Raw genomic sequence first — 115,343 nt, forward strand, 5'->3', positions numbered from 1 at the left:
CGATGAAGGCCGGGTGGTGCTCTACGTGACTCACCGCATGGAAGAGGKGTTCGAGATGTGTGATGCGGTCACCATCTTCCGCGATGGCAAGCACATCCGTACCCACGAGGATATGTCGGCGCTCAATCACGACCTGCTGGTGAGCGAAATGGTCGGTCGAGACATCGACGATGTTTACGGCTACCGGGCGCGTGAACAGGGTGACGTGGTCTTGAACGTGGAGGGAATTCAGGGGCGTGGTTTAAAAGCCCCGGTAAGTTTCTCCGTTAAGCGCGGTGAGGTGTTCGGACTGTTTGGTTTGGTGGGCGCCGGGCGTAGCGAGCTGCTGCGACTAGTGTGTGGGGTCGAGTCCCCTAAAGCCGGCAGCGTAACCTTTAACGGTGAGTCACGACGCTTTAAAAGCCCCGGCGAGGCGATCCGCGCCGGGATTGCCATGTGCCCGGAGGATCGTAAGTCTCAGGGGATTTTTCCGGTGGCCAGCGTGGCCGACAATCTCAATATCAGCTGTCGGCGCTTTTTTAAACGTTGGGGCGTTTTCCGCCACCCCGGTCGCGAACGGCGCAATGCCGAAGCCTATATCCAGCAACTCAGCGTTAAAACACCCGGCCCACGAACGCCCATAGGCAAACTCTCAGGGGGTAACCAGCAAAAGGTGATTCTGGCCCGCTGGCTCGCCGAAGAGATTGACCTGTTCGTGATGGACGAGCCGACCCGAGGGATCGACGTAGGCGCACGGCGAGATATTTACTCGCTGCTCTACGACCTGGCCGAACAGGGCAAAAGCGTGGTGGTGATCTCCAGCGACCTGGCGGAAGTCAGCTCCATCTGTGACCGCATCGCCGTGATGCGCGACGGTGAGCTGGTGGAGGTGCTGCCGCGGGAGTCGGCCACGCCGGAACGTCTACTGGGGCTGGCGCTACCTGCCTAAGTCAGTTTTTTACACGCTATTGGCTCTTAAAAGAAGAAGCTCAGGACAAACACCATGACAACTAACAACGCAACCCAAGGTGAGACGACACCTGCCCGCCCAGCGGGGCGCCAGGGGCTGATCAAACCGCTGCGCACGCTGCTGGATACCTCGGGACTGATCGCGATTTTCTTGCTGCTGTTTGTGGCATTAGCCGTCCTCATCCCCGATTTTCTGACCGGCCGCAATATGGTCGGGCTACTGCTTTCGATTACCCTGATCGGTAGTTTGGCCACCACCATGATGCTGGTACTGGCTCTGGGGGAGGTGGATCTTTCGGTGGCCTCCACGGTGGCCTTCGCGGGGGTGGTCGCAGCGGTGGTGACCTCCAGTACCGGTAGCGTGTTTATCGGCGTGATTGGAGGCATTGTCGCCGGGGGCGCGGTGGGTGCCTTTAACGGCCTGGTGATTGCCAAATTCGGTATTAACTCGCTGATTGCCACCCTGGCCGCGATGGAGTTTGTGCGCGGTCTGGCCTATATCACCTCCGGCGGCGACGCGGTGATGATTACCGTGCCGGGCTTCTTTGACCTGGGCAGCGCCTCCTTCCTCGGCCTAACCCTGCCAGTATGGACGATGCTGGCCTGTTTCGTGATCTTTGGCGTGATACTCAATATGACTGCCTTTGGGCGCAACGTTTTGGCTACCGGCGGTAACTCGGAAGCCGCCGCACTGGCCGGGGTTAATGTCCGTCGCCTCAAGATTATTGTTTTTGGCCTCCAGGGCGTAGTGGCAGGTGTCGTGGGTGTACTGCTGGCGTCGCGCATGGGGCTGGGCGACCCCAATACCTCCATGGGCCTGGAACTGGCGGTAATTTCTGCCTGTGTACTGGGTGGCGTGGCGCTATCCGGCGGCGTGGCCACGATTACCGGCGTGGTGGTCGGGGTGCTGATTATGGGCTGCGTGCAGAACGCTATGGGGCTGCTTAACGTACCTWCCTTTTACCAATACCTGGTGCGCGGCGCGATTCTACTGCTAGCAGTGATGTTTGACCGCTGGAAACACACTCGCCGTCAGCGGGCCTAACACTACATCTCGATGCCTTTTTCACCATGAACTTTTTCACCGATTTTTTCCGGAGAGACCTCTATGTCTGATCGCAAGCCGCCCCTACGCTCTGCCCAATGGTTCGGCACCGCCGATAAGAACGGTTTTATGTACCGCAGTTGGATGAAAAACCAGGGCATCCCCGACCATGAGTTTCAGGGCAAGCCAATTATCGGTATCTGCAATACCTGGTCGGAGCTGACCCCCTGCAATGCGCATTTTCGTAAGTTGGCGGAGCACGTGAAGCAGGGCGTACTGGAAGCGGGGGGCTATCCGGTAGAGTTCCCGGTGTTCTCCAACGGTGAATCCAACCTGCGCCCCACCGCCATGTTTACCCGCAATCTGGCGAGCATGGACGTGGAAGAGGCGATTCGTGGTAATCCCATCGATGCGGTGGTGCTGCTGGTGGGCTGCGACAAAACCACTCCGGCGCTTTTGATGGGCGCGGCGAGCTGCGATATTCCCACCATCGTGGTCACCGGCGGACCAATGCTCAACGGCAAGCACAAGGGCAAGGACATTGGTTCCGGCACCGTGGTGTGGAAGCTCTCCGAGCAGGTCAAAGCCGGTGAGATATCGTTGCACGACTTTATGGCCGCCGAAGCGGGCATGTCCCGCTCCGCCGGTACCTGCAACACCATGGGCACCGCCTCCACCATGGCCTGCATGGCCGAGTCGCTGGGCACCTCGCTGCCGCACAATGCAGCGATTCCGGCGGTCGATTCTCGCCGCTACGTGCTGGCGCACCTCTCCGGCAATCGGATTGTCGAGATGGTCAACGAAGATCTGCGGCTATCTAAAATACTCACCAAGCAAGCCTTCGATAACGCCATTCGTACCAACGCCGCCATCGGTGGCTCCACCAACGCGGTGATCCACCTCAAGGCCATTGCCGGGCGGATCGGTGTCGATCTGACCCTGGACGACTGGAGTCGGGTAGGGCGCGGTACCCCCACGGTGGTGGATTTGCAGCCTTCGGGGCGGTTTCTGATGGAAGAGTTCTACTACGCCGGTGGGCTACCTGCAGTGCTCAGGCGCCTGGGCGAGGCCGACCGGCTGCCGTTCAAGGATGCCTTAACCGTCAACGGCAAAACCCTCTGGGAAAACGTCCAAGACGCCCCGTTGTATAACGACGAAGTGATCCGGCCGCTGGATAATCCGCTCACCACGGATGGCGGCATATGCGTGGTGCGCGGTAACCTGGCGCCCAACGGCGCGGTGCTCAAACCCTCAGCAGCGACGGCGGAACTGATGCAGCACCGCGGCCGTGCAGTGGTGTTTGAAGACTTCGACGACTACAAGGCGCGCATCAATGACCCTGACCTGGACGTGGAAGCCAACGATATTCTGGTGATGAAGCACTGCGGTCCACGCGGCTATCACGGTATGGCGGAAGTGGGCAATATGGGCTTGCCGCCCAAGATCCTCGCCCAGGGCATCACCGATATGGTACGTATTTCTGATGCCCGCATGAGCGGCACTGCCTACGGCACCGTGGTGCTGCACGTTGCCCCGGAAGCCGCCGCCGGTGGCCCACTGGCCGCGGTGCGTAACGGTGACTGGATTGAACTTGACTGCGAAAGCGGCCGACTGCATTTGGAAATCAGCGATGAAGAGCTGGCTTCGCGACTGGCTGAGAGCGACCCCACCGCCGCCTCAACGCTGATCGCCAGCCAGGGCGGCTACCGTCAGTTGTACATCGAGCGAGTACTCCAAGCCGACGAAGGCTGCGACTTCGACTTTCTGGTGGGTTGCCGCGGGTCTGACGTGCCGCGTCATTCGCACTGATTAACTGTAAAGGAGTCGCGATGGCCGCCAGACTGGCCGACAAGCATATTCTAGTGACCGGGGCCGCCACCGGCATTGGCCGTGCCGTTGCCGAAGCCTGTGTCCGCGAAGGTGCCAAGGTTGCCTTGCTGGATAGGGAGGGCGATAGCGTCGAACGGCTGGCAGCCCAGTTGCGTGGTGAAGGTCACCATGTGCAGAGGCTGGTCGCCGATATTGCCGAACGTACGGCGGTGGAAGCCGCCGTGGCGCAGGCTCGCAAGCTCTTCGGCCCCTTAACCACCCTAGTCAATAACGCAGGAATGAATGTTTTCCATGAGCCACTTGCCATGCCGGACGAGGCCTGGCAGCGCTGCTTATCGGTGGATTTGGAAGGCGCCTGGCACTGTAGCCGGGCGGTGCTGCCCGATATGCTGAAGCAGGGCGGAGGCGCCATTATTAATATTGCCTCCACCCATAGCTTCTCGATTATTCCCGGCTGTTTTCCCTACCCGGTCGCCAAGCACGGCTTGATCGGTTTGACCCGAGCACTCGGTATCGAATATGCCTCCCGCGGCGTGCGGGTCAATGCCATTGCGCCGGGCTATATCGCCACCCCGGCGGTAGAAGCGCATTGGCAAACTTTCGACAATCCTGTCGCAGCGAAAGCCCGCATCGAAGCACTGCTGCCTCCAGGGCGGTTAGGGAAACCCGAGGAAGTGGCCATGACGGCGGTCTTTCTAGCCTCAGATGAAGCGCCCTTTATCAACGCAAGCTGCTTAACGATTGATGGTGGGCGCAGCGTGGTCTATCACGACTGACGATTGTTATGCCCGTTGAGTGTTTGCAAGGAGGGGGGGTATGGTGAGAAGGGAGTTTAGAGGCTATTCATAAGTTTAAAGGTTAGTATTCGGTTTTTCTTCAGAGAGTTCAATCTCTTGAGTAGATTTTCTTGGCAAAAAAATACCCTTTATACAATCTGGATTAATGATGGCAAGTTGAATATGGTTTTCAGAGAAAAATCTTGCACCATCGTACAGTGGATCGCCTTCGATAAAAGCGGCCCTAACAGAATCAAAGGGTTCGCCCTGTTCCTTGGCCAAGGCACATGCATAACGAATCACAGCACAATCAAGCTCACGGGCTTTAAAATCAAAATCTGTTTTTCCAAACGATCTATTCTCAGGCAGTGGTGTACCTTCTGCCTCTAAATCATCTTTTAGCTGCTGATAAGCTTCTTTAAGAAAATCATTATATTTTTGGTCAAGCAAATCCAGGCAGTTGCCGAGCTCAATTACTGCGCCCAGTACAAAGGGATCTTTAACATTAGAAGCAGCCCGCTGGCTATCTTGAAGGGCATACTGATGCGCTCTTTCAAGATTATTTTCCCAAAAGTAAACGCCATTGCCCAGCCAATCATACTTATTATTACTGTGTTTGAATTCAGATTTTTGGTTCAGGATACTGATGGCAATATCTTTATCTAACCCATGAAAACCATAGACAATTGTCGGTTTTGATGAATACATTAGGTCTTAACGTGTGCCGTATGGTTGCCTTTAGACTTAGATGGACTGAAAAAACGCTTATCAAGACGCCCTTGTGAATCAAGGATGTGCGCATCTTTAAGCAATTTCATTCTTTGCTCATGAGTGCGGTTCTGCCCAGCTGCCTTAACTTTTTGTGTCAATTGATGAATAGACATAAAATACCCCCTTGTACATTTTCATGCTAATCGACCTTTTGGCTACAGGCAAGTAGCCGATCCGGACTTAGCCTGGCTATCTAACAGCGTCTCGCCATCGGTGGCATTTAGCGCCATGGCGATGCCGCCCATGCAGGTCATGTCGCGATCCCAGGCGCAGCTTTCGATGCGCGTGGTGCCCATCAGCTCGGCCACCAGGGCTTCGTTAAGGGTGCTGTGCATGGCGGCCTGCATGGCGTCAAAGCCGCGCACGCCGGAACCGGTAATCAACACCAGATCAGGGTTGAACAGTGCCAGCACATTGGCGATACCGACCCCCAGTGCGCGGCCCGCCTCGGCGTAGATTTCCTGGGCCACGGAGTCACCTTGTAACGCCAGCTGGGTTAGCGCCTGCATTTGCTGTTCGGAGGGGTGCGCGCTGTCGCCGGGGGGAAGCGCTAAATGGTCGGCGGCGGCGCGATAGAGTGCGTAGTCGCTGGCGTAGGCTTCGATACAGCCGCGTCGCCCGCAGGCGCACAGGGCGCCGTCGGGCTGATATTTGCTATGTCCAAACTCGGCCGCGGAGCCATTGGCACCCAGAAAGGGCACGCCGTTAATCAACACCGACATACCGATACCGTAACCCAGCATAATGACCACCAAGTTGGGACAGTCGGCATAATCGGGCTGTGCCGCCAGCACGCTAGCGATGCAGTTGGCATCGTTTTCTAACAGTACGCTACAGTGAAAACGTTCTGCTAAACGCGCCGATATCGGGGCGTTACGAAAGCTTAAAGCGGGTGACCAGATAATCGTACCGCTTTGCGACGACACCACGCCCTGCACCGCCAAACAGATTCCCGCCAAGCGTTGAAAACCCTTTAGCTGCAGTGCGCAGACAGCGCTGATCTTTTCTTCAAGCAGTGCTTCCAAGTCGTCGGCGCTCAACGCCAAGGTGGTCACTGCGTGGTGCTCGCTATGGCGTACTTGACCTGAAAAATCACCCACCACCAGCTGGATCTCATTGATCGACAGCTTGATACACACTACGCAAGCGGCATTCGGGTCGAGTTCGATCAAGGTTTTTGGTCGACCCCGTCCGGTAGGGCGGGGCGCTTCGGGTGGTCGTTCACTGATCAAACCCTGCTGGAGTAGCTCTGCGCTGATCGAGGTGACGGTGGCAGAGCTAATGCCGTTGAGTGTGCCTAGATCGATGCGAGCAACCGGCCCTTGGTCACGCAGGGTGCGGATCACCGCCAAGGTATTGTCGAGGCGGCTGGTATCAGTCGACGGAAGGGCCATAGGGTCGCCGTTAGGGTTGGTGGAGAAAATTGCAGTGATTCAAACTATCTAGCTAGCGCCCTCATCGTGGGGCGTTAGTGCGATTGTCAAAATACGACTTAAGTTGCATATGCAGATATTTATTTTAGCACCTAAAGTAAATAAAGCATCACGCTAAAGCAATCGATGTTGATAAGCCTCCAACACAATAACAACAGACATTATCAGGTGGCCCCATGCTGTTATCAGCGCGCAAACTGTGCCGCTCGTTTGGCGAAAACCAAGTGTTATTTGACGTTGATCTCGACCTGCAGGCGGGGGAGGTACACGCTCTGCTAGGCGAGAACGGCGCCGGTAAATCGACCCTGGTCAAAATCCTTGCTGGGTATCTTCGTCCTACTTCGGGCGACGTCTTAGTAGACGGCCAAAATAAGCAATACCGCTCCAGCGGAGAAGCAGAGGCCGACGGCGTGGTCATGATCCACCAGGAACTGGCGCTGGCGGAACAGCTCAGCGTGGAGGAGAACATCTTCTTGGGCCGCGAACTGCGCCGTGGGCTGTTTCTGGATCGGCGTGCCATGCGCGAACATAGCCGGGCGGCGCTGGCAGAGCTTGAAACTGACGTTGACCCACGCGCTAGAGTGAAAGACTTAAGCACCTCTGATCAACAAATGGTCGAGATCGCCAAGGCCATCACCCGCGATGTGCGTGTGCTGATTATGGATGAGCCCACCGCCACCCTGACCGAAAACGAAGTGACAGTGCTGTTCGCGCTTATCGCTCGCCTGCGTGAGCGAGGCGTGGCGATTCTGTATATCTCCCATAAGCTGCGTGAAATCGAGCAGATCGCTGATCGCGTGACGGTACTGCGCGACGGCCACTTGGTGGATAGCGGCCCGATGGCCGGGCGCAGCAAAGAGGAGCTGGCGCGGCTGATGGTGGGCCGGGAAATCACTGAAATGTACCCACCGCGTACACAGCTGGCGGAGGATGCGCCGGCGGTACTGGAAGCGCGGGACTTCGTAGTGCCCGGTGCCGTGAAGCAGGCCAGCTTTACCCTACGGCGGGGCGAAGTGTTGGGATTTGGCGGCATTGTGGGCGCCGGACGCACTGCGCTGATCGAAGCGGTGCTGGGCCTACGCGGCAAAAGTGCAGGCCAAGTGCTGCGCAACGGCCAGCCGGTGGTGCTGCGCCACCTGCGTGATGCGGTGCATCAGCGGATTGCCTATTTGACTGAGGATCGTAAAGGCAAAGGCCTGGTGCTCAATATGGATTTGCGTTCCAACGTTACGCTGCTCAATTTGCGCGCTCACTGTCACCCTTTGATCGACCGCCGCCGCGAGGAGCAAGCCTTCCAGCAGGCCATCCAGCGCTTTGATATCCGCCTGCGAACGGCCGCGCGCACTGCCGCGGAGCTCTCCGGGGGCAACCAGCAGAAGCTGTTGCTCGCCAAGGTAATGTCCATCGACCCCGAAGTCGTGATTATCAACGAGCCGACCCGGGGCATTGATGTGGGTACCAAGCACCAGATCTACCACTTTATCCATGAATTAACCGAAGCAGGCTGCTCGGTCATCTTGATCTCTTCTGAGATGGGCGAGTTGATCGGGCTTTCTCACCGCGTGGCGGTAATGTGCGCAGGCGTACTTACCGGGGTGCTTGAAGGTGAGGATATTAATGAACAAGAAATTATGCAGTACGCATCCGGCATTAAGGGAGTAGAGGTCGATGAGCAGCGTCATGGCTAATAACAAAACGACTAATAAAGCGGCTAACAAAATGATCAAGCAAAAAGGCTTCGCCATAGACCTGAAAACCTGGGGGCCTTTTGTAGCGTTGGTGGTGTTAGCGCTGCTGGGTGTGCTGATTAATCCGGCTTTTCTAGGGCTGGATAATCTCTCCAACATGCTTACCCGCAGTGCCTTTATCGGCATTATTGCTATTGGCGCTACCTTTGTAATTACCGCCGGCGGGTTGGATCTTTCGGTAGGGGCAATGGCGGCCTTTATTGCCGGGGTGATGATTATTCTGATGAACAGCCTGGTCGAGCAGTTCGGTGCCGGTGTCACCACCGTGCTACTGGGTGTCGGTGCCTCGCTGCTGCTGGGGCTGTGCGCCGGCTTTATCAACGGCATGGTGACCACCAAAGGCAAGATCGAAGCCTTTATCGTCACCCTTGGCACTATGGGAATTTACCGCTCGTTGGTCACTTATCTCGCCGATGGCGGCACCCTGACACTGGACTGGGCGGTGCGCGATATCTATCGCCCGGTGTATTACGGCAGCTTCCTGGGCATCACCATTCCGGTGTGGGTATTTCTGTTTGTCGCCATTATTGGCTACATCCTGCTCAACTACACGCGCTTTGGGCGCTACTGCTTTGCCATCGGCTCCAATGAACAAGTCGCCGAATACAGCGCCATTCATGTGGATCGTATCAAGACCATGACCTACATGCTGCAAGGCGTGTGCGTGGCTTTGGCGACGATTATCTATGTGCCTCGGCTGGGCTCTGCTTCAGGGGCTACCGGGGTGCTCTGGGAGCTGGAGGCAATTGCCGCGGTGATCATCGGCGGCACCATGCTTAAGGGCGGCCATGGTCGCATCTGGGGCACTGTGGTGGGCGCCATTATGCTCACCATGATCGGCAATATTCTCAATTTGACCGACGCCATCTCTAATTATCTCAACGGTACGGTGCAGGGGATCATCATCATTGTGGCGGTCTACCTGCAGCGTGCCTCGTGGAGAAAAGCAGCGCCTTAAGGCACTGAAACGAATGTAAAAACCAAAAAAACGTTCGCAACATCAACCCTTAGCAGCTCGCAACACAGCAAGTAAAAACAGCAAAACAATTACAAACACGAAAGGAGCATCACTATGCGAACCATCAAGACAGCAGTGAAGGCCTGCGTCACTACTGCAGCACTCACTTCAGCAATAGGGCTCTCCGGCGCCGCCGTTGCCCAGGAGTACACCATCGGTGTCTCCATTCCCGCCGCCACCCATGGTTGGACGGGGGGCGTTAACTACCACGCCGAAGAAGCCAAAAAACGCCTTGAGGCGCTCTATCCCGATATAGAGATCACCATCTCAACCGCGGGCACAGCAGGTGAGCAGGCCAATGATCTGGAAGACCTGGTATCGCTACGCAACATCGACGCGCTGGTGGTGCTGCCGTTTGAATCTGGCCCGCTGACCGATCCGGTGCGCCGGGTTAAAGAGTCCGGGGTGTTCGTCACCGTGGTAGATCGAGGACTGACGGAAGAGGGGATCCAGGATCTCTATGTAGCGGGGAATAACCATGAACTAGGCCGCGTTTCCGGCGAGTACATCCGCGAGCGCCTTGATGATGAAGGCGACATTGTGGTGCTGCGCGGTATTCCCACGGTGATCGATGATGAGCGGGTGCAAGGCTTCCAAGAGGCGATTGAAGGCTCCGAGGKCAACATCCTCGATATGCAGCACGCCAACTGGAATCGCGATGATGGCTTTGAAGTGATGCAGGACTACCTGTCGCGCTTCGACAATATCGACGCCGTCTGGGCCCAGGATGACGATATCGCCCTGGGCGTCATCGAAGCGGTGCGCCAGGCGGATCGCGAAGATGAGCTGTTTATCGTCGGCGGCGCGGGTATGAAGGACATCATCAAGCGGGTCATGGACGGCGATGAGCTGGTGCCGGTAGGCSYGCTTTAYCCGCCCGCCATGATCGCCACGGCGATGGATCTTACCGTGCAACACTTCGTCTCCAACGGCCCTGTGTTGGGTGAGTACATTCTGGGCTCGCCGCTGATCACCCAAGAGAACGCCGAGCAGTACTACTTCCCCGACTCTCCGTTCTAAACACGGTCTGATCGCGTACTGATAGCGCGTACTGATAGATAGGCGCGGGTAAAAAGCATTCCTCCCACCCGCGCTTATCTACGCAATTAATCAACGCTTTATTGAGAGAGTCCTATGAAAACAATCAAAGGGCCAGCGCTCTTTCTCGCCCAATTTGCCGGTGATGAAGCCCCGTTTAACACGCTTGAAAGCATTGCCGCCTGGGCGGCGGGGCTAGGCTATCAGGGCGTGCAGATTCCCAGTTGGGATGCGCGCATGATCGATCTAAGACGCGCCGCCGAGAGCCGCACCTACTGCGATGAGATCAAAGGCATCCTGGCCGAGCACGGCTTAACGCTCACCGAGCTTTCTACCCACTTGCAGGGCCAACTGGTCGCCGTGCACCCAGCTTATGACGAGATGTTTGATGGCTTTGCAGCACCGGAGGTGCGCGGTAATCCCAAAGCACGCCAAGCGTGGGCCGTTGAGCAGCTAATGTTGGCTGCCAAGGCATCGCAAAATCTTGGCCTAACTGACCACGGCACTTTTTCCGGATCCCTGGCGTGGCCGTTTATCTACCCTTGGCCCCAGCGCCCTGCGGGCTTGATCGACACTGCGTTTGACGAGCTGGCCAAACGCTGGCGCCCGATTCTGGATGCTTTTGACGAAGCCGGGGTAAATCTCTGCTACGAAATCCACCCCGGCGAAGACCTCCACGACGGCATCACCTTCGAGATGTTCCTTGAGCGGGTCGGCAACCACCCGCGCTGCCACATTCTTTACGACCCCAGCCACCTGATTCTGCAGCAGCTCGACTACCGCGGCTTTCTGGATGTGTACCGCGAGCATATTCAGATGTTCCACGTTAAGGACGCCGAGTTTAACCCCAGCCCCAAGCAGGGCGTTTATTCCGGCTATCAGTCATGGACAGAGCGTGCTGGCCGCTTCCGCTCCCTGGGCGATGGCCAAATCGACTTTAAGTCGATCTTCTCGTGGATGGCGGCCAACGACTACCACGGCTGGGCGGTGTTGGAGTGGGAGTGCTGCCTGAAGCACCCGGAAGTTGGTGCCCGTGAAGGCGCGACCTTTATTCGTGACCACATTATTGAAGTCACCGAACGGGCATTCGACGACTTCGCCGACGGTGGCTCTGATGAGGCAGCCAATCGGCGCATCTTAGGTCTTTAGCGATTTGGGCCTCCACTAGACGACAGGACAAAGCGATATGAGCAATCAACAAGACACGCCGCGTCGGCTGCGGTTGGGCATGGTGGGCGGCGGCCAGGGCGCTTTTATTGGCGGCGTGCACCGCATCGCCGCCCGGCTGGATGACCACTACGAGCTAGTGGCCGGGGCCTTTGCTTCTGACCCCGAGCGCAGCCGAGACGCCGCGGCGGAACTACACGTCGCCGATGATCGCGCCTACCCCGACTACCAAGCCATGGCCGAAGCGGAGCGCAAGCGCTCGGATGGTATCGACGTGGTCGCCATTGTGACCCCCAACCATGTGCACTTCGACGTAGCGCGCACCTTTCTTGAAGCGGGCTTTCATGTGATCTGCGATAAGCCGATGACGATCACCCTGGAAGAGGCGCAAACCCTTGCCGAGCTGGTGGAACGGACGGGATTGTTCTTCGGCTTGACCCATAACTACTCCGGCTACTCGCTGGTACGCCAGGCGCGAGAGATGGTCGCCAGCGGTGAGCTGGGCGAGCTTCGCGTCGTTCAGGTGGAGTACCCGCAAGATTGGCTCTCCACCCGCCTGGAAGAGAGCGGCGTCAAGCAAGCCGAGTGGCGCACCGACCCCAAACGCAGCGGCCCGGCGGGCTGTTTGGGCGATATCGGCACTCACGCCTACCACTTGGCGCGTTATGTCACGGGGTTGCAACTGGAATCACTCGCCGCCGATATGCACACCTTTGTGGAAGGCCGTGCGCTGGATGACAACGTGCATATGCTGCTGCGCTTTAAGGGCGGTGCCCGCGGCATGCTGTGGTCGAGTCAGGTCGCGCCGGGTAACGAAAACGGTCTACAGCTTCGCGTTTATGGAAGCCTTGGTGGCCTTACTTGGCGCCAGGAAACCCCCAACCAGTTACTGCACTCACCGATAGGAGAGCCCACGCGCATCTTAACTCGCAATGGCCCAGGTTTAGGTACAGCTGCGATGGCAGCAGCGCGCATTCCCGCGGGGCATCCGGAAGGTTATCTCGAGGCCTTTGCACAGCTTTATCGCGATTTCGCGGTGCAAATTCACGCCCGCCAACACGGTGGCAGCCTTGAAGCGCTGGCCGCGCCCACGCCGGGTGTGGCCGACGGCGTTGACGGCCTGAGCTTTATCACCCGCGCGCTGGCTTCGTCCGCTGCCGGCGGGCGGTGGGTGGATGTCTAGAGCACGCTAAAACACGCAAAAGAGAGAGGTGAGAAACCCTATGAATCAGCACTCAGCGCGCTATGTAAGCCTTGAACAGCGTGTGGTCTTTATTACCGGCGGTGGCAGCGGCATCGGCGCCGCGCTTACCCGTGCCTTTCATCATCAGGGCGCACGGGTGGTGTTTGTCGATATTAACGACGCCGCCAGTGAGGCGCTGGTCGATGAGCTCCGCGCCGATACCGGCGAGGCGCCGTTGTATTACCACTGCGATATTCGCGACGTGGCTAGCCTGCAGCGGGTTATTGCCGAGACCGGCCAAAACGTCGGGCCTATTCATACGCTGGTCAACAATGCCGCCAGCGACGACCGCCACGACTGGCGGGAGGTGGATGTGGCCTATTGGGATGAGCGAATGTCGCTCAACCTGCGGCCGATGTTTTTTGCCGCCCAGGCGGCAGCTGAACAGATGATTGAGGCGGGCGGTGGCTCGATTATTAATTTTGGCTCGGTCAGCGTGCAGATGGCGCTGGGTGGATTACCCGCTTATGTCACCGCCAAAGCGGCGGCGCACGGCCTGACCCGCAGCCTAGCCCGGGAGCTGGGTGAGCACAATATCCGCGTTAATACCTTGGTGCCCGGTTCGGTGATAACCGAACGCCAGCTCGAAAAGTGGATTAGCCCTGAGGATGAAGTCGCCATTCAACAACGCCAGTGCCTAAAAATGCGTCTTGAAGCCCAGCATATCGCCCCCGCCGTGCTGTTTTTAGCCAGTTCTGAAAGCCAGGCGATTACCGGCCAGGAGTTGGCGGTGGATGCCGGCTGGGCATGAGCCCGCTAACGTTGAAATAATATTAGGAGAACATTATGCAGGTAGCTAACAATGACAACGTGTCCTGTTCACGTCCGCGTTCCTTAGCGCTAGCCATTGCCGTTACTGCTGCTTTGAGTTCAGGCGCAGCGGCGGCTGAGACCACGGTGACAGTATTAAGAATTGAGAGCAGCAGCGCTGAAAAGGACTACTACAACGAAGTGGTTGCCGAGTTCGAGTCGCAGCACCCTGAGGTTAATGTCGAGTTTGAATATCTTGCCAACGAGGCCTATAAAACGCGCCTGCCCACCATGCTGCAGTCCAGCCAGCGCCCGGATATCTATTACACCTGGGGCGGCGAAGGGCTGCGCGATCAGGTGGATGCGGGGTTTGTCCGCGACTTAACCGAGCCGATGCGCGATGGCTGGCAGGATATTTACCCTGAGTCCGCAGTGCGCGCCTTTACCCTGGATGATCGTGTCTATGGCGCGCCGCTCTACGCCACAGTGGTGGGTATCTGGGCGAACACCGCGCTAACGGAGCAAGCGGGGGTCGATGTAGAAGCGATTAAGACCTGGGCGGATTTTGAAAACGCCGTGGTGGCGCTGCGGGAAGAGGGCATAACCCCGCTGGTGGTCGGTGGTCAGGATGGCTGGCCGCTGCACTTCTATTGGGGCTCTTTAGTCACCCGCCTAGCCGGTGGCGAGGGCATCGAAGCGGCCAAAAGCGGTGACAACGGTGGCTTTAACGGCGAACCCTTTGTACGTGCTGGTGAAATGCTGCAGTCGTTGGTTGAGCTTGACCCTTTTCAGTCCGGCTTTATGGCCACTTCCTACGAGCGTGCCAGCGGCATGTTTGGCGATGGCGAGGCCGCCTTCCACGTAATGGGCGACTGGGATTATCTTCCTTCCAAGCAGCGCTCAGTCAGTGGTGAGGGTGTACCGGATGACGACTTGCAGTTTATTCCTTTTCCAGAGGTCGAAGGTGGAGAGGGCAACGCACAGAGTTTTGGCGGCATGAACGGTTTTGCAGTCACCCGCGACGCGCCCGACGAAGCGGTTCAATTCCTGCGCTTTTTACTCAATGCGGAGAACCAGCGTAAAGCGGCGGCGACGGGGATCTTTGTGCCGGTCGCCGAGGGCTCGGCCGAAGCGCTTGAAACTCCTTATGCCCGCCGGGTTGCAGAAATTCTTGATGAGTCCGAGTTCCATCAAGTGTTCCTGGATCAAGCGCTGGGCACCTCCGTTGGTGCGACCATCAATGACATTAGTGGCGATCTGGCCCAAGACGTTATCACTCCGGAAGAGGCCGCCGCCCAAGTTGATGAAGCCTGGCAGTTTAGATGATCTCCCCGCTAAAAGAGCACGCGCGTTTTCGCTCGTGCTCATCGATTTTCTGCCTCGGAGTTTGCCATGACCACGCTTGACCGAACCGCCGTGCCGCGGAGAGGGAATGCTGACCGGGTGAAGAAAGGCTTGGTGAGCGGTAAATTCACCGCGCTATTAATCCTGCTTCCACCGGCGTTAATCCTTTTTTCGCTGTTCGTCATTCTGCCGCTAGCGGATGCCGTCTATTACAGCGGTTTCTCCTGGAATGGCTACGGTGCGCCCAGTGACTTTGTCGGCTCGCAAAATTATCAGCGCCTGCTGGATCACTCGGTGTTTCATACCGCGCTGTGGAATACCGCCAAACTGATACTGGTATCGCTGCTGATCCAGATGCCACTGGCGCTGGGGCTGGCGCTGCTGGTGTACCGTAAAACGCCCACCAACACTCTGTTTAGGCTGGTGTTTTTCCTTCCCTATATCCTGGCCGAAGTGGCCGCTGGGCTTATCTGGAGCTTTGTTTTCGACGGTGACTACGGCATTACCAGCTCGCTGCTGCATGCCATGGGTCAGGAGTCGGTGTATGTGTTGGCCGATCACCAATGGGCGTTTCCAGCGATTATGACTGTGATCGTTTGGAAGTACTTTGGCTTCCATATGATGATCTACATTGCTGCCCTGCAGGGCGTGCCCAAGGATCTTGTCGAGGCCGCCAAGCTGGAAGGGGCAAAACCAAGACAAGTCGCACTCTTTGTACAAATCCCGCTGATTAAGCATGCCATCGTGGTGAGTGGTTTCTTTGCCATTATCGGCTCGCTACAGATCTTCGACATTATTATCCCGATGACCAACGGTGGCCCGTCCAACTCGACCCATACCATCGTTACCTACCTATATAGCTTCGGTCTCTCACGACTCAATATTGGCTTTGGTAGCGCCGCTGCGGTGGTGCTGTTTGTGCTCGCTATTGGGATCGCCTTCTTCTACCAACGCACTACGGCCAAGGGGAGTAAGGCATGAAAAGTATCACTACCCGTAACACGCTGCGCGTGATCGTCCTGATTGTGGTGGCAAGTGTTGTTATTGGCCCGCTGTTAGCGGCGTTCTTCGGTGGCTTTAAGGGCAATTCTGAGCTGCGCACCAATCCGCTGTGGCTGCCCGATAGTTGGGATGCGGGCAATTACATCGGCATCTTGCTGGATGGCAACTTCTGGCGCTACTTGGGTAACTCGTTTTTCATCTCGTTAATGACGGTGTTCTTAACCCTGGTGGTGGGGGCCGCTGCTGCTTACGTGTTTTCGCAGATCCGCTTCTTCGGCGCCAAGATGATTCTCTCCTATCTGCTGCTCGGCCTGATGTTTCCCTTTGCGGCGGCCATTCTGCCGCTGTTTATCAAGGTGCGGGATTTGGGCCTGCTGGATACCTATTGGGCGGTGATCCTGCCCCAGACGGCGTTTGGTTTGTCGCTAGCCATCCTGCTGTTTAAGGCCTTCTTTGACCAACTGCCCAAAGAGCTTTTTGAAGCCGCTTACGTCGATGGGTGCAGCTATTTACGCTTCTTCTGGTCGTTCACGCTGCCGCTCTCGACCCCCATTCTGGCCACGGTGGGCGTGTTTGTGTTTGTGCAGAGCTGGAACAACTTCCTACTGCCGTTAGTGGTGCTCAACGACCGCTCTATCTACACCTGGCCACTGGGCATGATGCAGTTCCAAGGGGAGTACCTTACTCAGTGGAACATGATTCTAGCCTTCGTGACTTTGACCATCATTCCGGCGGTTATTTTCTTTCTCGCCGCCCAGAAGTACATCGTGGCTGGCCTGACCGGCGGCTCGGTTAAGGGAWAAAGGAGGATCCATAATGAACGATGTTATTCATAACCCGATTCTGACCGGGTTCAATCCTGACCCCTCTATTTGTCGAGTAGGCGACGACTACTACTTAGCCACATCGACCTTTGAGTGGTACCCCGGCGTTCAGATCCACCACTCCCGCGACCTGGCTAACTGGGCGCTGGTCACACGGCCCTTGAACCGTGCCAGCCAGTTGGACATGCGCGGTAATCCGGACTCCTGTGGAATCTGGGCGCCCTGCTTAAGCTACGCCGACGGGCTGTTCTGGCTGGTCTATACCGACATGAAGCGTTATGAGGGGAACTTCAAGGATGGACATAATTACGTGGTGACAGCGCCGCGTATCGAGGGGCCCTGGAGCGATCCGGTCTACCTGAATTCAAGTGGCTTTGACCCTTCACTGTTTCACGATACCGATGGCCGCAAGTGGCTGATCAATCTGCAGTGGGATTATCGCCAGCGGGAAGGGCGGGATCGCTTCGGCGGCATTGTGCTGCAAGAGTACGATCTTGAGCAACGCCGCTTAGTGGGCGCCATTACGACTATCTTCACGGGCACCGAGCTGAAGCTGACGGAAGGGCCGCATCTTTACCGGCGTAATGGCTGGTACTACCTGCTGGTGGCGGAAGGCGGCACGGGCTACCAGCACGCGGTCACCATGGCGCGCTCTAAAACGCTGACAGGCCCTTACCAGTTACATCCCAACAATCCACTTCTGACGAGTCAACATGATCCTGAAAACCCGCTACAGCGTGCGGGCCATGCGGATTTGGTCGATAGCCCTGAAGGCCATAGCTCTGAAGGTAATAGCTACCTGGTGCATTTATGTGGCCGCCCCTTACCGGGTACCCGGCTTTCACCGCTGGGGCGCGAGACCGCTATTCAGCGGGTGGAGTGGGGGGCTGATGGTTGGCTACGGCTCGCCAATGGAGGCAATACCCCGGCGTTAAAGGTCGCCGTGAGTGGCGTTACACAAAAGCCCCCTGCGCAGGAGGAGCACTACGATTTTGAAACAGACACGCTGCCCGCTGCGTTTCAGTGGCTGCGCACCCCCTACCCTGAACGGCTCTTTTCGCTTACCGAGCGGCCCGGCTACTTGCGCCTATTTGGCCGTGAGTCGGTCGGTTCCTGGTTTGAGCAGGCGTTAGTGGCCCGGCGCCAGGACAGCATTTACTGCAGTGCCGAAACGACGCTTGAATTTGAACCCGAGGATATTCAGCAGTTTGCCGGGCTGATCGCCTACTACAACCGTTTCAAATTCCATTATCTGGCGGTGACCCTGAATGACACAGGCGACAAGGTGCTGAGCATTATCAGTTGCCTGGATGATTGGCCTAACGGGAATCTGGAGATAGCTGATGCGAGCGTGCGCCTTGCCCCTGGCACCACGATTCGGCTCGGGCTGGATATTCACGCCCGGGAGTTGCGCTTTCGCTATGCCCAAGGTGGCGAGGAGTGGCAGCCGATTGGGCCCGCTTTAGACGCTGGCCTGCTCTCCGACGAAGGCAGCGGTCGCGCCCACGGCTACTTCACCGGCAACTTCCTGGGCATGGCTGCCCACGACATTAGCGGCCGCGGCACCCCCGCCGATTTCCAGGCGTTCTGTTATCGCCGCGCCCCTCTTTCAGAGACGAGATAAGCTCATGGCTGAAGTAACACTACGCAATATCGAAAAGACGTTTTATGGCAAAACCACGGTAATCCCAGACTTAAATCTGCATATCGAAGATGGCTCTTTTACCGTGCTTGTCGGGCCTTCCGGCTGCGGCAAGTCCACACTGCTGCGCATGATCGCAGGCCTTGAAACCGTGACCCAGGGAACGATCACTATCGGCGGGGAGGATGTCACCACCGCCGAACCTAGCGACCGGGATATTGCCATGGTCTTTCAGTCTTACGCGCTTTATCCGCACATGACGGTCGCCCGCAATATCGACTTTGGTATGCGTCTGGCAAAGGTGCCCGCCAAAGAGCGCGAGGCTAAAGTTGCCGAGGCAGCACGCCTGCTCAATTTAGAGGATCTGCTGGAGCGTAAACCCGCCGAGTTATCCGGTGGGCAGCGCCAGCGGGTGGCGATAGGGCGCGCCATTGTGCGCAGCCCCGGTGTGTTTCTGTTCGACGAGCCGCTCTCGAACCTGGATGCCTCGTTACGTAATCGCATGCGGGTCGAACTGGCCGAACTCCATCAACGACTCGAAACCACCATGGTGTATGTCACCCACGACCAGGTCGAAGCGATGACCCTGGCCGACTGCATCGTGGTAATGAACGCCGGGCAGATTGAGCAAATGGGCAAGCCCATGGCGCTTTACCAGCGCCCTGAAACACTGTTTGTCGCTGGTTTTATTGGCTCGCCGAAAATGAACTTAATCGAAGGGCCGCTAGCGGCGGCCTATGGCGCCACCACCCTAGGAATCCGGCCCGAGCATCTAGAGGTAAGCCGTGATCAGGGTGAGTGGAAAGGGCGTGTGCGGTTCATCGAGAAGCTCGGCGCTGACGCCTTTGCCTATGTGGACAGCGAGCAGGCCGGCCCGCTCACCGTGCGTCTCTCCGGCGATGTCGAACTGAGTAATGGCGACACGCTGTTCATTACTCCGCAACAGACCCAGCTTCACGCGTTCGATGCCGGCGGACAGCGGCTGCCTGACGACGCGGTTCAACAACGCTCAACCAGTCGCGAGAGCACGCTACACCATTAGCTACTACCAATTTTTCAGCCATCAATAGGCACAAAAACGCTCAATAACAAAGCCAAGGAGCTAGACAATGACACAACAAAGAACGCTAAGCCGCTCATCGTATATTCTGGTGATTTGCTGTATTGCCGCCATCGGCGGTTTCCTGTTCGGCTTCGACAGTGGCGTGATCAACGGCACGGTGGATGGCCTACAGGCCTCTTTTAACTCTGATAGTGCGGGCACGGGGTTCAATGTCGCCTCGATGCTGCTGGGCTGCGCGATCGGGGCTTTCTTTGCCGGTCGCCTGGCGGATCGCTTTGGCCGTCGCACGCTACTGATCGTGGCGGCGGTGTTCTTCCTGATTAGTGCCTGGGGCTCAGGCGTTGCCGGTAGTTCTATGGAGTTTGTGTTGTATCGCATCCTCGGTGGGCTTGCCGTAGGCGCCGCCAGCGTGATGACCCCGGCTTATATCAGTGAAGTAGCGCCGTCTGCTTACCGTGGGCGACTAGCTACCATTCAGCAGGTGGCGATTATCTCTGGCCTGTTTATGGCCTTTCTGAGTAATTACGTCTTGGCCTATGTGGCGGGCTCGGCCATGTCAGAGCTATGGTTTGGCTTCGCAACCTGGCGCTGGATGTTCTGGATTGAATTGATACCGGCTTCTGTTTTCCTGGTGGCATTGTTGTTTATTCCTGAAAGCCCGCGCTATCTGATCAGCACCGGTAAGCAGGGTGAAGCCCGCCGTGTGCTTGGGTTAGTGATGCCGGAGCGCGATGTGAGCACTAAAATCGATGAAATTAACACCACCCTGGATCAGGATCACAAGCCACGGTTAAGCGATGTGATGAATCGCACCACTGGCAAGCTGCACGGAATCGTTTGGGTAGGGATTGGCCTGGCGGTTTTCCAACAGTTGGTGGGCATTAACGTCGTTTTCTACTACGGCGCGGTGCTATGGCAGTCGGTGGGTTTCTCCGAAGGCGATGCGCTGCTGATCAACGTGATCTCGGGCGCCGTGAGTATTGGCGCTTGCCTACTGGCGATTGCGCTGATCGACAAAATTGGCCGCAAACCGCTGCTTTGGGGTGGTTCGGTGGGCATGGCGGCGACGCTGGCGTGTCTTTCCTATGCGTTCTCTACGGCGTCGATGGTGGATGGCAGCCTACAACTATCCAGTGATATGGGCGTATTTGCGCTGCTATGCGCCAACCTCTATGTGCTGTTCTTCAACGCCTCTTGGGGGCCGGTGATGTGGGTCATGCTGGGTGAGATGTTCCCCAATCAGATGCGTGGTTCGGGGCTGGCGATTGCTGGTCTTTTCCAGTGGCTGGCCMACTTCGGTATCACCATGACCTTCCCGATTATGCTGGCGTCTATCGGGCTGTTCGGCGCCTACGGTTTCTATGCGATCAGTGCCGTTGCCTCTGTCTTTTTCGTTATTTACTTCGTCAAAGAGACGCGCGGAAAAGAGTTGGAAGCGATGGCCTACGAGTAACTCTGCTAGATTGCCCCGATTGCCTGTTCAATCGGGGATCATGTGCCTATTTTAAACAGTACAAGGCTGGTTTTTATTAATAAAATCAAAAGGTTGGTTTCTGTTTTAAACATATAAGAAGTTGTTTAATAATGGTTTTTATTTACTGATGCCATGAGGTGGCATGGTGGCTGCAATGGATGGGTTGAGAGCGTAACAGGAAGGACGACCTGACGCTCTTACACGTTAAACCCAGTGCGATGCTCGCACAGATGTTTAAGTAGCAACGTTTGATAGGAGCAGTATCATGATGAAGACGGAATCTCTCAAGAAACTTGGCATCCTAGGTGTATCATTTGGCCTAATGGCCAGCCCACTTGCTTTTGCTCAAGTGGACAGCAGCGACGAGTACGAACCGACCCCGCAGGAAGAAACGACGCAGGATGATCAAGGCACCGACAACAGCTACGACACTGAGCAAGATAAAGGTTCGGATGTAGGTACTGAGTACGAAGAGGAAGAGCAAGAATTCACTTACGAAGAAGAGGAAGAGGAGCAAGAAGTCCCCGCCACTGATGAAGAGGAGGATGACTCCGGGTGGTAATTGCAACTTTTTAAGGACTCACTTTTCTCGGGCTCATGGATGAGCCAACAGATGCCTCGCCAACTGCGGGGCATCTTTGTGTGTGGCCGTTAACACTGTCAACCCAAGCGGGCGATATCATTTCACGCTAAAGTGTTAAGCACCTTTACGCTTAACCATTGACTACGGTGCTCACAAGGATGTCTCAATGCCCCTGAAATGGATGCCCCTGAAATGGACAGACAAGCCCTATCTGCCCAAGGCCGAAGGCCGCATAGAGGCGATAGATTTAGCCCGTGGCCTCGCCATTGGCTTAATGATTATAAGCCACGCGGTCAGTGGATTGGTGGGTATTCGCAATGTGCCTGACTGGGGCATGGTGCCTGTTCATTTCCTGACTAAATTCTCCTCGTCGCTATTTATTATGGTGTTTGGCATTGCGCTGGCGGTGGCGTTTCTCTCCCATACCCAAAGTGATGACTGGCCGAAGCGACGCTTAAAGCTGTGGTTACGCGCCGTGGAGGTGTGGTTCTGGTACAAAGCGCTGCTCGTTATTGAAATGCTGCCGTTCTATCCGCCCAGCGAAATTGTCGATGCCCTGCTCTACGGCCGTTTCGCAATTTGGGTCGAAATTTTAGGCTTCTACGCCATTGCCCTGTTGTGGGTGCCGCTGATTCTGCCCCTGTGGGCGCGGGCGCCGCTGTGGAGCCGACTCGCCACGATTGGTGTGTTAATTGCGCTGACCGTTTGGCTGCAGAGCCTCACTTTCGGGGGTAATGATATTCTGAAAGCCTTGCTGGTAGATCACGAAGATCATTACACCTGGGGGCAGATAAGCCGCGCGCCAATGATTCTAGTGGGCCTTTTGATCGGTGAAGCATTGCTACGCTGCTACTTTGAGCCCGCCACTCGCCGACGCTTAGTGCTCACGCTGTTGGGAGTGGGTGCGCTAATGGTGGCTGGGTTTTATGCGTTGGCGTTTGCCAGTGGCGATGTCCACGCGGCAATGCTGGCGATTGCCAATAATGCGGGTAAACATCCGCCAGGGCTGCAGTTTATGTTGTTTAGCTTAGGCGGTGCGCTGGTGCTGTTAGCGCTCGCGCTTGCTGGCGGCGCTAAAGCGGCAAAGGTTTTAATGCCGCTGACAATTGTTGGCTCTAACGCCCTCATGGCGTTTATTTTCCATATTGTGATGATCTTTCTAGTGCTGCGCTTTCTGTGGGAAGGCGAGGGGATGTATAGCTATCCACAGGCACTCGGCGTGGGCGGGTTGTTGATACTTGGCGCCGCGGGGTGGATTTGGTTGACCCGCTGGATGGCTAGACACCGCTAATCACTACTCATATTTCTGGAGCTTACGATTTGCGACACTGGATTCAACGTGGACTGGTTGCCATAACGCTGTTCATAGCGCTGCCTGTCCATGCAGAGAACTACGATACAAATTGGTACTATGAGGTAGATAAACAGAGCACCTGGCAGGGAGACTTAACCGCACGTCTACAGGCTATCGAGGGTGTGTTTGAGGGCGAATTGGGCGTTTATGTGCAGAACCTTGCCAGTGGCGAAGCCTACTCCTGGCGCGCCGACGATCCTTGGTACTTAGCCTCGCTGATTAAAATACCGGTGGCGGCACAGGTGCTCGCCGCGCGCCAGGCGGGCACGCTGACGCTGGATGAGCGGTTAACGCTTGCACGGAGTGACTTTGTCGATGGCGCAGGGCCTACCAACTGGCACGACCCCGGTACGCCTATCTCGATCCGTTACTTAATGGAGCAGATGATTACCGTCAGCGATAACACCGCTTCCGATATGTTGATTGATCGCGTGGGACTTGATGCGGTGAACCAACGCGCCCGAACCATGATCGCGGCCAGCGGCGGCAACCCCGATGAGATTGGCCCTATCTCTAAATTAGKGGGAGTACGCCAGGGGGTTTACGGAGAGCTGCACCCGGATGCACGCGCGCTTGGGGGCATGGATTTTATCGCCCTGCGCCAGCATCCGGTCAGCCAGCGTGGGCAAGCGTTAGCTCGGGCGTTGGGAGTCAGTACAGAGTCTTTCACGCAGCCGGATTACGATCACGCTTTCGATGCTTACGAAGCCACCGGTGAAAACGTAGGCACTCTAAGCGCCTTTGGCGACCTGCTCGCCAGTTTGCACCACGTTCAACAAGGACGTGCCATGGACGATTTAGATGCCGAGCAGCGGCAAACGTTATTGGCGCTAATGCAGCGAACCCGTTCCGGCAAACAGCGTCTTAAGGCAGGCCTGGGAAGCGGTATAAGCTTCGCCCATAAAACCGGGACCCAGCAGCGCCGCAGTTGCGATGCGGGCATTGCCGAGAGCGACAACGTTAATACTGCAACAGAAGGGCCGTGGGTAATTGTCAGCTGTACTCGCGGGCCTTTGGCGGTAAGTGCCCACGAGCGAGCCTTGGCCAGCGTGGGTGAAGCGTTGCGCTATAGCGGTGCTCTCGGTAAGCCGTGATAAACTATTGCCCTTTTAAAAGTGACACACCAGAAAGAACATCACACTCGTCAGGAGAAAATTATGACACGCGCCAGCGCCCGCCACATTTTGGTAAGCAGTGAAGAGCAGTGCTTAGCACTGAAAGAAGAAATTCAAAATGGCCGCGACTTTGCCGAAGTTGCTAAAGAGCATTCAAGCTGCCCCTCCAGCCGTCAGGGTGGCGACCTAGGCAGCTTTGGCCCCGGTCAAATGGTGCCCGAGTTCGACAAAGTCGTCTTCAATGACGAAGTAGGCCAAGTCCACGGCCCGGTAAAAACCCAGTTTGGTTACCATCTACTGGAAGTTACCGAACGCTCTTAACTTTTCCTAACAAAACGCTCTTAATTCTGCCTAAGAAGGCCGTCAAGCGTCGCGGTTGTTAGACCGCGGCGTGAGGAGTACGCCTTGAACGACCCGATTATTACCATTAACGGCCTGAATAAAACCTACGAAGGTGGCTTTCAGGCGTTAACCCATGTTGATTTAACGATTCAGCGCGGCGAGATATTTGCTCTGCTTGGCCCCAACGGGGCGGGCAAAACCACGCTCATTAGTGTGGTATGCGGTTTGGTCAATCCCACCGCTGGCCATGTGCTGGTAGATGGTTTCGACAATATTACCCACTACCGCCAGGCCCGGGAGCTTATTGGTTTAGTGCCTCAAGAGCTAACCAATGAAGCGTTTGAAACTGTCTGGAATACCGTTAGTTTCAGCCGTGGCTTGTTTGGCAAAGCCCCTAACCCAGCGCATATCGAAAAAGTGCTCAAGTCGTTAACGCTTTGGGATAAGCGCAACAATCGCTTAATGACGCTCTCGGGCGGTATGAAGCGGCGCGTGCTGATCGCCAAAGCGCTCTCCCACGAACCGCGCATTCTGTTTCTTGATGAGCCCACCGCTGGGGTTGATGTAGAACTGCGCCGCGAGATGTGGGAGGTAGTGCGTCAGCTGCGCGATAACGGTGTCACCATTATCTTGACCACCCACTACATCGAAGAAGCCGAAGAGATGGCTGATCGCATCGGCGTTATCAATCGTGGTGAGCTGGTGCTGGTGGAAGAGAAAGCCGCCCTGATGAGTAAGCTGGGCAGTAAACAGCTGACGCTTAATCTGCACAGCCCGTTAACCGAGATGCCCGCCACACTGCAGCGCTTTGAGCTTAGTCTTGCGGCGGAGGGGTATGAGTTGATTTATACCTACGACGGCAGCCAGGAGGAAGACGGCCACGCGATTTCAGAACTGTTAACTGTCTTAGAGCGGGAAGGTATCACCTTTAAAGACCTGAATACCCGGCAGAGTTCGCTTGAAGATATTTTTGTCGACCTGGTTAACCCAAAGGAGCGTGCATGAACCTTCACCCTGTTCGCGCTATCTACATGGCGGAGATGGCCCGCACGCGCCGCACGTTGCTGCAAAGCATCGTCTCGCCGGTGATCTCCACATCACTCTATTTTGTGGTGTTTGGTGCCGCGATCGGCTCACGCATCAGCGAGGTCAACGGCGTTAGTTACGGCGCTTTTATTGTACCGGGTCTGATTATGTTGATGCTGTTGACCCAAAGCGTCTCAAACGCCTCTTTCGGCATCTTTTTTCCCAAGTTTTCCGGGAGTATTTACGAGCTGCTTTCGGCGCCTATCTCGCATTTAGAGATTGTCATTGGCTACGTAGGCGCGGCGGCCTCGAAATCGATTCTGCTGGGGGTAATTATTTTGGCGACCTCGGGCTTGTTTGTACCGTTGGAAATCGCCCACCCGTTTTGGATGTTGTTCTTTCTGGTGCTGACGGCTGTCACCTTTAGCCTGCTGGGTTTTATCATCGGCATTTGGGCCGATGGCTTTGACCGCCTGCAGCTGGTGCCGCTGTTAGTGATCACCCCGCTGACCTTTTTGGGTGGCAGCTTCTACTCCATTGATATGCTGCCGCCGTTTTGGCAAACCATTACCCTGGCAAACCCCGTGGTGTATCTGGTGAGCGGCTTTCGCTGGAGCTTTTACGGCATCAGCGACGTTAGCCTGGCCGCAAGCGTGGGCATGATTGCGCTATTTCTCGTAGCTTGCCTGGGTACTATCGGCTGGATTTTCCGTACCGGATATCGTCTTAAACCCTGATTGCCATCCAGCTTGCTATTCACTCCTCACTCTTCMCCATGGAGCGCTAGTAGACCCTTATGCCGTTACTGCAAAGTATTGTGCACCGCCTTGACCCGACGCTTGACGGTGAGCGTTTGACCCTCACCGCCGCCCCCCAGTCAGAACAGGCTAATACCAGCGACGACTCGGTAATGGCGAGCTTGGTGGGTGCGCTCAACGACACCTACAATACCAAGCCCAAAGGCTGGGGGCGCTTTGCCGAAGAGGGCGAGCAGGCCGGGCCGTTGGCTGTGTGGCTACGTGACTATCTTGCCGGTGAGCAGAGCTTTGTTGAGCTGTCAGTGGCACTGGCCGAACGGCTCGCCAAACAGCTTCAAGAGCAGCTGTCAGTGAGTGGTTACTTAGTGATCAGCCACCAGCGTCAGGGCGATACCGAAACGCTGTTGATGGCTTTGGTGCACCAGCGGGAAGGGATCGGTATTAACGATGATCACCACGCGGTGCCCGCTGCCCAGCTTAATACCAGCCAGCTTACCCTGGCGGCGCGGATTAACCTCACCCAGTGGCAAAGCGATGCCCCGAATGCGCAGTACGTTTCGTTTCTCAAAGATCGCGGCGGTAAAAAACTCGCTGAGGGCTTGGTCGCGCTGCTGGGGATGGAAGAGGGTGTCGATGCCCCGGCTGAAACCCGCACGTTGCTGAAAGCGTTTAGCGACTACGTCGAGAAAGAGGATTATGACGACGAGGTGAGTCGTGAAAAAACCGATACGTTGGTGGATTACGCCAACGAGCAACTGCGCCGTGGCGAGCCGATGACCCTGGAAGAACTTTCCGGGTTGGTTAACGAGCAGCAGCCGAAAGCATTTTACGAGCATATTCGCAACGCCGATTACGGGCTCTCGCCGGAGATTCCTCCAGATAAACGCACTTTAAGCCAGTTCCGCCGCTTTACCGGGCGCGCCGGTGGCGTCTCCATCAGTTTTGMCTCCCACCTGCTGGGCTCAAGCATTGAGTACGATGCCGCCCAGGATCGCCTGATTATCAAGCAAGTACCCAAGCAGTTAAGAGAGCAGCTTACCAAGAAGGATTGAGGTAAGGACGACGCTGTAGCTACCTAGGAGCCCCCTATGCTAAACGCCATTAGTGATTTTTTTCAGCGCACGCTGGCACAACCCGAACAGCGCGAAAACCAAACGTTGACCCTGGAGCTGGCTACCGCGGCATTGTTGTGTGAAATTGTTCGCGCTGACTACGATACCACCGACGAAGAGCTTACCGCCCTGCGTATTATGCTTACTGAGCGCTATCGGCTAAGTGCAAGCGATGTGGAAGAGCTGATGACACTGGCCCAGGCGGAGGTGGATGAAGCCGTCGATCACTACCAGTTCGTAAGCCTTATTAAAGAGCACTATGATTACGACCAGCGCTGTGGATTGGTCGCGCAGATGTGGCAGTTGGCCTGGGCCGACGGCAATGTCGACCCCCTAGAGGAGCATCGTATTCGCCGTTTGGCGGACTTMCTCTATGTTAGCCACAGCGACTTTATCCGTACCAAACTGCAAGTAGAGGAGCGCAATAACCACGATGCATAACCGCAACGAAGACTCGAATTTAATGGACCTAATTAGCTCGATAGAGCACATGGAGCAGGATGCTTCTCGAGTTAGCGTTGACGATGTCGTTCATGCCGTGGGGCGCCGCTCTTTTGGGCCGCTGCTGCTGGTGGCTGGGTTAATTACGCTCACCCCCATTATTGGTGATATACCCGGCATGCCAACGTTAATGGCCGCGCTGGTGCTGCTGGTTTCCGTGCAGCTGCTGGCAGGGAGTGAAGCGTTCTGGTTGCCTAGATGGCTGCTTAAGCGTTCGCTTTCCCGGCAAAAGTTCGATAAAGGCATTCAGTTGATGAAAAAGCCAGCCCGCTGGATTGATGGGCTGTTGCGGGTACGCTTACCGTGGCTAACGGGCTATATCGGTATCCGCGTGACGGCTATCGTTTGCCTGCTGATTGCCTTAGCCATGCCGCCTATGGAGTTTATCCCCTTTTCGGCCAACGGTGCGGGGCTGGCGCTTACGCTGCTAGGGTTAGGCTTGGTCGCCCGCGATGGGGTCGCACTATTGCTGGGGTTTGCGCTGTTCGGCGCCACCTGTGCTTTCATCACGATGAGCTTGATATAACAAAAGGAAAGTCGCCATGACAGACACTTCGCCACCCACTCCACCCACGCCACCGGAACAACAGGGAAACTGGGAACGGCGTATAGAAACGGCGCTGTGGAACTCGCGATTTTTGGTGATGCTGGCGGTCGTTCCCAGCCTACTGGGATCGTTAATGCTGTTTATCGTCGGCACCGTCGATATTTTTAAGGTGGTCATCGACGTAATGAGTTACTACCTACTGGGCGGCACCCAGAATATCCACGACAGCCTGGTGCCCGATATCATTATTGCGGTGGATATCTATCTGATTGCCATCGTACTGCTGATTTTCGGCTTGGGTGTTTACCGGTTATTTGTTTCCCGCATTGATCAAGCCGAAGAGAGCAATTTGCGTCATCCTTTTAATGTTGCCTCGCTAGACCAACTGAAAGATAAAATCGCCCGAGTGGTAATTTTGGCGGTGATTATTGAGTTTTTCCGCGCGGTGGTCGATATCCGCTTTGCCACGCCCCTGGAAGCCATCTATTTAGCGCTTTCAGTCTTAGCGCTGGCGGCGGCCCTCTACTTGATGAGCCTTGGCCACAAAGGCGAGTAAGGCACGTAAAAGCGCAGAACTAGTCACCATTCTCTGCTAATAAATCGGCCACCAGGCTATTTAACTGCTGTTGAAACTGCCCGCCCGGCGAGGGKGGGGTCGGGTCTGAGGTGATCACTACGGTCATCTCCCGGTCCGGAATAACAAACAGTGCCTGGCCGCCATAGCCGCGCCCGTAGTAAGCATCTTCCCCTGCCAGTTGAGTGATAAACCACCCGTAGCCGTAACCGTCGCCTGTCCAGCGTGATGTGCCCCGCGGTTGCCATGACGCTTCGACCCAGCCTTCCGGCAGAACCCGCTCGCCATTGCCGGCTTCATCAAATACGGTGCCATCATTACGGTACAGTTCGCCCACTTCAATCAGCGCCCGCGGGGATAGCTGCATATCATTACCACCAAAGTAGATGCCTTGGGGGTCGCGTAACCAAGGGCGGATGGTGATATTGAGCGGATCGCCCAGTAGCCTCTGAGCAAGTGCGTGGGTCGTCTCGCCGCTGGCATGGGTGAGCGCGGCGGAAAGCAGATGGCTGGTGCCGGTGGAGTAGAGCATTCGTCCACCTGGCTCATCCACGAACGGGCGCGTCATAGCATCGTTCACCCAGTTAGCGCTGGCCACCCAGGCACTGTAATTGCCGCCAGATGTCCGCTCTAGCCCCGCCTGTAAGGCGAGTAGATGCGCCACGGTGATCTCGTTAACGCGCGGGTCGGTGCCACTCGGTAAGTGATCGCCAAATAGCGCCACCATGGGCTGATCAGCAGATTCGACAATCCCTGCTTCAATTGCCGCGCCGGTAATGGCCGCCAGCACGGTTTTGGACAGTGATTTAATGTTGGCAGGTGAGGCCACCCCCGGCCCACCCTGGTGCAGCTCGTGGATAATCTCGCCATCGTAGGCCACTACCACGCTGTGCACGCGGTTTAGCTGGCTGGTTTGCTGATCTAATGCCTTTAATGCACTCGCAGAGGGTGCATTTGCAGCTGCATCAGAGGTAGAGAACAACGACGTAACAGCAAACGAAACAAGTAAAGCAGTGGCGCGCATCGCAACACCCTCAGTATAAGTGGCAAAGGTTCGAGGTTTAGACGTAGAAGAGGTTCCACAACCGAGAGCCGCTAGAAGTAAGATCAGGTAGTACTTTCCGAGTCTGGAACCATGCTTCTGTGAATTAAAAGATCATATTTGGTCTTTTATAATCTTTTTTAGTGTATATTGGATTATAAATGAGCCATTATTTAGAGGTTTTCTATGGCCCTAACTCACGCTCTACTTGCTCCTGGCGAACTGTCTCAGCAGGTCGGTGCCAATGCACGAGAAGCACGACTGGCGAAGAATCTTTCCCGTAAAACCTTGGCGCAGATGGCGGGTGTTTCCGAGTCCACCATTAAACGATTCGAAGCCAGTGGGCAAATAACTCTCGATGGTCTAGTGCTCATTGCCACAGCGCTGGGCGCCACACGCCAAATTGCCGAGCTATTCAAGCAGGAGCACCCCATCTCACTTGAAGAGATCAAGCAGACAGGGCGTACCCGGGGTCGAAAATGAAGCGTATCAACAGCGTAGAGGTGCTGTTAGCAGGCAGTCCTGKGGGGGAGCTGGTCGCTAGCCGACAGGGCATCTACTTTGCCTATCACCCCCATTGGGTGGCGGAAGGCTTCAATTTGTCGCCTCTGAACATGGATTTTACTACCCAACCACAGAAGGCGCCGGATGCACTCCTTTTTGCTGGTCTACCAGGAGCATTTGCTGACTCGCTGCCTGATGGCTGGGGAATGCTGCTCATGGATCGCTATTTCCTTGCCGAGCATGGAAAAGACCGGAGAGATATTTCTCCTCTTGATCGGCTGGCTTATATGGCCGACAGGGGAATGGGGGCATTGGAGTATCGTCCCGTTATTGAGCGTACCGCTGACGAAGATAATATTGACCTAGCCCAACTCTATCAGGCAGCAAACGCTGTTTACGAAGGTGAAGCCGTGGCCACTCTTGATGCTCTGCGTCTGGCCGGAGGTTCCCCGGCAGGTGCCCGACCCAAGGTGATCGTTGCATTATCTTCTGATGGTAAGCAGTGCAGTACAGCTTTTCAGGAACTTCCTGCGGGTTATCAACATTGGCTAGTGAAATTCCGTGCGCCAACCGAGCATCGCGACACCGGCGCCATCGAATACGCCTACTCGATGTTGGCAGAGCGTGCTGGGGTGCAAATGGCCGCGAGCAAGCTGATTGAGATCAACTCCTCAGCGGAAACCGAGCGATTCTTTGCTACTCAGCGTTTTGATCGTAACGGTAATCGCAAAATCCATATGATGACCGCTAGCGGCATTCTTTATGCCGATTACAGCGCCCCATCGCTGGACTATTCAGATCTACTCAAAGCAACCAACGCTTTCACCCGCCACGCAGAAGACGTTGAACGCATGGCGAGGTTGATGGTGTTCAACGCCCTTACCCACAATCACGATGACCACGCTAAGAACTTCGCTTTTTTGTATGACCAAGGTCGATGGACACTAGCTCCGGCTTATGACCTGACTTATGCCCCTGTCCGGGGCTACGCAGATGAGCATACAACATCTTTCAGTGGGGTTGGCCTGGCTACACGTAAAAAGCTCAAACAGGTTTGTGCCCCTTTCAGGTACTTAACTCCTGAACTCTATATTGAGCAAACCCTTGATGCTCTTTCCGAATGGTCGTCCCTTTGCCGTGAATTAGAAATCGATGCCAAGCAGCAGAAAATGATTCAGCGAGCATTCGACGAGAACCGCCAGCGTCTCGGATAACGCTATCAATGCGGCCACGCTAATACAGCCACTTTCCAAGAGGGAAATGCCGCGACATTACGCAAAAACAGAAAAAGCCTGCTAGGATGGTAGTGTTGATTCATGGGCAAGCAAGCCTTTGATTTCCCTGAAACGCAATAAGCAAGGAGTGCCCTATGCGTAATATTATCTACATTATTGGTCTGATCGTGGTTGTGCTGTTCATTCTTTCGATGCTCGGCCTGCGCTAATATCTAGGCACTGGCTTCAAAAAACACGCCAATAAAAACCGCCCGAAGCGTTCGCTTGCGGGCGGTTTTTTATGAGCCTCTGTTATGGGCTTTTTTGGATCGGCTATTGTGTTCAGCAGTGCTTGGCAACAGCAGGTGTTAGGCGCAATCAGCAGCCCCCTGGCCAAACATATCAAACATTATTTCGCGGCCAAGGCGAGTCAATACAAAGCGGCCATACTCATTGAAGGTGGCGGCTTCACTGGCTTCCATTACTTGTTGACAGGTTGCCCAAGTGGGCGCTGCTGCACTCAGCGTGAGCAATTCACGACGGGCTAAACCGCGCTGGGGCAAGGTAATGGTTTCGAGCACATGGCCATTATCGTAGAGCAGCTCAGCGGCAATCGATAAGCACTGGCGAAGGCTGCGTTGAACATTCGCGGCTGTTGATAGCCCACTAGATGCTTTGGATGAGGGCTCTTGCGTGAGTTCTGAAGTCATAAGTCCCGGAGTCATAGCATGTTCTCCTGCGGTCAGCACCAAATCGGGCTTGTTGCAGTGCATTATAAACCAAGGTCAATGTTAGACCAAGGTCTATAATTCAGAGCGGATCTTCTAATATCGAGCTCATCAACGCTAAGCCAATGTGCTACGCTCGCTGTTACGTATTTTAGTGAGTTAATAAGTCATGCAGATCAGTGTATTCGGAACCGGTTATGTCGGCCTTGTTGCAGGCGCTTGTTTAGCCGATGTCGGCCATCAAGTCMCCTGTATGGATGTTAACGCTGAGCGGATTGATCAGCTTAATGGTGGAGAAGTGCCGATTTTTGAGCCTGGGCTAAGCACCATCGTTGCCCACAACGTCGCGGCGGGCCGGTTACGCTTTACCACCGATGCTGCCCAAGCGGTAGCGGATGGCGAGCTGCTGTTTATCGCCGTGGGAACGCCGCCTGATGAAGATGGCAGTGCCGACCTACGCTATGTGCTAGAGGTAGCGCGTACGATCGGCCAGCATATGGATAGCTATAAGCTGGTGATTGATAAATCTACCGTGCCCGTGGGCACCGCCGAAAAAGTCCATGCGGTTATCAGCGATGTACTCGAACAGCGTGGTACATCACTCGCGTTTGACGTCTGTTCGAACCCTGAGTTTATGAAAGAAGGGGCTGCGATCGAAGACTTTACCCGCGGTGCGCGGATTATCGTCGGCACCGAAAGCGAGCGTGTGAAAGCGCATATGCAAGAGTGCTACGCCCCCTACAATCGCAACCACGAAAAACTGATGTTTATGAGCGTACGGGCCGCCGAACTGACCAAATACGCCGCCAATGCCATGCTCGCCACCAAAATCAGCTTTATGAACGAAATCTCTAATCTCGCCGAACGGCTTGAAGTGGATGTGGAAGACGTGCGGCGAGGAATCGGCAGTGACCCGCGCATTGGCTACCACTTTATTTACCCAGGCTGTGGCTACGGCGGCTCCTGCTTTCCCAAAGACGTTCAGGCACTAGAGCGCGCCGCGCGCCAGTTAGGTTATACCCCGGAACTGCTCAGTGCTGTTGAAGCGGTTAATTTACGCCAAAAGCAAACGCTGTTCACAAAACTGCAAGATAACTTAGGCAATCTAAGTGGCAAGACCATTGCCGTGTGGGGGCTAGCCTTTAAGCCCAACACCGACGATATGCGTGAAGCCCCAAGCCGCACATTGATGGAAGCGCTTTGGCAAGCGGGTGCTAAGGTGCAAGCCTTTGATCCCGAAGCCATGGCGGAATGCCGCCGTATCTATGGCGAACGGGATGACTTAATGCTCGCCGGTGATCGCATTCAGGCAGTCAAAGGCGCCGATGCGTTGGTTATCTGCACCGAGTGGAAAGAGTTTCGCAGCGTCGATTTCGCTTGGTTAGCCGACCAACTGGCGGAAAAAGTCGTTATCGATGGGCGTAATTTGTACACGCCAATGGCTGTTGAAGAGGCAGGTTTGCGTTACATAGGGGTGGGGAGAAAGAGCAACTAGAAAGACCCACTAAAAGATGAACTTATTATCGTCATTTTTCTGAGTAATGGGTGTATCTATTACGTTTAGTTACTTGAAGTAACGTCTTAATACGAAAAGATGAAGAAGAAAATTTAAGTTATTCTTCACCTAGCCGAGGTTTTAAGGTAATTGTATTAAAGAAAAGTGCTACGCATCGCTTAATGAAGGAACGCTAATTGAAAGCAGCAAGCGTAGCTAAATGTATTCAAAAAAGGCATTGGTCTTATGGCTGCTATTACATCACTAGGCATCGGTTCTGGCTTGGATCTGAATGGCTTGCTGGAGCAATTAAAAACGGCAGAACAAGCAAAGCTTGAGCCTATTGCGGCACAGCTCCAATCTGAAGATACGAAAATATCTGCCTATGGTAAGTTGCAAAGCGCGCTTGAGCAGTTTCAAAGCTCAGCCGAAGCACTCAATGATGGGGCGTCATTCGAGAGCTTAACAACCAATGTAGAAGGCAGTGCCGTTGGCGCTGTTAGCAGCAATGAGGCCCAGCCAGGTCAGTACGAAGTGCAGGTCGGCCAGTTAGCTACAGCCAGTAGCCTAGTAACAGAGCGTTTGGAAACAGCAGATGAAAGCATAGTGACTGGGGAGCAGTCATTAACCTTTACTCTTGCTGACGGAGCTATGGATCCCATTACCATTGCCGATGGCAGTTCCCTCGAAGATATGCGTGATGCTATCAATCAACAGAGTGATGGCCGCTTAAGCGCCTCTATTATCAACGACGGTGAAGGGTATCGTCTTGCAGTAAATTCAACGGAAACGGGTGCGGACGCGAGTATTGAAAGCACAAACTTTTCAGACATTCTTGCGGGCGATGTACAAACGACTGATGCCCAGGTAGTTCAAGCGGGGCAGGATGCAGAGTTTAACGTCAATGGAATCGATATTGTTAGCCCTACCAATCAAGTGGAAGGCGCTATTCAAGGCATTACCTTAAACCTTGCTGAGGCTGGTGCGACGAGCACTGTAAGCGTTGAGCAGGATGATGAGGCTATCCGCGAGCAGATCACGGCCTTTGTTGATGACTTCAACACGCTCAAGGACACCATTACCAGTTTGACAGCGTTTGACGAAGAGACTGGTCAGTCGGCGGGGTTGAACGCCGATGCCGCGACCCGCGCGGTTGAACGAGAGCTTCGTCAAACAATTAGCAGTGTTGTCGGCGGCGATGGCTTTAGCGTGTTGTCGGATATAGGTATTTCACTTCAAGTGGATGGCAAGCTGGAGATTGACGAAGATAAGTTAGATAGCATTGTTGCTAATCAGCCGGATCAGCTAGCCAATTTTTTTGCAGGCGATAGCGAAGAGGGTGGCATGGCAGGGCAAATAGCCTCATCGCTGGAAAGCTTGGTGGGAACAGGTGGCCGCCTTGAAAGTGCCGTTGATTCGTCTGAAAGGCGCTTTGCTTCGTTAGAAGACCGCTATGCGACAACGGAAAGCCGTATCGAGCAAACCGTTGAGCGTTATCGCACACAGTTTCAAGCGATGGACAGCATGGTAGCGCAAATGAACTCAACCAGTGCTTATCTGACCCAGCAGTTTGCAGTGCTTGATCAGCAAGGTTAAGTTAGGCTGATAAGCTAGCTAAATTAATAGTTTACAAGATGCCCGGCACAGTGTGTTGGGCATTTTTCTTTGCAATGCTTTAAAAACAGCTTAAAAAAGGCATTAACTCTAAAGTTTGCTCCTCCGCAGCCGATAGATTACCTAGACACCTTTCTCTACTTCTTATAAGGAATGAACCCCATGGCATCGATCACAGCACTCGGTGTAGGTTCTGGATTAGATCTTTCAGGTTTGGTGGATCAGCTAAAAGCGGCCGAACAGCAAAAGCTTGTGCCTATTCTAGAGCAGAAAAGTGCTCAGCAAACCAAAATTTCAGCTTATGGGCGCCTTGAATCAGCGATGGATCGCGTGCAAACCTCTATTGCTGCGTTGAACGATGCCGCTACATTTAAGCAGCAAAAAAGCACCGTGACGGGCGATGGCGTATTGGCGACCGCAGGCGAAACCGCTAATGCCGGGCGCTATGAAGTAACCGTTACCCAACTGGCTCGCGCAGGCAGCGCTGCTTCCAACAGCGTAGCGCTAGACCAAGAGGTAACAGCAGCCGATGCGACGCTAACGCTTAACTTTGGTGCTGGCGGAACACAAACAAGCTACGACGTTGCTATTTCAGCGGGCAGTACGCTGGCGGATGTTCGTGACCAGATCAATGCGGATAAAGAGGCTGGCGTAACCGCTTCTATCGTTAATGATGGCACTGGGTACCGCTTAGCGCTGAGCTCAAAAGAGACGGGCCAAGATGCTTCACTGGAGGGCTTCTCAGGCTTAGCGTCGCTGACCATGGATGCAGCCACCCAGCGTTCAGGTCAGGACGCTGAGCTGAATGTTAATGGCATTACTATCACCAGTAAAACCAACCGCGTTGAAGAGGCCATCCAAGGCGTAACGCTTGATCTCACAGAGGCCTCTGGAGACCCCGTTACGCTGGTGATTGAGCGTGATGATGCGTCGCTAAGAGAAGCCATTGACGAGTTCGTTAAAAACTATAACGAAATGAAATCCACCGTTGGCCGAATGACCGCATACAACGGCGAAGGCGAAACGTCTGGCGAGCTAGTGGGTGACCGCACCGTGCGCACCATTGAAGACCGCCTACGCCGGGATATTACTGACAACCTCGGCACCGGCGATATTTCACGCCTTTCACAACTGGGCATAGCCATTGATGAGAAGGGGCGATTAAAGGTCGACGAGGATAAGTTGGACGATGCAGTAGCCAACAACCCAGAGGGGCTATCTGCCTTCTTTGCGGGCGAAACCGAAGAAGGCGGCTTTGCTGGGCGCTTAAACGCCACGCTTGAAGGCATTACGGCAGAAAACGGCATCATTCAAAGCTCAGTGACTAGTGCTGAGCAGCGGGTTGACAGCCTGGACGAGCGTAAGCTTCGTATGGAGGCTAGTATCGAGCGCAGCACAGAGCGTTACCGTAAGCAGTTTGGGCAATTGGATGGTTTGATCGCCCAAATGAACTCTATGAGCAGCTACCTCTCCCAGCAGTTCAGTATGCTGGGCAACATGCAGAACAACAATTAAGAAAGTAGTTCAGAGTGCAGTTGAAATAGTTACAGTAAGTTACATAAAGAAGCGTAATTTTTCTAAAGAATTTGGCGGGCCTGCCGTTAATTAACATAACGGCGACGCAAGCGCCGCTAAGCAGGCCAATAGGCCAGTTAATCTTCGAGGAGCACTCACATGTCTGTAATCAACACYAACATTACKGCCCTGATYGGCCAGAAYAACCTGTCYAACTCTCAGTCTATGCTKGCCAAAGCGCAAGAGCGTYTGTCYTCTGGCCTGCGCATYAACAGCGCYTCTGACGAYGCTGCTGGYCAAGCCATCGCCAACAARATGACWGCCCARATCAAAGGYATGGATCAGGCTAGCCGTAATGCTAGCGACGGTATYTCYCTGGTACAGACCATGGAAGGCGGCCTTGACCAAATCAACGACAACCTGCAGCGTATTCGTGAGCTAGCGGTACAGGGTGCCAACGACACCAACGCCAAAGAAGACCGTGCTGCAATTACTACCGAGATCAACGAACGTTTAGCAGAGATTGAACGTGTATCGGGCAGCAACAACTTTAACGGCACTAATCTGCTAAACGTTGCAAGTGGCGCTGGCGCGACTCTTAATATTCAGGTTGGTTCCAACACTGAAGCTGAAGATGTTATTAGTGTTAATAGGCTTGATGCCACGGTTAGCGGACTTGGTTTAGAAGACACTGTATCTGGTGCTACAGCAGTGACCGCTGGCGAATTTACAGTTGCAGATGCTTCAGGTGCAGGTGCCACTCACGAAGAGTTCAAGACTTTAGTTGATGCGGTTGATAGAGCAACTGAGTCGCTGGATACCAGTCGTGCAACCTTGGGTGCTACTCTGAACCGTTTCGACTCGGTGATCGATAACCTGGCGACGACGTCTACCAACCTTTCTGAAGCTCGTTCACGTATCGAAGATGCCGACTACGCAGTAGAAGTGTCTAACATGACGCGTGCGAATATTCTCCAACAGGCGGGTACTTCTATGCTGGCACAGGCTAACCAGACGCCGCAGTCTGTATTGTCTCTMCTGGGCTAATCCTTTAGCCAGTAATGTCAAAAGAAAGTAACGACGGGGCCAGTAGGCCCCGTTTTTATTTAAGGCAGATATCCAAAATTCGATGTTAATAAGCAGTTGTCGCATCAATCAGATGAGTTACAGTAGTTTACATAAAAAAGAACGGTTTTTTCTAAAGAAGTTGGTGGGGAGGCCGTTAATTATAATAACGGCAACGCAAGTGCCGCTAAGCAGGCCACAAGGCCAGTTAAATTTCGAGGAGCACTCACATGTCTGTAATCAACACCAACATTACGGCCCTGATTGGCCAGAACAACCTGTCTAACTCTCAGTCTATGCTGGCCAAAGCGCAAGAGCGTTTGTCTTCTGGCCTGCGCATTAACAGCGCCTCTGACGACGCTGCTGGCCAAGCCATCGCCAACAAAATGACTGCCCAAATCAAAGGTATGGATCAGGCTAGCCGTAATGCTAGCGACGGTATCTCTCTGGTACAGACCATGGAAGGCGGTCTTGATCAAATCAACGACAACCTGCAGCGTATTCGTGAGCTAGCGGTACAGGGCGCCAACGACACCAACGCTACAGAAGACCGTGATGCGATCGTTACCGAGATCAACGAGCGCCTAGCTGAAATTGATCGCGTAGCTGGCAGCAACAACTTTAACGGTACTAACCTGCTAAACGTAGCAAGTGGTGCCGGCGCTACCCTTAATATTCAGGTTGGCTCCAATACTGAAGCTGAGGACGTTATTAGCGTTTCTAGACTTGATGCCACAGTTGATGGCCTGGATCTAGATACCGCCAGCGGCGGTGTAATTGCTGATGCGGGTAACGGAATGGAGTTTACGCTCCAAAGTGGTGGTAGTGTTGCACATACTGACTTCAAGGCTTTAGTAGATGCAGTTGATACTGCCACTGAAGCGCTAGACACCAATCGTGCGACTCTTGGTGCTACGCTTAACCGTTTTGACTCAGTGATCGATAATCTGGCGACCACTTCTACCAACCTTTCTGAAGCCCGCTCGCGCATCGAAGATGCGGACTATGCGGTGGAAGTGTCTAACATGACACGCGCCAACATCCTTCAGCAGGCCGGTACCTCCATGCTGGCACAGGCTAATCAGACGCCACAGTCTGTATTGTCTCTGCTGGGCTAATACCTTAGTCGGTATGATGCAAGAGAAAGTATCGCGGGGCCAAMAGGCCCCGTTTTTTTGCCTGTAGACTCAGTAATTACATTGTAGTTAAGTCATGAAAAAATAGAAATTGTTAGCCATCGATAATTAAGCCCCTTTTTCTTGCTTGCCCCACCTTTAAGTTAGTGCTGATCGAGAGAACACCTACCTAAATACTGGCGGATTCGCGCCTTTGCTCACTGCCCTAGCACAGTAAGCTAGGCACATTGCCATTTTTCCTGTGAGCCGCTTCATGGTTAAGCAAACTCAAGCATCCGCTACTCAAAAACGCAGGCCCCGCATACTTTGGGCCAATCCCTTTTGCTTGTTGGATACCTCCAGCGGCGCCAGCATGACCGTGCGTCAAATGTTGCTGCAACTGGTGTCTCGTGGTTATGACGTTCAAGTGCTGGGCGCGACCGTATTCGATAACCCAAAGGGAATGGGGCGGCTTAAAGAAAAATTCTCTGACCTGAGCGCTCATCTACACCAATTGATAGAAGCTGAAGATGGCGCGCTCACGCATAAGTTGGTGGTGAGTTATAGTCACAATCGAAATCATTTGACGACGCATGAAGAAGGGCTTTGGTATAGTCAGTACCTCTACATGCTGGATTCTTTTAAGCCGGATGTTGTGTGGTTCTACGGCGGCCAAACGCTTGACATGCTAATTGCCGATGAGGCACGAGATCGCGGTATACCTGTTGCTTTCTMCCTAGCGAACGGCAACTATAAATCACCACGCTGGTGTCGTGATGTGGATCTGATTCTCACCGATAGCCAAGCTACGGCTGATATGTACCGCAAAAAGGTTGGTTATACCGCCAATCCGGTAGGCAAGTTTATCGCTCCAGAAAACTTCATTGCCGAACACCATGAACGTAAGCGACTATTGTTTGTTAACCCTAGTTGGCAAAAGGGCGCGAGCGTATTTGTGCAACTGGCCGAAAAGCTGGAGCGAGAAAGACCCGATATTGAGCTTGAAGTGGTAGAAGCCCGGGCTGACTGGCCCGCCGTGCTGCGTGAAACCACTCGTCGAATGGGGGAGCAGCGTATCGCGTTAAGTAATGTTGTAGTGACCCCCAACACCAGCGATATGCGCGGCCCTTACAGTCGAGCTCGTGTGGTTGTTGCGCCTAGCCTATGGTGGGAAAGCTCTGGGCGTATGCTGGCCGAGGCGATGCTCAACGGTATTCCAGCGCTAATCACCAACCGCGGTGGCATGCCCGAAATGATTGGCGATGCTGGCCTCTCTTATGATTTTCCGGATGAGTGCTATAAAGAGCCCTACCAACATCTGCTCAGCGATGACGAGCTTCAACCGTTAGTGGATGCAGTCATCAGTCTATTCGACGATGAAGATATGTATCAGGATTTGGTGGCGCGCGCTTGGCAAGTGGGGAAAGAGAAGCACCATCTCGACCGCGCCACGGAGCGGCTAATTACTGCTTTAACTCCGCTGGTAAACTTGCGCGCTGGAAATAAAGACTTTGCCATTATTCAGAAGAAACGCCATCGTCAGCGCTTAGCCTATCTGGCAACTAAACCTGAATTCAAGGTTGATAACTCACTTAAAGAGTTGGTTGGTGCTATCTCTGGAGCCAAGCAGGGCAACGAACCACAAGTTAACCGTTTGTGGCTTACCGATGATTTTACCTGGCAAATAAAAGGTAAAATCATGGTACTCGACAACCGCGCTAGCTTGATCAAAAGCGGCCTTGCTGACCAAATGGCGGCGACGGAAGCCTTTGGTATTGTCGCCTTTGACCCCGCCAGTGAAATAAAGGAGGCCAAGCAATACGAAGGTAGTGAGTATATACAGTTATTTCAGCACGCACTGCTAGGAGATGGAAAGCCGAAAACGCTGTACGCCTGTGTAGCCCCTGAAATGACCAGTATTCTTTCACCGCTACCGCTCGAAAAACTTCCCAAGCGGCACCATCTAGGCGCCAAGCCTTTGGCAGAGCTGCCCATTACTACCGTGGCGTTGGATAGTATCGACGGATTGGGCAATCTTGACTGGCTGATTCTCGATGAGCTAAGCGATACTATGCTTGTGCTCGAGCATGGCAAAAAAACGCTCGCCAATACACTGTTAATTCAGGCGCGTGTCGCGTTTCAACTGACTCATGAAAAACAGCCCAATTTGGCAGAGCTACAGCATTGGGCGAGTCGCAATGGCTTCCGCTTTTACCGCTTTCATAATATTAGCCACTACAGTCATTTGCCAGAAAAGCTAAGCGCCCAAACAGCCTGCGCCACAGAGCAAGAGAGCGGCGATGTGCTCTTTCTACCCAGTCACGAACGCATGGCTACCCTAAGCGAGAAAGAAAGGATGAAGCTCGCCTTTATTCTCAGTTCAGGCTTCGCAGCACATGATGTTGCTTTTGAGTTGATAGCCGATGTTAGCCAGGAAAAAGCGCTGGAATTTTTAGAGGCACAGGAGCTGCTTCCACCTGCGATTGAGAAAGATAATAATGAATTAAATTCAAAATTCGCTGCAAATGAAACCGCCTTCTTGGGGCAAGATGATAATCTTTTTGCATTGCTTGATTGAAGCTTTTAAGGGAACAAATTTCTATGTTTGCTTATGAAAAATTTGATGTTTATGACGAAATTGTTTCCAGCCTACCGGATGGCCACTCATTAACTTATTCTCCACTTATAAGGGAAAGTTTTCAGTTTTGCCTTCAAGAGATAAGCCGAAAAAATATGGCCATCACGAAAGGAAGGCTAACGCTGGTTGGCGTAGGGTCTAGTAGCTACCCAGAGAAAAGAAAAATAAAGATAGTTGGTTATTTTTTTGATGAGGATTTTTTGAAACATATAATTGAAGGGTTTGAGGAAAAGGGAGTTGAGGCAAAAAAACTAGAGCTTCTGTCGCCGCAGTTTAAAAGGGAGTTGAGTAATAAGCAAAAAGAGGAAGTAGATTTTTTTGATTCCAAGTTGAAAGAGAATTTTGGTGTTAGTATTCGAGCTAATATGGAAGAAAGGTTTTATCTTTTAAACGGAATGGTGGCTAAATACTATCAGTTGCTGAAGAATTCAGAAGTTGATGCTCTTGTTGTTAGAGTTTATTATGGTTTGTATTATTTTCCTATTATTCTTGCTTGTAAGATGTTGGGTATTACTGTTATCGACGTTCAGCATGGGATTAATGGTTTCAAACATCCATGTTACTCAAAGTTTAAGAGAAATGAAGTTTGCAGTCCGTTACTGCCAGATGTGTTCTGGACGTGGAGCGGCATGGCAACCAAGATGCTGTTGAATGATAGTGCTTTGGCTGACTCTTGCTTAATCGTTGAAGGTGGTAACCCGGTCTTTAAAGAGGCTGAGGAAGCTGATGCATCTGGCACAGCGCTAGTGTCAGAGAAGGGGAATCGAATTCTCTATACGCATCAGCCTCAGTCAAAAGGTATTCCTGTGCCGGTTGATGAGATAAAAAAAGTTTATCGCATTAAAGGCCAGAAGGTCGTTATCAGGCCGCATCCACTGCATTTGGATGAGGCTAAAAAAGTGCTGGCGCTGTTAAAGAAAGCGGGAGTGAAGTGCGGCCTTGAAGACTCCACCAAAATTTCAATCAATGAGTCACTCGCCAAGGCGAGCGTCCATATCACATATTCATCGACCTGCGCTCTGGATGCGTTGAATTTCGGTATTCCTTCGGTTTATTGCTCTGATTATATTGGTGACGTTGAGGCAGAATTCGCTACAGGTCTTCTTTTTAAAATAAAAGAAGTTGAAAAGGAAAATATTTTGAGAATGCCTGAAAAGGCTATAGATTACAGTTTGGGTTCTAAAGATAAAGTCGCTTATGCTGTCTCTAAACTGCTATCCCAATCCAAGCGAGTGGAGTCTTAAGTGTTTAATGATCAGACAGTACTCATCACTGGTGGCACTGGCTCCTTCGGTCATACGTTTATACCTATGCTTCTGGCACGCTATAATCCCAAGAAAATTATAATTTTCTCCCGTGATGAGATGAAACAATGGGAGATGGCAAAGAAATTTGAAGGTGACTCTCGGGTACGTTTTTTCATTGGCGATGTGCGTGACCGTGATCGCCTTTATCGTGCACTGGATGGCGTGGATTATGTTGTTCATGCAGCGGCTACAAAGATTGTTCCCACGGCTGAGTACAACCCATTCGAGTGCATAAAAACAAATGTTATTGGAGCGATGAACCTTGTAGATGCTTGTATTGATAAAGGCGTAAAAAAACTGGTGGCGCTTTCAACCGATAAAGCCAGTAGCCCGATTAATTTGTATGGCGCGACTAAATTAACGTCAGATAAGTTGTTCGTCGCGGGCAATCATTATGCCGGTCACAGCTCCACTCGGTTTTCTGTGGTTCGCTACGGTAACGTTATGGGCTCACGCGGCTCGGTGATCCCATTCTTTATGTCTATTCGAGATAGAGGCATACTGCCGATTACTGATGCACGCATGACCCGCTTTATGATTTCGCTAGAGGAAGGGGTTGAACTCGTTTGGCACGCCTTCGAGGATATGGAAGGTGGCGAGATCTATGTCAAGAAAATCCCTTCAATGAAGGTGACCGACTTGGCGCGGGTGATCGCTCCCGAAGCCAAGCAGAAGATTGTAGGTATCCGCCCTGGTGAAAAGCTACATGAGCAGATGATCAGTGCTGAAGATGCTTACTATACTTACGAATATCTCGAACATTTTAAGATTCTACCCCAGATCAACAACTGGGACAAAGATGCTAACCGAATTAAAGACGGCAAGCTTGTTCCAGATGGCTTTGTTTACTCAAGTAATAATAATAGTGAATGGATGACAGACGATGATCTTCAGGCCTGGATCAGTCAAAATCGTGAGAAAATCGGAGCTATTTAATGATCCCTTACGGTCGCCAAGAGATTACTCAAGCTGATATAGATGCAGTGGTCTCTGTGCTGAAGTCCGACTTCCTCACCCAGGGGCCGCAAGTGCCTAGCTTCGAGCAGGCAGTAGCCACGCATGTAGGAGCAAAGCATGCCCTGGCTGTTAATAGTGCCACCTCTGCACTACACCTAGCCTGCTTAGCGCTACGGCTTGGTAAAGGTGATTGGCTGTGGACTTCTCCAATCMCCTTTGTTGCTTCAGCCAACTGCGGGTTGTACTGCGGTGCCCAGGTAGACTTTGTTGATATCGATCCTCGCACCTATAACCTCTGCCCTAAAGCGTTAGCAGCTAAGCTACAAAAAGCGGAAAAAGAAGGGCGCGTACCCAAGGTCGTTGTTGCTGTGCATCTATGTGGACAACCGTGCGACATGCAGGCGATTAGTGCGCTCAGCCAGCGCTATGGCTTTCACCTAATAGAAGATGCTTCCCATGCCATTGGTGGTAAATACCAAGGAGAGTTCATAGGCAGTGGTCGCTACAGTGACATCACGGTGTTTAGCTTTCACCCCGTGAAAATTATTACTACCGCTGAAGGTGGCATAGCGGTTACTAACAGTGACGAGTTAGCCAACAAAATGGCCTTGCTTCGCAGCCATGGCATTACCCGTGAACCTGCACAGATGACTCATGAAACCGATGGGCCTTGGTATTATCAGCAGATTGACCTTGGCTTTAACTATCGTATGACCGAACTGCAAGCGGCGCTGGGACTGAGCCAGTTAGAGCGCCTTGATCAATACGTTGCTCGTCGCCACGAGTTAGCTATACGCTATGATCAATCACTGGTGAATCTGCCTTTAATTACGCCTTGGCAGCATAAAGATAGCTATTCAGGGTTGCATTTGTATGTGGTTCGCCTTGAAATTGAAAAACTTGCCATTAGTCATCGGAAAGTATTTGAGTCATTACGACAGCAAAATATAGGTGTTAATTTACATTACATTCCAGTTCATATGCAGCCTTATTATCAGAATATGGGGTTTGCTAATGGTGACTTTCCTGAGGCAGAACGCTATTACACTGAAGCGATCAGCTTGCCACTCTATCCAACGGTATGTGAAAAGCAGCAGGATAATATAATCAGGGTGCTGAGCAGTATTCTTCTCAAAGCTTTACGGCGGAAATGAATGTTATGAAAAATTACTTGATTATTGGAACATATCCAGAAAAAGGTTCTAAAAACATAGGGGATAAGTTAATAACTGAATCCGTAATTAAAGGTATGTCAAGTGTAGATCCCGGCTGTAAGTGTGAGGTTGTTTTTAGAGCGGACTCATGGAGTAATGTACAAGCAAAAGTTAAGAAGGCAGATCATATAATATTTGCGTGTTTAGCAGTTAGGTATGATTTAGAGAAAGTTGTGTATCCATTTATACGAAATGTTGTTGATTCAAAAACTCCTTATTCAGTGATTTCATCTGGAACTAGTCTGTTAGTCTCCGAAAGTGAGGATATATATGCTGGGTTAGATAAGGCAACAATAAAGTTGTTGTTAAAGATGGACGAAGAGGCTTTTCTATTTAGCTCACGCGGTGTTTTGACTCAGTTTCTTTTTAGTTACCTTGGTATGAAAAATGCTATGTTAGATGGTGATGTGGCATTTTATTCTCCTGAGAGGCAAGGGCTATCTTTTAGGGTGGGCGATAAGAAGGTAAGGAAAATAATAATTTCGGATCCACATTATGCATCTTCTTATATTGAATCATTCATAGTTTTGTATAGCGGTGTTGTAAGTATATTTCCCATGGCTGATGTTGAGGTGTGTTTGCATGGTATTAATCCGGATGTGGAAAATTTTTGTATCGAGAATGGTCTTAAGTGCAATAAGATATATGAATTAAATAATGGGTTAAATGTCTATGATTCGTGCGATTTACATATTGGATATCGTGTTCATGCACATGTAAGTGCTTTATCAAGAAGAAAGTTTTCTTACCTCATTGAGCAAGATGGCCGCGGTGCTGACTATGGCGCTACAATTACTAGAAAGATAAGCCAGCCATGCTATGTAGGAAATGGAGGAAATGGAGGAAATGGAGGAAAGGGAGTAAATGTAAGTGCTATATACCAATTGCTAGCGATACTCTATAAAGATAAAGAAAGTGGCTTTATTCAGTTTTCAGGGCTTGAGAAGCAGATCGACAAATTTAGTATGGCTGCGCATGATGCTTTTTGTAAGATTGCTTCGGCTTAAATGCTAATGACTATTTGCATAATACCCGCGCGAGGTGGCAGTAAGAGAATTCCGCGCAAAAATGTCAAATTTTTTTGTGGGAAACCCATGATTGCTTGGTCAATTGAGGCTGCCCTTGAGAGTCAATGTTTTGAGCGTGTTATTGTCTCGACAGATGATGGTGAAATTGCTTCAGTTGCGCGTCAATGGGGCGCAGAAGTTCCTTTTATTCGTCCTGAAATATTGTCTGATGATTACACTGGCACTATCCCTGTCATTGCGCATGCGATTGAATGGCTCATTAAGAACGAACAATCTCCTGAAACCGTTTGCTGCTTATATGCCACTGCTCCGTTCGTGCAGCCAAGTGACCTTCAATATGCTCGGCAAGAATTAGCCAATGACTCCATAGCCGATTATGCCGTAACTGTGACTAGCTATGCGTTCCCTATTCAAAGGGCTCTACGCTTGACCCGATCAGGGGGTGTGGCAATGTTTCAGCCCGAGCATTTTACTACTCGTTCTCAGGATTTAGAGGAAGCGTGGCATGATGCTGGACAGTTCTATTGGGGGCGTGCGAAAGCATGGTCAGAAGGGCGTGCTCTTTTTAGCAAGTACACTATACCGATTCGGCTACCACGCCACCGCGTACAGGATATAGATACTCCAGAGGACTGGCAGCGTGCTGAATGGTTGTTCAAAGCATTTTTGACAGAATCATCATGAAACTTATCGCTTTTCGGGTTGATGCGTCGCTTGAAATTGGTACTGGCCATGTGATGCGCTGCCTAACGCTGGCTAACGCGCTACGCGAACATGGCGCTGAGTGTTACTTCCTTTGCCGTGAACATAAAGGCCATTTGATTGAACAAATTGAGATGCAAGGCTTTCAGGTATTTCGGCTTAATTACATTCGGCAGACGGAGATAAAAAAATTCGTTTTGACAGAAGACTTCGCATTGCCTTATCACGCCCACTGGCTGGGAGCTCCATGGCAAACCGATGCAGGKGCCTGCCGGTCCATTTATGAAGATCATGTACCTGACTGGCTAGTCGTTGATCACTACGCGTTGGATGCTCGTTGGGAAGAAGATGTTTGCCCAGCTAAAACTCGACTACTTGTTATCGATGATCTCGCTGATCGGGAACATCTTGCAGATGTATTGCTAGATCAAAATCTTGGACGAGAGGCCGGGGACTATACTGCCTTGGTACCCACGTACTGCCACTGTCTTATCGGCCCAGAGTTTGCTTTGCTGCGCCCAGAGTTTGCCCAATGGAGAGAAGTTAGTCTTGCTCGCCGTCGGAAACAACCCAGATTTAAGCGTTTGCTAGTTAGTCTTGGTGGTGTCGATAAAAACAATGTAACGGGGCAGGTATTGAAAGCTCTCAAGCAGTGTGATCTGCCTGACGGTTGTGAGATTAGCGTAATTATGGGCGCAACGGCGCCCTGGTTGAATGAGGTCAAAGTACAGGCAAACGCATTGCCTTGGCCGACTGAGGTGGTGGTTAACGTCAGTGATATGGCGCGACGTATGTCGGAGGCGGATCTAGCTATCGGTGCAGCGGGTAGCACTTCCTGGGAGCGCTGCTGTCTGGGGTTGCCTACCCTACTGTTGGTGTTAGCGGATAACCAGCGAGCGATTGCCGAGGCTTTTAATAGTGCTGGTGCGGCAGTTTTTCTTGATAGTGTAAATACAAGTGACTTGTCGAGGAAGATGAATAGCCTGTTAGAGAGGGGGATTTTGTGGCAAATGAGCGAGGCTGCTGCCAGTCTCACTACAGGTCAAGGTATTGATTTTCTTTGCCATGTCTTGTTACAAAAAAGTAGAATTGCATGACATACTCAACGAACTTAAGACCCCTGACAGAAGCGGATCTTGCCATGCTGTTGCAGTGGCGCAACGCACCTGAAGTGCGTTGCAATATGTATACGCAGCACGAAATAAGTGAGAGTGAGCACCGTCAGTGGTTTCTACGTTCACAACAAAACCCTAACCGCCACTTACTGATAGCTGAGCAAGATGGTCAACCGTTTGGCTTCGTTAATATCCAACTTATAGACCCAAGGGCGAAGAGAGGGGAGTGGGGGTTTTACCTTTCCCCAAAGGTACCAAAAGGCAGAGGCCATTCATTAGGTATTGCCGCCTTAGAATACGCTTTCATTGAACTGGAATTGCATAAGCTATGTGGCGAAGCGCTCGCAAATAATACGCGCTCAAGAAAATTTCATGAACGTTTAGGTTTTAAACAAGAGTCTTGTCTACGCGATCATCACTTTGATGGTCAGGCCTATCATGATGTCATTGGCTATGCACTTCTCTACAACGAATGGCAAGCATTTTAAGGAGTTAACTTTTATATGATGATAAAAATTGCTGGGCGTGTAATTGGCCCCTCTTGTTTGCCCTATATTATCGCTGAGCTGTCAGCCAACCATAATGGTAGTATTGAGAATGCCAAGAGAATAATTGAAGAGGCAAAGAAAGCGGGCGCCGATGCGGTTAAAATACAGACCTACCGACCTGACACAATCACGCTGGATTGTGCTAACGAAGAGTTCAAGATCAAAGGTGGCCTTTGGGACGGTCGTACACTATACGAACTCTACCAAGAGGCACACATGCCCTGGGAATGGCATGCTCCGCTGTTTGAGCATGCCCGCAAGCTAGGGATAACCATCTTCAGCTCTCCTTTCGACAATACAGCGGTTGATCTTCTAGAGGATCTCAACGCACCAGCCTACAAAATTGCTTCGTTCGAAGCAGTGGATTTACCCCTAATCAAATACGTGGCCAGCACCGGCAAGCCGATGATTATTTCCACTGGCATGGCCAATGTAGAGGAGATTTCTGAGGCCATCGAAGCGGCCCGAGAAGGCGGCTGTAAAGAATTGGCGGTTTTGCACTGCGTCAGTGGCTACCCAGCTCCCGCCTCTGACTACAATCTGCGTACCATACCCGATATGATCGCGCGGCATGGTTTAGTAACGGGGTTGTCTGACCATACTCTTGATAATACTACTGCGGTCACTAGTGTGGCACTTGGTGCTTCAATCATCGAAAAGCATTTCACTCTCAATCGAAATGGTGGTGGCCCGGATGATAGCTTTTCGCTCGAACCTCGTGAACTTGCAGACTTATGCCGTGATACCAAGACGGCCTGGCAAGCACTGGGTGATGTGGATTACGGCCGTAAATCTAGTGAACAAGGTAACGTTCAATTCCGCCGGTCTTTATATTTTGTTAAGGATCTAAAATCGGGTGATGTAATAACAGGGGATTCCGTAAGAAGCGTAAGACCAGGATATGGACTGCCGCCCAAGATGCTTAAAGACATTATCGGAAAGACAGTTGTAATAGATGTGAAAGCTAACACGCCAGTGAAGGAGGCCGTGTTGGGATCTGGGTAATACGTGCCTTCATGATTCTTTTGTGTTCACTGTATTTCATGCCAAGCAGGAGATAGGTGGATAAAAGTGGAGGTCACGGTATTACCTCATTTTCAAGAGAGCACATTCCGACGGTCACCTTGATACTACTGGTTTACGGAAAGTATTGCTCCGGAATTCCATGAAATTTAAGTATTTTCTCTATCAAGCCTTAAAGTTTCGACCACTCCTGCCGTTACTCAATTTAACGAACTGTATACAAGGATGTCCTGAATGGCGGTGATTAATACGAATCTGCTCTCTTTAAACGGTCAGAACCAGCTCAAGCGCTCACACTCTGCCATGGAGACTGCAATCGAGCGCCTTTCTTCGGGGTTGCGTATCAATGGGGCGAAGGATGATGCTGCCGGGCAGGCTATTGCTAACCGCATGGAGTCCAATCTTCAAGCTGGAAAGACGTTAACTCAAGGCATTAACGATGGCATCTCACTGATGCAAACTGCCGAAGGTGGTCTTGATAGTATTAACGATATTTTGCAACGAGCTCGTGAGCTCGCCATTCAATCCGCCAATGGCACCCTCTCTGATGCTGACCGTTCCTCAATCAATGCCGAGTATCAGCAGCTCGCAGAGGAGGTCGACCGACTCGCTTTCATTACAGAGGCGTTTGGTAAGACGCCGCTCGCACCCGCGGAACCACGGCCATTGCCGGTTAAACTAGGCGACGCAGCTCATATTACTGAGCTTCTTGGGCCTGGTTTTGAGAGTTTTACCTCCGGTACAGTTTCATTGGCTTACGTACCTGCGGGTGCGACTAACGTCACGCTGGAGATAAACTCTTTAGGTTTGGATGACGACATTCAGATATTCACTCAAGATGGGAAGCACCTGATAGGGACGCCCATTGATGGGGCTCATCCTGACCATGTATGGCAGTCACAAGACGTTACGGATATTAATGCTTCACTACTCACGGCTGAAAATGGGTTTGAGCCTGGGGCCAGCTACGATGCTAGCCTGCTTCAAGATGCAGCGGGGAGCTATGACCTAAACTCGCCGCCTGTTGAGCTTGATTATAACGACATGAAAATTACCTATAGCGGCGACGGTGATCGGCTTGATGAGGCATCGGCTGATGATGACGGTACCGAGTTTAACAACGGCAATCTATCGGAAAATATGCTGGAGCGAGTAACTTTCGACAAAGTAACGGAAAACCTGATTGTTTTCGTGGTAGGCCAAGGTTCATTTAATGCCAGGGCTACTTGGGACGACATGCCGATTGAATACGACGACCCAGAACCGGTGTCGACCCCCGTTAGCACCCCTACAAACATAGTGGTTAGTGCTGGTGTTGGTCAGAAAATGGATTCCATCACGATCGCTCCCACGCCTTCTGACACTCAATCGTTGGGACTTGAAGGGGTGGCACTGGATCCTATAGAAAAGGCTTTAGAAGCAATGCAGAAGCTTGAGCAGGCAATGGGGCAGGTTGATGGCTATCGAAGKCAGTACGGGGCGCTCAACAACCGCTTTGAATCTGCCATTGGCACCTTGAGCCAGGAGCAAGTGAACTTGGGAGCTGCTAAGTCGAGAATTGAGGATGCTGACTATGCTGTAGAGGCATCTAATATGATGCGTACACAGATTTTGCAGCAAGCTGGCACCTCGATGCTAGCTCAGGCCAACCAGAATCCACAAAGCGTGCTTTCTCTGCTGGATTAATTAACTAGCCGATCGGTGTGTTAATTGTGGGAGCCCCAACACCTACTGGACTTGCTTCTTCTAAAATCTCTACCACTAATGACTTAGCCCGCAAAAATTGATCTTCCCAGCGTTTGCTCGATAATGAGTCGTTATCTTGGCACTCGTCGGCTTGCGGGTGCCCAAATTTTACGTTCGTCATTGGGCAGGAAAACACCCCATGGATCCGCAAAAACTGGCGGTAACCTTAGCGATTGCTGCAGGCTGGTTGAGTTTCAACAGCCTGGTCGTTGGCATGTATTTCTTACTAAGCGGTAGAGGCGTACTCGAAGGCGGAATGTGGCGTGGCGGAGAGTGGCTAAGACTTGGGCAGCCAGCGCCAGCCGATGAGAGCAATGAAACCCCCGTTGAGTCCCCAGCTGTTGCTAAACAGATGAATACCTCCTCTACGTTACCCGAGAGTGAAGATAGCGTAGAGGAGGTGGCACCTGTGGCGGTAGAGGAGAGCACTCATGTACTGTTTGTGATGTTTGATCAACCGGATATCGCACTCAACAAAAAGCTGTTCTCGAGCCTGCAAAAGTGGGAGGCCCACTATGATGCGGCCTTTCAGGTTTACAGCGTGCCAGGCGTTACCCCGCAAAATCCATTGCGGATTGCTAATGCCTATCCACCAGGAGTGATGCCCTCTCCAGAGGCCTTCCTGCAAGAAGAGCACTTAATCGGTGGCGTAAGTGTGATCCTCAAAAAGCCCAAGCGTAGGCGCGGTTTTGATAAGGTGCAGTTGGAGAAGCTGGTTGCGTTTACCCAGGAGTTGGCAGCGTTAGGCGGAAGCGTGTTGGATGCAGAACGCCAAGTTGCTACCCCTAAAACGTTCCTGGCTATCAAACAAAAGTAGCCATGAAGCCCTTTGTGACAGCATATTCAATAAGAGAATAAAAATTAATTTTAATATTCTTTTGTATGCTTTTGTCGTAGGGGTAAAATAGCCGACATTAATGTTTCATGACTATTTGTTTGGCTATTCGCATCGTCGCACTATCGACCAACGAGGAAACAGACTCATGCCACTACCCCGTAAGCTCAATCTCACCCTGGCCGCGCTTTCGTTGAGTGTTGCCAGCGGGTTGTTTGCCGCCGCTGCTCATGCAGATTCGCTCCGTGTGGGCATGTCCGGTGGTTATTTTCCTTTTACTTTCGTTGAGCAGGACGAGCTGCAAGGCTTTGAAGTTGATGTAATGAACGCCGTGGGTGAGATCACCGGTGATGACATTGAGTTCGTTACGGCTAGCTTCTCGGGCTTGGCAGGTATGCTGGAGTCTGGGCGTATTGACACCATCGCTAACCAGATTACGATCACCCCGGAGCGTGAAGCGAAGTATGTGTTCACTTCGCCTTACGTGTATGACGGCGCGCAGGTGGTAGTGCGGGCTGGTAATGATGCCATTCAAGGTGTGGAAGATTTATCCGGCAAAAGTGTTGCGGTTAATCTGGGCTCGAACTACGAGCAGCTACTGCGTGAGCAGCCGAACGCCGATGAAATCGATATTCGCACCTATGAGTCCAACATTGAGCAAGATGTGGCACTAGGCCGTGTTGAGGCGTTTGTCATGGATCGCGTGAGTGCTACGCAGGTCATTAAAGAGAAAGGCTTACCATTAGAACTGGCTGGCCAGCCGTTCTCGACCATTGAGAATGCGCTGCCGTTTCGTGATGACGAGGCGGGTCGTGAGCAACGTGACCGCGTTGACGCAGCCCTTGCTGAGCTTCGCGAAAGTGGTGAACTGCGCGAGATATCCGAAAAGTGGTTTGATACTGATATCACCCAGCCGTAACCGCTGGATTTATCCGTTCTACGCGGCCGKGGCAATGCCACGGCCGTTTGCTGATACGCGATGCGGCGATTGTTAATGGCTATTTTGAATGGCGGTGTTTAATAACTGTGTTTCATAACTGTGTTTCATAACCGTGTTGAATGACTATGTTGAATAACCATGCTTAACCTTGAGTATATGTGGGGGCTGCTGCCGGTTCTGCTGCGCTACTTGCCGCTCACGCTGGAAATGGCGACGATTGCCATGGTGTTTGCGCTGATTCTGGCGTGCTTGCTGGCGGTGGTTCGCGTGTCAAAAGTGCCATTCTTAAACGGCTTTGCGCTGTTGTTTATCTCGTTTTTCCGTGGCACGCCGCTGCTGGTTCAGCTGTTCCTTTTCTACTATGGCTTGCCGCAGCTAATAAGTGCATTGATCTCTATTACCGGCGTTACCGCCGCGGTGCTGGGGCTAACGTTGCACTTTTCTGCTTATATGGCCGAATCCATTCGCGCTGCCATTGTGGGGATTGACCGCAGCCAGACCGAGGCTGCGCTCTCCATCGGCATGACCCAGTCGCAGCTTATGCGGCGTATTATTCTGCCCCAGGCCACCCGCGTGGCAACGCCGACGCTAATGAACTACTTCATCGATATGATTAAAGCGACCTCGTTGGCCTTTACGCTGGGGGTTACCGAATTAATGGGCGCCACGCAAAAAGAGGCCGCGGGCAGCTTCCTCTATTTAGAAGCGTTCTTGCTGGTGGCGCTGATCTATTGGGCGATTGTGGAAGTGCTTTCCTGGGGGCAGCGTCGGCTGGAAATTTACCTGAATAAGGCCTACCAACGATGATCTCGCTGCAAGGCATTACCAAGCGTTTTAGCGGCCACACGGTGTTTAAAGATATCGACTTGAGCCTTTCTCGGGGCGAAATCATTGTGATCATTGGCCCTTCTGGTACGGGTAAGTCAACGCTGCTGCGCTGTATTAACTTTTTAGAGCGCCCGGACGCGGGGCGCTTAACCGTCGGAGATTTAAGTGTCGATACCCAGCGCGCCAGTCGGGCGGATATTTTGGCGCTGCGTCGGCGTACGGCTTTTGTGTTTCAGAACTATGGCCTGTTCGCCAACAAAACCGCGCTGGAGAATATCAGTGAGGGCATGATCGTGGTGGACAAGCTGCCCAAAGCTAAAGCCCATGCGCGGGCGAGGGAGATTCTGGAACGCATTGGCCTGGCGGATAAGGCGGATGCTTACCCGGCTTCGCTCTCGGGCGGCCAGCAGCAGCGGGKGGGAATTGGCCGAGCGATGGCGGCCAACGCCGATGTGATTCTGTTTGACGAGCCGACTTCATCCCTTGACCCCCAATGGGTAGAGGAGGTGTTGAGCTTGATGAAACAGTTAGCGTTAGAGCGCCAGACGATGATCGTGGTCACCCACGAAATGCAGTTCGCCCGGGAAGTAGCTGATCAAGTGGTCTTTATGGATGACGGCGGCATCGTCGAGCAAGCACCACCAGAGGAGCTGTTCACTGCTCCCAAAGATGAGCGAACACGCCACTTTTTACGCAAAATTTTAGCGCCTATGGGGCAGGAGGCACCGTGAGTGAGGTTGCCTGCTGGCTCTATGTTCACATTGACAACAGCTAGCAAGCGCGCCTAGCGCGTGATAGACTACGCCATCCTCTCAGACAAGTCCCGTGAATGGGCAGCTAATTTCGACTGCCTGTTACACACTTTGGTAGGGTGATATCCCAGCCAAAACAATTGGTTGTTGCGGAAACGTCGTGCTGTGACAGCGCAGCCGGCGAACACATATTTAATTTCGTTGCCGTTTTGTCGGCAACCTTTATTCTCCAAGGAGATACCCTGTGGCGAACAGCAAGCAAGCTCGCAAGCGCGCCCGCCAGGCCGAGAACCGTCGCGTCCTGAAATCCAGCCAGCGCAGCATGGTCCGCACCTACATCAAGCGTGTAGTGAAAGCGATCGGCACCGGCGACCACGCCAAGGCAATGGAAGAGTTCAAGGCAATGCAGCCGGTCGTTGACCGTATTGCAGACAAAGACGTGCTGTCTAAGAAGAAAGCAGCTCGCCTGAAGAGCCGTTTGAACAAGCGTATTAAGGCACTGGCGGCGTAAGCCGGCTGGCGCCATAAAAAAAACCGGCTGCGGCCGGTTTTTTTGTGTCTGGATGATTTTTCTAGGTGGTCTTTTTTAGGTGATCTTTCCTAGAGAGTCTCTTCTGGATGGTGTGTTCTAGATGGTTTCTTCTGGATAGCTTATGACGGTGAATAAAGCACCCAATACGTCCCCTAACACCGCGATAGCCCGCCGTGGGCTAATGCGTTCTGGTCTTGTGGTTAGTGCCATGACCATGCTGTCGCGGGTGATGGGGCTGGCACGCGATGTGGTCATCGCTACCTTATTGGGGGCGGGGGATGGCGCCGATGCGTTTTTTGTGGCGTTTAAGATCCCTAACTTTCTGCGCCGTCTGTTTGCCGAAGGGGCGTTTAACCAAGCCTTTGTGCCGGTGCTTTCAGAGTACTCCACCCAGCGTAGCCGTGAAGAGATCCGCGTGCTGCTAAATGCTACTGCGGGTAGTTTAACAGCAGTGCTGGCGTTGATTACCGCTGTGGCTATGCTCTGTGCGCCGTGGCTGATTTGGGTGTTTGCCCCCGGGTTTGGCAGCGAGCCCGAAAAGCTGGCACTGACCGCAGATATGCTGCGCTTAACGTTTCCCTATTTATTGCTGATTTCGCTTACCGCGTTTTCAGGCAGCGTGCTGAATACCTGGAACCGCTTCGCGGTGCCTGCGTTTACCCCGGTGCTGCTGAATCTTTCGCTGATTGGTGCGGCGCTGTTTTTAATGCCGCTAATGGAAGAGCCCGCCATGGCGCTGGCCTGGGGCGTGCTGATTGCTGGGGCGGCGCAGTTGGTTTTTCAGGTGCCGTTTTTACTGCGCTTGGGGTTGATGCCCACGCCATGGCCAAATTTTGCCCATGAGGGCGTGCGACGCATTCTGAAATTGATGGGGCCAGCGCTGTTTGGGGTATCGGTATCGCAAATTAACCTGTTGTTGGATACCGTTTTGGCTTCATTGCTGGCGGCGGGCAGCGTGTCGTGGCTCTACTATTCGGATCGTTTGGTAGAGCTACCGCTGGGCGTGTTTGGGGTGGCGATTGGTACGGTGATTCTGCCCGCGCTGTCTAAACGCCATGCTGACCAGTCCAAAGAGCACTTTGCGGCCATGCTCGATTGGGCTATCCGCATTGTATTGCTGTTAGGCTTGCCTGCGGCGCTGGCGCTGGCGGTGCTGGCCGAACCGTTGTTGATTACGCTGTTCCATTACGGGGCGATGACCGATAACGACATCCAAATGGCGGCCATGAGTCTGCGCGCGTATGCCTTTGGCTTGGTGGCCTTTATGCTGATCAAAGTATTGGCGCCGGGCTTTTTTGCCCGCCAAGACACCAAAACACCGGTAAAGGTAGGTATTATCGCCATGGTCGCTAATATGGTGTTAAACCTACTGCTGATTTGGCCGCTAGCCCATGCCGGGTTAGCGTTAGCCACCGCGCTTTCTGCGTTCTTAAATGCTGGCCTGCTGGGCTATTTGCTGCATAAGCAAGGCGTTTTGGTCTTTCAGCCGGGCTGGAAGCGGTATTCGGTGCAGTTAATAGGTGGCAGTGGGTTAATGTGTGCGGCGCTCTACTTTGTTGCGCCCGACTGGCAGGCGTGGCTTACCTTTGGCCTTTGGCAGCGGGTAAGCTGGGTCACCGGCTTAGTGGTATTGGGSGGATCGCTTTATTTTGCTTGGCTGGCTGCACTGGGTTTGCGCATTCGTCATTTTAAAATGCAATCGTAACTGCACCCCGCCGGGCGTGTTCGTTATAATCAGGGGCTTTATATCCTCCAACGGCTGAGGTGCCATGCGCGTCATTCGAGGTCTGCACAACTTGAAAGCGGCTCATCGTGGCTGCGTTGCGACCATTGGTAATTTCGATGGGGTGCATCGCGGCCATCAAGCCATCCTGCAGCAGTGCCGTGAGCATGCGGCGCGCTGGAGTGTGCCGCTGACAGTGGTGGTGTTCGAGCCCCAGCCGCGGGAGTTTTTTGCCGGTGACCAAGCGCCGCCGCGGTTAACCCGGCTGCGCGAAAAAGTGCGGCTACTGCGCGATTTTGGCGCTGAACAAGTGCTGGTTCTGCCGTTTAACGATGCGCTGCGCAGCCTTACCGGGCGTGAGTTTATCGACCAGGTATTGATCGACGGGCTCGGTGTTAAACATTTGGTGGTGGGCGATGATTTCCGCTTTGGCTGTGATCGCCGTGGCGATTTTGCCTTACTGGCAGAGGTGGGGCGTGAACAGGGCTTTGGCGTAGAGCACACCCGCACCTTTACCGTGGATGACGAACGCGTTTCCAGTTCACGAGTGCGGACGCTGCTTGCCAGCGGCAATTTTTCTGCTGCCGCGCGCTTGCTGGGTCGTGCCTATTCGTTACATGGCCGCGTGGTTCGCGACCAGCAGCTAGGGCGCACCATTGGTGTACCGACTGCCAACCTGCCGCTGATGCCCCAGCCGTTAACGCTGCGTGGGGTCTATGCGGTAGTGGCTGAACTGGAAAATGGAGAGCGCTACCCGGCGGTGGCGAATGTCGGCTTCCGCCCCACGGTGGGCTCAGACCGGCCAACGCTTGAGGTGCACCTGCTGGATTTTAACGCTGATCTTTACGGCCAACGCATGACGGTGTTTCCCTGCGCGCGGCTACGGGGTGAGGTGAAGTTTGACGGCCTTGAAGCGCTTAAAGCGCAAATTGAACGTGACCAGGCCCGCGCTCGCCACTATTTAAGCGCGATGGTGGGTAAGCAAGACTATTCTCTTCCGCTGGCCTCGGCCCCGCTTGGGCGTGAGTCGATGTCTTCAGATACTGGGTCTTCAAATACGATTTCTTCTGATTCTTCTTCGGCGGATGATGCCGCCGATGCTAACAACGGCTGACGAGACCATGGATTATAAGCACACGCTGAATTTGCCTGAAACTGATTTCCCCATGCGCGGCATGCTGCCGAAGCAGGAGCCTGGGCGAGTTTCCCAGTGGCAGGATATGAACATTTACCAGCGCCTGCGTGAAGCGCGTGCGGGGGCGCCGCTGTTTGTGCTGCACGATGGCCCTCCCTACGCCAATGGCAGCATCCATATTGGTCACGCCGTTAATAAAATTCTTAAAGATATTATCGTTAAGTCAAAAAACTTAGCCGGTTTTGATGCGCCCTATGTACCGGGGTGGGACTGCCACGGCTTGCCCATTGAGCACAAAGTTGAAACGACTCATGGCAAACACCTGGCACCAGATCACGCCCGTGAGCTTTGCCGGGAGTACGCTGGTGCGCAAGTAGAAACACAGCTGGCCGACTTTGTGCGTCTCGGTATTATCGGTGACTGGGATCATCCCTACCGCACCATGAACTTCGCCAACGAAGCGGGTGAAATGCGTGCGTTAGCCGAGATGGTCGACGCGGGTTACGTGTTTAAAGGCTTGAAACCGGTTAACTGGTGCTTTGACTGTGGCTCGGCGCTGGCGGAAGCCGAAGTTGAGTATGCCGATAAGAAATCCGACGCTATCGATGTCGCTTTCCCAGTGGAGGATGCCGATAAGCTTGCTGCCGCGTTTGGCTTAACCGAGCTGACGAAGCCTGCAGCCGTGGTTATCTGGACCACCACGCCTTGGACCATTCCGGCTAACCAGGCGCTTAACGTTCACCCCGAGTTTACCTATGCGCTGGTCGATACCGGCGAGCGCCTGCTGCTGCTGGCTGAAGAGCTGGTAGAGAGCTGCCTGGAGCGCTTTGATTTGCAAGGTGAGGTGATTGCTACCACGCAAGGTAAAAACCTTGATCTGATCAATTTCCGTCACCCGTTCTACGACCGCCTCTCGCCCGTCTATCTGGCGGAGTACGTCGAGTCTGAAGTGGGCAGTACCGGTATCGTGCACTCGTCGCCTTCCTACGGCGTTGACGACTTCAATACCTGTCGTGCCTATGGGATGAGTTTTGACGACATGCTCAATCCTGTTCAGGGCAACGGCGTTTACGCCGATGACCTGCCGCTCTTTGGCGGCCAGATGATTTGGAAGGCCAATCCCCATATCGTTGAGAAGCTGCGTGAAGTGGATGCGCTGATGGCGCACAAAGTCATCACTCACAGCTACATGCATTGCTGGCGCCACAAAACGCCGGTGATCTACCGTGCCACGGCCCAGTGGTTTGTGGGCATGGACATTCAGGGCAAAGACGGTAAAACCCTGCGCGAGCGTGCTTTGGAAGGCATCGAAGCCACGGCGTTTACCCCCGCTTGGGGGCAGGCGCGTCTGCACAGTATGATCGCTAACCGTCCAGACTGGTGTATCTCCCGCCAGCGTAACTGGGGCGTGCCGATCCCGTTCTTCTTGCACAAGCAAACCGGCGAGCTGCACCCACGTACCGTTGGGCTGATGGAAGAGGCGGCTAAGCGCGTTGAGCAAGCGGGCATCGACGCCTGGTTCAAACTCGACCCGGCAGAGCTGTTGGGCGCGGAAGCGGCGGATTACGATAAAGTCACCGATACCCTTGATGTCTGGTTCGACTCCGGTACTACCCACCGCCATGTGCTGCGCGGCTCGCACCCCCATGGTCACGAAAGCGGCCCGCGGGCGGATCTATACTTGGAAGGCTCTGACCAGCACCGCGGCTGGTTTCATTCGTCGCTGCTGACGGGGTCGGCCATTGACGGGCATCCGCCGTATCGTCAACTGCTTACCCACGGCTTTACCGTCGACTCCCAGGGCCGCAAGCAGTCCAAATCGCTGGGCAACGTGGTCGCGCCCCAGGAAGTGATGGATAAGCTGGGCGGCGATATTCTGCGCCTGTGGGTCGCCTCGACCGATTACTCCGGCGAGATGGCAGTATCTGATGAGATTTTGAAGCGCACCTCCGATGTGTATCGGCGGATTCGTAACACCGCGCGCTTCCTKCTTTCGAACCTTAACGGGTTTGATCCAGAGAAGAACCAAGTGGCCTTTGGCGATATGCTGGCGCTGGATCAGTGGGTGGTAGATCGTGCTCACCAACTACAGGTGCGGATCGAAAAAGCCTACGAAGAGTACCGCTTCCTGGATGTTTATCAGCAGGTGCATGGTTTCTGCGCCCGGGAGCTGGGTGGCTTCTACTTAGATGTCATCAAGGATCGCCAGTACACCACGCAAACCGATTCCCTGGCGCGGCGCAGTGCGCAAACAGCGCTCTATCATGTAGTGGAAGCACTGAGCCGTTGGATCGCGCCAATTCTCTCTTTCACCGCTGAGGAGATTCACGAGAATATCCCCGGTAAGCGCGGTGACAGCGTGCTCTTGGAGACCTACTACACTGGTTTGGGCAGCCTGGACGACAACGCTGAGTTGGGCCGTGCTTTCTGGGAGCAAGTACTGGAGGTCAAGCACTCGGTCAACAAGTGCCTGGAAGATGCCCGTAATGCCAAAGTCATTAAGGGTAGCCTGGCAGCTGAAGTCACCCTGTATGTCAGCGACGAGCTGCAGGCGACCCTGGCTAAACTGGGCGATGAACTGCGCTTTGTAATGCTAACCAGTGAAGTGACGCTTAAGCCCCTGGCTACTGCAAGTGATGCAGAAGCGACCGAGCTGGATAGCTTGAAAGTCGCGGTTAAAGCCAGCGACAACACCAAGTGCGAGCGTTGCTGGCACCATCGTCCCGATGTAGGCACCCATGCGGATCACCCGGATCTGTGTGGACGCTGTATCAGCAACCTCCCCGAAGGCAGCGGTGAGATTCGTTACTATGCCTAGTCAAACTGATACGCCTGATAMAAACACACGGCCGCCAATGCAGCGGCCGCTGCGCTGGCTGTGGCTAGCGGTGGCGGTGATTGCCTTGGATCTGGTCACCAAGTACATAGCCAGTAGCCAGTTGGGCTATGCCCAGCCGGTAACTGTGCTGCCGTTCTTTAACCTGACGCTGCTGCACAATACCGGCGCAGCGTTCAGCTTTTTAGCCACCCATCCAGGCTGGCAGCGCTGGTTCTTCGCCTTGATTGCCGTGGGTGCCAGCGTGGCGCTGACAGTGTGGCTTTCGCGGATCAAGCACGACGAAAAACTGTTGGCGATAGCGCTACCGCTAATCATCGGTGGTGCGCTGGGGAATCTCTACGACCGCTTGGTGCATGGCTATGTGGTCGATTTTCTGTCTTTCCACGCTGCCGGATGGTACTACCCGGCGTTTAATGTGGCGGATATTGCGATTACCCTGGGGGCGGTCGCTTTAATCTGGGAATCCATTATGGGTGAGCGGCGGCGCAAAAAAGCGCATGGGGCTTCCCATTAATCGAACGTTTAGAACGGTATATTGAGAGCTGAAATGAGCGACTATCTGATCGATGAAGGTATGGAAGTGACGCTGCACTTCACCTTAAAACTGGAAGATGGCACCTTAGTGGACTCCACCAAGGAGAAAGCGCCGGCCACATTTGAATTTGGCGACGGCAATCTGCCACCCGGTTTTGAACATCCTATTAAAGGGTTGGCTGCAGGTCAGGAGGGCACCTTCCAGATAACCCCAGAGCATGCCTTTGGCCAGCACAACCCGCAAAATATTCAGACCCTGAAACGGGCAGATTTTGGTGATGAGGCCCCGGAAATTGGTATGGTGATGTCGTTTGCCGATAAAGCGGGAACGGAATTGCCCGGAGTGGTCAAAACCATTGACGGAGAGCGTATTGAAGTGGACTTCAATCACCCACTGGCAGGGCGTACCCTGACGTTTGAGGTCGAAGTGCTCGATGTCAAACCGGTGACAACGCATTAATTCACTAAGCGATGTGCTTACGCATCAAGGCGCCACTATGCAATCGACGCAACCCCAGCCCATTCAGATCAAATTAGCCAATCCGCGTGGCTTTTGCGCCGGTGTGGATCGCGCGATCGATATCGTCAACCGTGCACTGGATGTGTTTGGCCCACCTATCTATGTGCGCCACGAGGTTGTCCACAACCGTTTTGTGGTCGAAACCCTGCGTGCCCGTGGGGCCGTGTTTGTTGAAGAGCTGGATGAAGTGCCCGATGACGTTATCGTCATTTTCTCTGCCCACGGCGTTTCCCGGGCGGTGCAAGCCGATGCGGAACGACGGGGTTTGAAAGTGTTTGACGCCACCTGCCCGCTAGTGACCAAGGTACACCTTGAAGTGCTGCGCTACGCCAAGCGCGGCCAGGAGTGCATCCTGATCGGCCATGAAGGCCACCCGGAAGTCGAAGGCACCATGGGGCGTTACGACACTTCCCACGGCGGCCGGATCTACTTGGTAGAGGACGAAAAAGACGTTGCTAAGCTGGAGGTGAGTGATCCCACCAAGCTGGCTTTCGTGACTCAGACGACGCTGTCGATGGATGATACCGCCAAGGTGATTGATGCGCTGCGCGAGAAGTTTTCCGACATCCAGGGGCCGCGCAATGACGATATCTGCTACGCCACGCAGAACCGTCAGGATGCAGTACGCGAACTAGCCGCCCAAAGTGATCTACTGCTGGTGGTAGGCAGCCCCAATAGCTCAAATTCCAACCGCCTACGTGAGCTCTCGGAGCGTATGGGGACGCCTGCCTATTTGATCGATAACGCCGATCAGATCGACCCGCAGTGGCTTGAGAATGTTTCACGCATTGGCGTGACCGCGGGCGCCAGTGCCCCTGAAGTATTGGTCAAAGGCGTGATTGCCAAGCTGCAAACCATGGGCGCTGCACTACCTGAAGAGCTACAGGGCCGCGAAGAAACCATTACCTTCTCGATGCCAAAAGAGCTGCGCGAAAAGGTGATCGCCAGCAGCTAGCAACCTGCGTCGTGATGCATTGCGTATTGGTTTGCGACATACTGAAATGGTATGAGCCAACTAGTACAGGAGCAGAGCCGCGTGTCTTATGTTTCTCACTTTTTTGCTGGCCATTCGTTGCTGAAGGGCCAGCGCGGCTTTACTCTTATTGAGTTGATGATTGTGCTGGTAATTATCGGCATCGTCGCCGCCATTGCCTACCCCAGCTATACCCGCTACGTGCAAAAATCAGTGCGAACCGATGCCCATGCAGGGCTGATGCAAGCTGCTTCCGAGCTTGAGCGCTGTTATACGCGGTCTTACTCATATAGTGATTGTCCTATCAGCAACGCCTCTCCCGAAAACAACTATGCGATTGCGGTAAGTGTTAGCGGTAACGGCTATTTATTGACCGCCAGCACTCTTCAGAATGACGGCTGCGAAGATGATATGACGCTAAATTCAAGTGGCGAAGGGTTGCCCGGTGCTTGCTGGTAAACAGGCAAAGCAGCGAGGCTTTAGCTTAATAGAGGCGTTGATCGCACTGGTGGTGCTTTCCATCGGCCTGATCGGCGTTGCCGCCATGCAGCTTAAAGCGCTGCAAAGTGCGAATACTGGCTACCTGCGTTCAGTAGCAAGTGTTGCGGCCGTAGATGCGCAAGAGCGGCTTTGGGCGGAGCTGGCAAAAGATGGCGTAGATAGCTGCGCAGATATCGCTATTGAGATTGCTTGGAAGGCCCAGTGGTTTACCAATAGTGATTCGAATCCTTTGCGAAATGTGAATGCGCAAGAGAGCAAAATCGAATCAAACGGTTGTGAATTCACCATTGAGATAGACCTAGGTAGCCGAGCCGGCGAGACCGAATCAGATGTATTTACCTATAGGCTTCGCCTGCCAGAGCTAGAGGGGGGCTAATGAAGCCAGGTATGCAAAAGGGTTTTACCCTCGTTGAGCTGATGGTAGCGATGGTGATAGGTACAGTGATTATCTTAGGGGCTGGACAGCTTTTTTTAACCTCTTTTCAAACGTTTAAGATCGTTGACAAGGTCAGCCGCAAACAAGAGACATTAATTTTTGCGGTAAGTACCCTGACTGCAGCAGGACGCAAAGGGAATATTGGTGACTACGCTATTGTGTCCGATGGACGTCGCTCTGACAGCGGGACGGACTATTATTGTGTTCTGCAAGATGAGGTTCAAAACCAGCCTGTCTTAGATCTTGCTCAGGTTGATGATGAGGCCGGTTGCCCAACGCTTGCTGAATCCAATGGCGATGGCGTATCTCATTTAATCACGCTGCCCATCGGCGATTGCCGAGAGAGCGTAAATATGACGTGCGATGAAATTACCTTGACTATCAGTGAGCGAAATAAAGCAATCTCATTACGAGAGCCTACTTCATGAAACAGCAGCAAGGTGCGGCGTTAGTGATGGTGATGGCTCTGCTCGCCGGTGCATTGATGCTAGGCATGTCAGGGATGCGGAGCGCGTTGATTGATGAGCGTTTAGCGGGTAATTATCGCGCCTCTGTACAGGCTCAAATGACCGCAGAAAGCATGCTGTCGGTGTTTAGAAGCATGGCTTCTCGGCGCCAGTTATTAGAAGACATCTTTAACGCTACTTATACCGAGAGTGATTTTTTAAATGATGTAACTCGCGTCGAGGGATTCGAATCCTTTGATCAGTTGAGCGTCACGTTTGATGTGAGCGGTGATGAAGTGACGATTACAACGCGTGATATGGGTACGCATAGCAGCATTGAGAGCACATCGGTTGCCGTTTATCAACGGGCCAGCCAAACCAGCGGGGCAGGAGACTAAGCGGTTGTGAGGGGCGTTGTGTAAATGCCTGGGATGCCATTCGCCACATGGCATGCAGCACGTTATCATAGCGGTATTTGCTTAAGAGCCTGAAAACCATGAGTCAGCCTTCGAAAACCCGCGTCCTTACCGGTATTAACACCACCGGCACGCCCCACTTGGGCAACTATGTTGGAGCGATCAAGCCCGCCATTGAGGCCAGCCAGGATCCCAGCGTTCAGTCGTTCTATTTTCTGGCCGACTATCACTCCCTAATCAAGTGCCAAGACCCCAAGCGGGTGCAGGAGTCTCGCCTGGAAATTGCCGCTACCTGGCTTGCGCTCGGGCTGGATACTGATAACGCCATTTTCTATCGTCAGTCGGATATCCCGGAAATCCCCGAGCTTGCATGGATGCTCTCCTGCGTATGCGCTAAAGGCTTGATGAACCGCGCCCATGCCTATAAAGCAGCGGTGGCTGAGAACGAAGAGGCGGAAAACCAGGATCCGGATAAAGGCATTACCATGGGGCTTTTCGGCTATCCCGTGTTGATGGCGGCGGATATTCTAATGTTCAACGCCAACAAAGTGCCGGTGGGGCGTGATCAGATCCAGCATATTGAAATGGCCCGCGATATTGCCGGGCGTTTTAACCACCTCTATAAAGGTCAGCACTTTGTGCTCCCTGAGGCGGTAGTAGACGACAAGGKACAGCTACTGAACGGCTTGGATGGTCGCAAGATGTCCAAAAGCTACGACAATACGATTCCGCTGTTTGCCCCAGAGAAAAAGCTGCAGAAACTGGTACGTAAGATTAAGACCAACTCACTGGAACCCGGTGAGCCGAAAGACCCTGATAGCTGCACGTTGTTCCAGATTTACTCCGCGTTCGCGACGGCAGAAGAGACAGCGAGTTTACGTGAGCAGTATGCCAACGGCATTGGCTGGGGCGACGCTAAAAATCACGTGTTTGAATATTTGAATGCGCACTTGAGCGCCCCCCGTGAACGCTATAACACACTGATGGAAGACCCTGCCCATATTGAGGCGGTACTGCAAAAAGGCGCCGAGCGGGCGCGGCAAGAAGCTGCACTCACGATGGATCGTTTACGTTCAGCGGTTGGCCTAGGGCGGTTTGTTTAAACTCTTAGTTTTATTGCAATACCCGTAGTAACGACGAAGCCCCTTCCGGKTGGAAGGGGCTTCGCTTGTTTCAGGCCCTGTTTTTCTTCAGGTCCTATGTTTCCAGGCGTCAACTAGTCTTTGAGCGACTGCTTAGCCTTCGATCGGGGCGCGCCAGKCGTCAGAACCAGAGGTGCCAGCAACAGTGTGTTCCCAATCAATCTTACGGTAAGCCAGTGACACGTCCATCAACTGGGTGAATTCAGATTTTTGGATGTCTTGGGCGTGCGGCATACGCAGATTGATGTCAACGATAGTGGCATCGGTCAGCGTGGTGGTGAAGAAGTGCTCCTGCTTACCTTCAACAGAAGTGCGGTACCACTTCAGCTCAACATTGGGCAGCATTTCACCAGACGCTAGCGCGTTGTACATCAGCGGCACTGCTTTGTTCAGGGCAACGGTAAAGATAAAGGGCTTGTGAGCACGTTGACCAGACGGCTGACCAGACTGCGGATCAGTAGGTACGGTAACGACATGCTTAAATTCTTGCACCAGCATCTGGTCTTCGTGGCCTTCAACGTAGATGTTGCCTACGGAGTCAGGGGTGAAAGCACCTGATGTGATGTTGCCCTGAGTTTGGCCTTCAATGCTGATATAACATGGTGTTGGCATGGTCTGCTCCTTGACTGGAAATATTAAGGTTTGTCACGTGACCCTCTAAGTAAGGCAATGAATGTGCCATTATTTTTTTATCTTTTTTTTTCAGAGACTTATTTTTTATATAGCAGATAATTAATTTTTATTAGGCAATTTGTGGCCTGGTCTGGGCAACTCATTGCTTGCTTGGCAATGGGTTGCTTGATTATTTTGATGTTACATTTGATAAGCCTTAATGAAGTAACGAAATCTAGATTTTTGTTTTATTTTGTAAGGCTAATACGCTAGTTGTTATTTTGATGTCCGAAAAATAACATTTTAACGCCTTAACTTTTAACGTCGATTGGCATTATCAAAATCATTTGTACGTTATTTCTGTCAAAAACTGTAAGAGATTGCCGATAGAGTTTGTAAGAAATTTCTTACAAATTTTAATTAGCCAATTAATTTAAATTAGCATTGGTTCTATCTCCGTTTAAATTCTGCAAAATAGCCGCTAAATGAGATTAGGTTGAATTTATGCTTTCGGGGTGATGGCCAATAGACGTCTCTTGTTCAATCAAGTCGGAGTTGGCACGCACTATGTAATTCGGTACCTTCCCGGGATTGAGAACTATTAACGGTTACATTGATACACTTTTCTCTCCAGGGCTAAATATCATGGCTAAACAAGGAACTGTTGCGCCCAAAGAGCGCATCAACATTAAGTATGTGCCAGCGACTGGCGATCAGCAGGCTGAAACTGAACTGCCATTGAAGTTGTTGGTCGTCGGCGACTTTAAAGGTGGTGAGGAAGAGACCCCTATTGAAGAGCGACAGTCCGTCTCTGTTGATAAGAACAACTTTCAGTCGGTAATGCGCGAGGCTGGCTTAAGCCTGCAAACTGCCGTGCCTAATCGTCTTGATGAGAGTGATGAGCCTACAGATATCGCTGTCAATCTTGATTTTAAGTCCCTGGAAGATTTCTCTCCTGATGCGGTTGCCAAGCAGGTGCCCGAGTTACGCAAGTTGGTTGAGTTGCGCGAAGCGCTGGTCGCTTTGAAGGGGCCGCTGGGTAATGTGCCCGCTTTCCGTGATCGGCTACAGAAGCTGTTAGAAAACGACGAAGCTCGCCAGCAGTTGCTGAATGAGCTGGCATTGCTGGATGCAGATAAAGATCAATAATTCTTCAGCATTAGCAACGTTTTTTTATTGCAAATCAGCGAATTCGAGGCACAGCGATGAGTAAGACAGCAAAGCAACAGAATGCAGTTGCAGAAACTGAAACGGATGTTTCGTTGCTTGATCAAGTGATGGCGCAAACACGTATGGCACCAGCCGATGAAGGCTACGATGTTGCCAAACAGGGCGTGGCGGCTTTTATAGCAGAGCTGCTCAATGGTGACGAGGCGGCGCCAAAGGTCAACAAATCACTTGTTGATAATATGATTGTTGAGCTGGATCGAAAGATTAGTCATCAGGTGGATGAGGTTCTTCACGAAACGAATTTCCAGCAGTTGGAATCGGCTTGGCGTGGTTTGAAGCTGCTGGTCGACCGGACTGATTTCCGTGAAAACATTAAGCTTGATGTACTGCACGCCACTAAGCAGGAGCTACTGGAAGATTTTGAGTTTGCACCTGAAATTAGCCAGAGTGGGCTTTACCATCACGTCTACAACGCGGGCTATGGCCAGTTTGGCGGAGAACCGGTAGCGGGCATTATTGGCCACTATGATTTCTCGCCCTCCACACCCGATATGAAGCTGCTTCAGCATACTGCGGCGGTTGGTGCTATGGCGCATGCACCCTTTATGTCTTCAGTTGCTCCCTCTTTCTTCGGTATTGAAAGCTTTGAAGAGTTGCCGAATATCAAAGATTTCAAGGCTATTTTTGAAGGGCCTAAATATGCTCGTTGGCGCAGCCTTCGTGAGTCTGAAGACGCACGATATCTTGGGCTAACGGCCCCGCGGTTCTTGCTACGGACTCCCTACGACCCAGTAGAAAATCCGATCAAAAGCTTTAACTACCGCGAAGACGTTAGTGAAAACCACGAGCATTATTTATGGGGTAATACCTCTTATTTGCTGGCGGAGCGTCTCACGGACAGCTTTGCCAAGTACCGTTGGTGTCCCAATATTATTGGCCCGCAAAGTGGTGGTGCAGTCGAAAACTTGCCGGTGCATACCTACGAAGCATTTGGCCAGCTGCAGGCAAAAATTCCTACCGAGGTGTTAATTACTGACCGGCGTGAATTTGAAATGGCTGAGGAGGGGTTCATTTCATTAACCATGCGTAAGGGCAGTGATAATGCGGCCTTCTTCTCAGCCAACTCTGTTCAAAAACCCAAGGTTTTTCCAAACACTGCAGAAGGTAAAGCGGCTGAAACCAACTTCAAGCTGGGTACTCAGCTTCCCTACATGTTCATCATTAACCGCTTGGCGCACTACGTAAAAGTGCTTCAGCGTGAACAAATAGGTTCATGGAAAGAGCGTCAGGATCTTGAGCGTGAACTTAATGCTTGGATTCGTCAGTACGTTGCCGATCAAGAAAATCCCCCCGCAGATGTCAGAAGCCGCCGCCCGTTGCGCGCAGCTTCTATCCAGGTGTCTGATGTTGAAGGTGATCCAGGCTGGTATCAGGTTTCCATGGCGGTTCGCCCGCACTTTAAATACATGGGTGCCAACTTCGAACTCTCGCTTGTTGGCCGCCTCGACAAAGAATAAAGGAAAGCAGCGATGGCAACGGAGAGCGGAGGGTTGTTGGGTAGAGCACCGCTAGGAAGTCGCTTGTTTGAACGGCTTGCCGCTCCCGATCAACCCGTGTTGCGAAGGGAGGCCGACGAGTTGATGGAAGTTGTCGAGTCGATCAAGCGTCACCTAGTTGACTTGCTGAACAGCCATCCGGGTAACAGTGCCTGTGCGCCCGAACTTGGCTTGCTCGACTTCAACGATGCCACGATTGGTGTGCTGGATCTGGAGCGCAATATTCAACGCGCGATTTGTCAGTGTATTGAGCGCTATGAGCCGCGGGTCAAACGTGTGGATGTTGAGTCATTACCTAATCATGGTGATCCGTTGCAATTGCGCTTTCAGGTGCATGCCACCGTCGCTTTAGGCAGAGAAAACACCCAAGCGACTATCGATTTGTTGCTTAACAACAAGCGTTATCAGTGTCTCAACTGATATGCCTGAGAGGCACGAATGCTGAATCGCTACTATCGTGACGAGCTCAATTTTTTAAAGCGCCAGGGGCGGGAGTTTGCCGATGCAAACCCCGGCTTAAGCCGCTTCTTGTCCGAGCGCAGCACGGATCCTGATGTAGAGCGGTTATTGGAAGGGTTTGCCTTTCTCACCGGGCGAATGCGCGAGAAAGTTGAGGATGAGTTTCCTGAGCTTACACACTCGCTAATCAGCATGCTGTGGCCGAATTATTTGCGGCCTGTACCCAGCATGACGGTGGTTCAATTTACCCCTAGTTGGTACTCCCTGAGTCAGCAGCAACGGGTTGAGCGTGGAACAGAACTTGCCAGTGAGCCGATAGAGGGCACGCCATGCCTGTTCAGAACTTGCCATGATGTAACACTCTATCCATTGGCGCCGATAGGTGTGGATGCGCGTCATACGCGGGAATCTTCAATCGTAGAGCTGGCGATGGAAGTGCGTAGCGACCAACCGCTGAATGCCATGGGTATCGACTCGCTGCGCTTGCATCTAGGCGGTGATGGTTACACCGCACGCACGCTCTATTTATGGATGAGTCACTATCTTTCACGGCTGGAGCTGGAAATTGATGGGCAGAGGCAGCGGCTACCTTCTGATGCGCTAAAGGCTGTTGGGTTCGAGCGTGATCAAGCGCTTCTACCTTACCCGCAGAATGTTCATCAAGGGTATCGCATTTTGCAGGAGTACCTCTGTTTTCCGGAGGCTTTCCATTTTTTTGATATTTTAGGACTCGGGCGCTATTTGCCAGCTGACACGGCGAGTAACGTCACGCTGCGCTTTGTATTTTCACGTACCTTGCCAACCGATGCTCGGGTGAAGGATGAGCATCTGGCGCTTTACTGTACGCCAGCGATCAACCTTTTCGAGCATGATGCTGAGCCTATTGATTTGAGTGGCGAACGCAGCGAGTACCGAATACGGCCTAATAGTCGCGCCCCTTCACACTATGAAATTTTTAGTGTTGATGACGTGCTGGGAACGCTGGAAGGTGGGCGTACTGAGTGGCAAGAAACGCCGCGCCGCTATGTTCCGTTTGAAAGTTTCCAGCATCAAATTGAGCGTGACCGGGGGAGAGAGTCCCTTTACTACCGTGTGCGAGTGCGCGACAGCCTGCGCAGCGATGGTTTTGATCACGACATCGCCTTTGTTCGGGGGGACGAGCGTGCCTGTCTTGGCCGCCGTGAAACGATTTCTCTGCAGCTGACCTGTAGTAATCGTGAGTTACCTGAGCGGCTAACGATAGGCGATTTGTGTGTGGCAACGGAAGAAAGCCCTGCTTACGCTACCTTCCGCAATATTACCCGGCCGACCCCGGTTCTACGCCCTGCGCTCGATGATGGGCTGCTATGGATATTAATCTCAAATTTGTCGCTCAACTACCTCTCCTTGCTCGAGCGTGATGCGCTGTGCTCGGTACTGCGTGCCTATGATTTCCGAGCTTTAGTGGACAGGCAAGCAGAACGGGTTGCGCAAAAAAGGCTAGCCGGCATTCTTGAAATTGACACCCAGTCTGTTGATCGCTTGCGCAAAGGTTTGCCCGTGCGTGGGCTGCGTTCGGTAATGACATTGGATCAAGAGGCTTTTGGCGATGAGGGTAGCCTCTACCTGTTTGGCAGTGTGTTGGCGCGCTTCTTTTCGCTGTACGTAAGCATTAACTCTTTTCACGAATTACATGTCATTAATCGCCATAACCAAGAGCGCTATCAATGGACCTTACAGGTGGGGCAGCAGCCCCTGATGTAGCGCTGGCGCCGGTTATTCGGGGGGCGCGACGTTACGAATTTTATCAACTAGTAGAGCTTCTGCACCGTCATCACGGCGATGATTTAGAGCAGCGGCATGGCGGTAGCGTGCCCTCATTTCAGCGCGTGCGCTATACCGCCTCAGCGTCGTTGGGCTTTCCGGGCAGCGATGTGCTTGCCCTGAGTGAAAACCAGGCAGGCCAATACGAGATGGAAGTCAGTTTCCTGGGGTTACAGGGTGCGCAATCGCCGCTTCCCGGTTACTACCTGGAAACCTTGGCGCATAACGCCGCTCACCAAGAAGGGGCCGCGGGTGATTTCCTCGACTTCTTTAACCATCGGCTGTTAACGCTCGTGCATCGTAGCTGGCGGAAATATCGCCACTACGTTCGCTATCAAAACGATGCGAAAGATGGTTTTTCTGCCGCGATATTTGCGTTGGTTGGGCTCGCTGACAGTGATCTACGCGGTGAAACACCGATCAACTGGAGCAAAATGCTCGCTTATGCGGGCCTCCTGGCTGGACGGTCGCGCTCGCCTGATGTGGTTAGCGGTATTGTTGGACACTGTTTCGACTTAGCCCAGGTACAGATAGAAGAGTGGGTGCAGCGTTGGGTGGAGATTCCTTTGGATCAGCGCAGTTGTATGGGTGTCTCGGGGATGACACTTGGCGGTGACATGGTCGCAGGCGAGCGTGTTGCAGATGTGAATGGCAAATTTGCGCTTTGCCTGCGCGGTTTAAGCCTAGCGCGATTTAGAGATTTTCTACCTGATGGTGAAGAGCATAGCCCCCTTAAAACGCTGGTGAGTTTTGTACTGCGAGAGCCGTTGGCCTATGACCTCGAGCTTGAATTGCTGGATAGCGAGGTAAAGCCCATGCGTTTGGGCGATGCCGGGTCGTGCCAGCTTGGATGGACCACCTTTGTTGATCCAGAGAGCGACGGCAACACTATGCGCCGTCGTGTACGCATTCAGATGACGAGTTAATCCATGCATTCCAATCAACTAGACGCTATCACCTTGGTGGTCACCAACAGTGAGCAGCTCGAAGGGCGCTCTACCAGCAGCTTTGTCTTCCATAAAGAGGGAGGCACGCTGGGAAGTGGCCTGCAAGATAACTGGTTACTGCAAGATCATAGCGGACGGATTAGGCCCAGCCATGCCGAAATAACCAAAATCGATGGCAAGTTCTGCCTAGTAGATCTGAGTGGACACACCTTTATTAACCGGACGACGCTGCCGATTGGGCGGCATCGAAAGGTAGCGCTACGCGATGGTGATGAGCTGATGATTGGCGAGTATCGCTTGAAGGTACATCTCGGTGATCGTCACGCGTGGCAGCCAGGTGTGCACTCGCTGGCCACGCTAATTGATGAAGAGCATGACGAGGTCTCGACCCAAGGCGCTGTTTGGTCAGCAGGGGGCGGGCATACCTTCAATCATGCAGCAGAAAAAGGCGACCCGATGGAAGCCTTAGGGGGAGCTCTGCCAGGCTCGATTGCGCATGACCCGATGGTGGCGTTAGACCATGAAGATAAGTCGTCGGACGCCATGGAGCCGCTTGAGGCCATGTCGCTCTCACATCGCCAGCAAGCGTATCAAGGGTATGTTTCTCAAGGACATGAGTTTCAAGAGCCAGCATATGCAAATAATCGGGATCAGTGGCAGCAACAAGAGCGCCATGAGGAAGCCTTAAGCCTCCCCGATATCAGAACACCGAAAGGCACAACAACGCAGAGGAGCAGTGGTATGGATGAGCGGCAGATAAACGATTTGGAGCGCTCTGTTGGGGAGCAATTGGAAGATCGCTGGCAAAAGCCAACAACGCAATCGCTTGGACATGTTGGTGCAGACCCTCTGCTGAGAGGGTTAGGCCTTGATTTACCCTTCCGCGATAGCGAGGAGCAGCAAGCATTTCTAGAAGAGGCGGGGCATACCCTACGCGCGACTATAGATGGTCTGCGCTTGCTAAATAAGGCGCAGAGCGATAGTAAGTACCCACTTAGAGACCGCCGTTTACAGCCGATTGAAGATAATCCTCTGCGCCTTGGCCAGTCCTATAACGAGACCGCTGAGACCCTATTCTCTGCCCAGCGTAGCCCTGTACATTTATCAGCGCCTGAGGCAGTAGCAGAGTGCTTGCGTCACCAGGGACAGCATCAAGCCGCCGTGGAAGAAGCCATTGGTCACGCACTGGGCGCCATACTTGATGCGTTCTCCCCTGACGCGCTGCTCAAGCGTTTCCATGCATACCGTGGTGCGGGTAATCGCATTGAAGACGAAGGTGGCTGGGCTTGGGAGATGTACCACTACTACTACAGAGAGCTTAACTCTGGTCGTCAACAAGGCTTTCAAAAACTGTTTTGGGAAGTCTTTGAACAAGCCTATGACCAATCGGTGCGTCGCCAGCAGCGGGAGGAGGCATGAACGTGCACAACATTGCACGGCTTGCCTGGCTGCTTTGCATCATTCTGTTGCTAGCAGGCTGTGCCTCGACCCGTGAAGCCACGGGCAAAGCGTGGCAGGTAATGCGCGATCCATCTATTCCTGTCGGCTACCCCGAAGATCAGCCCACCACAGTTGACTTAAGCATGATTGCTGAGCCAAACGTCAATACCAATGTGGATGGTGAAGGGACGCCGCTGCGTTTTCAGGTGCTGCAGTTAAAAGATGACTCCATGTTGATGGCGGCCGACCTAGGTCAACTGAATAGTGATTTAGAGGAGGCGCTAGGTACTAATTATCTCACCCACGATGACTTTACGCTGCTGCCTGGGCAGTGGAAGTTTTATGAACCTTTCGACGTTGATGAAGAGACGCGTTACATCGGGCTGATTGCTTTCTATGCAACTCCCAACGAGGCCGAGTGGAAGAAGGTCGTCAAGGTGAAGAGCCGTGGCGAGCATTACCACTTACTGGTTCACCTCCGGGGTAGCGAAGTAGAACTAAGGAAGGAGGAATAATGGCCAGCCGAAATCGTGTGGTGTGGAGCGAAGGGCTATTTATTAAGCCTCAGCATTTCCAGCAGCAGCAGCGCAGTTTAGAAGGGTTGATAGATGCACGACTCAAAGGGATTAGCCACTATTTATATGGCTTCCATACGCTAGAGCTGAATAGCGAGTTCCTCAGCTTTGGGCGTATTGCTATTAGCCGTGCCAGCGGCGTCATGCCCGATGGCGTTGCGTTCCAGCTCCCGGCCGATGATATCGAACCTAGCCCGCTAGAAATTAGCGACGCCAGTATTACCAACCAGGTGGTCTACCTGGGACTGCCGTTGGCCACCGACGGTGTGGGCGAAGTGCGTTGGCCGGGCGACGAATTGCCTGCACGCTATCGTCTCTCCTCACGTAGCGTACGTGACCTTCACTCCCGCGATGGTGCTACTGCAGAGCTTGAAGTGGCGCGGGTGTCTCCGCGCTTGCTGTTAGAGAGKGATGACCGCAGCGGTTACGCCTGCCTTTCCGTGGCACGGATTATCGAGCGTCGCCCAGATGGCAGTTTAGTGCTTGATGAGCAATTCTTGCCCACGCTGCTGAATGTGCAAGCGGCTCCTGGTTTGCAGCGTTTTGTCGGAGAAATGGCCGGTTTAATGCGTGAGCGGGCGCGCAATATTGCTCAACGTCTTTCTACACCGCATCAAGCAGGTGTTGCCGACGTCTCTGATTTTATGTTGCTGCAGCTACTGAACCGCGCTCAGCCGCGCTTTCAGCATCTTGCCCGGCTTGGCCAGCTTCATCCCGAGCGTCTTTACGACACCATGCACGAAGTCGCCTGTGAATTAGTGACGTTTACCGATGAATCGCGGTTACCGCCAGAGTGTCCGGCCTATGATCACGATCATCCCGAGCGCGCTTTCCGGCCACTAATGAAGATGCTCCGCCAGGCGCTTTCCACCGTGCTTGAGCCGCGTGCTGTCGCCATTCAGCTACAAGCGCGCCGTTTTGGTCTACTCGTTGCGCCGCTGTCAGACCTTAGCCTCATTGAGTCGGCTGAATTCATTCTTGCCGTTCGGGCGGATATGCCCAACGAGCGGCTGCGTAAGCTGTTCTTGCAGCAAACCAAAGTTGCCAGCGTGGAACGCATTCGTGACCTCATCAGTTTGCAGCTGCCCGGTGTCCCGCTTGAACCCTTGCCAGTGGCGCCTCGCGAGTTGCCCTACCACGCTGGTTATAGCTACTTCCAACTGGACCGCCAGAGTGAAGCGTGGGGAATGCTCAACGGGGCCAGTGGCTTTGCCTTCCACGTCGCCGGTGAATTTCCAGGACTGGAAATGCAGTTCTGGGCCATCAGGAGTTAAGCCATGCAACATCTTGCAACCGAAGATCAACGCTCTGTACGACCACGTGGCGCAAGCGACAAAGTCCGTCATGAAGATCTGATTAATGAGCGTGGCCTGGAACATCTCATCCATAGCCATGCCGAGCAGTTGGATGCCGATGAAGACTACTGGTTTCGTCTACGCGGGCACAATCTTAACCCACTGGTGGATGCGGCTAGCAGCCTGCTTGGCATGGTGGTGCGTGTCCGTCAGCTTGATAGCGCAGGCGATGTTGAGCGTCTCTATCGTCAGGTAGTCGACGAGATCGCTGCCATCGAAATTGAGCTAACTGAGCAGGGCTATGACCGGGCCACACTACTCGCTTACCGCTACGTCCTTTGCTCCTTTATTGATGAAGCCGTCATGGGGATGCCTTGGGGGCGACAGAGTAAGTGGGCCGAGCACTCGCTGCTAACACGTTTTCATAATGAAACCTGGGGCGGCGAAAAAGTGTTCTCCATTCTCTCGCGTCTACAGCAAGAGCCCCAGCGCTACCGCGACATGTTGGCCTTTATTTATCTCTGCCTGTGCCTTGGTTTTGAGGGCCGTTACCGTGTGATGTCCCACGGGCGCGATGAGTACGAGCAAATTGTCCGGGCGTTAGGTGACCAATTAGCCACGCTTGATCAGCCACCTGAGGAAGCGCTTACCCAACCGCTGCGCAATGTCGTAAAAGGCCGCCAAGGCATGCGCAGCGGATTTCCTATATGGGGAATATTTGCCCTATTTGGGATCGCCATGGTGGCAGTGTATTTGGGCCTCTCCTGGTCGCTTGATCAGCAAGCCGAACAGATTACCTCACTTCTTAACCAAATTTACCGTTAGGAGATCCCATGCTCAGGGTAGAGCTACCAGCGCTTATTGGCCGCCTAAACACGATTGCTCGCCAAGGACTTGAACAGGCCGCCGTGCTGTGCGCCCAGCACCAGGCGCCTGAAGTTACCGCCGCTCATCTGTTGCAAGCGTTGCTTGACCAACCGCTCTGTGATGTTCGCTGTTTATGTGAAACATTCGATATTGATGTTGCTGAGTTACGTGCTCAACTCGCTGAAGAGACGCGCCCACCTCAGGATTTAGACGTAACGACACCCAGCTTTTCGCCGCTGCTAGTCGAGTTACTGCAAGATGCGTGGCTGTTAGCCACCACCGAGTACCAGCAAAGTGAGCTACGCAGTGGGGCGGTGTTAACCGCCTTGCTGCATACTGCTGACCGATACCTGGGGGCTGGTTCCGTGCGCATGTTAGCGGATATCAATCGCGAAAATTTGCGCCGTCATTTAGACCGTTTAACAGCAGATTCAGCGGAAGCACCCAGGGACAGTGCGGGCACTAGCCAACGCCAAGCTCCCCATGCCGCGGGCGATGACAGTGCCCTGGCACGTTTTGCCACCTCGTTGACTGAGCAAGCCCGCAATGGTGAGCTTGACCCCGTACTCGGGCGTGATCCGGAAATCGACCAAATGCTCGATATCCTGGGGCGTCGGCGCAAAAACAACCCCATCGTGATTGGCGATGCGGGGGTGGGTAAAAGTGCTGTAGTAGAAGGTTTAGCCGCCCGTATTGTGGCCGGCCAAGTACCCACGGCGCTGGCAGATGTTGAGCTGCTTRCCCTTGATCTAGGCGCACTCCAAGCCGGTGCTGCGGTGAAAGGCGAATTTGAAAAACGCCTGAAAGCCGTGATTGATGAAGTGAAAAACGCGCCACGCCCTACGCTGCTGTTCATCGATGAAGCGCATACGCTGATCGGTGCGGGCAATCAGGAGGGGGGCGGGGATGCAGCCAACTTGCTCAAACCTGCCCTGGCGCGGGGAGAACTACGCACTATCGCCGCCACCACCTGGCGGGAGTACAAAAAGTACTTCGAAAAAGACCCGGCGCTGTCGCGGCGCTTCCAGCCCATTGCGCTTTCCGAGCCAAGCGTTGAGCAGGCGCTGGTGATTCTACGCGGCCTGCGCGATGTGTATGAACGCGCCCACGGTGTGCTGATTGGCGATAGCGGCCTGCGTGCAGCCGCCGCGCTTTCTGCTCGTTATTTGGCCGGTCGGCAATTGCCCGATAAAGCCATTGATGTGCTGGACACCGCCTGTACCCGGCTGGCGCAAGCCCTGGATACTCCGCCCCGCAAGCTCAGTCATCTGCAGAGTGAACATATCGCCGCACTGCGCGAGCGCGATCAGGTGGAACGTGAGCGACTGTTGGGGCGCGAACCCGATAGCGAGCTCCACCACGACTTAACCGAACGCTTAGCCAAGCTGGAAGAAGAGCTGGCAAGCCTGGAAGCCGCCTGGCAAGCGCAGCGGGAGTGTGTCGATGCCATTGTGACGCTACATCGCCAACTGCTGGAAGCAACGGATGCCGATACCGTGGATCAACTTCCCGAGGGGGTTCATCAAGCGCTCGCCGAACGTGAGCTGCAGCTGGCCCAACTGCAAGAGACATTTGCCCTGGTCAATCCTAGCGTTGAAGAAGCCCAGATCGCCCAGGTGATTGGCGACTGGACCGGCGTGCCGGTTGAGCGCATGACCAGCGACGAGCTAACGCGACTCACCGAATTGCCCACGCATCTGGATGCGCTCATCCAGGGGCAGAGCAGTGCGATTGAGCGTATCCACCGCCATCTGTTAACCGCCCGTGCTGATCTACGTCGCCCAGGGCGGCCATTGGGCGCGTTTCTATTGGTGGGCCCCAGCGGCGTTGGTAAAACCGAAACCGTGGTGCAAATTGCCGACCAGTTGTATGGCGGCCGTCAGTTTCTCACCACGATCAATATGTCGGAATACCAAGAAAAGCATACGGTTTCACGCCTGATCGGCTCACCGCCGGGGTATGTCGGGTTTGGTGAAGGCGGGCTACTGACCGAAGCGATCCGTCAGCGCCCTTATTCGGTGGTGCTGCTGGATGAAGTCGAAAAAGCCCATCCCGATGTGCTCAACCTCTTCTATCAAGCGTTTGATAAAGGCGAATTGGCGGATGGCGAAGGGCGCGTGATTGATTGCAAAAACGTGCTGTTCTTCCTGACCTCCAACCTTGGCTACGAAGCGATTGTCAGCTACGGCAATGACCCAGCGGCGTTGGACGCCGCGCTCTATCCGGTGCTGGCTGAGTTCTTCAAGCCAGCGCTATTGGCGCGTATGGAAGTGGTGCCTTACTTGCCGCTGGACGGCGATACCCTGCGCGACATCGTGAAGGCCAAGTTGGAGACCTTGGCAACACGCATCCGCGGGCGCCATCGCCAGGCCGAAGTGGTGCTGGATGACAGCCTGGCCGAGGCAATTTGTAAGCGTGCCACGCGGAGTGAAAACGGCGCCCGTATGCTCGAGTCGGTCATTGACGGTGAACTGCTGCCGCCGCTTTCCCGTGCACTGCTCGAACGTATGGCACGGCGTGAGCAGGTGAGTCGAGTAGTGTTAGGKGTGGATGCTGAACAGGGCTCATTCACCGCGGRGGTTGCGTGACGACATGACACTTCAAGCCCTAGACACCTTCGCCGCAAACACCGCGTGTTCACCCTCTCCGCTCGCCGCGATGCCCATTGCGTTAACCCTGGTGGAGAGCGAAAGCACTGAAGCACTGCGCAAGCGGGCAGCTCAGGTGCTATGCGATGGATTAGGACTTGATTGCTCTGAGTGTCTGTATGTTGAGGGGAGTGGTCGTTGGTTGGGTCGCGATGATAATGCGGCGCAGTTTGATTGCAGCGATTTCAGTCATCCTTATGCCCATGTCATCCGCAGTGGTAAAGCGCTCACATTAAGCGTGGGTGATGCCCGTACGCGCTTGGATCATGCTGGGTTTCAAGACCAGGTTGTGCATTTGGCGGCAAAGAAGCGCCTGCAAGTAAGACCGCTGCGTGCCCAGGATGGTGAGAAAGAGTGGCTGGGTGTGCTGTTGATGGTGGGCGAAGGAAGCTTCATGAGCACCCTGGACAATGATCCCGGTATGGCGGCGTTTGAGGCGTTGCTATGCCGGCTATGGGCGCGTTTGTCGCGGGAGCAGGGCGAACGGCATCGTTCGCGGGCACTGCGAGATTCGTTAGTCAAGCTTAACGATGGAGCCCGTCGGCAGGCGTTGGCCGATCAATTAGCGCAGGAGCTACTGGGAAACTCGAAGGCCATGCAAGAACTGCGGCGCCAAGTGGTGCGGGCGGCGGAAACCAACTTGGCGGTGTTATTGCAAGGGGAGACGGGCACCGGGAAGGATCGGGTGGCGCGTGCGCTCCATCAGCTCTCAGGGCGTGCAAAAGGCCCTTTTATGGCCATTAACTGCGCCGCTATTCCCGAAGCGTTGCTTGAATCCGAGCTGTTTGGCCATGCCAAAGGGGCGTTCTCGGGCGCAGACCAAGCCCAGGAAGGGCTTATCAGTCAAGCTGACGGCGGTACGCTGTTTCTGGATGAAATTGGTGATATGCCGCTAGCGCTACAAGCCAAGCTGCTCAGAGTGTTGGAGAGTGGCCGTTACCGTCCGCTAGGCGCCAGCGAAGAGCGCTGCGCGGATTTACGTTTAGTGGCCGCTACCCATCAGCCGCTTCGCGAGCATATTCGTGCGCAGCACTTTCGTGCTGACCTCTACTACCGACTGGGCCAATTTCCGCTCACCCTGCCACCGCTTGCAGAGCGGCGCGATGACATTGCCCAGTTGGCGCAATCGTTCATTGCCGATTTTTGCGCACGTGAAGAGCGTGACGACATGGGCATTACCCCGGCAGCACTGCGCTTACTCAAGCAGCGTGACTACCCCGGTAATGTTCGTGAGTTAAAAAACCTAATCGACTACGCCTGCGCCATGACGCCTCAGGGCGCGGATATTGATGCCTATGTCATACCCGGGGAGCAAGAGAGCGACGCTCAAACGGCACCAAATGCGCAGGTAAGTAGCACGCCGTTCCCTTTGCCGAATGATATCGATGACTTGCGCCAGGCGCTTCGCGATGTTGAAACCGCCATCATCCGCCAACGGTTAATGCATTTTGGCGGCAATCGCGCCCAAGCCGCCGCAAGCCTTGGCTTACCTAAGCGAACACTGGCCCATAAATGTCAGCTGCTAGAACTGGATACCAAATGAGAGTGACGTTACTAATTCGCCAGTGGTCATGCTGGGGACTGCTTATCATCGCTGTTTTGGGGAGTTCGGATGCTTTAGCAGACGAGCACCAAGCAATGCTTGAAAACGCTTTGGCATGTGCTGATGAGCCCTCTCGATTAGAGCGTTTGAGCTGTTATGACGACGTATTTAAAACAGCGACCTCATCGGCTGATGAGCGAGAGCTGCCCGATTTATGGTACGCCATTGAACGCCAGGAGAGTGGGCGCGATGACGATGATTTGGGCGTCATCGTTCAGCACGCCGGTGATGATGTGTTGATGAGCGTTCCTGCGTTGGGAMCCACACCGCCACGACCCATTATGGTGATGGCGTGTGAAAAGCAGATCACTCGTTTTCAACTGCATTTGTCAGAGCCCATCGACAATGCACGTGTTGATTTACAGCTACGCACCCATAGCGGCAACGTAAATCAGCAGTGGCGAGTCCGTGATGGTGGTCATGTCATCAATGGTGGTCGAGGGTTGCCCGCCATCGAAACGCTGCGCCAGCTGCTGGGGGCCAATGACGTCACTGTGAATAGCGATGTGCCGAGTCTAGATGGGCTGCGTTTTGATATTACCGATCTCCGCCAACTCATTCAGCCGCTACGCGAAGCGTGTCGTTGGTAAGGGAGAACACTATGCGTATTACAGCTGAAGCTCATCTTGACCCATTATTGGCACCGCTGGCCGGTAACCAACATGACCAGCCGGTGGGTGAACCGCTCGAAGAGTCGAACGACTACCTGGCACTCGATGCTGAAATGATGAAAGTCGGTTCGTTGCAGCACGCTAGCGTCGCCTGGGAAACCGCTGAAACACTGGCTATTCAAATGTTTAGTCAGCGTGGCAAAGACTTGAAAGTGCTAGGCCATTTACTGCACTGCTTGCAGCACGATGGTAACGGAGTGCGCTTTGCGCTCTCACTGCGCTTACTAAGGCGCGCGTTGGAGCAGCCCTGGTGGGAACATGCCTATCCATTTAATGGCCCACGAGGTGCCAAGCTGCGCCCGCGGCTATTTCAGCAATTTACCCAGCGTAGTGTGAAGCTCGCCGCCGGACTTGATTTTCATAACGCTGAAGATGAGTACGAGGCCTGCCAAACCGCACTGACTGAGCTACAGGCGCGAGTAGAGCAGGACTCATTACCCGCAGAAGCATTGAGTGAGCTAAACCGTCAACTAGAGGCTAAGCGGCCGACCCAGCTGTCCTCTTCAGTGAGCGGTAGTAACGCTGCTCAGCAGCAAGAGCGACCCCAAACCTCCGTTAGCCATGATACTCCTCAAGCGGCCTCTGCATTCGCTTCAGACCAAGCGCCCGCAAAAGCGCCAGAGCTGCGTTTAGAGGCGGGAAACGAACGCTCTAATCGCCAGGCACTGCTCAAAATGGCCGATTTTTTGAGCGAACAGTCACCGGGGGAACCGCTTACCTATCGGCTTCGTCGCTACGCAGTCTGGGGGGCAATACAGGCACTACCAGCGGCTAAAGGGGAGGGTAAAACAGAGTTAGCCCCGGTGTCGGCAGACCGTATTGCCGACTACCGTGAAGCACTTGCGCGCGGCGGTGACAGCGAACTCTGGCAACGGATCGAAAACAGCTTAGCGGTAAGCCCTTACTGGCTGGAAGGGCACCGACTAAGTGCTGGACTTGCCAAACAGCTTGGCCATCCACGCTGTGCGGAGGCGATTCGTGATGAAGCGCAACGTTTTGTCGAACGGCTTCCTGGTATCGACGCCCTGGCATTCAACAACGGAACCAAGTTTGTCGACGATGAAACCCAACGTTGGCTATATAACAGCGCATCAGGGGGCAGTGGAGCCGCTGGTAATGGCAGCGATGCGTGGCAGGTGGGTCTCGAGGAGGCTCGCGRCGCGGCGGAGAGTGGCGACATTGGTGCCGCGCTAAAAGTGCTCGATCAAGGTTTGAGTTCTGCTCGCTCACCGCGTGAAAGCACTTATTGGCGTTTAGCCAGTGCCGACCTATTGCACGAGACCGGGCTAGAAAGCCTCGCGCAGCAGCACTACCACACCCTGCATCAGAGCGTGACCGAGCTGGCATTAGAGCACTGGGAGCCTGCGCTGGTATCACGCCTTAAAGCAGCGGTTAAAGAGACGCACTCATAATGTTCATCATTAAAGGGACGAGGGACAAAGGCTAATGTGGTCAACATTAAAATCAAAGCTAAGCCGCTGGGTACCAGGCATGTCGCGGGCACAATCAGCTCAAAATCGTGCCCAGGCGCATGGCAATAAGGCCAAAGGGCTATTACGGCTTTCAACGCTGCTATGGGCAGTACTGCTCATTGCGCTACTGATCGCGATTTGGTGGCTGGGGCCTGGCTGGGAAGTGCGTGGTGTCATGCCGCTCGCGCCGTTAACCAATCGCCTGTTAGCCACGCTGGTGGTGGTCACCGTGATCGCCGTGGTATGGGGGGTACGCTTAGCACGGCGCCTTCGGGCGCTGGATGAAGAGCGGCAGCAAGAGGACGCACGCCAGCAAGATCCTATTATGTCGCAAGTCGAGCGTCAGGAAGCCTCGCTTAACAGTGTATTGAGTGAAATTACCGAGAGCTTGGGCGGCGGTAATAGTAGCCGCTACCGCTTGCCCTGGTACTTGGTCATGGGGGTAGAAAACGCGGGCAAAACCAGCTTGATTAATCGCTCGGGCCAAAATTTCGCGCTTACCCACGTCATGAAGGCGTCTGGTCAAAGCAGCAAGCAAGGACAGCTCGGCTTTGACTGGTGGATTGGCGATAAAGCGGTGTTGATCGACCCTGATGGAGAGCTGCTGACACAAGGCGCTATGGAGGGGGGCGAGCCCCAAGCGTTGCAGAGCCGACTGTGGGATCACTTTGTTGATTGGTTAGAGCGCAATCGCGCCCAGCGCCCGCTGGATGGCGTGGTGCTGGTGCTTGATCTCGCCCGTTTGAGCCATGCTCAGGTGGCGGTACGTAAGGGATATGCGGCGCTGCTACGCAGCCGCTTGCGAGAGTTGATGGAGCGCCACGGTACCCGGCTGCCGGTTTACGTGACGTTTAGCAAAATGGATTTGTTGCACGGCTTTGATGACTTCTTTCGTCACTACTCCCGCGAGGCCCGCCGTGCGCCGCTGGGGTTTACTTTTACCCCGGCCTCGATGGAGACCCCAGGTAAGTGGGAGTCGGAGTTTGAAGCTGACTACGACGCCATGCTGGCGCGTTTGAATCAGCTATTGCCGACTATGTTGTCGGAATGCCGTGACCGCGAAGAGCGTGAATCTGTGTTCCGCTTTGTGCGTCAGTTGGCGGGGCTACGCGATGTGCTGTTCGGCTTCTTGACCGAGGCATTATCGAGTGACCGCTTCTCGACCGCCGCGATGGTTCGCGGTGCTTACTTTACGTCTGTGTATCAGCAAGGCGTTCCCGAAGATCCCTTTGTCGATGCCGCTGCCCGACGTTATGGCATGGATGACAGCGTTCAGCCTGCTCATCGCGCTACCCGCAGCGCGCTCTACTTCACCGAAGAATTATTTGAAAAAGTCATTTACCCCGAAGCAGGGCTGGCAGGTGATAACGCCAGAGTTACCCAGCGTCGTCGCCGTGCCCGCAATATAAGCTTAGCCGCGTGCTTGATGATGGGTATAGGCTTGGTGGGGGGCTGGGCACACTTCTATCAAAAGAACAGCGTGTCCCTGGCCGCCGTCGAAGAGCGTGCAGAAACGTTTTTAACCACCCAGCCTGAGGCGTTTCAAAGTGATGACCCCAGTGGCTATGAGTTTTTAGAGCCGTTAGATAGGCTGCGTTATGCGCTGGAAACGTTCTCTGAATACCGTACGCACACGCCTTACCTTGCGGATATGGGGTTGTATCAGGGCCATATCATTGGTGCTCAGATTGAGCGCGCTTACCTCGCCATGCTTGAGCATCAATTCCTGCCCGCCTTGATGATCGGCATCATGGACGATATGAATCGCACCGAAGAGGGTAGCAACGAGAAACTGGCGCTGCTGCGTGTGCTGCGCATGATGTCGGACGCCAGCGGTCGTCAGCCAGAGCGGGTAGAGCGCTTTATGGCCCAGCGCTGGCAAGGCTACTTCCCCCAGCAGGGCGAGGTTCAAGAGCGCCTCTTAACCCATCTGGACTATGCCTTGGCGCATAGCGATTTAGAGGGGCATATTGCTGAAGGGCAGCAGCGCCCCGCCCAGGCGATGGCTCCCCTTCGCGGCAGCTTGAACGCTGCGCAAGAAGAGCTTTCACGCCAACCCATTGATGAGCGTGTATACGCTGCCTTAAAAGCCGCCGGTGACCGCCAGGGTGAACCGTTGGATTTACGCCGTAGTGTGGGCACCTTGTTTGATACCGTATTTATGGCGCGAAATGATGACCCTGAGCATGTTCGTCTGCCCCACCTGGTTACCCGAGATGGCTTTGAAAACTACTTTTTACAAGAGCTGGAGCGGGCCACAGAGCTGGCATTGATTGATGTGTGGGTACTGGGGCAGCGCGATAATATCAACTTTAGTGAGGCCGATAAGCAGCAGTTGCAAACGGCGCTGCGCGAACATTATGTCAGTGACTACCATGTCAGCTGGCGTGATGCCTTGCGCGATACCCAACTAGTCCCCCTGCCGGATATCCATCAAGCCATCGTGGTGGCCGACGCCCTGGTGGGGGCACAGCGCCCGCTTGATCGGCTATTGGCAGCCGTTGAGCGCAATACCAGCCTTTATCCTGAACTACCCGTTGATGATGAGCAGGCCCGGAAAGCGCTGCAACAGTCACAGCGTTACCAGCTTGCGCTAGCCATTGAGCAGCCCTTCACGCCGATTAATCAGCTCAGCCAGGAGCGTAACGACAATCCCTCATCACTGGAGGAGATCAAGACCGCGGTAACGGCGTTGCGTGACTACTTGCTTGAGATTGAAGAGTCGAGCGATGCCGGCCGTGCTGCTTTCATCAATGTGCGAGACCGGCTCTCGCTACGCGGTGATGACCCGATCTATAACCTACAGCGCATTGCTGACAACACCCCCGAGCCGGTAGGCAGTATGTTGCACGACTTGGCCGATCAGAGCTGGCAACTGATGATGGCGAGTGCAACGCGCCACTTGGAGCACCGCTGGCTAGACGATGTCGTAGCGCCTTACCAAGAGCGCTTGGCAGGACGTTATCCGCTCGCCCCCAATGCCAGCCGTGAAGTGGCGCTGAGCGACTTTGAAGACTTTTTTGCCCCAGAAGGTACGTTAGATGCCTTTTATGAAGAGAGCTTAAAGCCCTTTATTGAAGGTGCCCCGGAGTACTTAGTGGATGCCGAGGGTAATTCACTGCTGCGCGATAGCCTGCACACGGCCATACAGCAGGCTGAGCAGATCCGTCGCGCCTACTTTAGCCGCGATGGCGCGCTGGACGTAGAGTTCGCCCTGGAGCCCATCAGCCTAAGCCCCGATAAGCGGCGCAGTGTGGTCAGCGTGGATGGCCAACTGATCGAATATGCTCACAGTGCTAGTCAGCGTGTTTCGATGATTTGGCCGAATACGCTGCGCGGCGGAACGGAAAGCCGCGTCACCATGGTACCCAGTGAGATTAATCGCTCTCCACGCAGCGTGAGCCAAGATGGCCCCTGGGCGTGGTTCCGGTTATTGGAACAGGCCGATATCACCAGTATTAGTGAACGAGAGCTGGAGCTGCGCTTCAACGTAGATGGCGGCACGATGCGCTATCGTTTGTTTGCCGATGGGGCGCCGAATCCCTTTACGCGGCCATTGGTTGAGGGTTTCCAACTACCGTCAGCACTCTACGCGGAACGAGGTGGCAATGCTGACCAAACTTAAGCGCCTGTTTAGTCCGGGCTCGCCCCAGCCCTCTGCTCGCCAGAGGCGACACGGAGCAAAACGTTCTCGTCCATTAGAAGACGCACGCGAAGAGGATATCGATAGTTTTATCGAGGCCGTCTACCGGGCCGACGCTAAGGGGCACTCTCCTTGGGTACTCCGTGACAGCAGTGTGCTGGAAACCTTGCGCCGGGCGCTGGAATTCACCGTTCATCGCGGCCTGTGGTTGCAGCGGGAAGAGGGGCAGGTAGCCCACTGGCAGGGACGTTTGTTGGCCCTACGCCATGGGGAAGGGCCGCCGCTTGGCATGGTGCTCGCCTGTCGGCCAGATGATGAAGCGGCTTGGCAACTGCGCTTTTTCTACATCGGTCAGGAGTGGAAAGGCAGTGGTCACGGCACACGGCTGCTGATGGCGGTGCGCCGTAGCCTTAATGGCGTACCGCTGCAAACACGCCTGCCACTCGCTTGCCACTCGGCAATTGATAGTCTTGAAGCGGCAGGTTTTAGCCGTCAATTCGTAGACGCTTTTGATGTTGCCAGCTATGAAGCGCCCGCCAAGTGGGATGAATAGGTGGGATGAGTAAGCGGAACCGCAATAAAGGAGTATGCACAATGGGTCAGAAGTTTGTATTAGTGGGTGATATGGGCACCGACCACGATGGCTTTCCACCGACACCGGTCACTGCAGGCAGCGGCACGGTGATGATGGACGGCAAGCCGGTCGCCCGCGTGGGAGATCCCCTGGCGCCGCATGATAAACCCAACCATTCGCCGCACCCGCGTGCCATCGCGCAGGGTTCAAGCACTATTTTAATCGACGGCAAACCGGCAGCACTGACGGGCCACTCGGTGGATTGCGGCGGTGTGGTGATTGGCTCTGGTTCAGGGGAGGGAAGTTGATATGACCACGGGGCTACAATTCACGTTAACACTCCCCGGTGTTGAGGATATCGCGGTGATCGACTTCACTCATCGCGAGGCGCTTTCCCAACCCTTTGAGCTGGTGCTCAATCTGGCCAGCCGTGATGGCAGCCTGGACGCCGCGGAGCTGCTGGATCGTGAGGCGGAACTGACTATCTGGCAGGATGGCGAACCGCTGCGCCGAGTGCACGGTATCGTTAGTGAATTTGGCCAGGGCGACCGCGGCCATCGCCGTACCTTCTACTCGCTGGTGCTGCGCCCAGCGCTCTGGCGGCTTTCGCTGCGTCAGAACTCGCGTATTTTCCAAAAGGTCGACCCGCTCACCATCATTAATACCCTGTGCGATGAGCGGGGTATTACCGATGTTGGATTTGCGGTAAACCGCGACCTAGCCGAGCGTGAGTATTGCGTCCAGTACCGTGAAACCGACCTCACCTTTATTGAGCGCCTAGCCGCTGAAGAGGGGCTGTTCTACTTCCATGAATTTGCAAAGGGTAGCCATCGGCTGATCTTCGCCGATGACCCGCAGATACTTACGAACCTCGGCGAACGCACTTACCACAGCCGCGCCGGTGGCACCGCCCCCACACGCCATGTACGCAAGCTTAGTCATACCGCCCGTGTAGCGGCGGCCACCGCCACCCTGAAAGACTACAGCTTTAAAAACCCGGCCTATGCGCAGTTGCATGAACACCTAGGCCGCGATGTTGAGCAGCACGGCCAAAACGCTGACTACGAGCACTACGACTACCCCGGCCGCTATAAGCAGGACGCCTCCGGCAAGCCCTTTACCCGTATCCGCCTGGAACAGCTACGCCGTGAAGCGCTCACCGCCAACGCCGAAAGTGACCTACCCGAACTCGCCCCTGGCCTGCGCTTTACCCTGTCCGACCACGACACCGACAGCCTCAACCGCGACTGGCAAGCCATTGAAGTAAGCCACTTTGGTGAACAACCCCAGGCGTTGGAAGAAGATGGCATGACTCAGGGTGATGCAAACGGTATGACCCGTTATTACAACCAGGTCACCCTCATCCCCGGCGATGCACCCTGGCGAGCAACCCCGAATCCCAAACCGCGTGTGGATGGCCCCCAGGTCGCCTTCGTGGTCGGCCCCGAAGGCGAAGAAATTCACTGCGACGAACACGGCCGGGTCAAAGTCCAGTTCCCCTGGGACCGCTACGCAGAGCCAAATGATACCGCCAGTTGCTGGGTGCGGGTCGCCCAAGGCTGGGCAGGCGGCGGCTACGGCAGTATCGCCATCCCCCGTATTGGCCATGAAGTCATTATCTCGTTTTTAGAAGGCGATCCGGATCAGCCACTGATCACCGGGCGTACCTACCACGCGGTGAATACCGCACCTTATCCGCTGCCGGAACACAAAACCCGCACCGTCATCCGCACCCAAAGCCACAAGGCCGAAGGCTTCAACGAACTTCGCTTTGAAGACGAAGCAGGCGAAGAGCAAATCTGGCTCCATGCCCAGAAAGATCTGGAGCTGTTAACGCTTAACGACCGCACCGAAGAGATCCAGCACGACAGCCACCTCAAGGTGCACAACGACCGCATCAGCGAGATCGACAACGACGATCACCACACAGTACATAATAATCGCCACACCCAGGTAGACGGCGACGACCACCTGATGATCGACGGCACCCGCCATGAGAAAGTCGGCCAGGCGCAGTTACTGGAAGCAGGACAAGAGATTCATCACAAAGCGGGCATGAAGGTGGTGATCGAGGCAGGCGCGGAAATCACCCTCAAAGCCGGCGGCAGCTTTCTGAAAATCGACCCCAGCGGCGTCACCATCGTCGGCCCGCAGGTCAAGATTAACTCTGGGGGGAGTCCTGGATCGGGAAGTGGGCAGGCTGCGCAGGGGCCGCAGCTGCCAAGTCAAGCAACTGCAGAAACACATGAAGCTATTCCACACGTGACGCATGAAGCATTGCTGGAAGCCTCGGCAGTAGAGGCCAGCATCATCCAGTTATGCCAAAAGCAAACCGATGGCAGTTGCCCGCTGGCTGACTGTCCTTGCCTGGCTAGGGTTAGCTGATAATGCGCTACGCAGTAAAATTGCCGGAGCAAAGGAAGCAGCGTTATTGGTTGGTCGATACCGGAAGCCTTCCCGAGGGGGAGGTGTTACGTCGTTACTATGCAGAGGCGACTCAACCCACGTTTCGCTGGCTTTACGACGATACGGCTTATCAAGGGGTCAGAAATAGCGGCCCGGTGTTACTTGATATCACTCAAAATAGCGACTTTTGGCAACAATGCTGCACCGATTGGGTGGGAATAGCCGCGTCGGTAGTGATTGACACAAACGAGACCCTAGATGAGCTGCAACAGCGTTTAGCAACGCATCTAACCATACACACCTCAGGGAATGGAAAGGGATTGCTGCGGTTTCACGAGCCAGCGGTCTTACATCTCTTGCTAGGCGAAGAGCAACTTTCTCCGGCCGGTCGACTGACGCTGATGGGCAAAGACACGACATGGTATTGGGCGCTTTGTCTAAGCCAGGGAACGATCATTCATGAGCATTGTTCCTCAGTTAACAGCGAGGACATTACGCCCAACCAGGCATTAAGGTTAGACGACGTTACCCAACAGCGACTGACCAGCTTGAGGCAGTTTTCCCGATTGATGCCGTTAATGGGTGATGCTATTGATCGTTTCGTTCTGTTGCAAAGTGAGGACGAGATCACATCCCTCTGGCGGGCGCTTGAGCAGTATTGGGGTGCCACTTGGCAAACCCATTTGCCACGCAAGCAAGCCGTTGAAAACGCGCGGGATATGCTGGTAAGCAGTAACGCACTCGAACAATTCATTGATGAGTTGGGCGCGTATGTGCAGAGCTCCTCTCTCGATGCGATGAGATGACAAAGGATACAGAAATGTCACAGAATCATGCGTGCAGCCCAAAGGCCATCTATCTAGAAATGACCGGCCAACATGACGATAACCACCAGAATGAATACTGGCTTTATCAGGGGGACAATGCAGTTGAACTCCTGGCAGAAGGAGATGCGTCAGAGGGGCGTTTCGGGCCCATCGTCGAGTCGCAGAAAGAGTTTTTTGAAGAAGAGCTGGCAGACTATCGACTGGTACAAAAGATAGGCGATATTGAAGTMCCGCTACTGGAGGTGGAAGAGGTCTCACAATGTGGTCTGATTCCCAAGCAGCGGGCGTTCCAGCATAACCTCATGGTGTCGACCGTACCCATGCTGTATCTCGACCACCAGGAAATAGCGGGAGGGCCGTGCCGTGGTGGTTTCATTTACGTATTTCTGAAAGGCCGACTAATTCGTGAACTGGTAGTCACCAGCCTCGTGAATGGGGTATTACAATTTCTCGATAGCGATATTGCGACCTACCGTAAGCAGGGCGAGGTACCTACAGTACGTGAGTTTTCTGGGCCTGCCTTGGCGCATCTACACTTGCCTCTTAAGCTCAATGGTGAGACGGCCAATGTGCGGCTAGCCTTCTCTGATCACCCTTGGCCCTGGGCGCATATCGAGCAGTTAGAAGCCAACCCGCACCTCATTGAGAAACGCTGCCAGCCATGGGCAATGAACGAGTCTGCGTTGACCAATATGCTCCAGGGGCGGATGCGTAACTTCTACGCACATGGCCTCGAGGTCAATCGTGACGAATGTAGCGGTAAAGCCTTATTGGACTGGTTGCCGCCCATGCGCCCACGCGATGCGGTATATGAGCAAGCATGGGGTAGCCCAAGAGGCTATATTGAAGACCCGACGGCAGAAGGCTGGAGGACACTAATCGACCAGCTTGAGTCAGAACGTGCCTTTTTCGATTCCGATGAGGAAAACGCAACGCTCCCGGATATCGATATGGCGAAAAGGCAGCGTAATTTCTCGCCAGGGCTGCGTGGGACGCTGTTGCAACAGTGGTGCAACCCCCTAAGGCCTGATAATGAACAGGCCGAAGAAGCACAGTTAGCGCTTATAAAAGCGCCCACAGCGACAAACGATTGTTTAGCACCGTTACGCGATCAGCAGCTCTGCTGTGTCTTCCTACGTGACCCTAAGCAGGCAGCCGAACATCTGATTGCCGACATCCAAGCCACGACCGAATTGCTGATGGTGCTGGCGGAGAGCATGAAGTACCACCCTCATGGCGCCTCGGCGGAGCTAGTACACGCCAATTGTTTTATGGCTGAAGGGCCGGATGGTGAAAGCAACCCGCGCTACCTTGATGAGTGGTTTGACCTTAAGCTTGACCGCGGCCGGGATAGCCTGTTTTGTCGGCTAGTCAAAATGGAAGAGCGCCGCCTTGCTCGGTTAAGGCGCGATGAGGCCCTCGCAGCCCTTGCCGAATTGCTGGATGATGTCTCGCCAGGGGCACTTACTCATGCGTTGCATGATGCCATGCTATTCGATGACCTCAATCTGCTCGAACCCTACGTTATTTTGGCGCGAAGTATCGATATACTGCTAAATGGGTTGCGCCCCTTTGACCCCAAAGGCACCACCGAAGAGCTCGCCGACTACCGCTCCCCCGAGCGTTGTCGAGCTACCCTTGATATCCTCTATGAAGGTAAACATCCCGCCTCAACGTTCTTCTTCAAGGCGGCGCTGTGCGATGTAGATGACAGCTGGGGTGAAGCCTATGAACGAGACCTGGCTCGAATCACTCAGGCTTCGCAGCAAATACTTTCTCAGGAAGCCAGCGCGGCCACGATGACGGCAGATGGCCTGCTGGCCCTCCAGAACCAGCTTGTCGAAGAGACAAACCCCACGGCGGATGCTATGCGCCGTATTCTGAACGGTGCCGATGCTATTGTCATCAGCACATTACCTCCGCTGGTTGCCGCGATTCCCTGGCTCAAGCTTGGCCAGACCATGTCTGTGGATATCGCTTCGGACTATGCTGATCTAAAAGGCGCCTTAGGAGGGGGGCTCTCGATCAAGGCCGAACTAGAGAACGGCAGGATTGTCTGGTTTGCTCCGCGCGAATTCCAAGTGGCTACCGCCGAGATGGCCCAGGCCAGTGCAGCCCTGCAGGCCTCGGCGACCACCAATGCGCTAGGCGGCAATGCTGTCTCATCCCCCGGAAACCAGACTGTTCGAGTAACGGGGCGTGAAACGGGCGAATGGCGTTTTTATGGCGCGCGTACAGGTTATACGGCTTTTTGGGCTGTTTTGGTAGTACTAGAAGCAGGTAACCTCTTGGGAGGGCTTGAGAAAGTAGGCCGCGAGGGGGGAGCTGTAAATGCAGCAAAATTAGGAAGTGCAGTTTTAGATGGTTTGTTGTTAAGTGCCCAAGGGTTAAAGTTGGCAAATAGTCAGTGGGGTTGGTCAGTTCGAATTAATAACGTACTCGATAACCCCTACTTGAAAGATGAAAGCTGGCAAAAGGCCATGGGGGATGCAGGACAAGTTAGGGGAGGCCTGACGCTGATTGCAGGTCTGTTGACCACTATGCTGGTTGCTCATGATGCCCATGAGCTTGCTCAACGTGGCGAACACCGAACTGCACGTTTGACAGCAGCTCAAGCTGGTGCGATGGGTGTAGCTACAGTTTACGGCTCCGGCTTTGGTGAAGCCGCCGAGCGTGTCTCTAAAGCTCAGCTAGCGCGTTATCAATTGCTTAACCGTGTGCTTGGCTGGGKGGGTACATCAAGGCCCGTGCCCATCACCGTGATTAGCCTTGCGGCCTCTGTTTTCTTTCAGTTCCTGGCAACCAACAGCCGTGATGATGGCTTCTCTCTTTGGGTGCAGTACGGACCCTTCGGCAGTCGCCGTGATGAACTGGAATCGCGCTTGGCCCAGCTCGCCGCCCAAGAGGAGGACCAGGATTCAGCCGCCATTCATGATTACTTGGTACAGCTAAAAGGAGCCAGCCCCCATCAAGCTTATTTGTACCTGCTACAGGGGCTGCATGACACCTATGCTGAACTGGTCTCTCCTCGAACGTTAACGGAGCGATCACGACGCTTTGCGGACTGTGATATCGCGGTCAAATTCAGCTGCGCCGGGTTACGCTATGGCGAGTTCCAGCTCCCCCCTCTAGGCGTCAGCGCCGACTACCTGGCGCCGGTGCCTGATATGGGCTTCACCTATCAGTATTACCCTGTCGTAAAGGGTCAGCGTTTAATAGCCTCTGCGGAGGCAGAAGACCCTGAAGATAAAGCTATCCGTTATCTGGGTATTAGCTTGCCCCGCGAATGGCGGCGCATGGGGATTCCCAGCTCACATTTAGGTGTGGACCCCCGCTGGTTGCGCAATAGCCGTGGCCGTTTTCAGCATGAGCCTGATTACAGGCAGGAGTATCACCAGAAAGCCAACTTGGTGCGTCTGAACCTTGATGACCTAACGGGGCAGGGCTCCATTCAGTTCTGGGATAGAGCTAAGAGACAATATCAAACTATCGAGGACGAAATGACCTTTACCACGCACCCCTCGTCGTTAACCTGGGTATGGAATCAGCAAGGAGGCCGCCGGTGAGTTCACACAAGGAACCGCTAACGCCAGCAGATGGCTACGCCGAAACCGCCTACCGCGCCGATGCGCTTCCCGAGCAGAGCTACGCTCCTCAAAATGAGATGTTGCGTGGGCGCATCCTTGAAACCCGCCTGCCTTGGGGCAATTATCTGGGGGTAAACCCCACTAATAATCAGTATTCGGAAATCTGGTTTAAAGAGTATCAATACATTGGTGATGATTATCATGACTACACCATGATCAATGAGTCGCGCTGGTCACAGCGTGTTGATGAAGATGTTAACGATCTTTATCGCATTGCTAGATTCTTTTTTGTTATTTTTTCTCACCTTTTTAGTTTTGTAGGAGGAGGGGGGGGGATACTAACCGGTGTGGCTATAATTACAGCAGTTCTTGGAAGTTTAGCCTCTCTTGTATATGGAAACAGCGAGTTTCCTTGGGGTTTTATAAAGCTGATATTTTGGGTGGCTACTATCTGTGGCATTGCAACTTTATTGCGCTATTTTTGGGAAAAACATTCCATTAAGTTTTATAAGAGAAACCGCAATTGGTCGAATGACTATGCCTTGTGCCGGCATACAGGCATGGTTAAGACGGATATAGGAAACTTTCCTTTTTATGAATTTGATGCCTATATCGAAATGCGGGTAGGTACTCAGGGCTCCCAGTTCCATTCCTTGAAACTGATCCATCGCTACCCCCATCGTAGTCGTCTTCCGCATAGTGAAAGTTCCCTTGAATTTGATTTTACTGTTGGTGGCAGCATTGCCCAGTTATACGCCACTTGGGATATGCTTCAGCGCTATATGGATGTCTCTCAGCCATTGCCAGATATTCCTCAAGTTGAACCCTTCCGTCATCTAGACCCGACCACCAAGGCCTACGACGAAGCGGGTAAGCGTGGTCGTCCCGCTACCTACTGGCGTGATTTATATACCCATAGCAGCGAGGAGGAGCTCAAGGCATTGCGCGAGGCGCACCGCGCCGAGGTGGATGCTACCCACTGGGGCGGTCGCCCAGACCTAATGGAACTCTCCGTACCCAACTACCGCGAAACCCGCAAGGGCGAGCCGGAAGACGTCAACGACTTTGGGCGCTTTCCCTGGAAGGCGGGCAAGTTCGTTGACCGGCCAGAAACGACCCCGTCTGAGGATTCACAGGATCAGCAGCAGAACGACGCCCCTCCGCGCTGAGAGCTAAACCAGCACACATGCATTGGTTATCCGCCTGGGAAGGCAGCAATTGCCTTCCCAGGCTGTAGCGTGGGTATTCCCAGGTAGACCCACGCTGGTTGCGCCATAGCCGTGAGCGTTTCCAGCATGAGCCTGATTACAGGCAGGAGTATCACCAGAAAGCCAATCTGGTGAGGTTGTATCTTGATGACCTAACAGGCCAGGGTTCCATACAGTACTGGGACCAGGCAAATAGACAATATCAAGCTATCGAGGACGAAATGACCTTTACCACGCACCCCTCGTCTTTAACCTGGGTATGGAATCAGCAAGGAGGCCGCCGGTGAGTTCACACAAGGAACCGCTAACGCCAGCAGATGGCTACGCCGAAACCGCCTACCGCGCCGATGCTATCCCCGAGCAGAGTTATGCGCCCAAAAACGAGAGGCTGCGTGGGCGTATTTTGGAAACTCGTCTGCCTTGGGGCAGTTATCTAGATATAAACCCTACTACTTATCAATACTCGGATCTTTGGTTTAGGGAGTATCAATATATCGGCGATGATTATCATGACTACACCATGATCAATGAGTCACGTTGGTCTAAACGAGTCGATGAAGATGTCAACGATCTATACCGAATCGCTAGATTCTTTTTTGTCATTTTTTCCCATGGCTTTAGTTTTAAGGGGGGGGGGAGGCTGGTTTATTTTTGGTGTGACGGCTGTTTGTACACTGCTGTTCATATTTGCAGCTGATACATTACTCCAAGCATTTACTCCCTTAGCTATCGTAACTGCGGTTTGTGGTACGGCAACTCTCCTCCGTCAGCTTTGGGAGAAGCATGAGATAAGATTTTACAAAGGCAACCGCAACTGGTCGGATAATTATGCTTTCTGTCGTCGTACAGGTTTGATCAATACAGAAATTGGTAACTTTTCATTTTACGAATTTGATGCTTATATTGAAATGACTGGGGGCGCCCAGGGGTCGCAGTTTCATTCCTTTAAATTAATTCATCGTTACCCTCACCGAAGCCGTCTTCCTCATACCAAAGATCCACTTGAGTTTAGCTTTGCTGTGGATGGCAGTATTGCCCAGCTATACGCTGCTTGGGATATGCTGCAGCGCTATATGGACGTTAGTCAGCCGCTACCGGATATCCCCCAGGTAGAGCCCTTCCGTCACCTCGACCTCACTACCAAGGCCTACGACGAAGCGGGTAAGCGTGGTCGTCCCGCTACCTACTGGCGTGATTTATATACCCATAGCAGCGAGGAGGAGCTCAAGGCATTGCGCGAGGCGCACCGCGCCGAGGTGGATGCTACCCACTGGGGCGGTCGCCCAGACCTAATGGAACTCTCCGTACCCAACTACCGCGAAACCCGCAAGGGCGAGCCGGAAGACGTCAACGACTTTGCCCGCTTTCCCTGGAAGGCGGGCAAGTTCGTTGACCGGCCAGAAACGACCCCCTCTGAGGATTCACAGGATCAGCAGTAGAGCGACGAACACCCGCGCTAAGCGCTAATAAGGCAAAAATTCATTGGTTATCCGCCGGTAGGCGGCGGTTGCCTTGCTAGGCGCTGCAGCCCAATTAAATACTCACCAGCCTAGGCGAACGCACCCACTACAGCTTCGCCAAGGTCTATCTCGAAGAAACGTCACCTTCAGCTTGAGGTAATAGGCGTGTCAGGCCGAGAGTATGCTCGACGGTATTGAATCAATAACCCAGCAGAGGAGAATTAAAGCAGTGAATGAAAAAGAATCTATTGAAAAGCAAGATAAAGCCTTAATTGAAAGCATTGATTTTGAGTGCCCCGCATGTGGCTGTTGTTTTTGCGAGGAGTCACAGTGGATTACCGAACTTTTGAAAGCCGATATGGCCACTTGCCCGCATTGTGAAAGCGATCTATTAATCGGAACCGAAGACAAGGATCGTCTAACGAGCACTATGAAGAAAAAAGAGCGATTCGGAAAGGCAATGTTTGTCTTTATGGTGCCCTACATCATCGTAGGATTTATCGTCTCCCTCTCATTCGGCGGACTCGGCTTTATGCTTTATATGCCCGTCGGACTTTTGGCTTTTTCTTTACTGAAAATGCTATTTGATAATCAGCCGGATCTAACGATAAGTCTGAAATCAGCCACATAACTGAAAGCTATCTATTCAATCGAAAGTTAGGTGCTCGGCACCATTTTAAGGGGCGTTTGCGTGTTTCCATTAAGTTTTAAGAAGTCTTTTGACATTGAGTTTATCCAATCGCTGTATGACCGGCTAGTAAGCCATGATGACTCTCTAAAGCTAATACTCAGAACAAAGAGTGGGCGAAAGACCGATGATCCCAGCAAGGCCGGCATTGGCGAAATTCGCAATGCCAGCAACAAGCAGCTGTTTGGGATGAGTGCGAAGGAAGGCATAGTCCACACGAAGCAAGCGGGGGTGCTCCAAGCCCCTTTGTTTGACTTTCTGAGTGAGCGTGGCATCCACCAACAGGAGGTCAGTCCGGATATCGGCGTCGCTTGTGTTCTTCTTTATGTTGTTTTGGTTGCCGGCGGTGGGTTGCTATATACCACTCACAATAATGCCGAGTTTCTCTACCCCTATCTGCTGGGCTGTGTGGCCTCCGTCCTCTCAGGACTCGCATTGATATCTTATGCTTACAAGCCTGGCCAAAAGAAGTGGTCCATCCCCGCTATGGTACTCCTCGCTATCGGTGCCTTACCCACCGCCCCTTCGAGCCTGCTGGCATTACCGATGATCAATTACCTGGGGCGGGCCAAACTACATAAGATACTTAACCAGGGTGAGACAGACACAAAGACAATCAATACTTAGTCTCATGCATGCAGCAACCAATACCACGCCGTCCTCAGGAGCAGTTGTGCCTCCCGCTTTGCACTGACGGTTCCCATAACCCTGGAAGAGTGAGGATATGTGTATGTGGTTTATTCAACCCAGGCGGACTATAGCGTCCAAATACCCTGAAGCATGTGAACGCATGCACCAACGGCTAAACAGAAGGCTCATTCCACGAGTACCTTCCTGTGAAAGCTAGCGAATATTCCATAAAGCTATAAGCACCTTTCAATAAAGAATTTCCCGCGCTCTACAGCTATCGTTAGGCTTATAACTATTGTCCATGTCTTCCAAAAGCGCCTGTTTGTTAACAGGCGCTTTTGGTGCTGCTAAAGGTGAATATATGTCTACAACGACGGTTGCTGCGCCGCAGAGCTATCGCGTGCCGCTGATCGCCACGGCGGCGATTGTTTTAGGCGCGTTGCTGGTGGGCGTGGTGTTTGACGCCAATATTGGTCTGCTGATGATTGTCGGTGGTCTATTTGGCATGGTGCTGTATCACGCGGCGTTTGGTTTTACCTCAGCGTGGCGGGTATTTATTACTGAGCGGCGGGGGCGTGGCCTGCGCGCGCAGATGGTGATGCTGGCCATCGCCGTGCTGCTGTTTTTCCCTGCCTTGGGGGCAGGCACCTTGTTTGGTAACGAGGTGTCGGGCTTTGTGGCGCCCATTGGTATCTCCGTGCTGGTGGGGGCATTCCTGTTCGGTGTGGGCATGCAGTTGGGCGGCGGCTGTGCCTCGGGCACGCTGTTTACCGCGGGCGGCGGTAACGCTCGTATGTTGATTACGCTGGTGTTCTTTATTGTCGGCTCGGTGATTGGCTCCGCGCATTTTGCCTGGTGGCAGAGCTTGCCCGCTTTTCAGCCGGTATCACTGGTCAACGTCGCTGGGGTAAGCGGGGGCGTGGCCATTAGCTTGGTGCTGTTTGCTGCTATTGCGGCGTTTACCTGGGTGATGGAGAAGCGTCGCCACGGTCAGTTAGAGCAGGCGCCTAACGTTGATAAACATGGTTATGAGCGTTGGCTGACGGGGCCTTGGCCGTTAGTGGCGGGCGCGGTGGCGCTGGCGCTGCTCAACTTTGCCACTTTGGCGCTGGCAGGACGCCCTTGGGGAATTACCTCTGCGTTTGCGCTGTGGGGGGCTAAAGGCTTTGAGCTGGTGGGCGGCGATGTCAGCCAGTGGGGCTATTGGCAGTCTCCGGGCAATGCCGCGGCCCTTGAGGCCAGCGTATGGAGCGATATTACCACGGTGATGAACGTGGGCATTATGCTGGGCGCGCTGGCTGCGGCCAGCTTGGCAGGTCGCTTTGCACCTAACTTCAAAATCCCGTTGAAATCTATCTTAGCCGCGATCATTGGCGGCCTCCTGCTGGGCTACGGTGCACGCTTGGCGTATGGCTGCAACATTGGCGCTTACTTCAGCGGCATTGCGTCTGGCAGCCTGCACGGTTGGGTGTGGCTGGTAGCGGCATTTGCGGGCAACATGTTTGGCGTTAAGCTGCGGCCGTTCTTCTTCGCTGGTGTGGAGGGGCGTAAACCCACCGCTAAAACGAGCTAAGAGATCGCTAGATCGCTAATTTAATATCGGCATCACGCCTCGGTTTAGGTCTCCTAAACCGAGGCGTTTTTTTATCAACATGGCCTCTCTCTTCCACCTTTGTCGCAGGAGCATGTTACATTACGCTCAAACGCCGCAAACGCCCGATGTTGCTGCATTGCAGCAGTGATTGACATAAAAAAGAGAGTGCTTATGACTACCCAGAGTAGACGCCCCCTATACCTTCCTTACGCCGGTCCTTCTTTGCTCGAAATGCCGCTATTGAACAAAGGCAGCGCGTTTACTCAGCAGGAGCGCTTGGCGTTTAACCTGATTGGTTTACTGCCACAAAAGGTGGAAACCATTGAGGATCAGCTGGAGCGGGTCTATCGCCAGTACCAGCAATGCCATAGTGATCTTGAAAAGCATATTCACCTGCGTGCCATTCAAGATGACAACGAAACGCTCTATTTCCGCTTGGTCTCCCAGCATCTAGAAGAGATGCTGCCGATTATTTACACCCCGACGGTGGGGCAGGCGTGTCAGGAATTCTCCAATATTTATCGTAACCACCGCGGCCTGTTTATTAGTTACCCTGACCGCGAACATATGGATGACATCCTGCGCAGCGCCACCAAAGATAACGTCAAAGTGATCGTAGTGACGGACGGTGAGCGTATTCTTGGCCTGGGCGACCAGGGTATCGGTGGCATGGGTATCCCGATTGGAAAACTGGCGCTGTATACCGCCTGTGGCGGTATTAGCCCCGCCTATACGCTGCCGATCATGATTGATGTGGGCACCAACAACAAAGCGCTGCTGGATGACCCCATGTACATGGGCTGGCGCCATGAGCGAGTAGGCCAAGAAGAGTATGATGCTTTCATGGCGGAGTTTATTGCTGCTGTGAAGCGCCGCTGGCCGAACGTACTGCTGCAGTTTGAGGACTTTGCTCAGGCCAATGCGGTGCCGTTGCTAGAGCGCTACCGCAACGAGCTTTGCTGCTTCAACGACGACGTGCAGGGAACTGCTTCCGTGGTCGTGGGTACGCTAATGGCGGCTTGCCAGGCTCGCGAAGAAACCATTGCCCAGCAGCGGGTGGTGTTTGTGGGCGGTGGCTCGGCGGGTTGTGGAATCGCTGAGCAGGTGGTCGTCGCGATGGAAGCCGAAGGCTTGACCGAGAGCGAGGCACGGGCGCGCATTTTCGTTGTTGATCGCGATGGCTTGATGACCAGCGATCAAGAGTGGCAGCGTGACTTCCAGCGCCGTTTAGCCCACGACCCTTCGCTAGTGGCGGAGTGGAATGGCCAGGGGCTGGAAGAGACGATTGCTCAGATCAAACCAACAGTGCTGATCGGTGTTTGCGGCCAGCGCGGTATCTTCACCGAGCAGGTGGTGCGCACCATGCATGCGGGCTGTGAACATCCGGTCATTATGCCGCTGTCTAATCCTACCTCCCAAGCAGAGGCGGTGCCGGAGGATGTTATCCGCTGGACCGACGGGCAGGCGTTAGTGGCCACCGGCAGTCCCTTCGCGCCGGTTGTTTACAATGGCCGCACTTACCCGATTGCCCAGTGCAACAATGCCTATATTTTCCCAGGTATCGGTTTGGGCGTGATTGCTGCCAGTGCCAATCGAGTCACCGATGAGATGCTAATGAGCGCCTCGCGGGCGCTGGCCCGTGAAGCGCCGCTGGTGAAAGAGGGCAAAGGKGCATTGCTGCCGCCGCTGTCGCGTATTCGCGATATCAGCAAGTCGATTGCTTTTGAAGTGGCGGCGCAGGCGCAGCAGAACGGTGTGGCGTTAAAAACCAGTGGTACGACATTGCGCGAGCTGATCGAAAAAGCGTCCTGGTCGCCGGATTACCGTACCTACCGTCGTCGCGCTTTTTAAGCACTCGGCTAAAAAAAAGCCCCCACCGAAGTGGGGGCATGCAAGCATTGGTAGGTTTTACCCTTTAGGCTGCGCCGATCATCTTGCGCAGCACGTAGTGAAGGATACCACCGTGACGGTAGTAAGCCAGCTCGTTTACCGTATCAATTCGGCACTTGGCATCAACGCTACGTTCCCCATCGGCATTTTTGATCACGATTTTGACCGTGCCACCCGGCGTCAGGTCGCTTAATCCGGCGATCGAAATCTCTTCATCGCCGGTTAATCCCAGCGTTTGACGGCTTTCGCCTTCGGCAAACTGCAGCGGCACAACGCCCATGCCGATCAGGTTAGAGCGGTGAATGCGCTCAAAGGATTCGGCAATCACGGCACGAACGCCCAGCAAGCGGGTACCTTTGGCCGCCCAATCACGCGAGGAGCCGGTGCCGTACTCTTTACCGGCGATCACGACCAGCGGTTTGCCTTCCTCTTTGTACTTCATGGCCGCATCGTAAATGGCCATCTGCTCACCGCTGGGTACGTGGCGTGTTTCACCACCCACCACGCCATCGAGCATTTCGTTTTTGATCCGCACGTTGGCGAAGGTGCCGCGCATCATGACTTCATGGTTACCCCGGCGCGAGCCGTAGGAGTTGAAGTCGACCGGCTTAACGCCGTGCTCTTGCAGATAGCGCCCGGCGGGGCTGTCGGGTTTAATGGCACCCGCAGGGGAGATATGGTCGGTGGTCACCGAGTCACCTAACATGGCGAGTACCCGGGCACTGTGCACATCTTCGATGGCATCCGGCTCGCGGCCCATGCCTTCAAAGAAGGGCGGATGCTGAATGTAGGTGGATTCAGGCCACTGATAGACCTTACTTTCTGACACGTCGATGGCTTTCCAAACGTCGTCACCCTCAAACACCGCGCCGTACTCTTTACGGAACATGGCAGTGTTGACCTGCTCAACGGCGCTGGCAATCTCCGCTTGGCTGGGCCAGATATCTTTTAGGTAGACGGGTTCGCCGTCACTGCCTTCGCCAATCGGCTCCTTGGTTAGGTCGCGTTGAACGTTACCGGCCAGGGCGTAAGCCACCACCAGGGGCGGTGATGCGAGCCAGTTGGTTTTCACCAGTGGGTGAACACGGCCTTCGAAGTTACGGTTACCGGAGAGCACCGAGGCGACGGCAAGATCACCATTGTTCACCGCTTTCTCAATTTCATCCGGCAGTGGGCCAGAGTTACCGATACAGGTGGTGCAGCCGTAACCGACAAGGTTAAAGCCTAGGGCGTCCAAGTCGTCGTTTAACCCAGCGGCGGCAAGATAGTCGGTGACCACTTTCGAGCCAGGTGCCAGGGATGTCTTCACCCAGGGTTGGGTGTTCAAGCCTTTTTCTCGAGCCTTGCGTGCCAACAAGCCTGCAGCCATCATCACGCTGGGGTTGGAGGTGTTGGTACAGGAGGTGATCGCCGCAATCACCACCGCGCCTGGGTCGAGGCTGAAGTCCTGATCATTAAGCTTAACGGCTTGGCTGGTGTCATGTGCAAAGCTACGTTTCACTCCCACAGCGGTTTGGCCGCCTTCAGAAGAGAGCTTGCCCTTTGCTGTGGAGTCCGCGTTGGTATCTTCCTGCAGGAACTTATCAAAGGCCGCCGCCATGTCTTTCAGCGCCACGCGATCCTGCGGGCGTTTGGGGCCAGCCAGGCTGGCTTCTACCTCGGTCATGTCCAGTTGCAGCGCATCGGTAAAGATCGGCTCGTCGCTGGGTTCGCGCCACAGCCCTTGGGCTTTGCTATAGGCTTCCACCAGCGCGACTTGCTCATCTTCACGTCCGGTTAGGCGCATGTAGTTCAGGGTTTCTTCATCCACCGGGAAGAAGCCACAGGTAGCACCATACTCGGGGGCCATATTGGCAATAGTGGCGCGATCCGCCAGCGGCAGATCTTTCAAGCCGTCGCCGTAGAACTCAACAAACTTACCCACTACGCCTTTTTTGCGCAGCATCTCGGTAACGGTGAGTACTAGATCCGTGGCGGTAATACCTTCGCGAAGCTTGCCGGTTAGCTTAAAGCCAATCACTTCAGGGATCAGCATTGAGACCGGCTGGCCGAGCATAGCCGCTTCGGCTTCGATACCGCCAACGCCCCAACCCAGTACGCCCAGGCCGTTGATCATGGTGGTGTGTGAGTCGGTGCCGACGAGGGTGTCGGGGTAGGCGAAGGTTTTGCCGTCTTCGTCCTTGGTCCATACCGTTCTGCCTAGGTACTCCAGATTGACCTGGTGGCAAATGCCGGTACCAGGCGGCACCACGCTAAAGTTATCAAACGCCTGCTGGCCCCAGCGCAGAAACTCGTAGCGCTCGCGGTTACGCTGCATTTCGATATCGACGTTCTCTTGGAACGCCGCCGGGTTGCCAAATTTGTCGACCATTACCGAGTGGTCAATAACCAGATCGACAGGGGAGAGCGGATTGATCTTTGCAGGGTCTTCGCCCAGGCTTTCTACCGCAGCGCGCATGGAAGCGAGATCCACCACACCAGGTACGCCGGTGAAGTCCTGCATCAATACCCGCGCTGGGCGATAGCCGATTTCACGGCTGGATTTGCCCTCGGCCTGCCAGTCGACCAGGGCCTGCATGTCTTTTTGATCTACGCTTTCGTCGTCGGCGAAGCGTAGCTGGTTTTCGAGTAGAATCTTGAGCGTTTTGGGCAGCCGGTCAATATTGCCGAGTGTCTCGGCCGCTTGGGGTAGGCTGTAGTAGTGATACGTTTTACTGCCAACCTCTAGGGTGCTCAGCGTATCGGGTATCTTGCTCATGCCATTCTCCTCTTATTGCTGGTTACTTAGTGACTTAACATTCACTAGGCGCGACGGTCACGGTCTTCCTTTCTAGTATGGCTTACCATAGTAAGAATACATGCGTCTTTGCACAGCCGCTTTCAAGGTTTCTTCGCCTAATAGCGTAGACGAAACCTTGCAATAGCTTGTACTTGGCACCATTTCAGGCAGACTCTGTGGCTAATTTTTTATAAAGCTATTTACACAGCTATCGACAAAGCTATCAGTCAAATCTTTACAAGGTGGTGTCATGGAAACTCGTCATGAGCGTTTGATAATTCTTGGATCCGGCCCGGCAGGCTATACGGCTGCTGTCTACGCCGCACGGGCAAACCTGAAGCCGTTGCTGATTACCGGTATTCAGGCGGGTGGCCAACTGACCACCACAACCGATGTGGATAACTGGCCGGGTGATGCCCAAGGTGTACAGGGGCCGGAGTTAATGGAGCGCATGAAACAGCACGCCGAACGCTTTAATACCGAAGTGCTGTTTGACCATATCAATGAGGTTAGCCTAGGTGAAAAACCCTTTACCTTAAAGGGTGATAGCGGTGTTTATACCTGCGATGCTCTGATTGTGGCCACCGGGGCCAGCGCGCGTTACCTGGGCCTGCCCACTGAACAGCAGTTCATGGGTCAGGGGGTTTCGGCCTGCGCTACCTGCGATGGTTTTTTCTACCGCAACCAGGAAGTCATTGTCGTGGGCGGCGGTAATACCGCTGTAGAAGAGGCGCTGTATCTGTCAAACATTGCGTCTAAAGTGACCCTGGTTCACCGCCGTGACACCCTGCGGGCGGAAAAAATCCTCCAAGATAAGCTGTTTGAGAAAGCCGAGGCAGGCAAAATCGCCCTTGAGTGGTTCCAGGAAGTTGAAGAAGTGCTCGGCGATAACTCGGGCGTAACAGGGATACGGGTTAAATCCACCCAGGATGGCTCAAGCAAAGAGATTCATGCGCCTGGGCTGTTTATTGCCATCGGCCACAGCCCCAATACGGGCATCTTTGAAGGCCAACTGGCAATGAACGGTGGCTATATCAAAGTGACCTCAGGCCTGGAAGGTAACGCGACGGCCACTAGCGTGCCGGGTGTATTTGCCTGCGGCGATGTGATGGATCACATTTATCGTCAAGCGATCACTTCAGCGGGCAGCGGCTGCATGGCGGCACTAGACGCTGAGCGCTATTTAGACGGTATTGCTTAAAACCATTGTCACAACGCCGTGAATGAGTTGAAGCGCCTAATGATTAACAGTTGATAGGCGCTTCATCAATCCTTAGCCGCCCTAACTGGCTAAGTACCAGCTTTTTACCCTTAGCGCCCACGGCGCCGCTGGTTGAGCAAATAGCAAAACTGCCGTTGTAACCGCTGGTATAGCCTAACGGGCTGTAACGGATGCGCGACCAACCCCGGCTATAGGCCACTTTCGTGCCCTGTTGTGCGGGCACAATGCGCAGAATATCGTCTTCGCTGATGCTATCGGTTTTATCCCCTCGCACGATCATTAGCTCTCCACTCCAGTCACGGGTGCAAGCCTTGCGACCCTCATCGACAGGGCAAAGGGTAATCTGGCGGCGTTGGCTAATGGCCGTATTTCGCGCTAATGAAAACGCGCTTTGCAATCGATTTACGGCGCTACTCTGCGCCGTTCGCTGCCCCAAGGCTTGGAAGCTGGGTAGCCCCCAAGCGGCGATAATACCCACCAACAACAGCGTAATCAGTAGCTCAAGCAGCGTGAACCCGCTTTCAGGTGTGGTGTGCATCTTGATGTGGCAACCGCTCATTGCCTCTCCTCACTTGACCTGGTTATTGCCCGCGCTATGCTCACTCTCCGTCACTCAAAGCGAACATCTCGTTGTTAATAGGTCATCCTAGGCGACGCTACGCTTTTTTTATGTAAGCCAAAACGGACAATTTTGTGAGCGATTTCTTAATTATTGGTGGCGGTGTGATCGGTATGATGACAGCGCTGCAGTTAGCCGATGCTGGTCAGCAAGTCACGTTGGTGGAGCGGGGTGAGTGCGGTAAAGAGGCCTCCTGGGCCGGTGGTGGTATCGTTTCGCCGCTCTATCCCTGGCGCTATGACGCCGCAATATCGCAGCTCTCCCGCTGGTCGGAAGGCGTGTACCCCTCGCTGGCGCTGCGCTTGTTGGAAGAGACCGGCATTGACCCTGAGTATCGTCAGAAAGGGCTGCTTTACCTAAATGTGGACGATGCCGACGAAGCGCTGCGCTGGGCACGCCAACTGGGTAAACCGCTTGAAAGGGTAGCGGCAGACTTTGTCCACGCTAAAGAGCCCGGCGTGGTAATGGCGGGCGACAGCGCGCTGTGGATGCCTACGCTGGGCAGCGTGCGCAACCCGCGTTTAGCCAAGGCGTTGAAGGCGCGGTTAGCCGCGATGCCCCAGGTAACTCTGAAAGAGCAGTGTGAGGTTAGCGGCTTTATTCAAAAGGGTGGCCAGGTGGAAGGTGTGGCGACTTCCCAAGGATCATTCAAAGCGGGACGTATCGTGGTGTGTGGCGGTGCCTGGGCCGCGCAGCTATTGTCCCAGCTGAATGTGCAACTGCCGGTAAGGCCTGTGAAAGGGCAGATGATTGCCTATCAAGCGCCTAAAGGTCTCGTTCAGCGCGTAGTGTTAAAAGATGGTCGCTATATTATTCCGCGTGCGGACGGCCTGCTGCTGGTTGGTTCTACGCTGGAAGAGGCGGGTTTTGATAAGAGCACCGATGAAGAGGCGCTGGCGTCTTTGCAGCAGAGCGCTGAAGCCATCCTACCCGCTTTGGCAACGTGCCCGGTTGCGTACCAATGGGCCGGGCTAAGGCCTGGATCCCCTGCGGGTATACCGTTTATTGGCGCGCTCCAGGAATGGCCGAATGTGTTCGTTAATGCCGGGCACTATCGCAACGGCTTGGTATTGGCGCCGGCTTCGACCCATTTGCTGGTGGATCAACTGCTGGGGCGCGAGCCMCTTGTTGACCCCGCGCCTTACCAGCCCAAACCAGAGCGGCTAATACACGCTTAAGGTCAGTACAAGCTTAAGGGGTTCCGTCTTTATCCTGCTGCTCTTGCAGAAAACGGTCACGATGGGCGCCAGAGCAGAACCATTGTTCCTGGTCGCGCAGTGCTTCGTCTTCCGGAACGTGTACTTCACACCAGCGGCAGCGCACCATTTTGCCGCCCTCGTGGCGATTGACTTTTTTATGCTGCGCTTCATGCTCAAGCTTGCGTTGCCGGTAGATGCCGTAGAGTTTTAAGCCAGCATAAAATATAACGGCAAAAATAATCAGCCGAATGATCAAGAGGTTCATCCTTTTGTGTCTCCCAAGGTGGGAATCTAAGTATTAGGCATTGGCAAAGGCTCGCAGCCTTTGCCAGTTGGCGGCCCTTGCGGGACAATACGGCTATGACGGTGTAACCCTATTTTAAAGATTCTCAAGAGATTTTGACGCCCATGCAAGACTTAACGCTGGTAATGGCCCAACTTGATCCTCTGGTCGGAGATATTCCCGGCAATGCCGCACGCGCGATTGAAGCAGTGCGCGAAGCGCGGATTGAGCATGGGGCGGATATTGTTGTCTTTCCTGAGCTTTTTTTGTCGGGCTACCCGCCGGAAGATTTGCTGCTGCGGCCCTCAATGGAAACCCGCCTGCGTGAAGCCCGCGCACAAATGGCTTCGAAAATTTCCCGCGATGTGCTGGTGATTATTGGCTACCCCGGCGTACGCGAAGGCCGCTGCTATAACTTGGCGGGCCTGCTCTACAATGGCCAGTGGGAGGCCGAGTACGCCAAGCAGGCGCTGCCAAACTATCAAGTGTTCGACGAGCAGCGCTATTTTACACCGGGTACTGAAACGCTCGTCTATGAGCACAAAGGGGCCAAACTGGGTATCGTAATCTGCGAAGACCTGTGGGATGGCGTACCGGTTAAATCCGCCGCAGACGCGGGGGCTGAGATGCTAATCACCTTGCATGCATCACCCTATCACCAGGACAAACCCGCGGAGCGGTTGCGCTTGCTGGAGAAGCACGCCCAGGACACGCAACTTCCCATTGTGTATGTGAATACCATCGGTGGCCAAGATGAGCTGGTGTTTGATGGTGGCTCCTGTTGCGTTAACGCCAGCGGTGAGCTGCAAGTGCTGGCGCCATACTGGCAGGCGGGCCTAATGCCCATTCAGTTCCTGCAAACCAGCGCGACGGTGTGGGAACCCCAGCCCGGCGAGATTGATCCCGAGGTAGAGCCGGAAGAGAGCCTCTACTGCGCGCTGGTGACCGGGCTACGTGATTACGTCAACAAGAGCGGTTTTGATGGCGTGGTGCTGGGGCTTTCTGGCGGCATCGATTCGGCGCTCTCATTGGCCATTGCAGTAGATGCACTGGGCCCACAGCGGGTACAGGCGGTGATGATGCCCTATCACTACACCGCGGATATCTCTAAACAGGACGCTGCAGAGCAGGCCAACATGCTTGGCGTGCACTACGAGATCATGCCGATTGAGCCCATGGTAGAAGCCTTTATGGGTACGCTGGCGGAGAGCTTTGTGGGAACTGAGCGAGATACCACCGAAGAGAACCTGCAGTCCCGCTGTCGCGGCGTGCTGCTGATGGCGATCTCCAATAAAAAAGGCTTGATGGTACTGACCACCGGTAACAAGAGCGAAATGGCGGTGGGCTACGCCACGCTGTATGGGGATATGGTGGGCGGTTTTAATGCCATTAAAGACGTCTATAAAACCTGGGTGTACCGCTTGGCTCGCTGGCGCAATACCCAATCTCCGGCAATCCCTGCGCGGGTCATCGAGCGCCCACCCAGCGCCGAGCTGGCGCCGGATCAGCAGGATAGTGACTCCCTGCCTGATTACGATACCCTCGACGCTATCCTATTAAGCTATATCGAAGGTGATATGAGCGCGGAAGCGATTATCGCCGCCGGCTTTGACGCTGAAGATGTCTATAAAGTGGTGAAGCTTGTCGACCGCTGCGAGTATAAGCGTCGCCAGGCGCCAATTGGTGTGCGTGTTACCCCGCGGGGCTTTGGCCGTGACCGCCGCTATCCGATCGTCAATGGCTGGCAGCCCGGCGAGTAAGCCCGACGCGTAAGTCGGGCATAGTACTTGGGAACCGGTACTTGGGAACCGGTACTTGGCAGGCTGCTATGCCAACGCAGGAGGAGGGGCGAGGCATAAGCCTGCCATCTCCTCCGCCGCTACTGGCTTGCAAAAATAGTAGCCTTGGTAGGCATGACACTGGTGTTGGTTTAGGTAGCGCCAGTGCTCGCGGGTTTCCACCCCTTCGGCAATCACGTTAAGGTTTAGTGCCCGCCCCATGGCGATAATGGTCTGCACAATCGTTCTGTCGTCGGAGTCCTGGTCAAGATCGCGCACAAAGGATTGATCAATCTTGATTTGATCAAGTGGCAGGCGTTTTAAATACTGCAATGATGAGTAGCCGGTGCCGAAGTCATCCATAGCAAAACTAATGCCCAGAGCTTTGAGCTGATGCATACGGGCAATGGTTTCTTCTATTTTGCCAATCACGCTGCTTTCGGTGAGTTCAAGTTTGAGCTTGTGAGAAGGAGCCCCGCTGGCCTCTAACGCATTAGAAACCTCTTCAACAAAATTTGGCTGCTGGAACTGCTTGGCGCTGACGTTAACGGCCAACACCAGATCTTTTGTATGTTCAAACGCTTGCCAAGCCACTAGCTGTTTGCAAGCGGCATGAAGCACCCAGGTGCCTATCTGCACAATTAAGCCGGTTTCTTCGGCGAGGGGGATGAAAACCCCAGGGGAAACCATGCCTTGTGTTGGGTGCTGCCAACGGATGAGTGCTTCAGCGCCAATGGGCCGCCCGGTATTGTCGACTTGCATCTGATATACCAGTACAAACTCATCCCGTTCGATCGCTAGGCGTAAATCGCGCTCAAGCTCGTTGCGCGCTTCTAGTTCTGCTTGTACCGCCGGGTCGTAAAAACGAATAGCGTTTGTCCCGGTTTGCTTGGCAATATGAACTGCCGCATTGGCATACTGGAAGAGATTATCGACACTCTGATCTGAAGAATTAAATAGCACTAATCCTTGGGTCAGACTCAGGAAGCAGTAATTGCCGTTCAGACAGTAGGGTTGGGTTAATAAATGGCGCACTTTTTCAGCGAAGAGCTCGGCTTTTTCAGCTGCTTCAAGCTGCTCACTGGCTAGCCCGTCGATAATGATGCAGAACTCATCGCCGCTAACACGTCCAATGGTGCAGCCGTCATGGTTTATGTCGCTCAAGCGCTTAGCAATATGCCGGAGAATAATGTCGCCTGCACTGTGTCCGTTACCATCATTAATGCGCTTGAAATCATCCACATCAATATAGATGAGCGCGCCATAGGACGTATTTTGATGGCTGATTTCCAGCGAATGTTGTAAGTGCTCTTTCATCAAGCGCCAGTTGGGTAACTCGGTGAGCGTATCGTAATAGGCAAGTCGGTGGATCTTCTGTTCAGCTTCACGGCGCTGTTGCTCGGCATCCCGAAGCGTGATCAACGCAGAAGTGATGCGCTTTAAGGGGCCACTATGCTTTTGCCTCAGCTTCTCTATCGCGTGGAAATCCGGCAGCGGCTGTCGGCGCTTAGAGAGCGATAAAATGGCATCCCCCACCACCATCAACCGCTTATTGATGCGCCAGGAGGCAAAAAAAGCCGCGCTGATAAGCACGCCCATCATGGCAATACCCAGCCAAAGAGTGGTGTCGTGGGAGCGAGCAAGCGCATCAAAGGAAAGGCTATGACGCTCCCTGGCACGTAGCGTTAAGGCTTCGAATATTTGCTGGGAGAACAGCGTAAAAGTGTTGAAGTGGGTTTGTGCTTCTTTCAGGAAAAGAGACGGGTCGCCCAATTCTCGCGCTGCCGATTCATTGGCCATACTGACAAAGCGTTGATATTGCAGAAACGTTCGCTGAAGGGCGGCGGCACTGTCTTGGCTTAAGTCGATCAGTAAGGGGGAGCTAGCCAGGCTGTCCACGCGTTGACCTATCTGGGTGAGCTCTTGCGCAATCTGACTATAGGACGAATAGCGTTGAGTAGCGCTTAACTGTGTTTCTTCAGTATCGATCAATAAATTGGTGATACGTTGATGTAAGTCACTAAGCTGTCGATCAAAGGTGGCCATTTGCACCAGAGTATCTAAGTCATTGGACTGTAAGAGATTGCTTTGTAATGATTTCTCTTCCAGCACCTTCATGGAGATTGATAGCAGCAGTAGTGCAGGTAGTACCACCATTAAAATGGGTAACAAAAAAACCATTAACAGGCTTTGGGTGGATTTCATCGTAACCTCGGGGGATAGCAATGAAGAACGGCCCCTAACCATTAGGAGCCGTCTCTCTCTAAACTATATAACGGCCAAAACCGTTATAAGTTTAGAAGTTTTCCCACTCAGGTTGTGACTGCTGACGTTTTGCCACGGGCAGTGCAGACTTATTCGAGGCAGTAGTGCGTGCAGGCGAAGGGGCTAATGCAGCACGCGACGGCTGGGCGTTTGGGTGCGTATTCGGCAACTTAAAGACTTCCATGACATTGAGCAGCGAGTGAGCGTTTTTGCGCAAGTTGTTAGCAGCCGTGGCGCTTTCATGTACCAGTGAGGCGTTCTGCTGGGTGACTTGATCCATCTCGGTCACCGCGCGACCCACTTCCTGAACACCGGTGCTCTGTTCGGCGCTGGCGTGGCTGATCTCCTGCATAATGCTGGTCACTCGCTCGATAGCCGCGACGATCTGTTCTGTCGATTTACTGGCTTCTTCGGCGCGCTCATTGCCGTGGTTAACCCGCTCAAGGTTGCTGGAAATCAGAGTGTTAATCTCCCGGGCGGCATCGGCGCTGCGTTGGGCTAATCGACGCACTTCCTCGGCGACGACCGCGAAACCGCGACCATGTTCACCAGCACGGGCGGCTTCAACCGAGGCATTAAGCGCCAGAATATTGGTCTGAAAGGCAATCGCATCAATCGTCGAGATAATGCCGGCAATTTCCTGAGAACTCTTGTTGAGATCATTCATGGTGGCAACGACCTGATTCACCGCTCCGCCACCTTGCTTGGCGGTGCTAGATGCGCTGGAGGCTTCTTGACTGGCCTGCTCGGAATTTTCAGCGTTAAGTTTTACGGTGCTATTGAGCTGTTCCATTGCCGAGGCGGTCTCGGCTAGCGCGCTGGCCTGCTGCTCAGTCCGTGAAGAGAGGTCGTTATTGCCTTCAGCAATTTGCTCACTGTTGCTGGCTACCGCTTCTGCAGAGGCGCGCACCTGGGTCACAATGGTTTGTAGCTGATGCGCCATGGCAACCTGCGACGCCATAATGCTGCGGGTATCACCCTTCTTGAGCTGCCCATGGCTGGTTAACTCGCCCCGGCCAATCGCTTCCGCAAAGGCTTTGACTTCGTAAGGTTCGGCGCCTAATTCACGTAGCAGCTGGCGAGATAAAAACACCGCGATCAAACCACCGATCAGTAACGCAAAGAGTGTTAGCCCCAACATCTGCATTTGAAAGCCGGAGGCAGTATCACGGGCGCTCGCTGTGGTGGCGTCGTTCAACTGTTGTTGAAGGTTGATAAACTGGTTAATTCGATTAAGCCATTCGGCATATGCAGGGCCTGCTTGTTCGAGCAGTAAGGTCTCTGCATCGGCAAATTGATCTGCTTGGCGGGCGGCAATGACTTGCTGTGTCAATTCGAGGGTTGTAGCGGCTTGGGCATCGATACTGGCCAGAATAGTCTGCTCTTCCTGGCCACTAGGGTACTCGCTAGTTATTTGGTGCTCGCCTTCAGACGCCGTCACGTAATCGCTGCTGAGGCTCTCAATCTCACCGAGCAATGCATCAAATTTGCTATCGTCTTGGACAAGTACTATGTCGCGCATGGCAATAGCGCGATCATGCACACTGCCGCGCATATCCACGGCAAACCCCAGCTTGGTGCCGTTAACATCATTGATGGTGGTTAAGTCCCGGTCAATTTGATTGACTTGGTAAATACCTACAGCGGTTAACAGAACCAGCAGCCCAAGGAGGGCAGCAAATCCGAGCGTTAAGCGCGTGCTAATTCTGGTGTTGCTGGAACGTGCTTTAAAAAATGACATTGATTGCTCCCTGAGGTGCCGTTAAGGCACTTTATTATGCAAGATGAGTAAATCATATATTATTGTATAGCTATTGTATAGAAATTATTGTTTGTTTGTACGGCCCTGGTTTTTCTTATGTTGTTTTTATAAATCAATTGGTTAGTTTTTTTGAATAAAAAAACCACGCCGAAGCGTGGTCAGATAAATAGATGCTGTACAACTTTTAGCGGTTGAGCACCGTCAAGTTTTAATCATTTTGGCCTAAGTGCTTAGGAACAAAACGACTGCCCTGCAGCTGCTCATGGTCGGGCGCGTTCTCACGCAGCACCGCAAGAACTTCGTTGGCGCGGTCATCCATGTCGAGGCCTTGATAGCCTTCCACCATGGTGGCTAGGGCATCTCGGGTAGCGTTGGATTCGGGATAGTTTTCGATTACCCAGCGGCCACGCTCAACGGCTGCTAAGTAAGCGCCACGGCGTAGGTAATAATCGGCGACGTGGAGCTCATGGCGGGCCATTAGCTCACGCAGGTAGACGATGCGCTGCTGGGCGTCAGCGGCATATTCACTCTGAGGATAACGCTGAATCAGTTCGCGGAAGTCATTGTAGGCATCCCGCGAAGCCCCCAAGTCACGTTTGGAAATATMGATCAGGCGCAGCCGCTCTAAGCTGAAACGACCCGCCTGCCATGCGGAAAGGCCGCGCAGGTAGTAGGCATAGTCCACTTGCGGGTGGTCAGGATGCAGGCGAATAAAGCGACTGGCCGCCGCTCGGGCTTCTTCCCAATCGCTATTTTCATAGTAGGCATAGATCAGCTCAAGCTGCGCCTGCTCGGCATGTGCACCAAACGGATAGCGGGTATCAAGCGCTTCCAAGCGCTCTATCGCAATCGGGTAGCGGTTACTGTCCAGGGCCGTGCGGGCCAACTCATAGAGCTCACGCTCCTGAACCCCAGCAAATTCATCTTCCTCTTCTTCACTGGTGTCGTTACTCGCACAGCCCGCTAAAAGGGCAAGGCTTAGGGCTAGAACGCCAAAGCGGTTGGCAGCTGAAAAAACGCGCATCATCATCCTCGTTGCTAACAAGCCTCAATCACCAAAAAGCGGCGATGGCCATAAGTAGAAATGGTAGAATAGGTCGCAGTTCGCCCACTATAAAACACCTCGGCTTAAAACGCAGGCTTAGCGACGTTTCGTCGGGTGTCGTAAACGCTTATTTTTCCATGCGGGGGCTGATTTTTCGCCTTGCTGGGGTTTTTGCGTCTAAAAGAGGTTTTTCATGTCTCGAATAGTTGAAGACACGCACCGCGTGCCCGCTACGTTAGCCGGTGCGCGGTTAGACCAAGCGGCGGCGGAGTTGTTCAGCGATTACTCCCGTGAGCGCTTAAAAGCGTGGATTAACGCCGGTGAATTAACCGTTGATGGCGCTCACGCCAAGCCGAAAGCCAAGCTGCATGGCCATGAAGTGCTAGCGCTGCAGGCCACCATCGAAGACGATACGCGCTTTGAGGCGCAAGATATTGCCTTGGATATCGTCTATGAAGATGAGACGTTGATGGTGATCAACAAAGCGGCGGGAATGGTCGTGCATCCTGCTGCAGGCAACCCTGATGGCACCCTGTTAAATGCTTTGCTGCACCATCACCCGGCGATTGCTGAAGTGCCCCGTGCCGGTATTGTGCACCGCTTGGATAAAGACACT

At 53.7% G+C, this 115,343-nt stretch carries 101 protein-coding genes (2 of these 101 running past the window's edge); 89 read left to right on the plus strand and 12 right to left on the minus strand.

The features are described 5' to 3' along the window. The 4 genes from araG to HALO_RS04175 all read left to right on the plus strand — a co-directional run. Positions 1-928 carry the 3' portion of an L-arabinose ABC transporter ATP-binding protein AraG gene (gene araG, locus HALO_RS04160; protein WP_050713095.1) on the plus strand. It extends 566 nt beyond the left edge of the window, so only the last 928 of its 1,494 coding nucleotides appear in the window; its start codon lies off the left edge, out of view; its stop codon occupies positions 926-928. A 54-nt stretch (positions 929-982) separates the two neighbouring features. Continuing rightward, on the plus strand, positions 983-1,993 hold the full coding sequence (araH, locus tag HALO_RS04165; protein ID WP_050713096.1) for an L-arabinose ABC transporter permease AraH: 1,011 nt from the start codon (positions 983-985) through the stop codon (positions 1,991-1,993). 63 nt (positions 1,994-2,056) lie between these two features. Then, positions 2,057-3,802 (plus strand): IlvD/Edd family dehydratase, encoded by a 1,746-nt coding sequence (locus HALO_RS04170; RefSeq protein ID WP_035580598.1) that lies wholly within the window; start codon positions 2,057-2,059, stop codon positions 3,800-3,802. 20 nt (positions 3,803-3,822) lie between these two features. Then, entirely contained in the window at positions 3,823-4,599 is a 777-nt protein-coding gene (locus tag HALO_RS04175; protein WP_035580595.1) for an SDR family oxidoreductase, read from the plus strand. Between the two features lie 75 nt (positions 4,600-4,674). On the opposite strand, the gene HALO_RS04180 is transcribed toward HALO_RS04175, so the two are convergent. The 3 genes from HALO_RS04180 to HALO_RS04185 are packed head-to-tail and all read right to left on the minus strand — an operon-like array spanning position 4,675 to position 6,764. After that, the gene (locus HALO_RS04180) at positions 4,675-5,307 is read right to left on the minus strand and encodes a hypothetical protein (protein ID WP_035580592.1); all 633 of its coding nucleotides are present in this window, start codon (positions 5,305-5,307) and stop codon (positions 4,675-4,677) included. Then, positions 5,307-5,483 carry a hypothetical protein gene (locus tag HALO_RS23195; RefSeq protein ID WP_022521938.1) on the minus strand — a complete coding sequence of 59 codons (177 nt, stop codon included), beginning with the start codon at positions 5,481-5,483 and terminating at the stop codon, positions 5,307-5,309. Before HALO_RS23195 ends, HALO_RS04180 begins: the two co-directional genes overlap by 1 nt. Positions 5,484-5,525: 42 nt before the next feature. Then, complete coding sequence (locus HALO_RS04185; RefSeq protein ID WP_035580589.1) at positions 5,526-6,764, minus strand: ROK family transcriptional regulator; 1,239 nt, start codon at positions 6,762-6,764, stop codon at positions 5,526-5,528. A 215-nt stretch (positions 6,765-6,979) separates the two neighbouring features. On the opposite strand from HALO_RS04185, the gene HALO_RS04190 reads away from it, so the two are divergent. From HALO_RS04190 to HALO_RS04295, 22 genes are all read left to right on the plus strand, one after another. Beyond that, complete coding sequence (locus tag HALO_RS04190) at positions 6,980-8,491, plus strand: sugar ABC transporter ATP-binding protein (RefSeq protein WP_035580586.1); 1,512 nt, start codon at positions 6,980-6,982, stop codon at positions 8,489-8,491. Continuing rightward, positions 8,484-9,509: an ABC transporter permease gene (locus HALO_RS04195; protein ID WP_231896807.1), complete on the plus strand. Its 1,026-nt coding sequence runs from the start codon at positions 8,484-8,486 to the stop codon at positions 9,507-9,509. Before HALO_RS04190 ends, HALO_RS04195 begins: the two co-directional genes overlap by 8 nt. Positions 9,510-9,623: 114 nt before the next feature. Further along, entirely contained in the window at positions 9,624-10,589 is a 966-nt protein-coding gene (locus tag HALO_RS04200; RefSeq protein WP_050713097.1) for an ABC transporter substrate-binding protein, read from the plus strand. A gap of 114 nt (positions 10,590-10,703) precedes the next feature. After that, positions 10,704-11,756: a sugar phosphate isomerase/epimerase family protein gene (locus HALO_RS04205; protein WP_035580577.1), complete on the plus strand. Its 1,053-nt coding sequence runs from the start codon at positions 10,704-10,706 to the stop codon at positions 11,754-11,756. Between the two features lie 37 nt (positions 11,757-11,793). Then, positions 11,794-12,957, plus strand: a complete 1,164-nt coding sequence (locus HALO_RS04210) for a Gfo/Idh/MocA family protein (RefSeq protein ID WP_035580574.1) — start codon at positions 11,794-11,796, stop codon at positions 12,955-12,957. 40 nt (positions 12,958-12,997) lie between these two features. Continuing rightward, complete coding sequence (locus HALO_RS04215) at positions 12,998-13,768, plus strand: SDR family NAD(P)-dependent oxidoreductase (RefSeq protein ID WP_035580572.1); 771 nt, start codon at positions 12,998-13,000, stop codon at positions 13,766-13,768. Positions 13,769-13,803: 35 nt separating this feature from the next. Beyond that, complete coding sequence (locus tag HALO_RS04220) at positions 13,804-15,093, plus strand: ABC transporter substrate-binding protein (protein ID WP_050713098.1); 1,290 nt, start codon at positions 13,804-13,806, stop codon at positions 15,091-15,093. Between the two features lie 66 nt (positions 15,094-15,159). Further along, positions 15,160-16,092, plus strand: a complete 933-nt coding sequence (locus HALO_RS04225; RefSeq protein ID WP_035580569.1) for a carbohydrate ABC transporter permease — start codon at positions 15,160-15,162, stop codon at positions 16,090-16,092. After that, positions 16,089-16,949: a carbohydrate ABC transporter permease gene (locus tag HALO_RS04230; RefSeq protein ID WP_050713099.1), complete on the plus strand. Its 861-nt coding sequence runs from the start codon at positions 16,089-16,091 to the stop codon at positions 16,947-16,949. Before HALO_RS04225 ends, HALO_RS04230 begins: the two co-directional genes overlap by 4 nt. Further along, the gene (locus tag HALO_RS04235) at positions 16,930-18,561 is read left to right on the plus strand and encodes a glycoside hydrolase family 43 protein (protein WP_035580563.1); all 1,632 of its coding nucleotides are present in this window, start codon (positions 16,930-16,932) and stop codon (positions 18,559-18,561) included. The genes HALO_RS04230 and HALO_RS04235 overlap by 20 nt, the downstream gene beginning before the upstream one ends. Before the next feature lie 4 nt (positions 18,562-18,565). After that, positions 18,566-19,621, plus strand: a complete 1,056-nt coding sequence (locus tag HALO_RS04240) for an ABC transporter ATP-binding protein (RefSeq protein WP_035580560.1) — start codon at positions 18,566-18,568, stop codon at positions 19,619-19,621. A 67-nt stretch (positions 19,622-19,688) separates the two neighbouring features. After that, positions 19,689-21,095: a sugar porter family MFS transporter gene (locus HALO_RS04245; RefSeq protein WP_050713100.1), complete on the plus strand. Its 1,407-nt coding sequence runs from the start codon at positions 19,689-19,691 to the stop codon at positions 21,093-21,095. 286 nt (positions 21,096-21,381) lie between these two features. Then, positions 21,382-21,678 (plus strand): hypothetical protein, encoded by a 297-nt coding sequence (locus HALO_RS04250; protein WP_442905674.1) that lies wholly within the window; start codon positions 21,382-21,384, stop codon positions 21,676-21,678. 187 nt (positions 21,679-21,865) lie between these two features. Next, complete coding sequence (locus HALO_RS04255) at positions 21,866-22,990, plus strand: acyltransferase family protein (protein WP_035580554.1); 1,125 nt, start codon at positions 21,866-21,868, stop codon at positions 22,988-22,990. Positions 22,991-23,019: 29 nt separating this feature from the next. Continuing rightward, positions 23,020-24,147: a serine hydrolase gene (locus HALO_RS04260; RefSeq protein ID WP_172821655.1), complete on the plus strand. Its 1,128-nt coding sequence runs from the start codon at positions 23,020-23,022 to the stop codon at positions 24,145-24,147. Between the two features lie 63 nt (positions 24,148-24,210). Further along, complete coding sequence (locus tag HALO_RS04265; RefSeq protein WP_027956943.1) at positions 24,211-24,489, plus strand: peptidylprolyl isomerase; 279 nt, start codon at positions 24,211-24,213, stop codon at positions 24,487-24,489. Positions 24,490-24,573: 84 nt separating this feature from the next. Next, on the plus strand, positions 24,574-25,515 hold the full coding sequence (locus HALO_RS04270) for an ABC transporter ATP-binding protein (protein ID WP_035580547.1): 942 nt from the start codon (positions 24,574-24,576) through the stop codon (positions 25,513-25,515). Further along, a complete protein-coding gene (locus HALO_RS04275; RefSeq protein ID WP_035580544.1) occupies positions 25,512-26,273 on the plus strand; it encodes an ABC transporter permease in 762 nt (253 codons plus the stop codon). Before HALO_RS04270 ends, HALO_RS04275 begins: the two co-directional genes overlap by 4 nt. Positions 26,274-26,332: 59 nt before the next feature. Next, a complete protein-coding gene (locus HALO_RS04280; protein WP_050713101.1) occupies positions 26,333-27,346 on the plus strand; it encodes a nucleoid-associated protein in 1,014 nt (337 codons plus the stop codon). Positions 27,347-27,382: 36 nt separating this feature from the next. Then, the gene (locus HALO_RS04285; protein ID WP_050713102.1) at positions 27,383-27,847 is read left to right on the plus strand and encodes a tellurite resistance TerB family protein; all 465 of its coding nucleotides are present in this window, start codon (positions 27,383-27,385) and stop codon (positions 27,845-27,847) included. Continuing rightward, positions 27,840-28,433, plus strand: a complete 594-nt coding sequence (locus tag HALO_RS04290) for an exopolysaccharide biosynthesis protein (protein WP_035580536.1) — start codon at positions 27,840-27,842, stop codon at positions 28,431-28,433. The genes HALO_RS04285 and HALO_RS04290 overlap by 8 nt, the downstream gene beginning before the upstream one ends. Before the next feature lie 16 nt (positions 28,434-28,449). Beyond that, positions 28,450-29,010, plus strand: coding sequence for a YqhA family protein (locus HALO_RS04295; protein WP_081899093.1), 561 nt, complete (start codon positions 28,450-28,452; stop codon positions 29,008-29,010). Between the two features lie 19 nt (positions 29,011-29,029). Here the strand turns inward: HALO_RS04295 and HALO_RS04300 are convergent, their stop codons facing one another. After that, complete coding sequence (locus tag HALO_RS04300; RefSeq protein WP_081899092.1) at positions 29,030-30,052, minus strand: serine hydrolase domain-containing protein; 1,023 nt, start codon at positions 30,050-30,052, stop codon at positions 29,030-29,032. 204 nt (positions 30,053-30,256) lie between these two features. On the opposite strand from HALO_RS04300, the gene HALO_RS04305 reads away from it, so the two are divergent. Next, positions 30,257-30,553 (plus strand): helix-turn-helix domain-containing protein, encoded by a 297-nt coding sequence (locus tag HALO_RS04305; protein WP_035580535.1) that lies wholly within the window; start codon positions 30,257-30,259, stop codon positions 30,551-30,553. Next, complete coding sequence (locus HALO_RS04310; RefSeq protein WP_050713103.1) at positions 30,550-31,788, plus strand: type II toxin-antitoxin system HipA family toxin; 1,239 nt, start codon at positions 30,550-30,552, stop codon at positions 31,786-31,788. The genes HALO_RS04305 and HALO_RS04310 overlap by 4 nt, the downstream gene beginning before the upstream one ends. Positions 31,789-32,156: 368 nt before the next feature. Here HALO_RS04310 and HALO_RS04315 read toward each other — a convergent pair whose 3' ends face one another. Continuing rightward, entirely contained in the window at positions 32,157-32,498 is a 342-nt protein-coding gene (locus HALO_RS04315) for a hypothetical protein (protein ID WP_035583496.1), read from the minus strand. A 187-nt stretch (positions 32,499-32,685) separates the two neighbouring features. Between HALO_RS04315 and HALO_RS04320 the strand changes: the two genes are divergently transcribed. The 31 genes from HALO_RS04320 (at position 32,686) to HALO_RS04470 (ending at position 66,111) form a co-directional block, all read left to right on the plus strand. Continuing rightward, complete coding sequence (locus HALO_RS04320; RefSeq protein ID WP_050713104.1) at positions 32,686-34,011, plus strand: UDP-glucose dehydrogenase family protein; 1,326 nt, start codon at positions 32,686-32,688, stop codon at positions 34,009-34,011. Positions 34,012-34,257: 246 nt separating this feature from the next. Then, on the plus strand, positions 34,258-35,607 hold the full coding sequence (fliD, locus tag HALO_RS04325) for a flagellar filament capping protein FliD (RefSeq protein WP_035580527.1): 1,350 nt from the start codon (positions 34,258-34,260) through the stop codon (positions 35,605-35,607). Between the two features lie 180 nt (positions 35,608-35,787). Further along, the gene (fliD, locus tag HALO_RS04330; protein ID WP_035580524.1) at positions 35,788-37,140 is read left to right on the plus strand and encodes a flagellar filament capping protein FliD; all 1,353 of its coding nucleotides are present in this window, start codon (positions 35,788-35,790) and stop codon (positions 37,138-37,140) included. 159 nt (positions 37,141-37,299) lie between these two features. Beyond that, complete coding sequence (locus HALO_RS04335; RefSeq protein WP_035580520.1) at positions 37,300-38,187, plus strand: flagellin N-terminal helical domain-containing protein; 888 nt, start codon at positions 37,300-37,302, stop codon at positions 38,185-38,187. Between the two features lie 248 nt (positions 38,188-38,435). After that, positions 38,436-39,323, plus strand: coding sequence for a flagellin N-terminal helical domain-containing protein (locus tag HALO_RS04340; RefSeq protein ID WP_035580516.1), 888 nt, complete (start codon positions 38,436-38,438; stop codon positions 39,321-39,323). A gap of 271 nt (positions 39,324-39,594) precedes the next feature. After that, positions 39,595-41,898, plus strand: coding sequence for a glycosyltransferase (locus HALO_RS04345; RefSeq protein WP_092490810.1), 2,304 nt, complete (start codon positions 39,595-39,597; stop codon positions 41,896-41,898). 23 nt (positions 41,899-41,921) lie between these two features. Beyond that, complete coding sequence (locus HALO_RS04350) at positions 41,922-43,202, plus strand: hypothetical protein (RefSeq protein WP_035580515.1); 1,281 nt, start codon at positions 41,922-41,924, stop codon at positions 43,200-43,202. Beyond that, positions 43,203-44,201 (plus strand): UDP-N-acetylglucosamine 4,6-dehydratase (inverting), encoded by a 999-nt coding sequence (gene pseB / locus HALO_RS04355; RefSeq protein ID WP_035580513.1) that lies wholly within the window; start codon positions 43,203-43,205, stop codon positions 44,199-44,201. Then, positions 44,201-45,376: a UDP-4-amino-4,6-dideoxy-N-acetyl-beta-L-altrosamine transaminase gene (pseC, locus tag HALO_RS04360; protein ID WP_050713105.1), complete on the plus strand. Its 1,176-nt coding sequence runs from the start codon at positions 44,201-44,203 to the stop codon at positions 45,374-45,376. Before pseB ends, pseC begins: the two co-directional genes overlap by 1 nt. A gap of 5 nt (positions 45,377-45,381) precedes the next feature. Next, the gene (locus HALO_RS04365) at positions 45,382-46,443 is read left to right on the plus strand and encodes a polysaccharide pyruvyl transferase family protein (protein ID WP_035580509.1); all 1,062 of its coding nucleotides are present in this window, start codon (positions 45,382-45,384) and stop codon (positions 46,441-46,443) included. 6 nt (positions 46,444-46,449) lie between these two features. After that, positions 46,450-47,148 carry a pseudaminic acid cytidylyltransferase gene (gene pseF / locus HALO_RS04370; protein ID WP_035583492.1) on the plus strand — a complete coding sequence of 233 codons (699 nt, stop codon included), beginning with the start codon at positions 46,450-46,452 and terminating at the stop codon, positions 47,146-47,148. Beyond that, positions 47,145-48,263, plus strand: coding sequence for a UDP-2,4-diacetamido-2,4,6-trideoxy-beta-L-altropyranose hydrolase (pseG, locus tag HALO_RS04375; protein ID WP_035580507.1), 1,119 nt, complete (start codon positions 47,145-47,147; stop codon positions 48,261-48,263). The genes pseF and pseG overlap by 4 nt, the downstream gene beginning before the upstream one ends. Next, positions 48,260-48,769, plus strand: a complete 510-nt coding sequence (gene pseH, locus HALO_RS04380) for a UDP-4-amino-4,6-dideoxy-N-acetyl-beta-L-altrosamine N-acetyltransferase (protein WP_081899090.1) — start codon at positions 48,260-48,262, stop codon at positions 48,767-48,769. The genes pseG and pseH overlap by 4 nt, the downstream gene beginning before the upstream one ends. 15 nt (positions 48,770-48,784) lie before the next feature. Continuing rightward, positions 48,785-49,834 carry a pseudaminic acid synthase gene (gene pseI / locus HALO_RS04385; RefSeq protein WP_035580505.1) on the plus strand — a complete coding sequence of 350 codons (1,050 nt, stop codon included), beginning with the start codon at positions 48,785-48,787 and terminating at the stop codon, positions 49,832-49,834. A gap of 252 nt (positions 49,835-50,086) precedes the next feature. Continuing rightward, complete coding sequence (locus HALO_RS23440) at positions 50,087-51,538, plus strand: flagellin N-terminal helical domain-containing protein (RefSeq protein WP_050713107.1); 1,452 nt, start codon at positions 50,087-50,089, stop codon at positions 51,536-51,538. Between the two features lie 199 nt (positions 51,539-51,737). Further along, positions 51,738-52,415 carry a hypothetical protein gene (locus HALO_RS04395; RefSeq protein WP_035580501.1) on the plus strand — a complete coding sequence of 226 codons (678 nt, stop codon included), beginning with the start codon at positions 51,738-51,740 and terminating at the stop codon, positions 52,413-52,415. Between the two features lie 166 nt (positions 52,416-52,581). Further along, on the plus strand, positions 52,582-53,352 hold the full coding sequence (locus tag HALO_RS04400) for an amino acid ABC transporter substrate-binding protein (protein ID WP_035580499.1): 771 nt from the start codon (positions 52,582-52,584) through the stop codon (positions 53,350-53,352). Positions 53,353-53,511: 159 nt separating this feature from the next. Further along, positions 53,512-54,180, plus strand: coding sequence for an amino acid ABC transporter permease (locus tag HALO_RS04405; protein WP_035580497.1), 669 nt, complete (start codon positions 53,512-53,514; stop codon positions 54,178-54,180). Further along, a complete protein-coding gene (locus HALO_RS04410; RefSeq protein WP_050713108.1) occupies positions 54,177-54,932 on the plus strand; it encodes an amino acid ABC transporter ATP-binding protein in 756 nt (251 codons plus the stop codon). The genes HALO_RS04405 and HALO_RS04410 overlap by 4 nt, the downstream gene beginning before the upstream one ends. A 265-nt stretch (positions 54,933-55,197) precedes the next feature. After that, the gene (gene rpsT, locus HALO_RS04415; RefSeq protein WP_022521977.1) at positions 55,198-55,464 is read left to right on the plus strand and encodes a 30S ribosomal protein S20; all 267 of its coding nucleotides are present in this window, start codon (positions 55,198-55,200) and stop codon (positions 55,462-55,464) included. A 142-nt stretch (positions 55,465-55,606) separates the two neighbouring features. Further along, complete coding sequence (gene murJ / locus HALO_RS04420) at positions 55,607-57,190, plus strand: murein biosynthesis integral membrane protein MurJ (RefSeq protein WP_035580493.1); 1,584 nt, start codon at positions 55,607-55,609, stop codon at positions 57,188-57,190. A gap of 64 nt (positions 57,191-57,254) precedes the next feature. Beyond that, the gene (gene ribF / locus HALO_RS04425) at positions 57,255-58,322 is read left to right on the plus strand and encodes a bifunctional riboflavin kinase/FAD synthetase (protein ID WP_035580491.1); all 1,068 of its coding nucleotides are present in this window, start codon (positions 57,255-57,257) and stop codon (positions 58,320-58,322) included. Beyond that, positions 58,306-61,161, plus strand: coding sequence for an isoleucine--tRNA ligase (gene ileS / locus HALO_RS04430; protein WP_035580489.1), 2,856 nt, complete (start codon positions 58,306-58,308; stop codon positions 61,159-61,161). The genes ribF and ileS overlap by 17 nt, the downstream gene beginning before the upstream one ends. Continuing rightward, on the plus strand, positions 61,154-61,696 hold the full coding sequence (gene lspA, locus HALO_RS04435; protein WP_050713109.1) for a signal peptidase II: 543 nt from the start codon (positions 61,154-61,156) through the stop codon (positions 61,694-61,696). The genes ileS and lspA overlap by 8 nt, the downstream gene beginning before the upstream one ends. Positions 61,697-61,729: 33 nt before the next feature. Further along, entirely contained in the window at positions 61,730-62,176 is a 447-nt protein-coding gene (fkpB, locus tag HALO_RS04440) for an FKBP-type peptidyl-prolyl cis-trans isomerase (protein WP_035580485.1), read from the plus strand. 37 nt (positions 62,177-62,213) lie between these two features. Then, positions 62,214-63,191 (plus strand): 4-hydroxy-3-methylbut-2-enyl diphosphate reductase, encoded by a 978-nt coding sequence (ispH, locus tag HALO_RS04445; protein WP_035580483.1) that lies wholly within the window; start codon positions 62,214-62,216, stop codon positions 63,189-63,191. Positions 63,192-63,272: 81 nt separating this feature from the next. Continuing rightward, on the plus strand, positions 63,273-63,668 hold the full coding sequence (locus tag HALO_RS04450) for a type IV pilin protein (protein ID WP_269449323.1): 396 nt from the start codon (positions 63,273-63,275) through the stop codon (positions 63,666-63,668). Further along, entirely contained in the window at positions 63,655-64,086 is a 432-nt protein-coding gene (gene pilV / locus HALO_RS04455; RefSeq protein ID WP_035580481.1) for a type IV pilus modification protein PilV, read from the plus strand. Before HALO_RS04450 ends, pilV begins: the two co-directional genes overlap by 14 nt. Next, complete coding sequence (locus tag HALO_RS04460) at positions 64,086-64,574, plus strand: PilW family protein (protein WP_035580479.1); 489 nt, start codon at positions 64,086-64,088, stop codon at positions 64,572-64,574. The genes pilV and HALO_RS04460 overlap by 1 nt, the downstream gene beginning before the upstream one ends. Further along, entirely contained in the window at positions 64,571-64,990 is a 420-nt protein-coding gene (locus tag HALO_RS04465) for a pilus assembly PilX family protein (protein ID WP_050713110.1), read from the plus strand. Before HALO_RS04460 ends, HALO_RS04465 begins: the two co-directional genes overlap by 4 nt. Before the next feature lie 98 nt (positions 64,991-65,088). Then, positions 65,089-66,111, plus strand: a complete 1,023-nt coding sequence (locus HALO_RS04470) for a tryptophan--tRNA ligase (protein WP_050713111.1) — start codon at positions 65,089-65,091, stop codon at positions 66,109-66,111. 132 nt (positions 66,112-66,243) lie between these two features. Here HALO_RS04470 and HALO_RS04475 read toward each other — a convergent pair whose 3' ends face one another. Then, complete coding sequence (locus HALO_RS04475) at positions 66,244-66,762, minus strand: Hcp family type VI secretion system effector (RefSeq protein ID WP_050713112.1); 519 nt, start codon at positions 66,760-66,762, stop codon at positions 66,244-66,246. Positions 66,763-67,407: 645 nt separating this feature from the next. Here HALO_RS04475 and tssB point away from each other — a divergent pair. The 26 genes from tssB (at position 67,408) to HALO_RS04605 (ending at position 101,736) form a co-directional block, all read left to right on the plus strand. Next, positions 67,408-67,911, plus strand: a complete 504-nt coding sequence (gene tssB, locus HALO_RS04480; protein WP_035580472.1) for a type VI secretion system contractile sheath small subunit — start codon at positions 67,408-67,410, stop codon at positions 67,909-67,911. Positions 67,912-67,967: 56 nt separating this feature from the next. After that, positions 67,968-69,449 (plus strand): type VI secretion system contractile sheath large subunit, encoded by a 1,482-nt coding sequence (tssC, locus tag HALO_RS04485; RefSeq protein WP_035580470.1) that lies wholly within the window; start codon positions 67,968-67,970, stop codon positions 69,447-69,449. 12 nt (positions 69,450-69,461) lie between these two features. After that, entirely contained in the window at positions 69,462-69,908 is a 447-nt protein-coding gene (gene tssE, locus HALO_RS04490) for a type VI secretion system baseplate subunit TssE (protein WP_035580468.1), read from the plus strand. An 18-nt stretch (positions 69,909-69,926) separates the two neighbouring features. Continuing rightward, positions 69,927-71,690, plus strand: coding sequence for a type VI secretion system baseplate subunit TssF (tssF, locus tag HALO_RS04495; RefSeq protein ID WP_050713113.1), 1,764 nt, complete (start codon positions 69,927-69,929; stop codon positions 71,688-71,690). Further along, the gene (gene tssG, locus HALO_RS04500) at positions 71,654-72,676 is read left to right on the plus strand and encodes a type VI secretion system baseplate subunit TssG (RefSeq protein WP_035580462.1); all 1,023 of its coding nucleotides are present in this window, start codon (positions 71,654-71,656) and stop codon (positions 72,674-72,676) included. The genes tssF and tssG overlap by 37 nt, the downstream gene beginning before the upstream one ends. A 3-nt stretch (positions 72,677-72,679) precedes the next feature. Then, complete coding sequence (tagH, locus tag HALO_RS04505) at positions 72,680-74,116, plus strand: type VI secretion system-associated FHA domain protein TagH (RefSeq protein WP_035580460.1); 1,437 nt, start codon at positions 72,680-72,682, stop codon at positions 74,114-74,116. After that, positions 74,113-74,652 carry a type VI secretion system lipoprotein TssJ gene (tssJ, locus tag HALO_RS04510; RefSeq protein WP_035580458.1) on the plus strand — a complete coding sequence of 180 codons (540 nt, stop codon included), beginning with the start codon at positions 74,113-74,115 and terminating at the stop codon, positions 74,650-74,652. Before tagH ends, tssJ begins: the two co-directional genes overlap by 4 nt. Next, a complete protein-coding gene (gene tssK / locus HALO_RS04515; RefSeq protein ID WP_050713114.1) occupies positions 74,652-75,986 on the plus strand; it encodes a type VI secretion system baseplate subunit TssK in 1,335 nt (444 codons plus the stop codon). The genes tssJ and tssK overlap by 1 nt, the downstream gene beginning before the upstream one ends. A gap of 3 nt (positions 75,987-75,989) precedes the next feature. After that, positions 75,990-76,832: a type IVB secretion system protein IcmH/DotU gene (icmH, locus tag HALO_RS04520; protein WP_092490811.1), complete on the plus strand. Its 843-nt coding sequence runs from the start codon at positions 75,990-75,992 to the stop codon at positions 76,830-76,832. A gap of 8 nt (positions 76,833-76,840) precedes the next feature. After that, positions 76,841-79,462 carry a type VI secretion system ATPase TssH gene (gene tssH, locus HALO_RS04525; protein ID WP_050713115.1) on the plus strand — a complete coding sequence of 874 codons (2,622 nt, stop codon included), beginning with the start codon at positions 76,841-76,843 and terminating at the stop codon, positions 79,460-79,462. A gap of 4 nt (positions 79,463-79,466) precedes the next feature. Next, positions 79,467-81,065 carry a sigma-54 interaction domain-containing protein gene (locus tag HALO_RS04530; protein ID WP_081899088.1) on the plus strand — a complete coding sequence of 533 codons (1,599 nt, stop codon included), beginning with the start codon at positions 79,467-79,469 and terminating at the stop codon, positions 81,063-81,065. 95 nt (positions 81,066-81,160) lie between these two features. Continuing rightward, positions 81,161-81,715 carry a type VI secretion system-associated protein VasI gene (gene vasI / locus HALO_RS04535; RefSeq protein WP_231896808.1) on the plus strand — a complete coding sequence of 185 codons (555 nt, stop codon included), beginning with the start codon at positions 81,161-81,163 and terminating at the stop codon, positions 81,713-81,715. Between the two features lie 11 nt (positions 81,716-81,726). Next, positions 81,727-83,208, plus strand: a complete 1,482-nt coding sequence (gene tssA / locus HALO_RS04540; RefSeq protein ID WP_050713117.1) for a type VI secretion system protein TssA — start codon at positions 81,727-81,729, stop codon at positions 83,206-83,208. A 79-nt stretch (positions 83,209-83,287) separates the two neighbouring features. Beyond that, complete coding sequence (gene tssM, locus HALO_RS04545) at positions 83,288-86,893, plus strand: type VI secretion system membrane subunit TssM (protein WP_231896809.1); 3,606 nt, start codon at positions 83,288-83,290, stop codon at positions 86,891-86,893. Further along, entirely contained in the window at positions 86,877-87,464 is a 588-nt protein-coding gene (locus HALO_RS04550; protein ID WP_035580441.1) for a hypothetical protein, read from the plus strand. Before tssM ends, HALO_RS04550 begins: the two co-directional genes overlap by 17 nt. A gap of 41 nt (positions 87,465-87,505) precedes the next feature. Next, positions 87,506-87,793 (plus strand): type VI secretion system PAAR protein, encoded by a 288-nt coding sequence (locus HALO_RS04555; RefSeq protein WP_035580438.1) that lies wholly within the window; start codon positions 87,506-87,508, stop codon positions 87,791-87,793. Position 87,794: 1 nt separating this feature from the next. Further along, complete coding sequence (locus tag HALO_RS04560; RefSeq protein WP_035580435.1) at positions 87,795-89,870, plus strand: type VI secretion system Vgr family protein; 2,076 nt, start codon at positions 87,795-87,797, stop codon at positions 89,868-89,870. Between the two features lie 2 nt (positions 89,871-89,872). Then, the gene (locus tag HALO_RS04565; protein WP_035580432.1) at positions 89,873-90,697 is read left to right on the plus strand and encodes a DUF4123 domain-containing protein; all 825 of its coding nucleotides are present in this window, start codon (positions 89,873-89,875) and stop codon (positions 90,695-90,697) included. A 14-nt stretch (positions 90,698-90,711) separates the two neighbouring features. Then, entirely contained in the window at positions 90,712-94,284 is a 3,573-nt protein-coding gene (locus tag HALO_RS04570; RefSeq protein ID WP_050713118.1) for a hypothetical protein, read from the plus strand. Then, a complete protein-coding gene (locus HALO_RS04575) occupies positions 94,281-95,474 on the plus strand; it encodes a hypothetical protein (protein ID WP_050713119.1) in 1,194 nt (397 codons plus the stop codon). Before HALO_RS04570 ends, HALO_RS04575 begins: the two co-directional genes overlap by 4 nt. A gap of 322 nt (positions 95,475-95,796) precedes the next feature. Then, positions 95,797-96,210, plus strand: coding sequence for a hypothetical protein (locus HALO_RS04580; protein ID WP_035580426.1), 414 nt, complete (start codon positions 95,797-95,799; stop codon positions 96,208-96,210). A gap of 322 nt (positions 96,211-96,532) precedes the next feature. Then, entirely contained in the window at positions 96,533-96,952 is a 420-nt protein-coding gene (locus HALO_RS23040) for a hypothetical protein (RefSeq protein WP_152561134.1), read from the plus strand. 202 nt (positions 96,953-97,154) lie between these two features. Further along, positions 97,155-97,604 carry a hypothetical protein gene (locus HALO_RS04590; protein WP_035580422.1) on the plus strand — a complete coding sequence of 150 codons (450 nt, stop codon included), beginning with the start codon at positions 97,155-97,157 and terminating at the stop codon, positions 97,602-97,604. Between the two features lie 60 nt (positions 97,605-97,664). Next, positions 97,665-98,288 carry a hypothetical protein gene (locus HALO_RS04595; protein ID WP_035580416.1) on the plus strand — a complete coding sequence of 208 codons (624 nt, stop codon included), beginning with the start codon at positions 97,665-97,667 and terminating at the stop codon, positions 98,286-98,288. 364 nt (positions 98,289-98,652) lie between these two features. Then, positions 98,653-99,864: a YeeE/YedE family protein gene (locus HALO_RS04600; protein ID WP_035580413.1), complete on the plus strand. Its 1,212-nt coding sequence runs from the start codon at positions 98,653-98,655 to the stop codon at positions 99,862-99,864. A gap of 192 nt (positions 99,865-100,056) precedes the next feature. Further along, positions 100,057-101,736 (plus strand): NAD-dependent malic enzyme, encoded by a 1,680-nt coding sequence (locus HALO_RS04605; protein ID WP_035580410.1) that lies wholly within the window; start codon positions 100,057-100,059, stop codon positions 101,734-101,736. Positions 101,737-101,800: 64 nt separating this feature from the next. On the opposite strand, the gene acnA is transcribed toward HALO_RS04605, so the two are convergent. Beyond that, entirely contained in the window at positions 101,801-104,533 is a 2,733-nt protein-coding gene (gene acnA, locus HALO_RS04610) for an aconitate hydratase AcnA (RefSeq protein WP_035580407.1), read from the minus strand. A gap of 271 nt (positions 104,534-104,804) precedes the next feature. Between acnA and trxB the strand changes: the two genes are divergently transcribed. After that, positions 104,805-105,755: a thioredoxin-disulfide reductase gene (gene trxB / locus HALO_RS04615; RefSeq protein WP_035580404.1), complete on the plus strand. Its 951-nt coding sequence runs from the start codon at positions 104,805-104,807 to the stop codon at positions 105,753-105,755. Between the two features lie 43 nt (positions 105,756-105,798). Here trxB and HALO_RS04620 read toward each other — a convergent pair whose 3' ends face one another. Further along, positions 105,799-106,335 (minus strand): GspH/FimT family pseudopilin, encoded by a 537-nt coding sequence (locus tag HALO_RS04620; protein ID WP_035580401.1) that lies wholly within the window; start codon positions 106,333-106,335, stop codon positions 105,799-105,801. Positions 106,336-106,469: 134 nt separating this feature from the next. On the opposite strand from HALO_RS04620, the gene thiO reads away from it, so the two are divergent. Continuing rightward, positions 106,470-107,573, plus strand: coding sequence for a glycine oxidase ThiO (thiO, locus tag HALO_RS04625; protein WP_035580398.1), 1,104 nt, complete (start codon positions 106,470-106,472; stop codon positions 107,571-107,573). Between the two features lie 13 nt (positions 107,574-107,586). Here the strand turns inward: thiO and HALO_RS04630 are convergent, their stop codons facing one another. Next, on the minus strand, positions 107,587-107,859 hold the full coding sequence (locus HALO_RS04630) for a PP0621 family protein (protein WP_035580395.1): 273 nt from the start codon (positions 107,857-107,859) through the stop codon (positions 107,587-107,589). Between the two features lie 143 nt (positions 107,860-108,002). Here HALO_RS04630 and HALO_RS04635 point away from each other — a divergent pair, with 143 nt between their 5' ends. Further along, positions 108,003-109,637, plus strand: coding sequence for an NAD+ synthase (locus tag HALO_RS04635; protein WP_035580393.1), 1,635 nt, complete (start codon positions 108,003-108,005; stop codon positions 109,635-109,637). 66 nt (positions 109,638-109,703) lie between these two features. Here the strand turns inward: HALO_RS04635 and HALO_RS04640 are convergent, their stop codons facing one another. The 3 genes from HALO_RS04640 to HALO_RS04650 all read right to left on the minus strand — a co-directional run bounded on the left by HALO_RS04640 (position 109,704) and on the right by HALO_RS04650 (position 114,706). Next, positions 109,704-111,860 carry a putative bifunctional diguanylate cyclase/phosphodiesterase gene (locus tag HALO_RS04640; protein ID WP_035580390.1) on the minus strand — a complete coding sequence of 719 codons (2,157 nt, stop codon included), beginning with the start codon at positions 111,858-111,860 and terminating at the stop codon, positions 109,704-109,706. Positions 111,861-111,951: 91 nt separating this feature from the next. Next, positions 111,952-113,661 carry a methyl-accepting chemotaxis protein gene (locus tag HALO_RS04645; RefSeq protein ID WP_035580388.1) on the minus strand — a complete coding sequence of 570 codons (1,710 nt, stop codon included), beginning with the start codon at positions 113,659-113,661 and terminating at the stop codon, positions 111,952-111,954. Between the two features lie 229 nt (positions 113,662-113,890). Beyond that, positions 113,891-114,706, minus strand: a complete 816-nt coding sequence (locus HALO_RS04650) for an outer membrane protein assembly factor BamD (protein WP_050713121.1) — start codon at positions 114,704-114,706, stop codon at positions 113,891-113,893. A gap of 214 nt (positions 114,707-114,920) precedes the next feature. On the opposite strand from HALO_RS04650, the gene rluD reads away from it, so the two are divergent. Continuing rightward, a protein-coding gene (rluD, locus tag HALO_RS04655; protein WP_035580382.1) for a 23S rRNA pseudouridine(1911/1915/1917) synthase RluD crosses the window boundary here: on the plus strand, positions 114,921-115,343 show its beginning. It continues 537 nt past the right edge of the window; the window shows 423 of its 960 coding nt (coding positions 1-423); it begins with the start codon at positions 114,921-114,923; its stop codon lies off the right edge, out of view.

It is taken from the genome of Halomonas sp. R57-5, assembly GCF_900070345.1.
GTDB classification, from domain to species: domain Bacteria; phylum Pseudomonadota; class Gammaproteobacteria; order Pseudomonadales; family Halomonadaceae; genus Vreelandella; species Vreelandella ventosae_B.

Bases quoted from the DNA above. Each gene is read 5' to 3' on its own strand.
- pseH (WP_081899090.1), top strand. From the start codon at position 48,260: ATGACATACTCAACGAACTTAAGACCCCTGACAGAAGCGGATCTTGCC.
- HALO_RS04395 (WP_035580501.1), top strand. From the start codon at position 51,738: ATGGATCCGCAAAAACTGGCGGTAACCTTAGCGATTGCTGCAGGCTGG.
- HALO_RS04250 (WP_442905674.1), top strand. From the start codon at position 21,382: ATGATGAAGACGGAATCTCTCAAGAAACTTGGCATCCTAGGTGTATCA.
- ribF (WP_035580491.1), top strand. From the start codon at position 57,255: ATGCGCGTCATTCGAGGTCTGCACAACTTGAAAGCGGCTCATCGTGGC.
- HALO_RS04550 (WP_035580441.1), top strand. From the start codon at position 86,877: ATGCTGACCAAACTTAAGCGCCTGTTTAGTCCGGGCTCGCCCCAGCCC.
- HALO_RS04240 (WP_035580560.1), top strand. From the start codon at position 18,566: ATGGCTGAAGTAACACTACGCAATATCGAAAAGACGTTTTATGGCAAA.
- HALO_RS04630 (WP_035580395.1), bottom strand. From the start codon at position 107,859: ATGAACCTCTTGATCATTCGGCTGATTATTTTTGCCGTTATATTTTAT.
- tssB (WP_035580472.1), top strand. From the start codon at position 67,408: ATGGCTAAACAAGGAACTGTTGCGCCCAAAGAGCGCATCAACATTAAG.
- HALO_RS23195 (WP_022521938.1), bottom strand. From the start codon at position 5,483: ATGTCTATTCATCAATTGACACAAAAAGTTAAGGCAGCTGGGCAGAAC.
- HALO_RS04315 (WP_035583496.1), bottom strand. From the start codon at position 32,498: ATGACTTCAGAACTCACGCAAGAGCCCTCATCCAAAGCATCTAGTGGG.
- HALO_RS04265 (WP_027956943.1), top strand. From the start codon at position 24,211: ATGACACGCGCCAGCGCCCGCCACATTTTGGTAAGCAGTGAAGAGCAG.
- HALO_RS04460 (WP_035580479.1), top strand. From the start codon at position 64,086: ATGAAGCCAGGTATGCAAAAGGGTTTTACCCTCGTTGAGCTGATGGTA.
- HALO_RS04365 (WP_035580509.1), top strand. From the start codon at position 45,382: ATGAAAAATTACTTGATTATTGGAACATATCCAGAAAAAGGTTCTAAA.
- HALO_RS04175 (WP_035580595.1), top strand. From the start codon at position 3,823: ATGGCCGCCAGACTGGCCGACAAGCATATTCTAGTGACCGGGGCCGCC.
- acnA (WP_035580407.1), bottom strand. From the start codon at position 104,533: ATGAGCAAGATACCCGATACGCTGAGCACCCTAGAGGTTGGCAGTAAA.
- HALO_RS04620 (WP_035580401.1), bottom strand. From the start codon at position 106,335: ATGAGCGGTTGCCACATCAAGATGCACACCACACCTGAAAGCGGGTTC.
- ispH (WP_035580483.1), top strand. From the start codon at position 62,214: ATGCAATCGACGCAACCCCAGCCCATTCAGATCAAATTAGCCAATCCG.
- HALO_RS04565 (WP_035580432.1), top strand. From the start codon at position 89,873: ATGCGCTACGCAGTAAAATTGCCGGAGCAAAGGAAGCAGCGTTATTGG.
- tagH (WP_035580460.1), top strand. From the start codon at position 72,680: ATGCATTCCAATCAACTAGACGCTATCACCTTGGTGGTCACCAACAGT.
- tssF (WP_050713113.1), top strand. From the start codon at position 69,927: ATGCTGAATCGCTACTATCGTGACGAGCTCAATTTTTTAAAGCGCCAG.
- HALO_RS04290 (WP_035580536.1), top strand. From the start codon at position 27,840: ATGCATAACCGCAACGAAGACTCGAATTTAATGGACCTAATTAGCTCG.
- HALO_RS04215 (WP_035580572.1), top strand. From the start codon at position 12,998: ATGAATCAGCACTCAGCGCGCTATGTAAGCCTTGAACAGCGTGTGGTC.
- tssG (WP_035580462.1), top strand. From the start codon at position 71,654: ATGGACCTTACAGGTGGGGCAGCAGCCCCTGATGTAGCGCTGGCGCCG.
- pseI (WP_035580505.1), top strand. From the start codon at position 48,785: ATGATGATAAAAATTGCTGGGCGTGTAATTGGCCCCTCTTGTTTGCCC.
- HALO_RS04465 (WP_050713110.1), top strand. From the start codon at position 64,571: ATGAAACAGCAGCAAGGTGCGGCGTTAGTGATGGTGATGGCTCTGCTC.
- HALO_RS04185 (WP_035580589.1), bottom strand. From the start codon at position 6,764: ATGGCCCTTCCGTCGACTGATACCAGCCGCCTCGACAATACCTTGGCG.
- HALO_RS04275 (WP_035580544.1), top strand. From the start codon at position 25,512: ATGAACCTTCACCCTGTTCGCGCTATCTACATGGCGGAGATGGCCCGC.
- HALO_RS04560 (WP_035580435.1), top strand. From the start codon at position 87,795: ATGACCACGGGGCTACAATTCACGTTAACACTCCCCGGTGTTGAGGAT.
- tssE (WP_035580468.1), top strand. From the start codon at position 69,462: ATGGCAACGGAGAGCGGAGGGTTGTTGGGTAGAGCACCGCTAGGAAGT.
- trxB (WP_035580404.1), top strand. From the start codon at position 104,805: ATGGAAACTCGTCATGAGCGTTTGATAATTCTTGGATCCGGCCCGGCA.
- HALO_RS04295 (WP_081899093.1), top strand. From the start codon at position 28,450: ATGACAGACACTTCGCCACCCACTCCACCCACGCCACCGGAACAACAG.
- tssM (WP_231896809.1), top strand. From the start codon at position 83,288: ATGTCGCGGGCACAATCAGCTCAAAATCGTGCCCAGGCGCATGGCAAT.
- HALO_RS04210 (WP_035580574.1), top strand. From the start codon at position 11,794: ATGAGCAATCAACAAGACACGCCGCGTCGGCTGCGGTTGGGCATGGTG.
- HALO_RS04350 (WP_035580515.1), top strand. From the start codon at position 41,922: ATGTTTGCTTATGAAAAATTTGATGTTTATGACGAAATTGTTTCCAGC.
- HALO_RS04530 (WP_081899088.1), top strand. From the start codon at position 79,467: ATGACACTTCAAGCCCTAGACACCTTCGCCGCAAACACCGCGTGTTCA.
- HALO_RS04170 (WP_035580598.1), top strand. From the start codon at position 2,057: ATGTCTGATCGCAAGCCGCCCCTACGCTCTGCCCAATGGTTCGGCACC.
- fliD (WP_035580524.1), top strand. From the start codon at position 35,788: ATGGCATCGATCACAGCACTCGGTGTAGGTTCTGGATTAGATCTTTCA.
- HALO_RS04405 (WP_035580497.1), top strand. From the start codon at position 53,512: ATGCTTAACCTTGAGTATATGTGGGGGCTGCTGCCGGTTCTGCTGCGC.
- HALO_RS04645 (WP_035580388.1), bottom strand. From the start codon at position 113,661: ATGTCATTTTTTAAAGCACGTTCCAGCAACACCAGAATTAGCACGCGC.
- HALO_RS04180 (WP_035580592.1), bottom strand. From the start codon at position 5,307: ATGTATTCATCAAAACCGACAATTGTCTATGGTTTTCATGGGTTAGAT.
- HALO_RS04340 (WP_035580516.1), top strand. From the start codon at position 38,436: ATGTCTGTAATCAACACCAACATTACGGCCCTGATTGGCCAGAACAAC.
- fliD (WP_035580527.1), top strand. From the start codon at position 34,258: ATGGCTGCTATTACATCACTAGGCATCGGTTCTGGCTTGGATCTGAAT.
- pseF (WP_035583492.1), top strand. From the start codon at position 46,450: ATGACTATTTGCATAATACCCGCGCGAGGTGGCAGTAAGAGAATTCCG.
- HALO_RS04255 (WP_035580554.1), top strand. From the start codon at position 21,866: ATGCCCCTGAAATGGATGCCCCTGAAATGGACAGACAAGCCCTATCTG.
- icmH (WP_092490811.1), top strand. From the start codon at position 75,990: ATGCAACATCTTGCAACCGAAGATCAACGCTCTGTACGACCACGTGGC.
- HALO_RS04640 (WP_035580390.1), bottom strand. From the start codon at position 111,860: ATGAAATCCACCCAAAGCCTGTTAATGGTTTTTTTGTTACCCATTTTA.
- HALO_RS04400 (WP_035580499.1), top strand. From the start codon at position 52,582: ATGCCACTACCCCGTAAGCTCAATCTCACCCTGGCCGCGCTTTCGTTG.
- tssC (WP_035580470.1), top strand. From the start codon at position 67,968: ATGAGTAAGACAGCAAAGCAACAGAATGCAGTTGCAGAAACTGAAACG.
- HALO_RS04600 (WP_035580413.1), top strand. From the start codon at position 98,653: ATGTCTACAACGACGGTTGCTGCGCCGCAGAGCTATCGCGTGCCGCTG.
- HALO_RS04555 (WP_035580438.1), top strand. From the start codon at position 87,506: ATGGGTCAGAAGTTTGTATTAGTGGGTGATATGGGCACCGACCACGAT.
- HALO_RS04635 (WP_035580393.1), top strand. From the start codon at position 108,003: ATGCAAGACTTAACGCTGGTAATGGCCCAACTTGATCCTCTGGTCGGA.
- fkpB (WP_035580485.1), top strand. From the start codon at position 61,730: ATGAGCGACTATCTGATCGATGAAGGTATGGAAGTGACGCTGCACTTC.
- HALO_RS04190 (WP_035580586.1), top strand. From the start codon at position 6,980: ATGCTGTTATCAGCGCGCAAACTGTGCCGCTCGTTTGGCGAAAACCAA.
- HALO_RS04305 (WP_035580535.1), top strand. From the start codon at position 30,257: ATGGCCCTAACTCACGCTCTACTTGCTCCTGGCGAACTGTCTCAGCAG.
- HALO_RS04220 (WP_050713098.1), top strand. From the start codon at position 13,804: ATGCAGGTAGCTAACAATGACAACGTGTCCTGTTCACGTCCGCGTTCC.
- HALO_RS04590 (WP_035580422.1), top strand. From the start codon at position 97,155: ATGCTCGACGGTATTGAATCAATAACCCAGCAGAGGAGAATTAAAGCA.
- HALO_RS04205 (WP_035580577.1), top strand. From the start codon at position 10,704: ATGAAAACAATCAAAGGGCCAGCGCTCTTTCTCGCCCAATTTGCCGGT.
- tssJ (WP_035580458.1), top strand. From the start codon at position 74,113: ATGAACGTGCACAACATTGCACGGCTTGCCTGGCTGCTTTGCATCATT.
- HALO_RS04195 (WP_231896807.1), top strand. From the start codon at position 8,484: ATGGCTAATAACAAAACGACTAATAAAGCGGCTAACAAAATGATCAAG.
- HALO_RS04225 (WP_035580569.1), top strand. From the start codon at position 15,160: ATGACCACGCTTGACCGAACCGCCGTGCCGCGGAGAGGGAATGCTGAC.
- HALO_RS04235 (WP_035580563.1), top strand. From the start codon at position 16,930: ATGAACGATGTTATTCATAACCCGATTCTGACCGGGTTCAATCCTGAC.